The sequence below is a fragment of the Streptomyces sp. NPDC032126 genome (assembly GCF_055580085.1).
The window spans coordinates 77,296-190,995 of sequence record NZ_JBVIMA010000001.1 but is presented as its reverse complement, the minus strand read 5'-3'; the positions used below and the strand labels follow the sequence as shown (position 1 = coordinate 190,995).

Sequence of the window (113,700 nt, the reverse complement as noted above, 5' to 3'; positions counted from 1 at the left end):
ACCGGGAGTTGGCCATGACCTTCCATGCCCGTACGTCCGACTTCCAGGACGTGGCCGTGCAGGCGACGGTGACCTACCGGATCAGCGACCCGGCCCTGGCCGCCGCCCGCCTGGACTTCTCCGTCGACCCGGACACCGGCGTCTGGCGCGGCGCGCCCCTGGAGCAGCTCGGCGGTCTGCTCACCGAGACGGCCCAGCAGCACGCGCTGGCCGTCCTCGCCCGTACGCCCCTGTCGTCGGCGCTCGTCGACGGTGTGACGGCGGTGCGCGAGCGGATCGCGGCGGGCCTGGCGGCCGAACCCCGGCTGCCGGCCACCGGCATCGAGGTGGTGGCCGTCCGGGTCGTCGCCCTGCGGCCGGAGCCGGAGGTGGAGCGGGCGCTGCGCACCCCGGCCCGCGAGCAGATCCAGCAGGAGGCCGACCGGGCGACGTACGAGCGGCGGGCGGTGGCGGTCGAACGGGAGCGGACCATCGCCGAGAACGAACTGGCCAGCAAGATCGAACTGGCCCGCCGCGAGGAGCAGTTGGTCGAACAGCGCGGCACCAACGCACGCCGCGAGGCCGAGGAGAGCGCGGCGGCCGACAAGGTACGGGCCGAGGCGGAGGCCACCCGCACGGTGAAACTGGCCGAGGCCGAGGCGGCGCGCTCGGTGAGCCTCGCCGAGGCCGAGGCGACCCGGGCGGTGAAGCTGGCCGAGGCGGAGGCGGCCACGCAGGTGCGGCTGGCCGACGCCGAGGCACGGCGCACCGAGCGGCTGGCGGATGCCGAGGCGGCCCGCACGGCCAGGCTGACCGAGTCGGAGGCGGCCCGGACGGTGCGGATCGCTCGGGCGGAGGCCGAGGCGGCGCGCGAGGTGGGCGAGGCGCGGGCCCTGGCCCAGGCGGCCTGGCTGCGCGTCCACGCCGATGTCGACGTGGCCACGCTGCACGCGCTCACCGGGACGCGGCTGGCGGAGAACCTGCCGCAGATCGACAGCGTGACGATCTCGCCGGACGTGCTCACCGGGCTGCTCGCCAAGCTGGGAGGAGGGGAGTGAGCCTCGCCCCGCGGGCCGTACTGGTCCATCGGACCACGGAGTACGAGGAGTTGGTGGCCCGGCACGGCACGCACGGCCAGGCCGCCTTCTTCCTCGCCTCGCGGGGCCGGGACATCGAGGAGGTCGCCGACCGCCACCGCCGCACCCGGCGCGCGCTCGCCGAGGTGACCGCGGCGATCCCCCTGACATGGCGTCAATCACTGGTCGAGCGCGCCGACTTGGACCGCTTCCTGTTCGCACCCGAGGACGTGGTCGTCGTCGTCGGCCAGGACGGACTCGTCGCGAACGTGGCCAAGTACCTGTCCGGACAGCCCGTGGTGGGCATCGACACCGATCCCGGCCGCAACCCGGGCGTCCTCGTCCGGCACGCCCCGATCGACGCGGTCCGGCTGCTGCCGGCGGCCCTGGAGGGCGGCACGGCGACGACCGGACTGACCATGGTCGAGGCCGTCGCCGACGACACCCAGCGGCTCATCGCGCTCAACGAGATCTACGTCGGCCCCGCCGGTCATCAGACCGCCCGCTACCGCCTGGGCCTGGAGGACGACGGGGGTGTCGTCGAGGCCCAGGCATCCTCCGGGGTCCTCGTCGGCACGGGCACGGGGGCGACGGGCTGGATCCGCTCGGTGTGGCAGGAACGCCGGGCCCCGCTGCGCCTGCCCTCCCCCACGGAGAACCGTCTGCTGTGGTTCGTCCGCGAGGCCTGGCCCTCCCCGGCGACCGGCACCTCGCTGGTCGCCGGGGAACTGACCGCCGCAGCCCGCCTGCGCCTCACCGTCGAGTCCGAACGGCTGATCGTCTTCGGCGACGGCATGGAGACCGACGCGCTGACACTGACCTGGGGACAGACGGTCGAGGTCGGCGTGTGCGGGCTACGGCTGCGGCTGGTGGGGTGACCCCGGACGGGCCGGCCTCACAGCCGCGGGTCCACCGGCTCCGACTCCAGGGCCAGCACACCGAACACCGCCTCGTGGACCCGCCACAGCGGCTCGCCCTCGGCCAGCCGGTCCAGCGCCTCCAGACCGAGCGCGTACTCGCGGATCGCCAGGGACCGCTTGTGGTTGAGGAAGCGGCCGCGCAGCCGGGCCAGGTTGTCGGGACGGGTGTACTCCGGGCCGTAGATGATCCGGAGGTACTCCCGGCCCCGGCACTTGATGCCGGGCTGGACCAGGCGCCCCTCGCCGTCGCGGACCAGCGCGCCGAGCGGCTTGACGACCATGCCCTCGCCGCCCCGGCCGGTCATCTCCAGCCACCAGTCGACGCCCGCGCGGACCGACTCCGGGTCACCGGTGTCGACGTAGAGGCGGCGGGTGGTCTGCAGCAGACCGGTGGGGTCGTGCTCCACCAGGCGGTCCAGCAGGGCCAGTTGCTCGTCGTGCGGCAGCGGCGCGAGGCTGCGGCCCTGGACGGCGAGGATCTGGAAGGGGGCCAGCCGGACCCCCTCCAGTCCCTCGGTCGTCCAGCAGTAGCGGCGGTACGCCGCCGTGAACGCCGCCGCGTCCGACGCCCGTTCCCGCTGACGCTCCAGCAGCGCGGTCACGTCCACGCCCCGGGCCGCCGCACCCTCCAGCGCGCTCAGCGCGCCCGGGAACACCGCCCCGGAGGCGGCGCCGACCGCGGCGTACTGCGAGCGCAGCAGGCCGTGCGCCTTCAGCGACCAGGGCATCAGCTCGGCGTCCAGCAGCAGCCAGTCGGTGTCGAGTTCGGCCCACAGGCCCGCCTCGCCGATCGCCGCCCGCAGCCGGTCGAGGATCTCCTCGGTCACCGCCGCGTCGTCGAAGAAGGGGCGGCCGGTCCGGGTGTACAGCGAGCCCGTGGGCCCGTCGACGCCGAACCGCCCGCGCGCCGCCTCCGCGTCCCGGCACACCAGCGCCACCGCCCGCGAGCCCATGTGCTTCTCCTCGCACACGACCCGCGCGACGCCGTCCGCCGCGTACTGCGCGAACGCCTCCGCCGGATGCTCCAGATAGCCCTCGACCTGCGAGGTCGCCGTCGGCGCCATGGTCGGCGGGAGGTACGGCAGCAGGCGCGGGTCGATCGCGAAACGGCTGACGACCTCCAGGGCCGCCGCCGCGTTCTCCTCACGGATGGTGATCCGAGGCTGGTGCCGGGTCTCGACGACCCGCCGCCCGTACACGTCCGCGAGGTCCAGCGGCCGCCCCTCGTGCCCGCCCGGCGCCTCGGACGCCAGCGGCCTGGCCGGCTCGTACCACATCCGCTCCGCCGGTACGTCGACCAGTTCGCGCTCCGGCCAGCGCAGCGCGGTCAGCTTGCCGCCGAAGACGGCGCCGGTGTCCAGGCAGATGGTGTTGTTCAGCCAGGTCGCCTCGGGCACCGGGGTGTGGCCGTAGACCACGGCCGCGCGGCCCCGGTAGTCCTCCGCCCACGGGTAGCGCACCGGCAGCCCGAACTCGTCGGTCTCCCCGGTGGTCTCGCCGTACAGGGCGTGCGAGCGGACCCGGCCGGACGTGCGGCCGTGGTACTTCTCCGGCAGACCGGCGTGGCAGACCACCAGCCGGCCGCCGTCGAGGACGTAGTGACTGACCAGGCCGTCGAGGAACTGCCTGACCTCCTGCCGGAACTCCTCGCTCTCGCCGTCCATCTGCGCGATGGTCTCGGCGAGTCCGTGCGTGTGCTGGACCTTCTTGCCGCGCAGGAAACGCCCGAACTTGTTCTCGTGGTTGCCGGGCACGCACAGCGCGTCGCCCGACTTCACCATCGCCATCACGCGGCGCAGCACACCGGGGCTGTCCGGCCCTCGGTCGACGAGGTCACCGACGAAGACCGCGGTGCGGCCCTCGGGGTGCCTGCCGTCGATGTAGCCCAACTTGCCCAGCAGCGCCTCCAGTTCGCCGGAGCAGCCGTGGATGTCGCCGATGATGTCGAAGGGGCCGGTGAGGTGGGTCAGGTCGTTGAAGCGCTTCTCGGTGACGACGGTGGCGTGCTCGACCTCCTCCACGCCCCGCAGGACGTGCACCTTGCGGAAGCCCTCGCGCTCCAAGTGGCGTAGGGAGGCGCGCATGTCGCGGGTGTGGCGGTGGATGACCCGGCGGGGCATGTCGGCGCGGTCGGTGCGGGCCGCGTTGCGCTCGGCGCACACCTCCTCCGGCACGTCCAGCACGATGGCGATGGGCAGCACGTCGTACTGCCGTGCCAGGTCGAGGAGTTGACGGCGGGCCTCCTTCTGGACGCTCGTCGCGTCGACGACCGTGCGGCGGCCGGCCGCGAGCCGCTTGCCCGCGATGTAGTGCAGCACGTCGAAGGCGTCCTTCGTCGCGCTCTGGTCGTTCTCGTCGTCGGAGACCAGGCCGCGGCAGAAGTCCGAGGAGATCACCTCGGTGGGCTTGAAGTGCCGCCGGGCGAAAGTGGACTTGCCCGAGCCGGAGGCGCCGACGAGGACGACGAGGGAGAGGTCGGTGACGGGCAGCACGCGCCCCTGCTCGACTGCTTCCACTGCTGTCTCGGTCATGCCGCCTTCGCCTCCTTCTCGCTGGTCATCCGGAACACGGCCATCTGGGTGGGCGGTCCGACCTCCGGGTCGTCCGGTCCAACGGGCCTGAACTCCACGGCGTAGCCGTGCCGTTCGGCGACCGCGCCGGCCCAGGCGCGGAACTCCTCGCGGGTCCACTCGAAGCGGTGGTCGCCATGGCGGACATGCCCGGCCGGGAGGGTCTCCCAGCGGACGTTGTACTCGACGTTCGGGGTGGTCACGACGACCGTGCGGGGCCGGGCGGAGCCGAACACCGCGTACTCCAGGGCGGGCAGCCGGGGCAGGTCGAGGTGCTCGATCACCTCGCTGAGCACCGCGGCGTCGTAGCCCTTGACGCGGCGGTCGGTGTACGCGAGCGAGCCCTGGAGGAGCTTCACGCGTGACGCCTGCCGCTCGCCCATGCGGTCCAGCCTGAGCCGGCGGGAGGCGATGGTCAGCGCGCGCATCGACACGTCCATGCCGACGATCTCCGTGAACCGCGTGTCCTTCAGCAGCTCCTGCACCAACTGCCCCTGTCCGCAGCCGAGATCGAGCACCCGTGCGGCGCCCGACTCGCGCAGCGCGGCCAGGATCGCCTCCCGGCGCTGCACGGCGAGCGGGGTCGGCTTCTCCTCGGCCTCGGTCTCCTCCTCGACCGCGTTGTCGAGGTCCTCGACCTCGCTGTCGTCGCTCTCGGCGAGCCGCACCAGCTCCAGGCGCTCCATCGCCTGCCGGGTCAACGACCAGCGGCGGGACAGATAGCGGCTGGTGATCAGCTTCTGCTCGGGGTGGTCGGGCAGCCAGCCCTCGCCGACGCGCAGCAGCTTGTCGACCTCGTCGGGGGCGACCCAGTAGTGCTTGGCGTCGTCGAGGACGGGCAGCAGCACGTAGAGGTGGCGCAGCGCCTCGGCGAGCGTCAGCGTCCCGGACTCCAGCCGCAGCCGGACGTAGCGCGAGTCGCCCCACTCCGGGAACTCGCCGTCCAGGGCGACCGGGTCGGCGGTGACGGTCCAGCCGAGCGGCTCGAAGAGCCGGCGTACGAGGTCGGGGCCGCCGCGGGCGGGCAGCGCGGGCACCTCGACGACCAGCGGCAGCGGCTCGGCGGCGCGCTCGGGGCGGGCCGTGCACACCCCGCGCATCGCGCTGGAGAAGACGCTGCTGAGGGCGACCGCGAGCAGCGAGGAGGCCGCGTACGGGCGGTCGTTGACGTACTGCGCGAGCGCGGCGTCGGGGGCGCCGCCGCGGCCCTTGCCCTTGCCGCGCCTGACCAGGGCCACCGCGTCCACCTCCAGCAGCAGGGCCGCCGTGCAGCGCTGGTCGTCCGCCTCGGGGTAGAGGACGTGCGCCCTGCCGTAGGAGGTGGAGAACGACTGCGCCTTGTCGGGATGCTTGTGCAGCAGGAAGCCGAGGTCGGTCGCGGGGCGTTCCGGCGTGCCGGTGGTGGTGATGGTCAGGAACACGGTGGTTGCCTCGATATGGCGTGTGAGCTGGGAATGTCTCGTCCCGCCCAGCGTACGGAGAACGCGGGGCGGGCACGCGGGATTTTCCGCCGGGCCGCAGCGGCCCACCGCTTACCGAGGTGCGCTCGTCCAGGCGCGTACGGCGAGCTTGCCGGTGGTGCCGAGGTCCAGGTGGGGCGTCACCGTCACCGGGTCGGCGCCGGTTCTGGCCCGCACCCTCACGTAGGGGACGTTCACCGGGTCGCCGGACTCGGTGGTGTTGCGCCACATCAGGCCGGAGATCGCGCTCTGGCCGGGTTTCAGGGTGAGCGGCCGGGGTGGGTCGTCGAAGCCGGTTCCGGTGCTGATCCCGCCGCTGCCGTGCACGATCCGGACGCTGTGGACCGGCCGGCGGTCCTCGTCGAGGAGGGTCAACTCGGGGTAGCCGTCCAGGGTGTAGGCGCGGGTGCCGCAGTTGTCCAGGCGCAGGCCCACCACGCGCAGACCCATCGCCGCGTCGCCGTCGTCGGCCGTGAGCCGGACGCCGGAGGGCGGGCAGTCGCCGGGCCCGGCCGGTGCCTCGGCCGCGGGGACCTTGGTCACCTGGGCGACCTTCACCCGCTCGACGCGCTCCGCGCCCGGCGGCAGGGTCTGCATCGTGACCGTCCCGCGCACGGTGGCCCCGGCCTTCACGCCGGGCACGGTCACCTTCTGGTTCGACATGGCTCCGCCGGCGCTCGTCGTGAAGCTGAACAGCACCGTGTACGTCATCGCCTCGGCGCCGCTGTTGGTGACCTCGTACGCGGCCGAGACCCCGGAGGCGCCGGGGAGCGGGTCGGCGTGGACGGAGGTGTCCGGGGCGCTCGCGGAAGGGGTGGCCGTCGGGAGGGTCAGGGAGGTGATCCGGACGCCGTCCACGGGCGGGTCGGTGACCGGCGTACGGGACGCCGGGAGGGCCGCGCCGGGGTCGTCGGCCCGGACGTCGGCCTGCTCGGATCCGCACGCCGTGAGCAGTACGAGCGCGGCGAGGGCCGGCAGGAGGGGGGTGGCTCTGCGCATCCGCCCACCCCATCAGGGGCACGGACGCCCGACCGTGGCGGAAGCCACACTTCCGGTCACAGCCGTGTCACAGACCACGGGCCCGCGCTCCGGACCGGGACAACGATGTCCGGCCCGAAGCACGGCCGCCGCCCGCTCAAGGGGCTTTTCCTTCCGACTCTCTAGGAGAGCTGCGCCTGCACCTGGGACGCGATCAGTTCCAGGTGGTCGAGGTCGGACAGGTCCAGGAGCTGGAGGTAGATCCGGCGGGAGCCGATCTCGGCGTAGCGGCCGATCTTGTCGACGACCTCGGCGGGGGATCCCGCCAGGCCGTTGGTGCGCAGCTCGTCGACCTCGCGCCCGATGGCGGCGGCGCGGCGGGCGATCTCCTGCTCGTCCTTGCCGACGCAGACGACGAGCGCGTTGGAGAGGACGAGGTCGTCGCCCTTGCGGCCGACCTCCTCGGCGGCGGCCCGGACCCGGCCGAACTGCCGCTCGCTGTCCTCGACCGAGGCGAACGGCATGTTGAACTCGTCGGCGTAGCGGGCGGCCAGGCGCGGGGTGCGCTTCGCGCCGTGACCGCCGATCAGCACCGGCACCTTGGCCTGCGCGGGCTTGGGCAGCGCGGGCGAGTCGGTGAGGTCGTAGTACGTGCCGTGGAAGTCGTAGGTCTTGCCGGCCGGTGTGTCCCACAGGCCGGTGACGATCTCCAGCTGCTCCTCCAGGCGGCCGAACTTCTCCGCCGGGAACGGGATGCCGTACGCCGTGTGCTCCTGCTCGAACCAGCCCGCGCCCAGGCCGAGTTCGACGCGGCCGCCGGACATCTGGTCGACCTGGGCGACCTGGATGGCGAGCACGCCGGGCAGCCGGAAGGTGGCCGCCGTCATGAGCGTGCCGAGGCGGATGCGGCGGGTCTCGCGGGCGAGGCCGGCAAGGGTGATCCAGGCGTCCGTGGGTCCGGGCCGGCCGTCCACGTCGCCCATCTTGAGATAGTGGTCGGAGCGGAAGAAGGCGTCGAATCCGAGGTCCTCGGTGGCCTTCGCCACGGTGAGCAGGGTCTCGTAGCTCGCCCCCTGCTGGGGCTCGGTGAAGATGCGCAGATCCATGCCTTCCATCCTGCCTGTCGGCGCCCTCGTCAACCCCACCGGTCCCCCACGTGGCGTACGTCCCCGCCCGGGGTGAAAAAGTCCGCCGGGCACGGCGCCGGGGTGCCGGGCCAGTGACCGGGCCCGGCGGTGATCGTTGGCCCGTCGGAGCCGGACCGCCCGGCCCCGTGCCCGGCGGCCGCGCCATCGGGACGTCACCCGCGTCGGCCCTCCGTGAGAGGGGGGCCGGGGGGCCGAGGAGGCCGTCATGTCCGAGGAAACCGTGGGCCGCGCCGGTCAGCCGAAGGGGCTGCTGCAGCAGATGGAGGAGCTGATGGCGGCGCTGAACGCGGACCTGTCGGCGCTGGAGGATCTCCAGTCGGCGGGGGCCGTGCGGGCGCCGTCGGCCGAGGAGGGCGAGATCGGCTGACGCAAGACGTTCGCCTCTCACCGCTCGCGGAGCACGCCTCACCGTTCGGGTAAGGCCTCTTCCCTCGCCGCCAGCTTGCGCAGCATCTCCAGTACGCGGTCCCGTGACTCGTCCGCCGCGTCGATCGCCTCCATGCACTGCCAGTACGTGCCCTCGTCGCGGGCCGAACTGGCCAGGCCGACGAGGGCGATGCCGACCTCTCCGAGCAGGCCGCCGAGGTCGAGGAGGGTCTGGCGGGCGTCGTCCAGCGCGGTGAGCTGGGCGGCGCGCAGATCGCCCGGATCGAGGTCCGGGGCGTCCAGCACTCCGCAGCCCCGGCCGGCCAGCTCCGTCAGCCCCAGGGCCTCCCCGCGCAGTTCGGGCGGGCCGGAGACGGCCAGGCGGCTGCCGATCGCCTGGGCCAGTGCCTGGGCCTGCCACACCTCCGCCAGAGTCTCCGGTTCGCCACCGCCGACCGCCAGCGCGTGTCTGCTCGCCCTGATGAGCCGCATCGCGTCCATGCGCCGCCCCCGTCCGTCCCCGACGTGCTTCTCGCACGTGCGCCCGAACTCCCGTGTCCACTACCCAGAGTGAGGGTCTGTGGGACGAAAAGCCAGAGGAAGACGGAAATCTGTGGACAACAAATCGGTTTCGGACGGCTGAACGATTACTCAGAGCGATAGCGGAAGGTGGCGCTCCTGGGAGTTGGCCATGCCCACCGGCGGGCCACCTGTGGCCCGCCGGTCCGGGACTACTCCTCGGCGTCCTCCCCCGGCAGCGGGAACCGCCGTTCGTTCCGCTCGATCTTCGCGGCCAGCGCGGCGAGGGGGTCGACGCCCAGCACCTCGCACAGCTGGAGGAGATAGGCGAGGACGTCGGCGACCTCGTCCGTGACCCGGTGCGCGGTGTCCGGGTCGGACATGACGCGCGCGGACTCCTCCGGCGTCAACCACTGGAAGATCTCGACGAGTTCGGACGCCTCCACGCTGAGCGCGGAGGCGAGGTTCTTCGGGGTGTGGTACGGCTGCCAGGCACGGGCGGCCGCGAACTCGGCGAGGCGGCGCTGGAGTGCGGCGACGTCGAGCGGGGTCTTCTCTGCTGTCACGGCTCCAGGTGTACCACCGTCACCCCGGGCGTCCCGGCGGCCCCTTCGGCGTCGCTCAGGGCGGCGACGCAGCGGATGTGACCGCGATCGGCCATGCGGGCGGCGAGCCGGAGCAGGGCGGAGCGCTGATGGGCGTCGAGGGCGCGGCCGAAGCCGTCGGCGAGGACGGTGAGGGTGCGCATCGCGTCGGGTACCTCGCCGGGCGCGTCGAGGTCGAGCACGCCGGGGCCGGTGAACAGCACCAGGGCGAGGGCGAGATGGCGCAGTTCGCCGTCGCCGAGGCGGGCGAGGTCGGTGACGGAGCCGTCGCCGCGGTCGAGGACGCCGCGCACGGTGCCGCCGGGAAGGAGTTCGGAGCGCACGTCGACGACGGGTCCGCCGCAGCCGGCCCGGACGAACTCCACGAACCGCGCGTGGCGCCGACCGCACTCGGCGCGGGTGCGCCACAGCACGTCGGCGACGTTGTCGCACCCGGTGAGCAGCCGTCCGGAGCCGGTGGGGACGGGGGTGCGCATCAGGTCGGGGCGGGGGTCGCAGGCGTAGACCGAGCGCAGGGCGACGACCATCTGTTCGGCGGCGGCGAGGACCTGACGCTGGCCGTCGGTGCGGCCGGCCACCCGCAGCGGCAGCAGGGCGGTGCCCAGGCGGTCGTCGGGGAGGGGGGCGCGGGTGACGGGCGCGCCGCCCCCGGTGTGCCAGGCGGCCTGGACGGTGCGCCGGGCCGGGTCGCGCAGGGCGGTCTCCAGCAGGGTGACTCCCCCGGCGGTCAGACGCTCGCCGACGATCCGCAGATCGGGCTCGGCCTGCACGGCGAGATCGAGCCGGACCGGTCCCAGCGGCCCGTCCGCCGTGCAGCCGATGCGGAAACCGCGCCGCCGCTGGGCGTCGGGCCGGGCCCCTTCGGGCACGCACGCGAGGGGATCGGGGAACACCTCGCCGATCCCGGCCCCACCGCCGAGCCGGGCCAGCGCCTCGTAGGCCCGCAGGGCGCTCGTCTTGCCGCTGCCGCTGGGTCCGGCGAGGACGGTGACGGCGCCGAACGGCAGCCCGACGCCCCGGTGCCGGGCGAAGGCGGACAGCCGCAGCTCGGTGATCCGGGGCCGCACGGGATGCGCCGCCCCGTCGAGGGGATCGGCCCCCTCGACCCGCACCCGGCCCCCTTCCCGGACCGCGCCCTGAGCGGGTACGCGCGGTCCTTCGTCGCCGTCGGGGGCGGTACGGGGAATGTCACCGGGGCCGGTGAGGGGCACTCCGCCCGGGCCCCTACGGGGAACGTCACCGGAAGGCTGAGCGGATAAGGGGCCGGACGAGATACGCGGAACCGTCATAGGCGGACGCTATGGCTCCGGCGGTGAGCCGAACCGTTCCGCCCGGGGCGCCGTCCCACGAACGGGCGACCCCGGCCCGGCAGCCGGGGGGGCGGGTGTCAGGTCCCCGGGATGCCCGCGCCCTCCATGATCCCGCTCACCTCGGTGCCCGGCGGGGTCAGGAGGAACACATTGCGGTCGACGCGGTGCATGCCACTGGAGAGGCCGAAGACGACTCCGGTGGAGAAGTCGAGCACGCGCTTGGCGACCTCGGTCTCCGCGCCGGTGAGGTCCAGCAGGACCGGAATGCCCGCCATCAGGGTCTCGGCGACCTCGCGCGCGTCGGCGAAGACATTGACGCGCAGGACCACGAACCGGCGCCGGGTCTCCGTCTCCGCGTCGGGCAGCGCGCGATGGCCCACCGCCGACGGCCACGCGTCACGGCCCCGCAGCGGAACGACCTGGGCGAGCCCTTCCCACTGTTCATCGGTGACGTCGTATCGGTTCACCGGCTCCCCCCGAACTGACTCGCACTCCATGCCTGCACCAGCCAATTCTTACGCCACGTCACCCGTACGGCCCAACAGCGACACGGGCCGCGACCGGCACAGACGTCACACCGTACCCTCTCGGGCCCGCGGCCGCCGTCCGGCCCGGAGGCGAGGGCGGCGGGGACGCGGGGAGATGCGGGGGCCCGCGATGCTCGGGGGCGTGCGGCGGGCTCGCCCAGGGTGCGTCAGGCGCGGGTGAAGCGCAGGGTGCTGTTGATCGTGGTCAGGCCGCGGATCATGCCCAGCTGGTTCCAGGTGATGCCGAACTGCTCGCGGTCCACGGTGAATTCGGCGTCCAGGACGAGCGCGTCGGCGGTCGTCTCGCGCAGCCGCGCCGTCAGCTCGTACGGCCGGCTGATGCCGCGCACGGTCAGCTGTCCCAAGATCCGCACGCTGTCGCCGCCCTGGAGCTCGGCGGAGCGCACGGCGAAGGTGATCTGGGGGTGCTTGTCGGCGTCGAAGAAGTCGGCCCCGCGCAGGTGGGTGTCGCGCTTGGCGTTACCGGTGTCGAGGGAGGCGACGTCCAGGGTGAGGGTGCCGGTGGCGTTGCCACCGGCGCCGACCTCGCCCCGGCCGGCGACGGAGCCGAAGCCGCCCTTGACGGTGACCAGGCCCCAGAAGGTCTTGTGCTTCAGGGCGACGGTGGAGGCGCTCGGGTCGAGCTGCCACAGCCCGGTTTCCACGGCGGCGGTCATGGTCGTACTCCTCGGGGGTTCGCGGGGGGGGGCGGGGCCGTACGCCACGGCCCCGACAGTCCAAACCTCAAAAGTCCAAATTTGGATGAGACCTCCACGCTAGCTGACTATCCAAAACTGAACAACCCGGTAGTGCAAATTTGGACGACAGTTAGAATCGACCCATGTCAGACCCCGAGAACCGCCCCGCCGACCTGCCCGCGTGTCCGTCCGCGCAGGGAGGCGGGCTGCTCCCCGACGAGTTGCACGCCTGGATGCTGCTGCTCGCGGCGACCGGAGCGGTGGAACAGCGGCTGCGCTCGGTCGTCAAGGAGCGGCTCGGTGTCTCGCACGACGAGTTCCTGGTGCTGTGCCTGCTGGCCCTGCGGCCCGGCGAGGGGCTGCGCATGACCCGGATCGCCGAACTGCTGGGCCGCCCCAAGACCCGGCTGACGTATCAGATCGCCTGCCTCCAGCGGCTCGGGATGATCACCCGCCAGTCGGTCTGCGGCGACAAGCGCGGCGTCGAGGTCGCCCTGACCGACAAGGCCCGCCGCCTTCTGACGGAAACCTCCGCCACGCTCGCCGAGACGGTCTCCGGCGCCCTCTCCCATGTCGTCGGCCCGCACGAGCGGGCGGCGGTGCGGGGGCTGCTGCTGGATCCGCAGGACGCGGAAGGCACCGACGGGATGGCCGGAACCGAGGCGGCGGGAGCCGTCCGCGCCGACGACTGAGCGCACGCCCCCGGGGTACCCGGGCGCTGCCGCGCGGGACACGCGGTGGGGCGGCGTCGGTCGGGTCGGCGGCGGTGCGCACGGGCACGGGTCCGCGCCGCCGCGCCCATCGCCCGCCGCCGCCCCGGCGCCGTCCGTCGCCGCGAGCCTCGTCGCCCGTCCCGAAGGAGGGTTCCATGGCCGCCGCAGACCTGCCCGCTCCGGTGAACCGACGGCCACCGGCGCCGTCCGTCGACGCGGAGGCGCTGGCGGCCGCGCTGCGCGAGCGGGTGGCCGGGGAGGTGCGGTTCGACGCCGGGAGCCGGGCCGCGTACGCGACCGACGCCTCCAACTTCCGGCAGACGCCGATCGGTGTCGTCGTGCCGCGCACACCCGAGGACGCCGTGGCGGCGGTGGCGGTGGCCCGTGAGCACGGCGCGCCCGTCCTGTCCCGGGGCGGCGGGACCAGTCTGGCGGGGCAGTGCACCAACACCGCCGTCGTCCTCGACTGGTCGAAGTACTGCAACCGCCTGGAGTCCGTGGACCCCGACGCCCGCACCTGCGTCGTCCAGCCCGGCATCGTGCTCGACGAACTCAACCGGCGACTGGCGCCGACCGGGCTGCGCTTCGGCCCCGAGCCGGCCACCCACGCCAACTGCACGATCGGCGGCATGATCGGCAACAACTCCTGCGGTGCCACGGCCCAGGCGTACGGCAAGGTCGTCGACAACATCACCCGCCTGGAGGTGCTGCTGTACGACGGCACCCGCTTCTGGTGCGGCGTGACGGACGACGAGGAGTACGCGCGGATCGAGCGGCAGGGCGATCTACGGGCCGCCGTGTACCGGCAGTTGCGCGCGCTGCGCGACACCTACGCCGACGAGATCCGCCACCGCTTCCCCGACATCCCCCGCCGGGTCTCCGGCTACAACCTGGACCGGCTCCTCCCCGAGCACGGCTTCGACGTCGCCGGGCTGCTCGTCGGCAGCGAGTCGACGCTGGTGACCGTGGTGCGCGCGGAGCTGACGCTGGTGCCCGTGGTCCGCGAACGCACCCTGGTCGTCCTGGGGTTCGACGACATCACGCGCGCCGCCGACGCCGTGCCCGCGATCCTGCCGTACGAGCCGATCGCGCTGGAGGGCGTCGACCAGCGGCTGATCCGCGACGAGCGGATCAAGCGTCTCAACCCCGACGCGATCTCCCAACTTCCCGACGGGGACGCCTACTTGATGGTCCAGTTCGGCGGGGACACGGTCGCGGAGGCGGACGAGCACGCCCACCGGATGCTCGACGCGCTGGACGAGAGCGAGCACGACGCCGAGGTCGCGTTCCTCGACGAGCCGTCCCACGAGGAGGAGTTGTGGCAGGTGCGCGAGGCCGGCCTCGGGGCGACCGCGCACATCCCGGGCCGGCCCGACACCTTCGAGGGCTGGGAGGACTCGGCGGTGGCCCCCGACCGGCTCGGCGCCTATCTGCGCCGACTGCGGGCACTCTTCGAGGAGTTCGGCTTCCTCAGCGACACCGGCCCCAGTCTGTACGGGCACTTCGGGCAGGGGTGTGTGCACACCCGGATCCCCTTCGACCTGTACACCGCCGACGGGGTCGCCGCCTACCGCCGCTTCATGGAGCGGGCGGCCGATCTGGTCGTGGAGTTCGGCGGGTCCTTCTCCGGCGAGCACGGCGACGGGCAGAGCCGGGGCGAGCTGCTGCCGAGGATGTTCGGGAAGCGGATCGTGGAGGCGTTCGGCCGGCTCAAGGCCGTGTTCGACCCCGGCGACCGCATGAACCCGGGCAAGGTGGTGGCGCCGTACGGGCTGGACGAGCACCTCCGGCTCGGCAGCCACTGGGCGCCGTACGAGCCGCGGGACCTGCACTTCCGCTACCCCCAGGACGGCGGCTCCTTCGCCCAGGCGGCCAACCGGTGTGTGGGCGTGGGGAAATGCCGCCGCCTGGACACTCCGGGCGGCACGGTCATGTGCCCGTCCTACCAGGTCACCCGCGAGGAGGAGCACTCCACGCGCGGGCGGGCACGGCTGCTGTTCGAGATGCTCGACGGACACGGTGACGGGCCGGTGCGGGACGGCTGGCGCTCGACCGCCGTCCGGGACGCGCTCGATCTGTGCCTCGCCTGCAAGGGCTGCCGCAAGGACTGCCCGGCCGACGTCGACATGGCCACGTACAAGGCGGAGTTCCTCGCCCATCACTACGCCGGCCGCCCCTGGCGCCGGCCCCGCTCCGACTGGTCGATGGGCTGGCTGCCGGCCGTCGCGCAGTCGGTCGGCCGGGCCCGGCTCGGCCCGCTCGTCAACGCGCTCACGCACACCCCGCCGCTGAGCCGGGCCGCCGTGGCGCTGGCGGGTGTCGAGGACCGCGAGGTGCCGCTGTTCGCCGCCGAGACGCTCCAGCAGTGGTACGCCCGTCACGAGCCGTACGGCGACGGCGCACGCGGCACGGTCCTGCTGTGGCCGGACACCTTCACCAACCACTTCCACCCGCACGTCGGCCGGGCGGCGGTCCGGCTGCTGGAGCACGCGGGCTGGCGGGTGACCCTGCCGAGCGAACCGCTGTGCTGCGGCCTGACCTGGCTGTCCACCGGCCAGCTCGGCGTCGCCGAGCGGGTGTTGAAACGGACCGTCCGCCGGCTCGCCGGGCATGTCCGGGACGGGGGTCTCGTCGTCGGCCTGGAACCCAGCTGCACCGCCGTCTTCCGCGCCGACGCCGCCGACCTGTTCCCCACGGACCAGGACGTACGGCGGCTGGGCGACCGGACGGTCACCCTGGCCGAGCTGCTCACCGAGCACAGCCCGGGCTACGCGCCCCCACGCGTGCGTGCCACGCCGGCGCTCGCCCAGGTGCACTGTCACCAGCACGCGATCATGGGCTGGGACGCCGACCGCGACCTGCTGCGCCGCGCCGGGGTGGACGCCGAGCGGCTGGACTCCGGGTGCTGCGGGCTGGCCGGCAACTTCGGTTTCGAGCGCGGTCATCTCGACGTCAGCCGCGCCTGCGCCGAGCGGGTGCTGCTGCCCCGCCTGCGGGACGCCGACGAGGAGACGGTGGTCCTCGCGGACGGCTTCAGCTGCCGCACCCAGATCCATGAGCTGGACAGCGGCGGCCACGAGGCGGTCCACCTCGCGGAACTCCTGGCCACGGGCCTGCCCGCCGCCGAGGGCAGCGCCTACGCCACGGCCCCGGACGCCCGCCCCACCCCACCGAGCCGCACCACCCGCGCCCTGACCCTGACCGGGGTGGGACTGGCGGGGGCGGGCCTGGCGGCGGGAGCCGCGGGGGCCGTGGGACGGTGGCGCCGAGGCTGAGACGGGGGGCATCCCTGAGCGGCGCGTCTCTCACGGTATGGGACGGTCGCGCCCGGTCTGAGACGCCGGCGCAACGCTCAACAGCGGACGCACCGCTCAGCGGTTCGGGTCGGCCCTGCTGATGTCCGCCAGGGCCGGGTACGGGTGCTCGCTCTCGTCCAGGTCTCCGAGGCTGACGACGCCGACCGGGCAGCCGCCGCGCTCCACGACCGGCAGGCGGCGCACCGCATGACGCCGCATCAGCTCCACCGCCCGGTCGGTCGTGTCGTCGGGCGTCAGCGTCACCACCGGGGGCCGGCTGCACACCGAACCGACCGGGGTGCTGTGCGGGTCGAGCCCCTGGGCGAGGGCCCGGACCACGATGTCCCGGTCGGTCAGGACACCGAAGAGATCACAGTCGTAGGCGACCAGGACGTCGCCGACATTCCGCTCGCGCATCAGGCGGGCGGCCCGCTCCACCGAGGTCATCGGCTCCACGGACACCGCGTCGGGCGACATCACGTCGCGTATCCGCCGGGTCATCGCTCACCACCTCCGTCGGGGCCGCGACCCTGGCCACGGCCCGTTCCCACGGCGTGCAACGCCTCCAGTACGTCCTCGTCCGTCAGCTGCTCGAAGTCCTCGTACCACTGGCCCACCGCCATGAACGCGCGCGGCCGGTGCGGGCAGATCACGTCGTCGGCCTCGTCGGCCAGCAGCGCGGCGGAGTCCGGCGCGCACACCGGCACCGCGAGCACCAGCCGGCCGGGCGACCGGCGGCGCGCCCAGCGCAGAGCGGCGCGGGCCGTCGATCCGGTGGCCAGACCGTCGTCGACCACGATGACCGTACGGCCCCGCAGGTCGGGGGCGGGGCGGCCGGCGCGGTAGCGCTGCTCGCGCCGGCGCAGCTCGGCCCGCTCCCGTTCCACCGTCGCGGCGAGGTCGCTCTCGCTGAGGCCGAGCCGGTCCAGCGCCCGTTCGTCGAACAGCGGGGGGTCGTCGCCCACGAGCGCGCCGACACCGAACTCCTCGTGGCGGGGCGCCCCGATCTTGCGCACGACGAGCACGTCGAGCGGTGCGCCGAGGGCACGGGCGACCTCGCGGGCGACGGCGACGCCGCCGCGCGGCAGGGCCAGGACGACGGGGTCGGGCCACCGCTCCCGCTCCGCCGACTCCCGCAGGTGTGCGGCCAGTTCGCGTCCGGCCTCGGCGCGGTCATGGAACCGCATGTGCTCCTCCCGGCTGTCCGCGCCGGGCGCGGCGGGCGGCGCGCAGCCGCTCGTCGCACCACTGGCGGACCGTATCGGAGACACGGTCCAGGGCGCCGGGCTCCTCGAAGAGGTGGCTCGCGCCGGGCACCACGCGCAGAGCGTGCGGTGCGGGCATCCGTCGTACCGCCTCCTGGTTGAGCCGCAGGACGTGCACGTCCCGGCCGCCGACGAGCAGCAGTACGGGCGTGTGGACGGCGCCCAGGGCCTCTCCCGCGAGATCGGGCCGGCCGCCCCGCGAGACGACGGTCAGCACCCGGCCGGGGCGCCGGGCGGCGGCGACGAGCGCGGCGGCCGCGCCCGTGCCGGAGCCGAGCAGGACGACGGGCAGGTCGCGCAGGCCGTCCCGCTCGCCGAGCCAGTCGATCGCGGCGACGAGCCGGTCGCCCAGCAGCGAGAAGTCGAAGCGGTACTGGGCCGTGCGCAGGTCACGGCGTTCCTCGTCCTCGGTGAGGAGGTCGATCAGCAGCGTGGCGAGGCCCCCGGAGAGCAGGCCGACGGCGAGGGCGCGATGGTGGGGGCTGTAACGGGAGCCGCCGCTGTCGTGCGCGAACAGCACCACGGCCCGCGCGCCGGGGGGCACGACCAGGTCGCCCCGGACGGCGGCGGCGCCGTCGGGCACCAGGACCGTTTCGGACATCGTCGGCATGGCTCCCCCTCGCGGGTCGGCGCCGCCCGTGTACCCGGGGTCGGCACCCCCCAATCGTGGGGCGGGCGGGTCAGTCGAGGTCGAAGAGCGGGCCGGTGACGGGGAGGCCCAGGTCGGCCCAGACGCCGGGCAGGACGCGGAAGGCGAAGCGCTTCGACTCGCTCACGCCCCTTGTTTTCGCGCGAAACCTGTCACTAGCTTTCATCCAGAACTTTCTCCAAGTGAAGCGCTTCGATACTTCGGCTCGATGAGAGGACCTCTCGGGTGTCCCACCCCGTGCTCCCCGGCTTCCACCCCGACCCCAGCGTCTGCCGCGTGGGCGACGACTACTACCTCGCCTGCTCCAGCTTCGAGTACTTCCCCGGCGTCCCCCTCTTCCACAGCCGCGACCTGGCCCACTGGACCCAGATCGGCAACGCCCTCGACCGGCCGGAGCAGCTGCGCCTGCCCGCCTCCATGCCGTCGTCCGGCGGGATCTACGCCCCCACGCTGCGCCACCACGACGGCCGCTTCTGGCTGATCGTCACCAACTGCGCCGAGGGCGGCGGGAATCTGCTCGTCACCGCCACCGACCCGGCGGGCCCCTGGTCCGACCCGACCTGGCTGCCCGGCGTCCAGGGCATCGACCCCGACCTCGCCTGGGACGAGGACGGCACCTGCTGGTGCACGGTCGCCGGGGTGTCGCAGGTCCCGATCGACCCGTACACCGGCCGCACGCTCGGCGAGCCCCGCGGGCTGTGGTCCGGCGCTCCCGGCGCCAAGGCCCCGGAGGCGCCGCATCTGTATCGCATCGGCGAGTACTGGTACCTGCTCATCGCGGAGGGCGGTACCGAGCGCGGTCACGGGGTCTCCATCGCCCGCGGCCGCACCCCGAGCGGTCCCTTCGAGCCGTGCCCGGCCAACCCCGTCCTCACCCACCGCGGCACCGACCACCCCGTCCAGAACACCGGGCACGGGGACCTGGTACAGGCCCCGGACGGCACCTGGTGGCTGGTGTTCCTCGGCGTGCGGCCGCACGGGGGGACGCCCGGCTGGCACGTCCTCGGCCGCGAGACGTTCCTCGCCCCGGTCACCTGGGAGGACGGCTGGCCGGTCGTCGGCGACATCGTCACGCCGGGCGACGACGGGCCCGGCGAGCCGTACCACGACGACTTCGACCTCACCGAACTGCATCCGTCCTGGATCTCCGTGCGCGACCGGCCCGCCGAGCACTGCACGACGAAGGAACGCCCCGGCTCACTGACGCTGCGGGCCCGTGGCGCCTCGCTCGACGCGCCGGACGCCGTCTTCATCGGCCGGCGCCAGCAGCATCCCGTGTGCCGGGCGCGCGCGTCGGTCGACCCGGCGCGGGGGTGCGGCGGGCTCGCCGTCCGCCTCGACGAGCGGCACCACTACGGCGTCGAGGCGGACGGCACCGAGGTGCGGGTGATCTCACGGGTCGGCTCGGTGCGTACGGTCGTGGCCACCCGGCCGGTGCCCCCGGGCCCGGTCGTCCTCGGCGTGCGGATGACCGAGCCGCCCGCCCCGCACGGCCCGTGCACCGGTCCCGACGTCGTCTCCCTGGGCCTCGAACTGCCGGACGGCACCTTCACCTCGCTCGCGACGCTCGACGGCCGCTATCTGTCGACCGAGGTGGCCGGCGGTTTCACCGGCCGCGTCATCGGCCTGTACGCCGCCGAGGGCGTCGTCCACTTCGACTGGTTCGATTACGAGCCGCTGACCGCGTGACCCCCCGAGGATGCCGCGAGGTCCCTGACGGCGATGTTGAGTTCGAGGACGTTCACCCGGGGCTCGCCGATGAAGCCGAGGGTGCGGCCCTCGGTGTGGGCCTCGACCAGCTTCTCGACCGCGTCGACCGGCAGGTGGTTGCGTTCGGCCACGCGGTGCACCTGGAGTTCCGCGTACGCCGGGGAGATGTCCGGGTCCAGTCCGGAGCCGGAGGAGGTGACCGCGTCGGCGGGGACCTGGGACGGCAGGACCTTGTAGTCGGCCGTCGAGTTGTCCTTGACGACCTTGGCCTTGGCCTCCTCGACCGACGCGACGAGTTTCTCGTTGTCGGCGGAGAGATTGGTCGCGCCCGAAAGGATCAGCTGGTACCGGGTGTTGACCGAGTTGATGCCGAGGCCGTTCGCCGGACGGGACTGGAAGTAGTCGAGGCTGTAGCCCTGTTGGCCGATGAGCGAGGAGCCGACGACCTTGCCGCGCGACGTGATCTCGGAGCCGTTCGCCTGGTCGTGGAACAGCGCCTGGGCGATGCCGGTGACGACCAGCGGGTAGACGACGCCCGTCACCAGGGTCAGTACGAGAAGGGCACGCAGACCCGCCCCGAGCAACCGGGCCGTGTTCGTGACGGAGTTGTTCATGACTCAGCCGATTCCGGGGATGAGGGAGAGGAGCAGGTCGATGAGCTTGATGCCGAGGAAGGGCGCGATCAGGCCGCCGATGCCGTAGATCCCGAGGTTGCGCCGCAGCATCTTGTCCGCGCTCATCGGCCGGTACCGCACGCCCTTCAGGGAGAGCGGCACCAGGGCGACGATGATCAGCGCGTTGAAGACGACCGCGGACAGGATCGCGGAGTTCGGCGAGGACAGGTGCATGATGTTGAGCTTGTCCAGGCCCGGGTAGACCGCCGCGAACAGCGCCGGGATGATCGCGAAGTACTTCGCGACGTCGTTGGCGATGGAGAACGTGGTCAACGCGCCCCGGGTGATCAGCAGTTGCTTGCCGATCTCGACGATCTCGATCAGCTTGGTCGGGTTGGAGTCGAGGTCGACCATGTTGCCGGCCTCCTTGGCGGCCGACGTCCCCGTGTTCATCGCCACGCCGACGTCCGCCTGCGCGAGGGCCGGGGCGTCGTTCGTGCCGTCGCCGGTCATCGCGACCAGCTTGCCGCCCGCCTGCTCCCGCTTGATGAGGGCCATCTTGTCCTCGGGAGTCGCCTCCGCGAGGAAGTCGTCGACGCCCGCCTCCTCGGCGATCGCCCTCGCGGTCAGCGGGTTGTCACCCGTGATCATGACCGTCTTGATGCCCATGCGGCGCAGTTCCTCGAACCGCTCGCGCATGCCGTCCTTGACGACGTCCTTGAGGTGGATGACGCCCAGGACCCGGGCGCCCGCGTCGTCGTGCACGGCGACCAGCAGCGGGGTGCCGCCGCCCTCGGAGATGCGGTCGGCCGTCGCGTCCGCGTCCTCGGCGACCGTGCCGCCCTGCTCCTCGACCCAGGCGATCACCGAACCGGCCGCGCCCTTGCGGATCTTGCGCCCGTCGACGTCCACTCCCGACATACGGGTCTGGGCGGTGAACTCGATCCACTCGGCGCCGACCAGCTCGCCCTGGTGGCGTTCGCGCAGACCGTACTTCTCCTTCGCCAGGACGACGACGGAGCGGCCCTCGGGGGTCTCGTCGGCCAGCGAGGACAGCTGGGCCGCGTCGGCGACCTCGGCCTCGGTGGTGCCGTTGACCGGCAGGAACTCGGCGGCCTGGCGGTTGCCGAGGGTGATGGTGCCGGTCTTGTCCAGCAGCAGGGTGGAGACGTCACCGGCGGCCTCGACCGCGCGCCCCGACATGGCCAGCACATTGCGCTGGACCAGGCGGTCCATGCCCGCGATACCGATCGCCGACAGCAGCGCGCCGATCGTGGTCGGGATCAGGCACACCAGCAGGGCGACCAGCACCACCATCGTCAGATGCGTACCCGCGTAGTCGGCGAACGGCGGCAGGGTGGCCACCGCGAGCAGGAAGGCGATGGTCAGCGAGGCCAGCAGGATGTTCAGCGCGATCTCGTTGGGCGTCTTCTGCCGGGCCGCGCCCTCGACCAGGTTGATCATCCGGTCGATGAAGGTCTCGCCCGGCTTCGTCGTGATCTTGATGACGATCCGGTCGGACAGCACCTTCGTACCGCCCGTCACCGCGCACCGGTCACCACCGGACTCCCGGATGACCGGGGCGGATTCACCGGTGATGGCCGACTCGTCGACGGACGCGACGCCCTCGACGACGTCGCCGTCACCGGGTATGACGTCGCCGGCCTCGCAGACGACCAGGTCACCGATCCTCAACTCCGTACCGGCGACCACGCTCCCGTCGGTCTTGCGCGCCACGGTGTCGGTCTTGGCCTTGCGCAGGGTGTCCGCCTGCGCCTTGCCCCGGCCCTCCGCGACCGCCTCCGCCAGGTTGGCGAAGACCACGGTCAGCCACAGCCAGGCGCTGATCGTCCAGCCGAACCAGTCGGTCGGATCCTTGAGGGAGAACACCGTCGTCAGCACGGAGCCGATCCACACCACGAACATCACGGGCGACTTGACCATCACCCGAGGGTCGAGCTTGCGGAAGGCGTCCGGCAGCGACGTGATCAGCGCCGTGGGGTCGAACAGACCGGCGCCGACACGGCCCTCGGCCGGCTGGTGCCCGGTGGGGACGTCGCTGTGCGGCGCCCTGGTGGGGGCGGCTGTGGACATCGAGTCCTCTTGCTTCGTTACGTCGGTTGTCATGACGCCAGCCCCTCGGCCAGCGGGCCCAGCGCGAGGGCCGGGAAGTACGTGAGACCCGTGATGATCAGGATGGCGCCCACCAACAGGCCGGTGAACAGCGGCTTCTCGGTGCGCAGGGTGCCGGCGGTCACCGGCACCGGCGTCTGCTCGGCGAGCGAGCCGGCCAGGGCCAGGACGAACACCATCGGCAGGAAGCGGCCCAGCAGCATCGCGAGCCCGGTCATGGTGTTGAACCAGTCGGTGTTGGCGTTCAGACCGGCGAAGGCGGAACCGTTGTTGTTCGACGCCGACGTGAAGGCGTACAGCACCTCGGAGAAGCCGTGCGCGCCCGAGTTGAGCATCGAGTGCGGCGGGGTCGGCAGCGCCATCGAGGCCGCCGTGAACACCAGCACCAGCGCCGGAGTGATCAGGATGTAGCAGGCGGCGAGCTTCATCTCCCGGGCACCGATCTTCTTGCCCAGGTACTCGGGGGTGCGGCCGACCATCAGACCGGCGATGAACACCGCGATGACCGCCATGATCAGCATGCCGTAGAGGCCGGAGCCGGTGCCGCCGGGCGCGATCTCGCCCAGCATCATCCCGAGCAGGGTGATGCCGCCGCCGAGTCCTGTGAAGGAGGAGTGGAAGGAGTCCACCGCACCGGTCGAGGTGAGCGTGCTCGACGTGGCGAAGATCGACGAGGCACCGACGCCGAAGCGGACCTCCTTGCCCTCGTACGCCCCGCCCGCCGCCTGCAGCGCCGGGCCGTGGTGGGCGAACTCCGTCCACATCATCAGGACGGTGAAGCCCAGCCAGATGGTGGCCATCGTGGCGAGGATCGCGTAGCCCTGCTTCACGTTGCCGACCATCACGCCGAAGGTGCGGGTCAGCGAGAAGGGGATCACCAGGATCAGGAAGATCTCGAACAGGTTGGTGAACGGGGTCGGGTTCTCGAAGGGGTGGGCGGAGTTGGCGTTGAAGTAGCCGCCGCCGTTGGTGCCCAGTTCCTTGATGGCCTCCTGCGAGGCGACCGCGCCGCCGTTCCACTGCTGCGACCCGCCCATGAACTGCCCGACCGCGTGAACGCCGGAGAAGTTCTGGATCGCACCGCACGCCACCAGCACGACGGCGGCGATCGCGGCACCCGGAAGCAGGATGCGCAGCGTGCCGCGCACCAGGTCGGACCAGAAGTTGCCCAGCTCACCGGTGCGCGAGCGCGCGAACCCGCGCACCAGCGCCACCGCGACGGCGATACCGACGGCAGCCGAGACGAAGTTCTGCACGGCCAGACCGGCGGTCTGCACGACGTGACCCATGGTCTGCTCGCCGTAGTACGACTGCCAGTTGGTGTTGGTCACGAAGGAGACAGCCGTGTTGAACGACTGCGCCGGGTTCACCGAGGAGAAGCCCAGCGAACCGGGCAGCACGCCCTGGAGCCGCTGGAGCAGATAGAGGAAGAGGACACCCACGGCGGAGAAGGCCAGGACACCGCGCAGATACGCGGGCCAGGTCATCTCGGCGTCGGGGTTGGCGCCGATGGCCCGGTAGATCCACTTCTCCACCCGCAGGTGCTTGGTCGAGGAGTACACCTTGGCCATGTACGTGCCGAGGGGGACGTAGGCGAGGGCCAGCGCGCCGATGAGGGCGAGCAACTGGAGGAAGCCCGCGACTTCTGGACTCATGCCGGTGCTCAGAACCTCTCCGGGAAGATCAGGGCGAGGACGAGATAGCCCAGCAGAGCGACGGCCACGATCAGGCCGACGACGTTCTCGGCGGTCACAGCTTCGTCACCCCCCGGGCGACGAGAGCCACCAGCGCGAAGCCCGCGAGCGCGGTGACGACGAAGGCCAGATCGGCCATCGTGAACTCCTGAAGAGGTTCGGGTGCGGAACAGGTACGGTTCGAGGAAACCCCCTCTCCGGCCTGATCAGACGCCCCGTTGACGCCCCTCTTACGGCCACGCCCCCACCTTTGACGGGACCCTTACGGCCCCGGTTCATCGGCTTCCCCGGCGCTGCCTCATGGCGACAAAGGCGACGGCCGGCCCCATCTGGATGAGGCCGGCCGTCGCCGAGGTGCACGGACTGGTTCAGCGCTGCAGGGTGAGGACGCCCGGCCGCCACGGCAGTTGGTCGTAAGGACCGCTCGCGGAGGGGGACTTGCCCTGGTAGAGGAGTTGCAGGTTGCAGGGGTCGATGGTCTTGGTCTGGTCGGGGTTGGTGCGGACCAGGTCGCCGTGGCTGATGTCGTTGGTCCAGGTGGCGCCGCTGTTGGCCTTGCCGGCGAAGGGGTTGGACTCGGTGGCGGCCTGCGGGGTCCATGAACCGCTCAGGCTGGTGGCCGTGAAGGAGCGGAAGAAGCGCTGCTCGCTCGCACCGCGTGCCTCGACGATCATCAGGTACTGGTTCTGGCCCTGGACCTTGTAGACCTCGGGCGCCTCGAACAGGTTCTTGACCGTGTCGCTCATGACGGTCGTGTACGACGAGCCGAAGCTGCCCGGGAAGTTCCCGATCGGCATGCTCGCCCGGTAGATGCTGCCGTTGTCACCGGCGAAGAACAGGTACATGTTCTGGCCGTCGGCGATCAGCGTCTGGTCGATCGGGGCGGCACCGCCCGGGAGGCTGCCGGTGAACAGCGGCTGCGGCGCGGACCAGCCGTTGGGGTTGGTGGGGTCGCTGGAGGTGCGGTAGATGAAGGGCCACTGGCCCCACTGGTAGGCCAGCACCCAGATGTTCTTCGGCTGGAAGTAGAACAGCGTCGGCGCCACCGCGGCCTGGCTCATCCCGGTCTGGCGGGCCGAGGCCATGTCCGACCAGTTCGTGAAGGGCGCGAAGGCCATCGAGCCGTACGACGAGCCCGACACGTTCGAGCCGTAGACCAGGTGCTTGCCGTTGTAGACCACGGTGGTGAAGTCCTTCAGCGCCACCCACCCGTTCGCCGGCTGCGCCAGCGCACCCGTCGACGTCCACCGGTAGGTCGAGGGAAGGGAGCACGAGCCCGGCGGGGTCGTCCCGGACAGGCCGGTCCACTTCTGGTTGCCGGCGCCGGTGCAGTTCCACAGCTGCACCGCCGTGCCGTTGGCTGTACCGCCGCCCGCGACCTCCAGGCACAGCCCGGACTCCACGCCGACGACCGTGCCGTCGGAGTTCACCCGCCACTGCTGGTTCGCACCACCGGAACAGGACCAGATCTGCACCCGGGTACCGGCCGTGGTGGCATGACCAGGAACATCCAGGCACTTGTTCCCGAACACGGTCAGCTGATTGCTGTCCGTCAACGTCCACTGCTGATTGGTCCCGCCCCAGCAGTCATAGATCTGCAGAGACGTGCCATCGGTCTGGGAGGCGCCCGCCACATCCAGACAGCGGCCGGAACCAACACCGCGCAAAGCGCCGCTGGAAGCCGCCTGGGCCGGGGCGGCGACGAGCATCGCCGCCAAGGCGGCCAGGGCCGCGACCACGGCGGCGAGCACCGCTGAGGGATGCCTGCGGCTGAAACTTCCTCGATGCATGGATACTTCCTCAACCTTGGGTAGGCGGTTCCGGTTCGCCGGCTGGCGGGGCCATGACATACGCCTACGTTCGCGATATCGAACAAGGGTCGGAGCGTCGAGCAAACCTGAATGATAGGGAACCTGCGAACGGCGTCAATAGCTCTCGCATGTATCGCCATAGGCTCCGAAACATTCGTACCACCGCGCGCCGACGAGGTCACGCCACGCCCTCAAATGACTGACTCGTAAGCGTCTTGACCCGCCGAATCCACCCGCCGCGGACGGCAGCACCGGGGCTGCTGCCCCCTCACCGTGCGAGCGAAAGTTTCGAATGACAATCGGAAATTTCTTCGGCGAAGAGTATTGACCATCCACGGTCACGCCTCAATCATCTCTGTCTGAGAAACCGGCGCTGGTTCGAGGTTCCGGGCTGTATCGGCCGGGCGATCCATGGTCCCCGGCAGATCAGCGACCAGCTGCACGGCAGAACCGCGCACCACACCCGCGCCACACCGTTTCCGTTCCGGTGAGGTTCGCACCAGCGCACCCTGGCTCTTCCGGCAGTGGGAGAGAGGCATGTGACGCCGTGTGACGAGCCCCCGGTTGAGCCGCGCTGGAGTAACCCCATGCCTGTATCGAGACGTGGAACACGCCCGCCGCCCGCCGTACGTCGCCCACGGGACCGGGCGACGCAATCCCCGGAGCTTCAGTCGATCAGCGATTTCTCCCTCGGAGGCACAGCCATGGGCTCATACGCCCTTCCCAGAGCCGCTACCCGCCGGACGATCCGCGGCCTGCTGCCGGCGCTGGTCGTCGGCGTCCTCGGTGCGGCCACCGCACTGTCCGCAGCGCCGACCGCACACGCCGCCGAGAACACGCTCGGCGCCGCGGCGGCGCAGAGCGGCCGCTACTTCGGCACCGCCATCGCCTCGGGCAGGCTGGGCGACTCGGCGTACACCTCGATCGCGAGCCGTGAGTTCAACATGGTCACGCCCGAGAACGAGATGAAGATCGACGCCACCGAACCGCAGCGGGGCCAGTTCAACTTCAGCGCCGGCGACCGCGTCTACAACTGGGCCGTGCAGAACGGCAAGCGGGTGCGCGGCCACACACTGGCCTGGCACTCCCAGCAGCCCGGCTGGATGCAGAGCCTCAGCGGCAGCAGCCTGCGCCAGGCGATGATCGACCACATCAACGGCGTGATGGCCCACTACAAGGGCAAGATCGCCCAGTGGGACGTCGTGAACGAGGCCTTCGCCGACGGCAATTCGGGCGCCCGGCGCGACTCCAACCTCCAGCGCACCGGCAACGACTGGATCGAGGTCGCCTTCCGCACCGCGCGCGCCGCGGACCCGGCCGCCAAGCTCTGCTACAACGACTACAACACCGACAACTGGACCTGGGCCAAGACCCAGGCCGTGTACAACATGGTCAAGGACTTCAAGCAGCGCGGCGTACCGATCGACTGCGTCGGCTTCCAGTCGCACTTCAACAACGACAGCCCGTACAACAGCAACTACCGCACCACCTTGCAGAGTTTCGCCGCTCTCGGCGTGGACGTGGCCGTCACCGAGCTCGACATCCAGGGCGCCTCGCCCACGACGTACGCGAACGTGGTGAACGACTGCCTGGCCGTCTCGCGCTGCCTCGGCGTCACCGTCTGGGGCGTGCGCGACAGCGACTCCTGGCGATCGGAGCAGACGCCGCTGCTGTTCAACGGCGACGGCAGCAAGAAGCCGGCCTACACCTCCGTCCTCAACGCGCTCAACGGCGGCACCACCACGCCTCCCCCGTCGGGCGGCGGCGGACAGATCAAGGGCGTCGGTTCGGGCCGCTGCGTGGACGTTCCCAACTCCAGCCAGACCGACGGCACCCAGGTCCAGCTGTGGGACTGCAACACCGGCACCAACCAGCAGTGGACATCCACCAGCGCCGGTGAGCTCAGGGTCTACGGCAACAAGTGCCTGGACGCAGCCGGTACCGGCAACGGGGCCAAGGTCCAGATCTACAGCTGCTGGGGCGGCACCAACCAGCAGTGGCGCCTCAACTCCGACGGATCCATCGTCGGAGTCCAGTCCGGTCTCTGCCTCGACGCCGTCGGGAACGGTACCGCGAACGGCACCCAACTCCAGCTGTACACCTGCTCGAGCGGCAGCAACCAGCGCTGGACCCGCACCTGAGAGGCCTGCCCAGACAAAGCGGTGAAGCCGCGCCAGCCCCTTGGCGCGGCTTCACCCCTTCGTGTGCGTCGGAGGTCGACTATCCCAGGGCCCACTGCTGGTTGCTGCCGCCCGAGCATGACCAGAGTTGGACCGGAGCGCCGTTGGCGGTGGAAGCTCCGGCCACATCCAGGCACAGGCCGGACTGGGCGCTGGTGATCGTGCCGTTGGAGTTGATGTTCCACTGCTGGTTGGCCTGGCCGTTGCAGGACCAGACGATCGCCTTGGTTCCGTTGGTGGTGCCCTTGGCGTCGGCGTCCAGGCAGAGGGTGCTGCCTCCGACCGTGACCGTCAGCTCGTTCGACGAGGTGTGCGTCCAGGTCTGGTTGGCCCCGCCGCTGCAGCTGTATATCTGCTGCTGAGTGCCCAGGGTCTTGGTCGAGTTCGGGTCGTCCAGGCACTTGCCCGCACCCACCGCGTGCAGCGCACCCGTGGTGCCGGTGGTGGAGCCGCCGCCGTCCAGCCCCATGAAGTGAAGGGCGTAGGCGGCCATCTGCGTGCCCTGGATCGGCAGTTGGTGCCCGGCGCCGGCGATGCTGTACGCCTCGACCTGCGTGCTGCCGGAGCTGTTGTTGTACCGGGTCCGGTTCCAGTTGGCGACCGGGGTGTCACTCGACGACGGGGTCTGACTCACCCCGAGTACGTTCGTCCACTGTTTGATCTCTTCACCGAGATTGTTGTGGCTCAGGGTGGTGTCGGCGGTGCCGTGCCACAGTTGCACGCGGGGGCGCGGCCCGGCATAGCCGGGATCGGCATTACGCACCAGGCCGCCCCACTGCTGTGCGGTCATGGAAACCTGGCCTCCGGCGCACGGCCCGTTCCAGCCGCGCACAGTACCCGTGTAGAAGCAGTGGTACGGCACGCCCATGAACGCCGCGCCCGCTTTGAACACGTCCGGGTAGTCCGCGAGCATGACGTTGGTCATCATCCCGCCGGACGACTCGCCGGTGACGTACACGGCGTTGGGGTTCCCGCCATAGTGCTGCTCGGTGTACGTGATCATCGACATCAGCCCGACCGGGTCGCTGCCGCCGTTGCGCTTCAGCGCCTGGTCGGACGAGACGTCCCAACAACTGCCGCCGGGGTTGGTCGAGGGATAGATGACGATGAATCCGTACCGGTCGGCCAGCGATCCGAAATCGGTGCTGGAGTACAGGTACGGTCCGGAGCCCTGGCACCCGTGCAGCGCCAGGAGGATCGACGGGTTGGCCTTGACGTTGTTCGGCACGTAGACGTACATCTGCAGGCCGGTCGGGTTGGTGCCGAAGTTCGTGATCTGGGTGAGCGAGGCGGCGGCAGCCTGGGGCGCGGCGGGCAGCACAACCCCGATCGCAGCGCCGAGCGCCAAGAGCAGGCCGAGCAGGCGTAACTTCAGGTGCCGGGATCGAAGCATGGGAAGTCATCCTCCACGGGCTGTTGTTGGCCTGCCTGAGTCCAGGTATGGCGCGCTCTCGTGGGTGCGCGTCGATGCACGTGTGAAAGTCTCATAGGCTGGCGTCCCCTTGCTCGCTGTTGGCTCGCCAAAGGGATATGGGCGGCTCACTTCCTGGAAGTGACACTGCCGCGATGTCCGTGTCCTGTCAAGAAGTCATGGGATGTCTTCCTGGCGGGCGTCGTCTGGACCTGCTGTTCGTCGACGGGGCCGACGACGTCTCAACGCGCCGCGGGCTCCAGAATCGCCACGCACTCCACGTGATGCGTCATCGGGAACAGATCGAAAGCCCGCAGCGTCCGCACCCGGTACCCCCCGTCCCGGAAGTAGCCGAGGTCGCGGGCCAGGGCCGCCGGGTCGCAGGCGACGTAGGCGATGCGGCGGGCGCCCAGGGAGATGAGGTGTTCGACGGTGCTCCGGCCGGCGCCCGCGCGCGGGGGGTCCAGGACGATGAGGTCGACCTCGGTGATCCCGGTGCGCGGCAGGACCGACTCGACCTTGCCCTGTTCGATGCGCACCCTCGGGAAACCGGCGAGGTTGTGGCGCGCGTCCTCCACGGCCCGCTTGCCGGACTCGATGCCGAGGACGGCGCCCTTGTCGCCGAGCCGGTCGGCGAGGGCGCCCGCGAACAGGCCCACACCGCAGTACAGGTCCAGCGCCATCTCGCCCTTGCGTGGCAGCAGGCCCTGCATCACCGCGGTGACGAGGGTGTCGGCCGCCTTCGGGTGCACCTGCCAGAAGCCGCCGCTGCCGACCCGGTACGTACGGCCGTCCGCGCGCTCGCGCACGAAGGGGCGGCCGTGGACGCGGTGGACGCCGCCGTCCTTCTCCCCGACCCGCATGACGGAAACGGGCCGGTCCAGCTCCACGATCGGCAGCCGTGCGCCGGGCTGCGGCGTGAGGATCACCTGGCGGTCCTGCGAGCCGGTCGCCGCGATCGCCTCCACCGACGCCATGCCGGTCCAGTCGCGCTTCTCGATGCCCAGCTCGCTGACGCCCTCGGCGGCGATCATGCAGTGGTCGACCGGCTCGACCTCGTGCGAACGGTGCCGACGCAGACCGGCGTGACCGTCGGGCGTCACCGCGTACTGCACACGGGTGCGCCACTGCGGCACCTGCCCGGCGGGCAGCTTGTCGCCCTCCGCCGGCATCACCGTGCCGTCCCAGCCGGCCTCCTCGGGCGTGAGGCCGGCGAGCCGCCGCAGCTGCTCGGCGAGCACCTCGCCCTTCAGCCGGCGCTGGGCGCCGGGCTTGGCGTGCTGCCAGTCGCAGCCGCCGCAGCGCCCGGGCCCGGCGAAGGGGCAGGGCGCCTCGACGCGGTCCTTGGACGCCTCCAGCACCTGGACGGCGTCGGCGCGCAGGAACCGCGCGTCCTCCTCGCCCTCGGTCACCCGGGCCACGACCCGCTCACCGGGCAGCGCGTGCCGGACGAACAGCACCTGGCCCTCGGACGTACGGGCGATGCAGTGGCCGCCGTGGGCGACGGGGCCGACCTCGACCTCGTACTCCTGGCCCACCAGCGACTTCTTCGGTTCTGCCTGCATGGCGGGGTGACTCCAGAGACGTGAGGACGAACGGCCGGTCAACAGCCCACCAGTCTACGTCCGACTGGAGGACTCCTTCGCCCGCTCCTCGGCCGGCCCGCGCCGCACCGAGCCCGGCGCGTTCCACTCCTGCCGCTTGCGGGCCCTGACCTTCGCCGCCTCGGAGGACTGCAGCTGGTACGGCACCGACGTCACCATGACACCGGGCGTGAACAGCAGCCGCCCCTTGAGCCGGAGAGCGCTCTGGTTGTGCAGCAGATGCTCGTACCAGTGGCCGACGACGTACTCGGGGATGATCACGGAGATCGCGTCGCGCGGCGACTCCTTGCGCAGCCCCTTCACGTATTCGATGACCGGCCGGGTGATCTCGCGGTACGGCGAGTCCAGCACCTTCAGCGGTACGTCGATGCCGCGCCGTTCCCACTCCTCGCGCAGCGCCTGGGTCTCAGCCGGGTCGACGTTGACGCTGAGCGCCTCCAGGCTGTCCGAGCGCAGCAGCTTGGCGTAGGCGAGGGCGCGCAGGGCCGGCCGGTGGATCTTGGAGATCAGGACGACGGAGTGCACGCGGGAGGGCCGTACGCTGTCGTCGCTCGGGCCCTCGGGGGCGGCGAGCTCCTCGGACACATGGTCGTAGTGGCGGCGGATCGCCGTCATCGTCCCGTAGAAGATCACCATGCCGAGCAGGGCGACCCAGGCGCCGTGGGTGAACTTGGTGAGGAGGACGACGACCAGGACCAGTCCGGTGAAGAAGGCGCCGAAGGTGTTGATCGCGCGGGAGCGGATCATGTGGCGGCGCTTGGCCTGGTCCGTCTCGGTGGCCAGATGGCGGTTCCAGTGCCGGACCATGCCGGTCTGGCTGAGCGTGAAGGACACGAACACGCCGACGATGTACAGCTGGATCAGCCGCGTGGAGTCGGCGCCGTAGATCCACACCAGCAGGGTGGCCGCGCCGGCGAGCAGCACGATGCCGTTGGAGAACGCGAGGCGGTCGCCGCGGGTGTGCAGCTGGCGGGGCAGATAGCGGTCCTGCGCGAGGATCGAGCCCAGCACCGGGAAGCCGTTGTACGCGGTGTTCGCGGCCAGGAACAGCACCAGGGCGGTGGCCGCGGCGAGCACGATGAAGAAGAAGCTGCCCTTGCCGAAGACGGCCTCGGCGACCTGGGTGATCACCGGGTTCTGGACATAGCCGGTGCCGACGGCCACGCCGTTCTTCAGCAGGTCGGTGGCCGGGTTCTCTGCCATGCGCACATCGGTGGCCAGGGCGAGGCCGATGATGCCGCAGAACATCGTGACGGCGAGCAGGCCCATCAGCGCGAGCGTGGTCGCCGCGTTCTTCGACTTGGGCTTACGGAAGGCGGGCACGCCGTTGGAGATCGCCTCGACGCCGGTGAGCGCGGCACAGCCGGAGGAGAAGGCGCGCAGCAGCAGGAAGACCAGCGCGAAGCCGGCGAGCCCCTGGTGCTCGGCCTTGATGTGGTAGTCCGCCGTCGGCGCCCGCAGGGTGTCGTCCAGGACGAGCCCGCGGAAGGCACCCCACGCGATCATGATGAAGACGCCCGCGACGAAGACGTACGTCGGGATCGCGAAGAGCTTCCCCGACTCCTTCACGCCGCGCAGGTTCATCAGCGTCAGCAGCACGATCACGGCGACGGCGCAGACCGTCTTGTGCTCGACGACGAAGGGGACCGCGGAGCCGAGGTTCTCGATACCGGAGGAGATGGAGACGGCGACGGTGAGGACGTAGTCGACGAGCAGCGCGCTCGCGACCGTCAGGCCCGCCTTGCGGCCGAGGTTGGTGTTCGCCACCTCGTAGTCGCCGCCGCCGCTGGGGTAGGCGTGCACGTTCTGCCGGTAGGACGCCACCACGGTGAACATCAGGACGACGACCGCGACGGCGATCCACGGGCTGTAGTGGTAGGCCGACACACCCGCGATGGACAGGACCAGCAGCACCTCCCCGGGCGCGTAGGCCACGGAGGACAGGGGGTCGGAGGCGAAGACGGGTAGGGCGATGCGCTTCGGCAGGAGCGTTTCTCCGAGCCGATCACTGCGCAAGGCGCGCCCGATCAGAATCCGCTTGGGCACGTCGGTCAGTTTGGACACAACTGGTAATCGTAAGCCTTGGCCACCGGGGGACGTCCACCTCCCCCACCCATATGCCGAACGGGACAGGTCGGCGGGGCCGCGCAGGGGTGGTACAGGGGTGCCCACGCGGCACCGCGCATGTGTAGCTTGGTCGCCGGTCTGAGACGCTGTTAAGACCAAGTCAACGACTCTTGACACCGGAAGGACGGTCGTGCACATCGTCATCATGGGCTGCGGCAGAGTGGGCTCCGCTCTCGCCCAGACCCTGGAGCAGCAGGGGCATACGGTCGCCGTGATCGACCAGGACCCCACCGCCTTCCGCCGTCTCGGCTCCTCGTTCGGCGGCCGCCGGGTCACCGGAGTCGGCTTCGACCAGGACACCCTGCGCGAGGCGGGCATCGAGGAGGCCGGCGCCTTCGCCGCGGTCTCCAGCGGCGACAACTCCAACATCATCGCGGCCCGCGTGGCCCGCGAGATGTTCGGCATCGAGAACGTCGCCGCCCGGATCTACGACCCCCGGCGCGCCGAGGTCTACCAGCGCCTGGGCATCCCGACGGTCGCCACGGTCCGCTGGACCGCCGACCAGATGCTGCGCCGGCTGCTGCCCTCCGGCGCCGAGCCGCTGTGGACGGACCCGACCGGTGGCGTCCAGCTGGCCGAGGTGCACACCTCGAACGCGTGGGTCGGACACAAGATCAGCAAGCTGCAGGAGGAGACCGGGGTCCGTGTGGCGTTCCTGACCCGTCTCGGCGAGGCGATCCTGCCCAGCTCGCAGACGGTGCTGCAGGAGGGCGACCTGGTGCATGTGATGATGCGGACGGACGAGGTCGAGAAGGTCGAGGCGGCGTTCGCCAAGGGTCCCGAGGAAGGCGGTCACTGATGAGGGTCGCCATCGCCGGAGCCGGCGCCGTGGGCCGCTCGATCGCGGGCGAGCTGCTGGAGAACGGCCACGAGGTCCTGCTCATCGACAAGGCGCCGACCGCGATCTCGGTCGAGCGCGTGCCCCAGGCGGAGTGGCTGCTGGCCGACGCCTGCGAGATCACATCCCTGGACGAGGCGGCGCTCCAGCGCTGCAACGTGGTGATCGCCGCCACGGGCGACGACAAGGTGAACCTGGTCGTCTCCCTGCTGGCGAAGACGGAGTACGGCGTCCCGCGCGTCGTCGCCCGCGTGAACAACCCCAAGAACGAGTGGCTGTTCAACGAGTCGTGGGGCGTGGACGTGGCCGTCTCCACCCCGCGCCTGATGTCGGCGCTCGTCGAGGAGGCGGTGAGCGTCGGCGACCTGGTCCGCCTGCTGCGCTTCAGCCACGGCGACGCCAACCTCGTGGAACTGACCCTTCCGGAGGAGTCGGCGCTGGCCGGCACCCAGGTCGGCGACGTGGAGTGGCCGGAGGACACCTCCCTGGTCACCATCATCCGCGGCACCCGCGTCCTCACCCCGTCCCGCGAGGACTCCCTGGAGCCGGGCGACGAGCTCCTCTTCGTGGCCGCGCAGGCCCGGGAAGAACAGCTGGAGGACCTGCTGTCGGTGCGCCGGGAGGACACCACCGGCTGACGCGGGATCATGCGAACGCGCGGAAGGGCGCCCCTCGATCGAGGGGCGCCCTTTCTCGGATCGGGGTGACCTACTCGGCCGACGAGGCCGCCGCCTTCCGCTCCCGCTCGGCCTGCTCCTCCGCCTCCATCTCGGCGAACACGTCGATGGGCGCGGGCGCCTTCGCGAGGAACACCCACGTCAGCCATACGGCCAGCAGGAACGGCGGAATCTTCAGAGCGATGAGGACCCAGCCGAACTGGGTCGTGTCCGCCCACCAGTACAGCGGGAACAGGATCGCGCACTTGGCGAGCAGGATGAGGCCCCAGGCCCAACTGGCCTTGGCGTAAGCCGTCTTGCGCCCGGGATTGCGGGTGCGCCAGGAGAGGTTCTCCTTGAAGACCGGCCCGAGGATCAGCCCGATCAACGGCACCCCGCACAGCGTCGTCACGATGTACGCCAGCGCCAGCCCCAGGGTGTACAACATCCCCGGCAGATAGAAGTCCTTGGCGTTCCCGGTGAACATCGCGAAGACCACGCCGAAGGCCACGCCGAACACACCGCTGAAGGCGTGCTTCACGGTGTCCCTCATGGCGAGCCGGACCACGACCAGCACCAGGGACACCGCCAGCGCGGCGATGGCCGACCAGTGCAGATCCTTGTTGATCGTGAAGATCGTGACGAAGAGGAGCCCGGGCAGCACCGTCTCGACCATGCCCCGGACCCCGCCGAACGCCTCGAACAGCGCGGCCTCCGTCACCGCCCGGGCGTCGTCCTGCTGGGTGTCCTGGGTCGGCTTGTCGAGCGACGTCACCGGCTACTCCCTACCGAGGGGTCTCAGTTCGTACTTCGGGTTGAACAGCACCCGGCGGCCTCTGCTCATCGAGATCCGGCCGGACGCGATCAGCTTGCGCCCCGGCTCTATGCCCACGATGGAGCGCCTGCCGAGCCACACCACGTCCAGCGCGGCGGAACCGTCGAACAGCTCGGCCTCCAGGGCCGGGACTCCCGCGCGCGGCCGCAGGGTGACCGTGCGCAAGGTACCAGTAACCGTCACTATCTGCCGGTCCTGGCAGTCACCGATACGGGTACAACCGGCCGTCTCGGCGTCCTCCCGCAGCTCCTCGGACTCCAGGTCCTCCTGCGACGAGGAGAGCCGGTCGAGCATGCGCCGGAACCGGCTCACCGACTTTTCGGAACGAGGAACAGCACTCATATCTGAAGCGTACCGGGGTGCACCGACACAGCCGTACCCCCCGTCAGCAGGGCTCGCCTCACTTCTCGAACCGGTATCCCATCCCCGGCTCGGTGATGAAGTGCCTCGGGTGCGACGGGTCGGCCTCCAGCTTTCTGCGCAGCTGGGCCATGTAGACGCGCAGGTAGTTGCTCTCCGTCCCGTACGACGGTCCCCACACCTCCTGGAGCAGCTGCTTCTGGCTGACCAGCCGGCCGGTGTTACGCACCAGCACCTCCAGCAGATGCCACTCGGTGGGCGTGAGCCGGACGTCCTTGCCACCCCGGTTGACCTTCTTCGCGGCCAGGTCGACGGTGAACCCGTCGGTCTCCACCAGCACGTCGTCCTCGCCGCCCGCCGGCTCGGCCCGGCGCACGGCGGCCCTCAGCCTGGCCAGCAGCTCGTCCATGCCGAACGGCTTGGTGACGTAGTCGTCCGCGCCCGCGTCCAGCGCCTCGACCTTCTCGTCCGAGGAGTGCCGGGCGGACAACACCAGGATCGGCACCCGGGTCCAGCCGCGCAGCCCCTTGATCACCTCGACGCCGTCCATGTCGGGCAGCCCCAGGTCGAGGACCACCACGTCCGGGTGGCGGGCGGCCGCGAGCTCCAGCGCGCTGGCTCCGTCGTGTGCCGCGTCCACCTCGTACTTGCGTGCCTTGAGGTTGATCACGAGGGCGCGCACGATCTGCGGCTCGTCATCGATCACGAGCACCCGGGTCATGAAGCCTGCCTTTCAGGGTGTGCGGGGTGTTCGGGTGGGGCGGGGTGTTCCGGTCGTGCCGGATGGTCGGGGGGCGCGGGATGGTCGGCGTGCGGGGAGCCCGGGTCACCGGTGGCGGTGTCCTGGGGGCGCCCGGAGGGGAGCTCGCCTGCGACGGGCACGGCCTCACCCGTCCGCCCGGCGGCCTCACCCATCGGCCCGGTGTCGGCTGCGGCGGCCCCCTCCGCGCCGCTCGTCGCCGCCCGCAGGCTCAGCACCATGGTGAGTCCGCCGCCCGGCGTGTCCTCGGCGGTGAGCGTGCCGCCCATCGCCTCCACGAAGCCACGGGCGACCGCCAGCCCCAGCCCCACCCCGGCGCCGCGCGGTGCGTCGCCGTACCGCTGGAAGGGCGCGAAGATCCGCTCCTTCGCCTCGTCCGGCACCCCGGGGCCCCGGTCGACGACGCGCACCTCGACCCGGTCCGCCATGGCGCTCGCGGCCACGACGACGGCCGTGTCGGGCGGCCTGTACTTGACCGCGTTCTCCACCAGATTGGCCACCGACCGCTCCAGCAGCCCGGCGTCGACGGCGACCATCGGCAGCGTCTCCGGCACATCCAGCTCCACGCTGCCCTCCGGGACCCCGCCCAGTGCCATCGGCACCACCTCGTCGAGGTCGACCTCCCGGATGATCGCCGTCACCGTGCCGGTCTGGAGCCGTGACATGTCCAGCAGGTTGCCCACGAGGTGGTCGAGCCGGTCGGCGCCGTCCTCGATGCCCTCCAGCAGCTCCGCCTGGTCTTCCTCGGACCAGGCCACGTCGTCGGACCGCAGGCTCGACACGGCCGCCTTGATCCCCGCGAGGGGCGTGCGCAGGTCATGGCTGACGGCCGCCAGCAGCGCCGTGCGGATCCGATTGCCCTCGGCCAGCGCCCGCGCCTGGTCCGCCTCCTCCTGCAACCGCCGCCGGTCCAGCACCACCACCGCCTGCGCCGCGAACGCGGCCAGCACCCGCCGGTCCTCCGCCGGCAGCACCCGCCCCGTCAGCGCCAGCGCCATGTGGTCGCCGACCGGCATGTCGACGTCCGCGTCCTCCGGCCGCTCCACCGGCCGACCCGACCCCACCTGCCCGGCACAGGTCCACGGCGCCAGATCGCTCTCCCGTTCCAGCAGCGCCGCCGACTCCATGCCGAAGGTCTCCCGCACCCGCTCCAGCAACTCCTCCAGGCTGGTCTCACCGCGCAGCACGTTCCCGGCTAGGAAGGAGAGGATCTCCGACTCGGCCCGCAGCCGCGCCGCCTGATGCGTGCGCCGCGCGGCCAGATCGACCACGGACGCCACCGACACACCGACCCCGACGAAGATCACGATGGCCACGATGTTCTTCGGGTCGGCGATCGTCCACCGGTGCAGCGGCGGTGTGTAGAAATAGTTCAGGAGCAAGGATCCGAGCGCCGCCGAGCCCAGGGCCGGCAACAGCCCGCCGACCAGCGCCGCGGCCACGGTGACCGACAGGAACAGCAGCATGTCGTTGGCGAGGCCGAGGTCGATCCCGCTCAGGAGCACCGCCAGGATCGCCGGCCCGGCCAGCCCGACCAGCCAGCCCCACAGGATCCGGGCCCGCCCGAGCCGCGCGCCCCGGGCCACCGGCAGTCCCCGCCCCTTGGCCACCTCGTCGTGGGTGACGATGTGGACGTCCAGGTCGGGCCCCGACTCGCGGGCCACCGTGGCCCCGACGCCCGGCCCGAAGACGTACTGCCACGCCTTGCGCCGCGACGACCCGAGGACGATCTGCGTGGCATTCACCCCACGCGCGAAGTCCAGCAGCGCGGCGGGTATGTCGTCCCCGACGACATGGTGGAACGTGCCGCCGAGATCCTCGACCAGGGTGCGCTGCACCGCCAGCTCCTTCGGCGAGGCCGCGGTCAGTCCGTCGCTGCGGGCGATGTACACGGCGAGCACCTCGCCGCCCGCGCCCTTCTCCGCCAGCCGCGCCGCCCGCCGGATCAGCGTCCGCCCCTCGGGACCGCCCGTGAGCCCGACGACGATCCGCTCCCGCGAGCCCCAGATCGCCGAGACCCGGTGGTCGCGCCGATACTGCTTGAGGTACTCGTCGACCCGGTCGGCCACCCACAGCAGCGCCAGCTCCCGCAGCGCCGTCAGGTTGCCCGGCCGGAAGTAGTTCGACAGGGCCGCGTCGACCTTGTCCGGCTGGTAGATGTTCCCGTGCGCCATCCGACGGCGCAGGGCCTCCGGCGACATGTCGACCAGCTCGATCTGGTCGGCCCGCCGTACGACCTCGTCCGGCACGGTCTCCTGCTGCCGCACCCCGGTGATCGACTCCACCACGTCGCCCAGCGACTCCAGGTGCTGGATGTTGACCGTCGAGATCACATCGATCCCGGCCGCCAGCAGCTCCTCCACGTCCTGCCACCGCTTGGCGTTGCGCGAACCCGGGACGTTGGTGTGCGCCAACTCGTCCACGAGTGCCACCTGAGGGTGGCGGGCCAGCACCGCGTCCACGTCCATCTCGCTGAAGGCGGTGCCCCGGTACGGGAGCTCCTTGCGGGGGATCTGCTCCAGCCCGTGCAGCATCACCTCGGTGCGCGGGCGGGCGTGATGGGCCACGAACGCCACCACACAGTCCGTGCCCCGCTCGATCCTCCGATGGGCCTCCGACAGCATGGCGTACGTCTTGCCTACGCCCGGCGCCGCACCCAGGTAGATCCGAAGCTTGCCGCGTGCCATGGCCTCATTGTCTTCCCGTGCATCTTCCGTACGCAGCGACGACCCTACGACCACGGAACCCGACATTTGTCACGAGAGGTGGGCCAGGGGACGTCTTTGACACAACTCTGACGCGGGGGACGGGACACCGAGCGGAGGGACGTCGAACGTGGCGCGCGCCCACGGGGTAGGCCGAAGCCTCGGGGCGCCGGAGTGTCACACGAGCGGGACGCCCACAGCCAGGGCACAGCACGCCGCACACCTCCAGGACACCGGGATGCGCGGTGCCGGACCAGTAGGGGACCCACGACGCCCTGGACGCCCCCCAGACCCCCATGACGCCGAGCCGCCCCGCCCGGTACCCGTCGAGCGCAGCACCGATCGAGGGCGCGCCGCGCGGCTCCGATCAAGGCACCCCCACGCAGCCGCCCGGCTCCCTGCCAGCGCTACTCCTCGCCCTCGGCTATCTCCCCGTCCCTCAGCTCCAGCACCCGGTCGGCCAGGTCGAGCAGGGTCGTGTCGTGGGTGGCGACCAGGGCCGTGACGCCTTCGCTGCGGACGACCGCCCGGAGCAGCTCCATCACCGCGTGGCCGGTCTCCGCGTCCAGCTGGCCGGTGGGCTCGTCGGCGATGAGGAGCGAGGGGCTGTTGGCCAGGGCACGGGCGATGGCGACTCGCTGCTGCTGGCCGCCGGAGAGCTCACCGGGCCGCTGCGCGGCATGGTCGGCGAGCCCCACGAGGGAGAGCAGCAGCTGGACCCGCTCCTCCCGTTCCTTCGCGGCGGCGCGGCGCATCCGCAGCGGCACTCCCACATTCTCCGCGGCCGTGAGGATCGGGATGAGACCGAAGGACTGGAAGACGAAGCCGATCCGGTCCCGGCGCAGGGACAGCAGGCCGTCCTCGCCGAGCTGCGACAGGTCGAGGCCGTCGACCGAGACACTGCCCTGGTCCGGTGTGTCCAGCCCGCCGACGATGTTGAGCAGGGTGGTCTTCCCCGACCCCGAGCGCCCCTTGAGGGCGACGAGCTCGCCGCGCGGGATCTCGAAGGAGACCCCGCGCAGGGCATGGACCGCGGCCGCTCCCTCGCCGTACGACTTGTGGACGTTCTCCACCCGGACCATCGTCTGCGTGACGACCTGGCTCATATGTCCTCCCCGTTTCCCCCGTGGACCGGGCGTCAGTATCGCGATCTTCCGCCCGGTCCTCAATGCTTCCCGAAAGCTTCCCGGTCCCTGCTTCCACCGGATCCCTCGATCCTTCATCCCTTCATCGGACCGGACCCCCGAATCGGTTCACACGAATCCAGATCGGCTCACGCGAAGAGGTCACGCATGCGAAAGAGCCGCACCCCGAAAGATGCGGCTCTCCAATGACTCCCGAGCGGCGCTCGACCGGCTCTCCCCGCGGAGCGCCTAGCGGACCTCGGTGATCTCCGGACCGCGCTGCAGCTGGCCCATGCCTCCGGAGAAGCGGGAACCCTCCTCCTGCTGGACGCCTTCCGGCACCATCTGCGCGTCGTTCGGCAGCTTCAGGACGATCGGGTCGCGCGGGGCCATCGGACCCTCGCCGCGGACCACGACCGTGTCCCTGAAGATCTGTTCGAGCAGCCCGGCGGCCTGCGGCTGCACCGCGCCCTGACCCGAGATGACACCGCGCAGGAACCAGCGCGGACCGTCCACGCCGACGAACCGCACGACGTGGAAGCCACCCGTGCCGTCCGGCAGCTGCACCGGCACCTGGGCGCGCAGCTCCCAGCCCAGCGGACCCTCGACCTCGTCGATGATGCCGCCCTGCTGGGTGATGCCGGCGGCGATCTCCTCGCGCACCTCGCCCCAGATGCCCTCGCGCTTGGGCGCCGCGAAGGCCTGCAGCTGGATGGCGCTGTCGCGCAGCACGACGGTCGCCGCGACGATCGCGTCGCCCGCGACCTCGACCCGCAGCTCCATGCCGTCGACACCCGGCACGAACAGTCCACCCAGGTCCACGCGGCCCTCGGCGGGGTCGCGCACCTCGGTGCTGTCCCAGGGCCCGTCGGGCCGCGGCTCGGGTTCTAGCCTCACGCGCTCGCGCTCGGCCTCTTCGTCGTCCGCCTCAGTGTCGACACTGTCGACGACCTGCTCGGCCTCGCCGGCCGCGTCCTCGGCGGCACCCTTCTTCTTGCGACGTCCGAACACGTCACTGTCCTTCCCGGTCGGATACGACCGAAGCGTATCGATTCCCACCCGTTGTGCCGCCGTCGGCGGCGTCACCGCTTGTGCTGCTAGGACCGCCCACGGCGGCGTGGCCGCCGGTGGAGCCGAAGCCCCCTTCGGCGCGCGCCGAGTCGGGAAGCTCCGCCACCTCCTGGAAGCGGACCCTCTCGACCTGCTGGACGACCAGTTGGGCGATCCGGTCGAAGCGCTCGAACCGTACGGACTCGTGCGGGTCGAGATTCACCACGATCACCTTGATCTCCCCACGGTACCCGGCATCAACCGTCCCGGGGGCATTCACGAGGGCGACGCCGCACCGGGCGGCGAGCCCCGAACGAGGGTGCACGAAGGCCGCGTACCCCTCAGGGAGCGCGATGGACACCCCGGTGGGCAGAACGGCCCTCTCCCCGGGCTTCAGTTCACGGCTCTCGGTGGTGCGCAGATCGGCTCCGGCATCGCCGGGATGCTCGTACGTCGGAAGCGGTACGTCCGGGTCGACGCGCCGGACGAGGACCTGCAGGGGGGCACGGCTCACGGGTTCACCTCGAAGGCGCGGGCGCGCCGGATCCGGTCCGGGTCGCTCATGGCGGCGCGGATCTCCTCCTCGCGGCCGTGGTGGACGAAATGCTCCACGGCGACCTCGATGAAGAGCGCGTCGGCGCGGACGGCGACCGGCCCGTCGGGGCCGCCGATCCGCCCGGTGGCGGTCGAGTAGATCTTCCGCCCGGCCACGGCGGTGACCTCGGCCTCCAGGTACAGCGTCGTCCCCACGGGCACGGGCCGTACGAAGTCCGTCTCCAGCCGTCCGGTCACGGCGATGGTCCGCAGCAGCCAGTTCAGCGAGCCCAGCGTCTCGTCCAGCGCGGTGGCGAGCACCCCGCCGTGCGCGAGGCCGGGTGCCCCCTGGTGGGCGGGCTGCACGGTGAACTCGGCGGTGACGCAGACGCCCTCGCCGGCCCGTGCCTCCAGGTGCAGCCCGTGCGGCTGCGCGCCGCCGCATCCGAAACACTGTTCGTAGTGGGCACCGAGGAGCTCGCCGGGTACGGGCGCGTCGGGGTGCCGCACCGGTTTCACGGCGTCGGCCGGGGGCTGAAGAGCTGCGGAAGTACCACTCACAGCCGCAGACCTTACCCGCGAGTCGGCGACAACCGGACACCGTGCCAAGCTTGGTTTCATGCAGCTCTCCGCCACCCCGTACGAAGAACGCCTCACCGCCCCCCGCTCGTGGTGGCTGGTCTCCTTCCTCGTGGGCGTCTCGCTGGCCCTGATCCTGTTGCCCTTCGGCACGCTGCCGCTGCTCGGCGGCCTGGTCGGCGGCACCGCCGCGGCGGCCGTGGTGGCCAGCTCGTACGGCTCGGTCCGCATCCGGGTGGTGGGCGACTCCCTGATCGCGGGCGAGGCGAAGATCCCCGTCGCGGCGCTGGGTGACACGGAGATCCTTCAGGGCGAGGAGGCGCGCGCCTGGCGCACGTACAAGGCCGACACTCGCGCCTTCCTGCTGCTGCGCTCGTACATCCCCACGGCGCTGCGCGTGGAGGTCACCGACCCGGACGACCCGACGCCCTACCTCTATCTGTCGACGCGGGAGCCGGAGCGCCTGGCACAGGCCCTCGCGACGGCGCGCGGAACCACCGCCTGACCCCTACACCGCGCCAGGGGCTCGGTGCCGCGAAGCGCTGCTCTACGACGGCTGTTCGGGTCCCTCGCCGCCCAGTTCCCGGGTGATCTCCTCGAAGGTCACCGGGTGCTCCGGGGTCTCCAGCGGGGGCAGGGCGGGCAGGGCGTCCCACGGAACCTGGATTCTTCGCAGGTCCGCGCGGACCTTGGCCGCGAGCTTCTTGGTGTCCCGCCGGTTCATCAGCGCGCCGACGGCGGCGCCCACCATGAAGGGCATGAGGTTCGGCAGGTCGCGCACCACGCGTTTCATGATCTGCTGACGCAGTTCGCGCTTCATCTGGCCGCCGAGCGCGGAGTTGACCGACGACGGCTTGAGCACGTCGATGCCGCGTTCGCCCGACCACGAGCGCAGATACGCGGTGCTGCGGTCCTTGAGATTTCCCGGCGGCCGCACGCCGTACACCTCGTGGAGTTCCGCGATCAGCTTGAGCTCGATCGCCGCCACTCCGGTGATCTCCGCGGCCAGCTCGGTGGGCATGGCCGGGGGCACGGGCAGCATCGCGGCGGCGCCCACACCGGCCCCGACGGTGGAGGAGGCGGCGGCCGCTCCCGCCACGAGTTTGTCCGCGAGCTCTTCCGGGCCGAGGCCGGGGAAGTGTCTGCGCAGCGTCCGCAGGTCCCGTACGGGGATCCTGGGGGCGATGTCGATGATCCGGTCGGCGAGGTAGGACAGCCCCGCCCTGGCGCGGCTGCCGCCCCTGCGGGCGCCTTCCCGGGCCAGTTCCCGTGCCTTGCCCCGGATCACCGCGACCCGCCGCTTCGCGACGGGCACGCGGCTCGCCGTGGGCGCCGGGCGGTCACTCCGGTCGCCTGCCGCTTCGAGCGAGGCCGATCCCGCAGGGACCGCTCCCGTACCGGATGAGCCTCGCTCGTCGTCGTGCATGCCGTGGGGGCCGTGCGACGGCCCCTTGTCCGCTCCCCGCAGGGGGAAGCGGCGCTTCCGGGGAGGGGTCGAGCCAGTCACGGCCGACCCGTCCTCAGTCGCAGTCGCGGCAGATCGGCTGGCCGTTCTTCTCGCGGGCCAGCTGGCTGCGGTGATGCACCAGGAAGCAGCTCATGCAAGTGAACTCGTCCTGCTGCTTGGGCAGCACACGAACGGCCAACTCCTCGTTCGAGAGGTCGGCGCCCGGCAGTTCGAGGCCCTCTGCGGCCTCGAACTCATCGACATCGACGGCTGACGCCGACTTGTCGTTCCGTCGCGCCTTCAGCTCTTCGAGGCTGTCGGAGTCGACGTCGTCGTCGGTCTTGCGTGGAGTGTCGTAATCGGTAGCCATGTCGCTCTCCCCCTCTGGGTGTCTGCGGTGTCTCCAGCGCACGTAACGCGTGAGAGGCCGGACTTGTGCCCGACCTGAGGCGGAGATTTTGCCTCACATCAAGGTCTGTTACTCAATCGACACCCAACCGGACCCCTCAAGAGTGATCGGCTTGGATGGCGAACCGGACCGTACACGGTCCCAATGCCGCAGTTCAAAGGCGTCTCACCCTGTACTTCCCGTGATCAGGACCCCCGAAAACCCGGATTTTCCCGGCTTTCCGACAGCCCTCATGATCACGGAGAGTAGATGGCCAGAAATTCGCCCTTGTGATCGATCACACACGGGAAGGCCGGTCGGCGGACCTGAGAATTCCGCGCAAAGCGAACATCCCCGCATGCGTCGGGGGCATGATCTCAGAGAGGCAGGGTGACCCGCATGATGAGCCCTCCTCCCTCGCGCGGCTGCGCCACGATATGCCCGCCGTGGGCGCGGGCCACGGACCGGACGATGGACAGCCCCAGGCCGACGCCCTTGTCGCTCCCCGTCCGCTCGGTACGCAGCCGGCGGAAGGGCTCGAAGAGGTTGTCGATCTCGTACGCCGGGACGACCGGCCCGGTGTTCGACACGACCAGGACCGCCTGTCCGTGCTGGACCTCGGTGGTGACCTCGACCCAGCCGTCCTCGGGCACGTTGTAGCGCACGGCGTTCTGCACCAGGTTCAGCGCGATCCGCTCCAGCAGCACGCCATTGCCCTGGACGACGGCGGTGTCGCGCTTGCCGCGGATCTCCACGCCCTTGGCCGCCGCCTCGGCGTGCACCTGGTCGATGGCCTGGCCCGCCACCTCGGCGAGATCGACGGCCCGCCGCTCGACGATCTGGTTGTCGCTGCGGGCGAGCAGCAGCAGACCCTCGACGAGCTGTTCGCTGCGCTCGTTGGTGGCCAGCAGCGTCTTGCCGAGCTGCTGGAGCTCCACCGGCGCGCCGGGGTCGGAGAGGTGCACTTCCAGCAGGGTGCGGTTGATCGCCAGCGGGGTGCGCAGTTCGTGGGAGGCGTTGCCGACGAAGCGCTGCTGGGCGGTGAAGGCGCGCTCCAGCCGCTCCAGCATGTCGTCGAAGGTGTCGGCCAGCTCCTTGAGCTCGTCGTCCGGGCCGTCCAGCTCGATGCGGCGCGACAGGTCCGAGCCCGCCACCGCGCGCGCGGTCCGGGTGATCCGGCCGAGCGGGGACAGCACGCGGCCGGCCATGGCGTAGCCGAAGGCGAAGGCGATCACGGCGAGGCCGAGCAGGGCCAGGAGCGAGCGGCTGAGGAGGCTGTCCAGGGCGTGCTGGCGCTGCTCGTTGACACAGTCGTTCATGGCGCTGTTGAACGCGCTCGGCGACGCGCTCTCGGGCAGGTTGCACAGCTCGCTGGTGACCTTGCCCTCGACGATCTTGAAGGGCAGGTCGCTGCCCGCGTTGAGCGCCTGCGCGGCGAGCAGGTAGATGATCGACAGCAGCAGGATGCCGGCGATCAGGAACATGCCGCCGTACAGCAGGGTGAGCCGTATGCGGATGGTGGGGCGCAGCCAGGGGAACGGGGATTCCGCGCGGCGCGGGTCCCAGGTGGGTTTCGGGGGCGCCTGGGGAGGCACGGGGGTCGCGGCCACCGGGGATCAGATCCGGTAGCCGGAGCCGGGGACGGTGACGATCACCGGCGGCTCGCCCAGCTTGCGGCGCAGCGTCATGACGGTGACCCGCACGACGTTGGTGAACGGGTCGGTGTTCTCGTCCCAGGCCTTCTCCAGGAGCTGCTCCGCGGAGACCACGGCGCCCTCGGAGCGCATCAGCACCTCCAGGACCGCGAACTCCTTCGGCGCCAGCTGGACCTCCTTGCCGTCGCGGAAGACCTCTCGGCGGTTGGGGTCGAGCTTGATCCCGGCGCGCTCCAGGACCGGCGGCAGCGGCACGCTGGTGCGCCGGCCGAGAGCACGCACGCGTGCGATCAGCTCGCTGAAGGCGAAGGGCTTGGGGAGATAGTCGTCGGCGCCGATCTCCAGGCCCTCCACACGGTCGCTGACGTCGCCGGACGCGGTGAGCATCAGCACGCGCGTGGGCATGCCGAGCTCGACGATCTTGCGGCAGACGTCGTCGCCGTGCACGAGCGGGAGGTCGCGGTCGAGGACGACCACGTCGTAGTCGTTGACGCCGATGCGCTCCAGGGCGGCCGCACCGTCGTACACGACGTCGACGGCCATGGCCTCCCGGCGCAGTCCGGTGGCCACCGCATCGGCGAGCAGCTGCTCGTCCTCGACGACGAGTACGCGCACGTCGCTTGTCCTTCCTGTGTCCACCCGCGTAGCGCTCCGTGAGCGCGCGTGGGCAGGGGTCTGCTGGGGTTGGACCTCCATCCTGCCCTTTTCGGCCATAAGTCGGCAGTAAGGCGGGTGGGCGCGACCTGCAAGGGACCGGGGGCGCCGGGGAGAGCGGCGAGGGAAGCGGCGAGGGAAGCGGCGGAGGAATACGAGATTTTCTCGGCGGGTTGAGGTTTCCACGGAGGGGAGCGGGGGGAGGACGGTTTACACCCCGCGATCACGCTCTGCTTGTGCCGCAACACCATGCGGTACAGCGCTATCCGCTTTCCGCAGAGCGGGTGTGGGTGTCCGGCACCGTCGCCGCCCGGCAGGGCTGCGCTGGGCACCTGTTGGAGACGTGATCGCCCCTTCCGAACGGCACACCCCCGTGCCATCGACCCACGACCCAGGACGAGGGGGCGCAGCATGGACGCATTCACCGCAGGACTTCTGCAGCGCATAAGGGCGACCGAGACCGACCTGACGCGGGCCCGCGACGAGGGCGACGACTTCCTCGTCGAGGTGGAGCAGGCAGAGCTCGACGACCTGCGCCGCCTCGCCGCCGAACACGGTGTGGAGGTCGGCGCGTCGCGCGTCTGATCGATACGTAAGCACGCACGCGAGGGGACCCCGGCGAATCCAGCGCCGGGGTCCCCTCGCGTGTCCCGTCGGGGTTTGTTCAGGTGCCCGGGGGCGCCTCAGTCGTGCCAGGCGCCGAAGTCCTCCAGAAGCCGCTGGAGGGGCTCGAAGACGCCCGGGGTGGCCGCGATCGCCAGATCGCGTGCGGGGCGCTCTCCGGGGCGTCCACCGGTCAGGGCGCCCGCCTCACGGGCGATGAGATCGCCCGCCGCCAGGTCCCAGGGGTGCAGGCCCCGCTCGTAGTAGCCGTCGAGTCGGCCGGCGGCCACGTCGCACAGGTCGACCGCGGCCGAGCCGCCGCGCCGGATGTCCCGCAGGAGCGGGATCAGCTTGCCGGCGATCTCGGCCTGGTGGGCGCGGACCTCCGCGACGTAGTTGAAGCCGGTGGAGACCAGCGCCTGGTCCAGCGGCGGCGCGGGGCGGACGGTCAGCGCGCGCTCGCCGTCCCAGGGGCCGGTCGCCCGCGCCCCTCCGCCGCGGACCGCGTGGTACGTCTCGCCGCGCATCGGCATCTCGACGACCCCGACGACGGTCTCGCCGTCCTGTTCGGCCGCGATGGACACGGCCCAGGTGGGCAGGCCGTACAGGTAGTTGACCGTGCCGTCCAGGGGGTCGATCACCCAGCGCACGCCGCTGCTGCCCTCGCTGGACGCGCCCTCCTCGCCGAGGAAGCCGTCATCGGGCCGCCGGTCGGAGATGAAGGTGGTGATCAGCTTCTCGGCGGCGATGTCCATCTCGGTGACCACGTCGATGGGGCTCGACTTGGTCGCGGCGACCGCGAGGTCGGCCGGGCGTCCGTCGCGCAGCAGCGCGCCGGCGCGACGGGCCGCCTCCCGGGCGATCCCGAGCAGTTCGGTGTGCAGGGGGTCGGTCACGTCGCTCCTCACGCGTAGGGGCTGTCGGCGCCCGCGGCGGCGGGCTTCGGGGCACGGGCCGGGCAGCAGCCCACGGGGCAGAGGTCGTGGCTGGGTCCCAGCGCGCCCAGCGCGCACGGGGTGACCTGCCGGCCGCTCTCGGCCGCGGCGCGCTCCAGGACGAGGTCGCGGACGGCGGCGGCGAAGCGCGGGTCGGCCCCGACGGTCGCCGAGCGACGCACGGGCAGGCCCAGTTCCGCGGCCTTGGCCGTGGCCTCCGTGTCGAGGTCGTAGAGGACCTCCATGTGGTCGGAGACGAAGCCGATGGGGGCCATGACGACGGCGGGGACGCCGGAGGCGTGCCGCTCCTCCAGGTGGTCGCAGATGTCGGGCTCCAGCCACGGGATGTGCGGGGCGCCGGAGCGGGACTGGTAGACGAGCCGCCAGGGGTGGTCGACGCCGGTGCGCTCGCGGACGGCGTCGGCGATGAGCCGGGCCACGTCCAGGTGCTGGGCGACGTACGCCCCGCCGTCGCCGTGGTCCTCGACCGGGCCGGAGGTGTCGGCCGAGGCGTCGGGGATGGAGTGGGTGGTGAAGGCGATGTGCGCGCCGGCGCGGACGTCCTCGGGGAGGTCCGCCAGGGAGGCGATCACTCCGTCGATCATGGGCTCGACGAAGCCCGGGTGGTTGAAGTAGTGGCGCAGCTTGTCGATCTTCGGCAGCGGCAGGCCCTCGGCCTCCAGGGCGGCCAGCGCGTCGGCGAGGTTCTCGCGGTACTGCCGGCAGCCCGAGTACGAGGCGTAGGCGCTGGTGGCGAGGACGAGGACGCGACGGCGGCCGTCGGCGACCATCTCGCGCAGGGTGTCGGTCAGATACGGGGCCCAGTTGCGGTTGCCCCAGTAGATCGGCAGGTCCAGGCCGTGTTCGGCGAAGTCCTTGCGCAGGGCGTCCAGCAGGGCGCGGTTCTGGTCGTTGATCGGGCTGACCCCGCCGAACAGGAAGTAGTGCTGCCCGACTTCCTTCAGGCGTTCCTTGGGGATACCGCGCCCTCGCGTCACGTTCTCCAGGAAGGGGACCACGTCGTCCGGGCCTTCCGGGCCGCCGAAGGAGAGCAGCAGCAGGGCGTCGTAGGGGCTGGCATCGAGCGCGTCTGGCATGGGTCGATCCTGCCACCCGGCGCTGACAGCCGGGAATCGGCGGGGTGGCGGACGCCGTTCGGGCCGCCGACGCGGTGGTGCATTAGGGTGACCTAACTCGTAAGCTGTATCGGCTGCGGTCGCACCTTACGATCCGCACCTTACGAGCCGCCTTGTTCTCGCAGATGTTCCCGCCGATGTTCACGCAGATGTTCCTGCCGATGTTCACGCCGAGCCGAGCCGCCGTCGCCCGCGCGTGACCGGATCCGACCGGAGACGCCCGTGCCCAGCCCCTATCGCGCCCTGTTCGCCGCCCCCGGCTCCAAGGGTTTCTCGGCCGCCGGGTTCGTGGGCCGGATGCCGCTGTCCATGATGGGCATCGGCGTCGTCACGATGGTCTCCCAGCTCACCGGGCGCTACGGCCTCGCGGGCGCCCTGTCGGCGACCATCGCTCTGTCGGCGGCCGCGATCGGGCCGCAGATATCGCGTCTGGTGGACCTGCATGGTCAGCGCCGGGTGCTGCGCCCCGCGACGCTCGTGGCGCTGACCGCGGCGGCGGGGCTGCTGCTGGCGGCGCACTTCGAGTGGCCGGACTGGGTGCTCTTCGTGTGCGCGGCCGGCATCGGCTCGGTGCCCAGCCTGGGCGCGATGATCCGCTCGCGCTGGGCGGCCCTGTACCGGGGCACTCCGCAGCTGCACACCGCGTACTCCTTCGAGTCCGTGGTGGACGAGGTGTGCTTCATCTTCGGGCCGATCATCTCCATCGGCCTGTCCACGTCCTGGTTCCCGGAGGCCGGTCCGCTGCTGGCGGCCTGTTTCCTCGCGGTGGGCGTGTTCTGGCTGACCGCGCAGCGCGCCACCGAGCCGGAGCCGCACCCGCGCGAGCGGCACGGCGGCGGGACGGCGCTGCGCTCGCCCGGCCTCCAGGTGCTGGTGGCCACCTTCGTGGCGACCGGGGCGATCTTCGGGGCGGTCGACGTGGTCACCGTCGCGTTCGCCGACGAGCGCGGCCACAAGGCCGCCGCGAGCGTCGTGCTGGCGCTGTACGCGGCCGGATCCTGCGTGGCGGGGGTGGTCTTCGGGCTGCTGCGCTTCCGCGGAGCGCCGGAACGCCGCTGGCTGCTGGGCGTCTTCATGATGGCCGTGAGTATGATCCCCCTCCTACTGGTCGGAAACTTGCCGTTTCTGGCCGTGGCGCTGTTCGTTGCGGGCCTGTCCATCGCACCGACGATGATCACGACGATGTCCCTCATCGAAGAGCACGTACCACGTGCGCGACTGACCGAAGGCATGACCTGGGTGAGCACTGGGCTCGCGGTCGGGGTCGCCCTCGGTTCGTCGGCCGCCGGGACCGTGATCGACGCGGCCGGCGCGCGGGCCGGGTACGGGGTTCCGGCGGTGTCCGGGGCCGTCGCGGTCTCGGTCGGTTTCCTGGGGTACCGCCGGCTCAGCAAGCCGGCTCCGGGTCGGGGAGGCACCGTTGAGCAGCACAGCGAGCGGCAGGAACGGCACGTGGCGTAACTGGGGAGGGAACGTCGTCGCCCGCCCCGCGCGCGAGGTCGAGCCCGCCTCCGTCGAGGAACTGGCCGCGGCCGTACGGCAGGCCGCCGAGGACGGTCTGAAGGTGAAGGCGGTCGGCACGGGCCACTCCTTCACGTCGATCGCCGCGACCGATGGTGTCTTGATCCGCCCTCAACTGTTGACGGGAATACGCAACATTGACCGGGACGCCATGACCGTCACGGTCGAGGCCGGCACCCCGCTCAAGAGACTCAACATGGCCCTGGCGCGCGAGGGTCTGTCGCTCACCAACATGGGCGACATCATGGAGCAGACGGTCTCCGGCGCCACCAGCACCGGCACGCACGGCACGGGCCGCGAGTCCGGGTCGATCGCCGCGCAGATCAGGGGTCTGGAGCTGGTGACGGCCGACGGCACGGTCCTGACCTGCTCCGAGAAGGAGAATCCGGAGGTCTTCGCGGCCGCGCGGATCGGTCTCGGCGCCCTCGGCATCGTCACCGCGATCACGTTCGCCGTGGAGCCTGTCTTCCTGCTCACCGCGCGCGAGGAGCCGATGCAGTTCGAGAAGGTGCTCGCCGACTTCGACGAACTGTGGGCCGAGAACGAGCACTTCGAGTTCTACTGGTTCCCGCACACCGACAACACCAACACCAAGCGCAACAATCGCAGCGCGGGCCCGCGCAGGCCGGTGGGGCGGTTCGCGGCCTGGTTCGAGGACGAGTTCCTCTCCAACGGCGTCTTCCAGGCGGCCCAGTGGGTCGGACAGGCGGCGCCCGCCACCGTCCCGGCGATCGCCCGGATCTCCAGCACGGCCCTGTCCTCGCGCACGTACACGGACATCCCCTACAAGGTCTTCACGTCTCCGCGCCGGGTGCGGTTCGTGGAGATGGAGTACGCGGTGCCGCGCGAGGCGGTGACCGAGACCCTGCGTGAGCTCAAGGCGATGATCGAGCGCTCCGGGCTGCGGGTCAGCTTCCCCGTCGAGGTGCGCACGGCGCCGGCCGACGACATCGCCCTGTCCACCGCCTCCGGCCGGGACAGCGCGTACATCGCCGTCCACATGGTCAAGGGGACGCCCTACCAGGGGTACTTCACGGCCGCCGAGCGCATCTTCACCGCGCACGAGGGCCGGCCGCACTGGGGCAAGGTGCACACGCGCGAGGCGGAGTACCTCGCCTCGGTCTATCCCCGCTTCGGCGAGTTCACCGCGCTGCGGGACCGCCTTGATCCGGACCGGCTGTTCCAGAACGACTACTTGCGGAGGGTTCTGGGGCAGTAGCGGACGCGCCGGGCGTGGCGGTCGCCGACGGGTCGTCCTCCGCGCCCCGAGCGGACTCCGGGGCCGTGGGCTCCGGCGTGCCGCCGGACGACGTACCGCCGCTCGTGCCACCGTCACCGCCGCCGTCACGGCTGTCGTCCGCCGAGGCGCTGCCGGAAGGAGCCGCATCGCCGTCGGCGGACGGCGATGTCGCGGGCGGGACGGTGGAGGAGTCGCCGCGGGAGGAGCCGCCGCCGGAGGAGTCGGACCCGCCGTCGGAGGAGGTGGACGACGACGAACTCCGGCCGGTGACCGCCTCGCTGACGGTCGTCCCCCAGCCTCTGCTGAGGCTGTCACCGGAGGCCAGTTCCTAGCCCGTGACGCCGGCCATGGCGATCCCGAACACGACAGCCGCCTCCACCGCGGGCCGCCTCCAGCTCTTGATACGGGCCCGGTGGACGGTGCCTTGCGTGAACTCGCCCGGCGCCCGCGGGGTGTGCGCCCCCGGCCGGGACGGCACCGCGGCGTCACGGATCTGCTCGCCCGTGCGCTGGAAGAAGTGCTGGAAGAACGAACCGCCGCACGTGGCGACGACGCTGACGACACCGGCGCCGAGGATGGTGGCGTAGACACCGAAGCAGGAGGCCAATTCGGCGGCCACCACCGCGGCCACGGCGCTGCCCGCGACCTGAGGGACGCTCAGATCGATCCGCCCCTCCCCGACATCGGACCTTTCGCGCATCCCGGGGCCTGCCCGCCTTTCCGTACTTCATCAACCAACCGCACGAGAAAGGGACGTACGAACGAAACCATTAGTTCCGTTTCTGGTGATTGCGTGAAGTACGCCACGTCCAAGATCCCGAAATTCCCGCGAGAAGCGGCCAAGTCCCCTCTCTTGCCAGAAGTTGGGCGGCGCGCCAATCCACGCACGTGGCCCGAATGGAGTACTGTTGCGAGCCCTGGGTCCGGTCTCCCGCCAGGGCGTCCGGGGCCTTGCTGGACCGCCAGGAGGGGGCTTGTTGCACAGGGTGACGGTGTTGGTCACTTAGCGTGGCGAATAGGTAACCGTGCCATAACGGCGATCCAGGGCCCGTGCCCGACACGCCGGGCAACTCGGCAAGGTTGTGGCAGGCTGCACCCGGGCAGGCCACACTCGACTAGCGGAAGCAGCGACGCACGTGACGTCGGCAGGCACCACCCGGGAGGTCCCCATGCCCGAACTGCGTGTCGTGGCCGTCTCGAATGACGGCACACGGCTGGTGCTGAAGGCTGCGGACAGCACGGAGTACACGCTTCCGATCGACGAACGGCTCCGCGCCGCCGTGCGCGGCGACCGTCCCCGCCTCGGCCAGATCGAGATCGAGGTGGAGAGCCATCTCCGCCCCCGCGACATCCAGGCGCGGATACGCGCTGGCGCGACCGCGGAAGAAGTCGCGCAGATGGCCGGCATCCCCGTCGATCGCGTACGGCGATTCGAGGGTCCCGTGCTGGCCGAGCGCGCCTTCATGGCCGAGCGGGCCCGCAAGACGCCCGTGCGCCGGCCCGGAGAGAACGCGGGACCCCAGCTCGGCGAGGCCGTCCAGGAGCGGCTGCTGCTGCGCGGCGCCGAGAAGGACACCGTGCAGTGGGACTCCTGGCGCCGCGACGACGGCACCTGGGAGGTCCTGCTGGTCTACCGGGTCGCGGGCGAACCGCACTCCGCGAGCTGGACGTACGACCCGCCTCGGCGGCTCGTCCAGGCCGTCGACGACGAGGCGCGTTCGCTGATCGGCGAGTCCGACGACCTCGCCGCACCGGAGCCCAGCTTTCCGTTCGTCCCGCGCATCGCGCGGCTGCCGCGCGACCGGCCGCTGGACCGCGCCCTCGACCGGGAGCGGCCGAGCCTGCCCGCGCAGGCCTCCGAACCGGCCGAGGAGAGCACCGACCGCGAACGGGACTCGCTGACCAGCCTGCTGGAGGCGGTGCCGAGCTTCCGGGGCGACCTGGTCGTGCCCGAGCGCCCGGCCGAGACCCCCGAGGAACCCGCACAGGAACCCGACGCCGAGGAGCCCCCGGCGCCCGCCGCCTCCGCCGGTTCCGCCTACGCGGACGTCCTCATGCCGCGCTCCGTCGGCAGTCACCGCGACCGCCTGGTCGGCGCCACCGACCGCCAGGCCGAGGCGGATGGCGTCCGCCCGGGTCGCCGCGCGGCGGTCCCGAGCTGGGACGAGATCGTGTTCGGGACCCGGCGCAAGAAGCAGGAGTAGACAGGCGCACGAGAAGGGGCCGCACCGGATGGATCGGGTGCGGCCCCTTCTGCCATGCACGCGCGCGTGCGGAGCGGGATGCCGCCGCACAACCCGCCGCGCCGGATCGGACGTTGGCGCGCCATGGTCGGATGCGGGGCGGGGTGCTGCCGCACAACCCATCGCGCCGGCTCGGAGGTTGCCGCGCCAGGCGCGTGTGCGGGGCAGGGTGCCGCTGCGGGAGGCGGGGCGCGCGGACTCCGGCGTCGCCGCGCCCGCGTGTGCCGATTCGGCGGCTCCAACTGCCGCCCCGCGCGGGTGCGATCCCCGCCTGCCGCACGTCCTCATCCGCCACCCGGGGTCGCCCGTCACGCGCGTGCCGACTCGGCGCCTCCAACTGCCGCCCCGCGCGGGTGCGAACCCGAGTGGATCCCCGCCGTCCTCATCCGCCACCCGTGGTCCCCCGTCACGCGCGTGTGCGAATACGAGCGGCTGCTTGTGCGCCACGCGCGTGTGTCGACGGGGGCCGGCGCTTGCGCATCACGCGCGCGTGCCGACGCGGGGCGGACGCTTACGCATTACGCGCGTGTACGGCCGCAGACCGGGGCTCGTCCATCACGCGCGGGTACCCACGCGGGCGGGCGCTTGCTCGGTCACACGTGTGTGCGGACGCGGGCGGGCGCTCGTCCGGTCGTTCGGCCGCCGCCCTGCTACTGCGGGTCCGGGCCCACCGCGACCGGCCTCGACGGGTCCGAGGACCACTCCGACCAGGAGCCGACGTACAGCGCCGCCGGGATGCCCGCCACCGCCAGGGCCAGCACCTCGTGCGCCCCCGAGACGCCCGAACCGCAGTACACGCCCACCTCGGTGCCATCGACGGCCCCCAGCGCCTTGAAACGCGACCTCAGCTCCGACGCGGGCAGGAAGCGGCCGTCCGGCCCCACCGTCTCGTTCGTGGGCGCCGACACCGCGCCGGGGATGTGCCCGCCGACCCGGTCGATCGGCTCCACCTCACCCCGGTAGCGCTCCCCCGCGCGCGCGTCGAAGAGCACCCCGGAACGGGCGAGCACGGCGGCGCCGTCGGCGTCGAGCAGGCCCGCGGCCGCCGGCCGCGGCACGAAGTCGCCCTCGGCCGGCGCGGGCACGTCGGTGGAGAGTTCCCCCTCCCACGCCGGCAACCCGCCGTCGAGGACCCGCACGTCCGGGTGACCCGTCCACCGCAGCAGCCACCACGCGCGGGCCGCCGCCCAGCCGTGCCCGCCGTCGTACACGACCACCGGTCGCGCGGACGACACGCCGGCCCGGCGCATCGCCGCGCCGAACTCCGCGAGGTCCGGCAGCGGATGCCGGCCGGCCGCCCCGGGCGCGCCCGCCAACTCCCGGTCCAGGTCGACGTAGACGGCGCCCGGGAGATGCCCGGCCGCGTAGGCGGCGCGGCCGTCGAACGGCGGCTCGCCGGCAGCCTTCGCCAGACTCAGCTGCCAGCGGATGTCGAGCAGGACCGGCGGGTTCCCGCCCGTCAGGGCGGCGGCGAGGTCGGATGCGGAGATGATGGCGTTCATGGCCCCCATCCTGGCGCACGGGGTGGCCCGATCGCTCGTGTCCGGCTACTCTGCTCCGCCGGGCAGGTCCGATCACGAGGCGTAGGGGATCGGGCACATGCCGTACAGCCGATCGACATCCTTCGGCAAGCGCACGGAAACGGACGGGAAACCGCACAACGGGCATCCTCCGATCGCTGGCCACCGTGCGGCGGCGCGCCCGAGCGCGCGGAACCACCGGTGGTGCGAGCATCTGCACGGGGGCCGAGGGCGGTAGCGACACGGCCCCCACGAGGGGCCGAGGAGAGAGTGACGATGACCGAGGCACGCGGGTCGGCCGACGAAGCGCACGCCCGGTACGCGCCCGGCACACCCTGCTGGGTGAGCCTGATGGTGCACGGGCTGGCGGCCACCCAGGAGTTCTACGGCGAGCTGTTCGGTTGGGAATTCCAACCCGGTCCGCAGCAACTCGGCCCCTATGCGCGGGCCTTGCTCGACGGCCGCGAGGTGGCCGGAATCGGCCAGCTCCCGCCGGACCGGCACCTGCCCGTCGCCTGGACGCCCTATCTCGCCTCGGACGACGTGGACCAGACCGCCGAGACGGTACGGCTGTGCGGCGGCACCATCGGCGTCGGTCCCCTGGACGCCGCCGACGCCGGGCGCCTGGCGATCGGCTCCGACCCCTGCGGCGCCGTCTTCGGCATCTGGCAGGCCGCGGCCCACCACGGCACCGCCGTCACGGGTACGCCCGGCACACCCGCGTGGAACGAGCTGCTGACCTTCGAGACGGAGAACGTCGCCAAGTTCTACGAGACGCTGTTCGGTTACGAGGAGGAGGCCGAGGTCTCCGCCGACGTCGACCACGTCACCCTGTGCGTCGGCGGACGGCCGGTCGCCGGCGTCCACGGCGTGGGCACCGCACTGCCCCGGGACCGGGGACCGCACTGGATGACGTACTTCGAGGTGTCCGACGCCGACGCGTCCGTGAGCCGCCTCGTGGAGCTGGGCGGCCATGTGATCACGCCGCCCCGCGACAGCGACCACGGGCGCGTGGCCACGGTGTCCGACCCGGAGGGAGCCAGCTTCGCCCTCATCCAGGGTCCGCGCTGAGCCGACGCCGGGCCGCCGGCGGTTCAGGCCGGCTGGACCGGCAGGACGTCCGGGGAGAGTGCCGCCGCGTGCGCGGAGGCGGCGGTCATGCGGCGGCGGTGATGGCGCCGGCACAGGACCTCGTAGGCCACGGCGTCCGCCTGGTTGACGTCGCCGACGACGACCTGTGCGCCCTCGACGACCATCACGCCGCCCACGGTGCGCGCGTTGTGCGTGGCGCGGGCGCCGCACCAGCACAGGGCCTCGACCTGGAGGACCTCGACGCGGTCGGCGAGTTCCACGAGCCGCTGGGAGCCGGGGAAGAGCTTGGAGCGGAAGTCGGTCGTGATGCCGAAGGCGTAGACGTCCATGCCCAGGTCGTCGACCACGCGCGCGAGCTGGTCGATCTGCTCCTCCGCGAGGAACTGCGCCTCGTCGGCGATCACGTAGTCCGCGCGACCGCCCTGCGAGAGGTGCTCGACGATGTACGCGTACAGGTCCTGTCCGTCCTCGACCTCGACGGCGTCGGTGACGAGGCCGAGCCGGGAGGACAGCTTGCCCTCGCCCGCGCGGTCGTCGCGGCTGAAGATCATGCCCTGCAGACCGCGCGCGGAGCGGTTGTGCTCTATCTGGAGAGCCAGCGTGGACTTCCCGCAGTCCATGGTTCCGGAGAAGAACACCAGCTCGGGCATGAGGAGTCGGACACCTTTCGGCGGAGAGGAACGGGGCGTGCGGACTGCGGCGCGTAGGCCCTTCCAGCCGTGTGGGCTTCGGGCCTCGCCCCTCAGGAGCGTACTTCGAGCAGGGGGACGAACTGCTCGACAGGGGTCATGGAGCCGTGGTTGCCGACCATGGCCGACTCCTTCGGTTCCCGCTCCGAGGCGATGATCAGGACGTCGTCGCGCGCTGCGGCGACCACGTCGCCGATGCGCGCGTACACGCGCGTGTCGACGTGCGGGCCGAACCAGCCCGCCTCGATCGCCTCGTCCCGCGAGGCCACCCAGAACTGCTCACCCAGCACCTCGCGCCAGCACGTCAGGACATCGGCCTCGGCGCCCGGCAGCGCGTAGACATGGCGGGCGCGGCCCTCGCCGCCCAGCAGGGCGACCCCGGCGCGCAGCTCCCAGTCCAGGTCGAAGTCGATGCGGTGCTCCTCGTCGAACGGCACGTCGATCATGCCGTGGTCGGCGGTGACGTACAGCGCGCTGCGCGGGGGCAGTTGCTCGGCCAGGCGCTGGACGAGCCGGTCGACGTACATGAGCTGGCCGCGCCAGGTGTCGGAGGCGACGCCGTAGCGGTGGCCGGCGCCGTCGAGTTCGGCGTAGTACGTGTAGACCAAGGAGCGGTCGCCGGCGGCGAGTTGTTCGGCCGCGAGGTCCATGCGCTCCTCGCCGGTCAGCCGTCCGTGGAACGTGCCGCCGCTCAGCGCGACCTTGGTGAGCGGGGTGTTCTGGAAGGTGGGCGAGGAGACCTGGGCGGCGTGCACGCCCGCGTCGTGGGCCAGCTGGAACACCGTGGGGTACGGCTGCCAGAGCGCCGGAGAGGTCCAGGGCTGCCAGCGCAGCTGGTTCATCAGCTCGCCGGTGTCCGGGTTGCGCACGGTGTACCCGGGCAGGCCGTGGGCGCCCGGCGGCAAGCCGGTGCCGACGGAGGCGAGGGACGTCGCGGTGGTCGCCGGGTAGCCCGCGGTGAGGGGCCGGCCCGTACCGCCGCGGGAGCTCGCCAGCAGCGATGTCAGGAACGGGGCCTCGTCGGGGTGGGCCCTGAGCTGCTCCCAGCCGAGGCCGTCGATCAGGAAGACGCAGGCGCGGTCGGTCGCGGTGAGCTCGGGGAGCGCCGCGGTCACGCCGGGGACGCCCATGCCCGCCGCCAGGGTCGGCAGCAGGTCGGCGAGGGAGCCGGAACCGTACTCGGGGACGGGCGCGGAGGTCACGGCGAGCGGTTCCGGGTGGTCCCAGGGGGCGGGCTGCGCCATCAGCGCGTGAGGTCCGCGGTCGCCTCGGAGAGCGACTGCGCGAAGGCGAGGGCCTGGCGCACCGTCTCCGGGCCGTCGCCGGCCTCGCTGACGCGCAGGCTGAGGTCGTCGGCCGTCGAGTTGCCCGTGTAGCCGTGGTCCGCGTCGCAGTTGGGGTCGCCGCAGGCGGCGGGCTCCAGGTCGATGCGGGAGACGGCGCCCCAGCCGATCGTCAGAACGACCTCGCGCGGGAGGGTGCCCGGGGTGTACGACTCCGGGTTGGCGACCACGCGGCTGACGACCACGGAGGAGATCCGGCCGAGCTTCACGGACTCCGTCGAGGTGGTGGCGTAGGGCGTCGGGGAGGTCGTGTCGGCGGCCTGCTCGTCGGTGTGGCTGACGATGAAGCGGTTGGCGGTGAGGACCAGCACCGTCACGTGCCGGCGCACCTCGTTCTGGTCGAACGTGGTCTCCTGGTGGACCAGGTACGACCGGATGGGCTCGCCGCCCACGGCGGCTTCCACCGCCTCGGCCACGAGGGCCGGGTAGTAGCCGCTGCGCTCGATCGCCGCACGCAGCCCCTGGGTCGTCGTACTGGTCTTGGCCATGACGTCCATCCTACGGGGACCCGCTGACTGCGAGGGACCGCTCGTCGTCGTCTCAGTACACCGGGAGTGTCCGCGGGCCGAGGTCGTCGCGCGCGGGCGGCGGGGCCAGTCGTACGGACGCGCCGAGGACGCTCAGGCCGTGCGGGGCGACGACGACCGGCTCCAGGGTGACCGCGACGACCTCGGGGTGGTCGTCGACCAGGCGGGAGACGCGCAGCAGCAGCTCCTCCAGGGCGGGGGTGTCGACGGGTGCCGAGCCGCGCCAGCCGAACAGGAGCGGTGCCGTCCGGATGGACCGGATCAGCGAGGTCGCGTCGCGGTCGGTGACCGGGATCAGGCGGTGGGCGGTGTCGTCGAGCAGCTGGGAGGCGGCTCCGGCGAGGCCGAAGGAGAGCACCGCTCCGGCCGCCGGATCGATCACGGCCCGTACGACGGTGTCGACGCCGCGCGGGGCCATCGCCTGCACGACCGGCCGCAGCTCCTGAGGCTGCCCGAACAGGTCGGTCAATTCGCCGTAGGCCCGGCGCAGTTGCTCCTCGTCCGCGAGGTCGAGGCGTACGCCGCCCAGGTCGGCGCGGTGGCGCAGGTGCGGGGCGGAGGCCTTGAGGGCGACCGGATAGCCGATGTCGCGCGCGGCGCGTACGGCGTCGTCGGGCGTGGGTGCGGGGACGGCCCGGCGGAGCCGGATGCCGTAGCGGCCGAGCAGTTCGCACGTGTCGTCGGTGCCGAGGGTGAGTCCCTGCCCGCGCGCGAGCAGCCCGTCGATCAGCCGGGCGGCGCCCTTCTCGTCGATGTCCTCGTATTCGGGCACCTTGCCGGGCTCGGCGACGTCCCGCCGCCACTGGGCGTACTTCACGGCCTCGGACAGGGCCCGCACGGCCCGTTCGGCGGCGGGGTAGGCGGGGATGAGTCGGGTGGTGGGCGCCGCGGCGGGCCGGCTCTCCTCCGCCGGTGCCGTGCGGCCCTGGGAGCCGTCCCCGGGGCGGACGGGCTGGGTACCGCCCGCCGCGCCGAGGGGCGGTGCGGGTGTCTTCGCGGCGGTCTGCGGGGCCGTGCTCGTCGCCGCCGACAGCGCCTGCGCCAGCCCGCCGAGCTCCACGTGCACCACCAGGACCGGCTTGCCCGGCGCCTGTGCCGCCGCGGACCGCAGGGCCTCCGCCAGCTCCGCGTCGCCGGGCGACGTCTCCCCGATCGCGGGGATGGCCGTCACCACGACCGCGTCGCACGTGTCGTCGGACAGCGCGCGCGAGAGCGCGGCGTGGAAGTCGTCCGCCGACGCCTGGGTCGTCAGGTCGAGCGGCGGCTGCGGCCGCAGTCCTTCCGAGAGGCAGGCGTCGTAGGTCAGCACGCCGAGGGACTCGGAGTTGCCGAGGATCGCCACGCGCGGGCCGGCCGGGAGGGGCTGGCGGGCGAGCAGCAGGCCCGTGTCGACGAGCTCTGTGATGGTGTCGACGCGGATCACCCCGGCCTGGCGCAGCAGCGCGGAGACGGTCGCGTGGGGCAGCCGCGTGGCGCGTACGGCGTGGCCCTGGGGGGCGGCGCCCTGGACGACGACGAGGGGCTTGACCGCCGCCGTGCGCCGGGCGAGGCGGGTGAACTTGCGCGGGTTGCCGATGGACTCCAGGTACATCAGGGCGACGTCGGTGTCCGGGTCGTCGTACCAGTACTGCACGACGTCGTTGCCGGAGACGTCCGCGCGGTTGCCGGACGAGACGAAGGTCGAGACGCCGGTGACGCCGGTGACACCGCCGCCGCGCCGGTGGAGGCGGGAGAGCAGGGCGATGCCGATGGCTCCGGACTGGGCGAACAGGCCGATCCGGCCGGGGCGGGGCATCTCGGGGGCGAGCGAGGCGTTGAGGCGCACCTCGGGGGAGGTGTTGATGATGCCGAAGGCGTTCGGGCCGATGATCCGCATCCCGTACGCGCGCGCGTGGCGGACCAGGGCGCGCTGGCGCTCGCGCCCGTCGGGTCCGCTCTCCGCATAGCCGGCGGAGACCACGACGAGGCCCTGCACGCCGTGTTCGCCGCACTCGGTGACGACCTCGGGCACGCGGTCGGCCGGGACGGCGACGACCGCCACGTCGACGGGGCCGTCGATCTCGCGCACGGAGCGGTGGGCGGGCACGCCGTCGAGTTCCTTGAGGTCCTCGGGGAACGCCTTGTTCACCGCGTGCAGGCGGCCCGTGAAGCCGGCCTCCCTGAGGTTGTCCAGGATGCCGCGGCCGACGCCGCCGGGGGTGCGGCCGGTGCCGACCACGGCGACCGATCCGGGCACCAGCAGCCGTCGTACGGAACGGGCCTCGGCGCGCTGCTCCCGCGCGCGCTGCACGGCGAGGGACCGCTCGGTGGGTTCGAGGCCGAACTCCAGGCGGACCACGCCGTCCTCGAAGCTGCGCTTCTGGGTGTAGCCGGCGTCGGTGAACACCTTGATCATCTTGGTGTTGGCGGGGAGCACCTCGGCGGCGAAGCGGCGGATGCCGCGCTCGCGGGCGACCGCCGCGATGTGCTCCAGGAGGGCGGAGGCGACGCCGCGGCCCTGGTGGGCGTCCTGGACGAGGAAGGCGACCTCGGCCTCGTCGGCCGGCGCGGAGGCGGCCATACCGTCGGCACCGATGCGGTCATAGCGTACGGTGGCGATGAACTCGCCGCCGACCGTGGCCGCGAGTCCCACCCGGTCCACAAAGTCGTGGTGCGTGAAGCGGTGGACGTCCTTGGCGGACAGGCGCGGGTAGGGCGCGAAGAAGCGGTAGTACTTCGACTCGTCCGACACCTGCTCGTAGAAGCTGACCAGGCGCTCGGCGTCGTCGACGGTGATCGGGCGGATGCGCGCGGTGCCGCCGTCGCGCAGCACCACGTCGGCTTCCCAGTGGGCGGGGTACTCCTGCCGATCCGTCGCGCTCTGCATGGGGCCCAGAGTACGGCTCGCGTACGACAACGGCGCGAGGCAGTCTGTGGAGGACGAACGTCGGTCCGAGGCCGCGGCCCGACAGCCACTCCCGAAGGGGTCGAACGACCCCTTCGGGCACGCGTCACGATGTGGAACACTGGTCTAGACAACCCTGAGAACCTGAAGGGCAGCATCACATGGCTGAGCGCCGCGTCAACGTCGGCTGGGCCGAGGGCCTTCACGCCCGCCCCGCTTCCATCTTCGTCCGGGCCGCCACGGCCGCAGGGGTCCCCGTGACGATCGCCAAGGCCGACGGCAACCCCGTCAACGCGGCCTCCATGCTGGCCGTCCTGGGCCTGGGCGCCCAGGGTGGCGAGGAGATCGTCCTCGCCTCCGACGCCGAGGGCGCGGACATCGCCCTCGACCGTCTGGCGAAGCTGGTCTCCGAGGGTCTTGAGGAGCTTCCCGAGACCGTCTGAGCCCGCTCCCGGCAACGGCTGAGCCGCGTCACCCTCCCCGGGTGGCGCGGCTCGGCCGTTTCTCCGGCGCCGCGGCTCGGCCGTTCCTGCTGTCACCGGGCGGCTCGGACGGCCGTTTTCGGTCTTCGCCGCCGCCCTGCGGGGAATTACCCGGGGCATACGCGAAAATCGGCGCGCGGGCATACGGAAGGCGCGCGACCGGGAATTCACGGCGCACGCGAAAAAAGGCAGTGCGAATACACGCCCACGGAATATCTCTTCTTTGTATACGGCCCTCGTGTTAATGCCGCAGGCCCGAGATGTTTACGGGATGTTGCGAAGTCCTCACACGGTCGGCGCGGTCGCCGCCGCCGGAAAAACGCAACCGGTGGGCGAGGGTCGAACGCTCGGTGTGCAGCGCCGTGACCGCACGCGCGCGCTCGCCGTCGCCGCGCGCCACCGCGTCCACGATCGCGCCGTGCTCCGCCCAGGAGTCCACCGGGCTGGCGGGGGCCTCCACGGAGTACATCCAGGCGATCTTGTGGCGGAGCTGGGTGAGCGTCGACGCCAGGGCCTGGCTGCCGGAGGCCTGGGCGAGCGTCTCGTGGAACCAGCCGCCCAGCGAGCGCAGATCCTCGCTGTTGCCCCTCCTGGCCCGCTCCTGACCCAGCCGGACGAGGCCGCGCAGGACCTTCAGATGGGCCTCGGTGCGCCGCTGGGCGGCCCGGGAGGCACCGAGCGGCTCCAGGAGCAGCCGCATCTCCAGCAGGTCGGCGGCCTCCTGCTCGGTCGGCTCGGCCACGCACGCGCCCGCGTGCCGCCGGGTGACGACGAAGCCCTCCGCCTCCAGCGTGCGCAGCGCCTCACGGACGGGGACGCGCGAGACGCCGTAGCGGCGCGCGAGGAGTTCTTCGGTGAGCCGGCTGCCGCGCTCGTAGACACCCGCGACGATGTCGTCCCGAATGGCCGTGCACACCGAGTGCGCAGGAACGCGCATGACCGACCTCCGCATTAATCCCCGTGAAACGTCGACGATAGACGTGTTCAGCGACTCTAATGCAATGAGCCGGAATTTCCGATGGCGGGCCGGAATCCATGGATATTTTTTGGACAGCGGGGCGTCCGAAACGACGAAAGCCCCGGCTCGGAGAGCCGGGGCCGTACGATCTGTCGCCGTCCGTCGTCAGACGTTCACGCCGTGCTTGCGGAGGTAGGCGACCGGGTCGATGTCCGAGCCGTATTCCGGGGTGGTGCGGGCCTCGAAGTGCAGGTGCGGCCCGGTGGCGTTGCCGGTCGCGCCGGAGTGGCCGATGCGCTGGCCCGGGGTGACCCGCTGGCCCACGGACACGCCGATGGACGACAGATGGCCGTACTGGGTGTACGTGCCGTCATCCATGCGGATCACGACCTGGTTGCCGTAGGCACCGCCCCAGCCCGCCTCGACGACCGTGCCGGAGCCGACCGCGTGCACGGGAGTGCCGCTCGCGGCGTGGAAGTCGACGCCGGTGTGGCTGCCGGAGGACCAAAGGGAGCCGCCGGCGCTGTAGCCGGTGGAGATGTAGGAGCCGGTGATCGGCAGCACGTAGGCGTTGAGGCGCCGGCGCTCGGCCTCGCGGGCGGCGCGCTCCTTGGCCAGGCGCTCCGCCTTGGCCCTGGCGACGGCCTTCTGGCGGGCGATCTCCTGATCGGCGGCCTGCTTCTGGGCGGCGGCCTGGTCGTCGATCTGCTGGGCGGCGTCGTCGTTCACGGCGACGACGGGGATCAGCCCGGTCTGCTCGGCGGAGGTCTCGGCGGCGAGGGCCGGGGAGGCCACGGTGGCCATGACGCCGGTGGTGGTGAGCGCCGCGATGCCCGCCGCGCGGGCGGTGGTGCGCTTCATCCGGCTGGGACGACGGTGCTTACCGGTGGCGCAGCTGAACGCCATGAAGTCGAGCGGTCCTTTCCTTCCCTCTCGCCTACCGGGTTAGCTGACGGGTTCGGAGCAGGAAGGTCTCCTACGGGCCCCCTCGCCTTCACACGCGGGCGCCCGATTCACCCCAGGGACTGCACAAGTGGGTCCCCGGCTCCCCTGGCTCGCGCCGTACGGGGACTCGGCGATGACTGTCCGGTGCCGCGGGCGCGGCGCACTGCCTGACGAACAGCCCGGACGACGCTAGAGGCCGCGCCCTTCGATTCCCAAACGGAGTGGGGCTTTTGTAGCGCATGCCACAGGTCAGACAGGCAATCTCTCCCCCAATTCGGTTGTCTTCGGACATCGTTGGACATCAAGGGGCCCCGGAGGACGCGTCCGTCCGCCGGGGCCCCTTCACGGGCTACTCGGCCGCTACGACCTTCACCTCGCCGATGCCGAGGGCCGCGACGGGCTCCTTGATCTGCGCGGCGTCACCGACGAGGACCGTCACCAGCCGGTCCACCGGGAAGGCGCTCACGGCCGCCGCGGTGGCCTCGACGGTGCCGGTGGCGGCGAGCTGCTGGTAGAGCGTCGCCTGGTAGTCGTCGGGCAGGTGCTGCTCGACCTGGTCGGCCAGCGTGCCCGCGACGGCGGCGGCCGTCTCGTACTTCAGCGGCGCCACGCCGACGAGGTTCTGCACCGCGACATCGCGCTCGGCGTCGGTCAGTCCGCCCTCGGCGAGCGTGCGCAGCACCGTCCACAGGTCCGCGAGCGCGGGGCCGGTGTTGGGCGTGTCGACGGAGCCGCTGATGGCGAGCATCGCGGCGCCCGAACCGTCCGGCGCGGAGCGCAGCACCTGGCCGAACGCGCGCACGCCGTAGGTGTAGCCCTTCTCCTCGCGCAGGACGCGGTCCAGCCGGGAGGTGAGGGTGCCGCCGAGGCAGTACGTGCCGAGCACCTGCGCGGGCCACACGCGCGCGTGCCGGTCGGGACCGATCCGGCCGATCAGCAGCTGCGTCTGGACGGCGCCGGGCCGGTCCACGATGATCACGCGGCCGGTGTCGTCGGCGGTCACCGGCGGCACGGGCCGGGGGGTGCCCGCGGAGCCCCTCCAGTCGCCCAGGGTGTCGTCGAGGAGCGCGGTGAGGTCGACGTCGGTGAGGTCGCCGACGACCACGGCGGTGGCGGTGGCGGGACGGACGTGCCTCTCGTAGAAGGCGCGCACGGCGGCGGAGTCGATGGCCTCGACCGTCTCCACGGTGCCCTGGCGCGGCCGCGACATGCGCGCGGTCGCCGGGAACAGCTCCTTGGAGAGCTCCTTGGCGGCCCGCCGGGACGGGTTGGCCAGCTCGTGCGGGATCTCGTCGAGGCGGTTGCGCACCAGGCGCTCGATCTCGCTGTCGGCGAAGGCGGGCGCCCTGAGGGCGTCGGAGAGCAGCCCGAGCGCCTTGGGCAGACGGGAGACCGGCACCTCCAGGCTGAGCCGGACGCCGGGGTGATCGGCGTGGGCGTCGAGCGTGGCTCCGCAGCGCTCCAGCTCGGCGGCGAACTCCTCGGCGGAGTACTTGTCGGTGCCCTCGGAGAAGGCCCGCGCCATGATCGTGGCGACACCGTCGAGGCCGGCCGGCTCGGCGTCCAGGGGGGCGTCGAGGAGGACCTCCACGGCGACGAGCCGCTGGCCGGGGCGGTGGCAGTGCAGGACCGTCAGGCCGTTGTCGAGCGTGGCGCGCTCGGGGGCCGGGAACGCCCACGGCTTGGCCTCGCCCGCCTGCGGCCGGGGGTGGAACTCCATCGTGGCGAGCTCGGTCACTTGGCCGCCTCCTCGTTGTCGTCGGCTTCCACGGTGGCCGCGGACTCCGGGTCTTCGGTGCCTTCCACGTCCTCGACGTGCTCCGGGGCGATCGGCTCGTAGACCAGCACCGCGCGGTTGTCGGGGCGCAGGCGGGCCTGGGCGACCTCGCGCACCTCCTCGGGCGTGATGTCCAGCACGCGCTGGACGGCGGTCAGGGCGAGCTGCGGGTCGCCGAACAGCACGGCGTACCGGCACAGTTCGTCGGCGCGGCCGGCGACCGTGCCCAGGCGGTCCAGCCACTCGCGCTCCAACTGGGCCTGGGCGCGCTCCATCTCCTCGGTCGTGGGGCCCTCCGCGGCGAAGCGGGCGAGCTCCTCGTCGATGGCGGACTCGATGACCGGCACCTCGACGTCACCGGACGTCTTCACGTCCAGCCAGCCCAGGGAGGGCGCCCCGGCGAGCCGCAGCAGACCGAAGCCGGCCGCCACCGCCGTACGGTCGCGGCGCACCAGGCGGTTGTAGAGGCGGGAGGACTCGCCGCCGCCGAGGACGGTGAGGGCGAGGTCGGCGGCGTCGCACGCGCGCGTGCCGTCGGCGGGCAGGCGGTAGGCGGCCATCAGGGCGCGGGCCGGGACCTCCTCCTCGACGACCTCGCGCAGCTGCTCGCCGATGATCTCGGGCAGCGTGCCGTCGCGCGGCGCGGGCTTGCCGTCGTGCGTGGCGATGGAGCCGAAGTACTTCTCGATCCAGGCGAGCGTCTGCTCTGGATCGATGTCGCCGACGACGGACAGGACGGCGTTGTTGGGCGCGTAGTAGGTGCGGAAGAACGTGCGGGCGTCCTCCAGCGTGGCCGCGTCCAGGTCGGCCATGGAGCCGATCGGCGTGTGGTGGTAGGGGTGGCCGTCGGGGTAGACCATGGCGGTCAGCCGCTCGAACGCCGTGCCGTAGGGGACGTTGTCGTAGCGCTGGCGGCGCTCGTTCTTCACGACGTCGCGCTGGTTCTCCATCGACTCGTCGTCCAGGGCGGCCAGCAGGGAGCCCATGCGGTCGGCCTCCAGCCAGAGGGCGAGCTCCAGCTGGTGGGCGGGCATGGTCTCGAAGTAGTTGGTGCGCTCGAAGCTGGTGGTGCCGTTGAGCGAGCCGCCGGCGCCCTGCACCAGCTCGAAGTGACCGTTGCCCTTGACCTGGGCGGAGCCCTGGAACATCAAGTGCTCGAAAAGGTGAGCAAGGCCGGTACGCCCCTTGACTTCGTGGCGCGAACCGACGTCGTACCAGAGGCACACCGCCGCGACCGGGGTCAGGTGGTCCTCTGAGAGCACCACGCGCAGGCCGTTGGCCAGGCGGTGCTCGGTCGCTGTCAGGCCCCCGGAGCCTGCCTGGGCTGTGGCCGTGTGACCCATGGGCATGTACGTCCCTTCGATCGCTGACGCGGTCATCGAACCGCGGATTTCCTGCCGGTCCTGTCACTGTATGCAAGCGTGCGGACAGTCGGCGAAGTTCCCGCGGGACATACGCCGAGAGCGGATCGCGTAGCCTGCGGGCAGCCGCGGGGAGGTGATCCCGCGAGCCGGGCCGGGCGGCCGTGACCGGGTCCTGGCCCGGGTTGTCAGTGCCACGGTCCACAATGGTCCGCGTCAGATCCCGTCACACGCTTCAGCAAGGAGCCGGCAGCGATGGCCCGCCGCAGCACGAAGACCCCGCCGCCCGACGACGCCTTCGAGGAGAAGATCCTCGACATCGACGTCGTCGACGAGATGCAGGGCTCCTTCCTCGAGTACGCGTACTCGGTCATCTACTCCCGCGCGCTTCCGGACGCCCGCGACGGTCTCAAGCCGGTGCACCGCCGCATCGTGTACCAGATGAACGAGATGGGCCTGCGCCCCGACCGCGGTTACGTGAAGTGCGCGCGCGTGGTCGGCGAGGTCATGGGCAAGCTGCACCCGCACGGCGACGCGTCGATCTACGACGCGCTGGTGCGCATGGCGCAGCCCTTCTCGATGCGTGTGCCGCTCGTCGACGGCCACGGCAACTTCGGCTCGCTGGGCAACGACGACCCGCCGGCCGCCATGCGGTACACCGAGTGCCGTCAGGCGCAGGCGACGAGCCTGATGACCGAGTCGATCGACGAGGACACGGTCGACTTCACGCCGAACTACGACGGCCAGGAGCAGGAGCCGGTGGCGCTGCCCGCCGCCTTCCCGAACCTGCTGGTCAACGGCTCCTCGGGCATCGCGGTCGGCATGGCCACGAACATGCCGCCGCACAATCTGGGCGAGGTCGTCGCGGCCGCCCGCCATCTGATCCGCTACCCGAACGCGGACCTGGACGCCCTGATGAAGTTCGTCCCGGGCCCCGACCTGCCGACGGGCGGCCGCATCGTCGGCCTGGCCGGCATCCGCGACGCGTACGAGACGGGCCGTGGCACCTTCAAGATCCGCGCCACGGTGTCCGTCGAGAACGTGACGGCCCGCCGCAAGGGCCTCGTCATCACCGAGCTGCCCTTCGCGGTCGGCCCCGAGAAGGTCATCGCCAAGATCAAGGACCTGGTCGGCTCGAAGAAGATCCAGGGCATCGCGGACGTCAAGGACCTCACGGACCGCGAGCACGGCCTGCGCCTGGTCATCGAGATCAAGAACGGCTTCGTGCCGGAGGCGGTCCTGGAGCAGCTCTACAAGCTGACGCCGATGGAGGAGTCCTTCGGCATCAACAACGTGGCGCTGGTGGACGGCCAGCCGCTCACGCTGGGCCTGAAGGAGCTCCTGGAGGTCTATCTCGACCACCGCTTCGAGGTCGTGCGCCGGCGCAGCGAGTTCCGCCGCACCAAGCGCCGCGACCGGCTGCACCTGGTGGAGGGCCTGCTCACCGCCCTCGTCGACATCGACGAGGTGATCCGCCTGATCCGCTCCAGCGAGAACAGCGCGCAGGCCAAGGAGCGCCTGATGGAGCGCTTCTCGCTGTCGGAGGTCCAGACCCAGTACATCCTGGACACCCCGCTGCGCCGGCTCACCAAGTTCGACCGCATCGAGCTGGAGGCGGAGAAGGACCGGCTCATCGCGGAGATCGCCGAGCTGACCCGGATCCTGGAGTCGGACGCGGAGCTGCGCAAGCTGGTCTCGGCCGAACTGGCCTCGGTGGCCAAGAAGTTCGGCACCGAGCGGCGTACGGTCCTGCTGGAGTCCTCCGGTGCCCCGGCGGCCGCCGTGCCGCTCCAGGTCGCGGACGACCCGTGCCGGGTGCTGCTGTCTTCGACGGGTCTGCTGGCCCGTACGTCGAGCGGCGAGCCCCTGCCCGCGGACGAGGACGCCCGGCGCGTCAAGCACGACGTGATCGTCTCCGCGGTGCCGGCCACCGCGCGCGGCGAGATCGCCGCGGTCACCTCGGCGGGCCGGCTGCTGCGGATCAACGTCGTCGACCTGCCGCAGCTGCCGGAGACGGCGTCGGCGCCGAACCTCTCGGGCGGCGCGCCGCTGACGGAGTTCGTGTCCCTGGAGGGCGACGAGACGGTCATCTGCCTGACCACGCTCGACGAGTCCTCCCCAGGTCTGGCGCTCGGCACGGAACAGGGTGTCGTCAAGCGCGTGGTGCCGGACTACCCGTCCAACAAGGAGGAGCTGGAGGTCATCACCCTCAAGGAGGGCGACCGGATCGTCGGGGCGGTCGAGCTGCGCACCGGCGAGGAGGACCTGGTCTTCATCACCGACGACGCCCAGCTGCTGCGCTACCAGGCCTCGCAGGTCCGCCCGCAGGGCCGCCCGGCCGGCGGCATGGCGGGCATCAAGCTCGCCGAGGGCGCGAAGGTCATCTCGTTCACGGCCGTCGACCCTGCGGCGGACGCGGTGGTGTTCACCGTGGCCGGCTCGCGCGGGACGCTGGACGACTCGGTGCAGACGACGGCCAAGCTGACCCCGTTCGACCAGTACCCGCGCAAGGGCCGGGCGACGGGCGGTGTGCGCTGCCAGCGGTTCCTGAAGGGCGAGGACTGCCTGTCCCTGGCCTGGGCGGGTCCGCTGCCGGCGCGCGCGGCGCAGAAGAACGGCACCCCGGCCGACCTGCCGGAGATCGACCCGCGCCGCGATGGCTCGGGCGTGTCCCTGCCGAAGACGGTCGCGGTGGTGGCCGGGCCGGCGTGACCGATGCGCGGGGCGGACCGACGCGGTGGGCCCGGCCGGCATGACCGACGCGCGGGGCCCGGCCGGTGGGTCAGGGCCCCGCGCCTACGCCTCGTCGGCGGGCTCGTCCCGCGAGCCCCACGTGGACTCGTCGGCGGGCTCCTCCCCCGATCCCCGCGCGAACTGCTCGGCGGGCTCCTCCTCCGGGCCCCGCACATAGCGCAGGACGCCCCACATGCCGTGCTCGTCGGGCTGGGAGGCGTCCTGCGCGCACGCGTCGAGTTCCTTGCCGAGGGAGGCGGTCTCGATGTCCGAGCCGATCAGCACCAGCTGGGTGAGGCGTTCCTCGGCCTCCGCCCAGGGCTCGGGGTAGAAGCGCAGGAACCGTCCCACGGCGTGCACGGCGTAGCGGTTGCGGGGGTCGTACGGCCCGAAGTCGACGTACCCCTTGATCCGGTAGAGCCCGTCGGGCCGGCTGTCGAGGAACGCCATCGTCCGGCGCGGGTCGAGCGGGACGGGCGAGGAGAAGGACAGGCTGTCGTACGCGGTGTGCAGGTGTCCTTCGTGCTCCTCGCCGTGGTCGTGCAGATCGTCGAAGGAGAGCTGCCCGACGCGCTCCTCGCTCGGTCGGCAGTCGAACAGGAACTCGGGGTCGACGCGGCCGTGGGTGGCGGGCACGACGGGGGCGCCGTCGGTCAGCGAGCGGACGAGCCCGAGGACCCGTTCGCCGTCCGTCGCCCGGTCGAGCTTGTTGACCACGACGAGGTCGGCGAGGGCGAGGTGCCGGTCGATCTCGGGGTGGCGCGCGCGGGTCGCGTCGAACTCGGCGGCGTCGACGACCTCGACGAGTCCGCCGTAGACGATCCCGGGGTGTTCGCTGGCGAGCACCATGCGCACCAGTTCCTGGGGCTCGGCGAGGCCGCTGGCCTCGATCACGATGACGTCGATGCCGGCGGAGGGCCTGGCCAGCCGTTCGAGGTAGCCGTCGAGTTCGCTCGCGTCGACCGCGCAGCACAGACAGCCGTTGCCCAGGGAGACGGTGGAGTCGCCGAGGGCGCCCGCGACGGCCAGGGCGTCGATCTCGATGGCGCCGAAGTCGTTGACGATCGCGCCGATCCGGCTGCCGCCGCTGCGGTGGAGCAGATGGTTCAGCAGGGTCGTCTTGCCGGAGCCGAGGAATCCGGCGAGCACGACGACGGGGATCTGCCGCGGGCTGTGACGCTGCGCCAACGTGCGACCTCTCTCACACCTGTGCGTGCCCCGGCTCACGACCGGCGCACGGCCGAGACTTGCGTGCCGTCCCAGGATACGAGGCGGAGAAACCCGGCGAAGTGAACGATTGTTAGCAGCACTTGGGGGGCAGACGATGGGCAAGGCGCCGGGGTGTGCGACCCTCACTTCCTTCCGTGCGCCTCCTCTCCGCCTCCCCCGCCGATCAGAGCCGCTCGGCACCCTGGGAGACGGCAAGCGCCGCCCACCGCTCGCCGGTCCCCGTCAGTCCACCCGCATCCCGACGACCGGCGGACGGCCGCCTGATTCGGGGGTTGACATGGCCACACAGAGTTCTGGGTTGCGGAGGCTGAGGGCCGCCGCGGCGGCGGGGATCGGCATGGCGGCCGTCGCGGCCGTCACCCTGACCTCCCACCGCCGTGCGCTGGACGCGCTGCGCCTGCGGATCGAACAGCTGGAGCGGACCGCACAGGCGTATCAGCAGACCAACTTCGCCCATCAACAGCGCCTGCACTGGGAACTGTTGAGCAAGGCGATGGACGATCCGGAACTGGCCGAGGTGCTCGACGCCTACGACGGGACCGTCCCGCCCCGCAAACAGCGGCAGTTCCTCTTCGCCAACGCCCTCTACACCAACGCCCTCTGCTACTACCGCATGGGCAACATGACCCGCGAGGAGTTCTTCGGCTTCGCCCGAAGCATGCTTCAGAACACCATTTTCCGGGAGTACTGGTATGCGACGCGACCCCACCGCGCGACCCTCATCGGCACCTCCGAGGAGGCCCGGCTCGGACGCATGGTCGACGATCTACTGGTCCAGCTGGAGGAGGCCGACATCGACGAGTGGTGGGTGGTCGGCGACCCGCCGAGCGAGTGAGTCGGCGCATCACACGACTGGGCGATAACGAACCCATAAATCGCCGCGTTGCCCCAGGTGCCAACAAGGTTGACTACTGCGCATCCTGCGTAACGGGTCGATCCCCGCGGAACCGTCGCTCCATGCCGCCCGGTTGTCGAGGCCGCGGCCCCACAGGGCCGCATCGCACCGCGCAGCACAGTGCGCATCAAGCCTCGAGACCAAGGAAAAATCAGAACAGTGAGCCACATCGTCCGTCGGATTGGTACCCCTCCCAGCGCGCGGGGAAGTGTGACCGGTGCCAATTGTCCCGATATTTTCGAACTGTCCGACGGGCGGTTCGCTGTCATCGGCACGGATGTCACCGACCAGTTCGACGCCGAGCTGCCGGCCGACGCCTCCAGGGCCGACTACGAACGCATCATCGCGATCAGTCGCGAGACCCTCATCCACGCCAAGGCGGACATTCCCGACGCCTGAATCGGGAACGATGCGGGGCGCGCGGCCAGAGCTTCATGACCCCGAGGTCGCTGCACGAAAGGCTGAGCCATTGGTGACCATCGTCCGTCGGATCGGAGACCCCCCGCGCGCTCGCGGCAGCGTGTCGGGCCAGACCTGTCCTGACATCTTCGAACTCAGTGATGGCAGCTTCGCCTTGATCGGTAGAGACGTCACGGAGGAACTCGACGGCCTGCTTCCGGCCGACGCCTCCAGGGCCGACTACGAACGCATCGTCGTGATCACCCGCGAGACGCTGATCCGCGCCAAGAGGGACATCCCCGACGCCTAGAGCGAACCCCCGGGCCCTCCGCGACGACGGCCTGGTCGACCCCCCGGGTCCGACCAGGCCGTTTCCGCGTCCGGGCACTGCCGCGGGTGTTCGGGCCGCGTCCGGGCGCCGCCGCGGCTGTTCGGGCCGCGATCGGAGCGGCCGCTCGCAGCACCGCTCGCGGGGCCGCTCAGGCCGCCGCGGGCACCGCCGCCGGCGCCGTCGGCCCCACGTAGCGCGCCACCGGACGGATGATCTTCGGGTCCTGCGCCTGTTCCAGGAGGTTGGCGCTCCATCCCACGACCCGCGCCGCCGCGAAGGTCGGGGTGAACATCTCGCGGGGCAGCCCGCACAGCTCCATGACCACGCCCGCGTAGAACTCGACGTTGGTGTGGAGTTCGCGGCCCGGCTTCAGCTCGGCCAGGATCGCCTCGACCTGGCGTTCCACCTCGACGGCGAAGGCGACGCGCGGGCCGCCGAAACGCCGGGCGGTCTCGCGGAGCATGCGGGAGCGCGGATCCTCGGTGCGGTACACCGCGTGGCCGAAGCCCATGATGCGTTCGCCGGCGAGGACGCGGGCGCGGATCCAGGGGTCGATGCGGTCGGGGGTGCCGATCGCGTCCAGGGTGTCCAGCGCCCGGCTGGGGGCGCCGCCGTGCAGCGGTCCAGACAGGGCGCCGACCGCGCCGACGAGGCAGGCGGCCACGTCGGCACCGGTGGAGGCGATGACGCGGGCGGTGAAGGTCGATGCATTGAATCCATGATCAATGGTTGAGATCAGGTATTGCTCGACCGCACGGGCCCGATCGGCGTCCGGCTCGGCACCCGTCAGCATGTACAGGTAGTTCGCCGCGTACGACAGGTCGTCGCGCGGCTCGACGGGGTCGAGGCCGCGCCCCAGCCGGTACAGGGCCGTGAGCAGTGTGGGTACGGCGGCCGCCGCGACCAGGGTGTCCTCGCGCCGCTGGTCCGCGTCGATGTCGTAGACCGGGCGGAAGCCCTTGGCCGCACCGAGCAGCGACAGGGCGGTCCGCATGCCGGCGAGGGGGTTGCCGCCCTCGGCGGCCCGCGCGACGGCGGGCAGGACGGCCGAGACCTCCGGCGGCAGATGCCGCAGGGCCGCGGTACGGGCGGCGAAATCGGCGGCACGTGCGGCGTCCGGCAGTTCACCGTGGATCAGCAGGTGCCAGACGTCCTCGAAACTGCGCCTCTGCGCCAGGTCCACGGCGGAGTACTGGCGGTAGTGGTAGAAGCCTTCGAGCCCCCGGACGTCTCCCACCTCGGTGTCGGTGACGACGACTCCGGCGAGTCCGCGCGGTGCGTCGATGCGTGCGGTGGCGGCCCTGTTGACGGTCATGATTCCTCGCTCATATCTCCCTCGACTTGATTCGACTGTGCATACTTGACGTAAGTTCTGTCAATATTGATTGAATCAATACATGAGTCTCTGCGGATACGGTGACCCCCATGCGTGATCAGGAACCCGCCCCCGGCCACCCCGAACGACGGCTGAGCACCAAGGAGGCCGCCGAACTGCTCGGCGTGAAGCCCGAGACCGTCTACGCGTACGTCAGCCGGGGCCAGCTCAGCAGCCGCCGGGTGCCCGGCAGCCGGTCCAGCACGTTCGACGCCAAGGAGGTGGAGGCGCTCGCGCGGCGCAACCGGCGGGAGAGCGCTGCCGTTCCGGGTTCCGGCGCCGAGCTGTCCGTACGCACCCGGCTCACGTTCATCGACAAGGACCGGTACTACTTCCGGGGCGTCGACGCGACGGACCTGGCGACGCATCACTCCTACGAAGAGGTCGCGGAGTGGCTGTGGACCGGCGAGCTGCGGCCCGGCGTCACCTTCACCGCGCCCGAGTCCGCTGTGGAGGTCGCCCGCCGCGCGGTCGGCGCGCTGCCCGAACACGCCGTTCCGACCGACCGGTTGAGGGTCGCCGCCATCGCCGCCGCGGTCGCGGACCCGCTGCGCTTCGACCTGTCCGAGGAGGCCGTGCTCGCGACCGCGCGGATCCTCATCCCCACTCTGGTCGCCGCGTTGCCGCCGCGCGGGCGGGAGCGCCGGGACGAGGGCTCCCTGGCCCAGCGGCTGTGGGGACGCCTCAGCGGCAGGACCCCCGACGAGGCGTCACTGCGCCTGCTGGACACGGCCCTCGGCCTGCTCGCCGACCACGACCTCGCCGCCTCGACCCTCGCGGTCCGGGTGGCGGCATCGGCCCGCGCCCACGCGTACGCGGCCGTCTCCGCCGGTCTCGGGGTGATCGAGGGGCCCCTGCACGGCGCCGCCAGCGGGCTCGCCCACCGGCTGCTGCTGGAGACCCTCGAAGAGGGTGACGCGGGCCCCGTGATCGCCGACGAGCTGCGGGCCGGCCGGCGCATCCCCGGCCTGGGGCACCGGCTATACCCGGGCGAAGACCCGCGCGCGCGGGTGCTGTTCGGCCTTCTGGACGGCGTCCCCGAGGCCGAGCCCGCGCTCGCCGCGGCCCGCGACATCGTCGCCACCGCGGCCCGCCACACCCCGTTGCACGCCAACGTGGACCTGGCGCTCGCCGTCCTCACCGTGTCCTGCGGCATGCCGTCCACCGCGGGCGAGACGATCTTCGCCGTCGCACGGACGGCCGGATGGATCGCCCACGCCCTGGAGGAGTACGGCGAACGGCCGCTGCGGATGAGGCCCAGCGGGCACTACGTCGGACCGAGGCCGCCCCAGCCGCTGCCGTAGCCGTAGCCGTAGCCGTAGCCGTAGCCGTAGCCGCGCAACGCGGCGGCAGCCACAGCCGCAGCGACAGCCGTGGCCCGCTTCACACCACCCGGAGCAGGGCACATCCGGGACCGGAAGCCATCCGGCGTCAAGTCAGGTTAGGCTCACCTCTGTGAGTACGTGTGCGACCGTCTCGCGGGCTCTAGGCGAGCCCATTTCCGGCACCGCGGCCACGGCACGGACGTGGATCCTGCTGGAGCAGCCCGGCCCCTGGGGTGCCGAGGCGCTCACGTCGAGCCACCTGGATCCGGCGCTCGGGCGCGCCCTGAAGCGGGCCGTCAAGGGCACGGGCGTGCGCATCGCGCTCATCCGCCGCCCCGGACGTCACGCGGACCTCCACACCCCGCGCGAGCGCCGGGTGTACGCCGCGCACACCGTGCCCGGACGCGTATGGCTGCACAGCGCGACGACGAACGACCCCGGACAGCTGCTCGACCTCGACTTCCGCGCGATGGAGCGGGGCGACCACCGCACCTTCGACACCGTGCTCCGGGGCGGCCCCCACACCGGCGGCCCGCTCGCGCTCGTCTGCACCAACGGCAAGCGGGACCGCTGCTGCGCCCTGCTGGGCCGTCCGCTCGCCACCGAACTGGCCGGCTCGGGCGTGGAGGGCGTCTGGGAGGTCACCCATCTGGGTGGTCATCGCTTCTCCCCGACCGTGCTCGTCCTGCCGTACGGATACGCGTACGGCAGGGCGTCGGCCCCCTTGGTCAAGGAGGTGCTGCACGGCGCCCACGAGGGACGGATCGTCATGGAGGGGTGCCGGGGCAACTCGGCCTGGGAGCGGCCCGGCCAGGCGGCCGAGCTGGCCGTGCGCACCGCGATCGGCGAGGACGCGGCCGAGGCGCTCACCGTCGTACGGACGGTCGGGGAGGCCCCGCGCTGGGAAGTGACCGTGGGGCACGCGGACGGTCGCCGGTGGCGGGTCGTCGTGGCCCACGGAGCCTCGCTGCCGCCCCGCCCCGAGAGCTGCGGGGCGTCCCTGCTCGGATCGCCCGCGCGGATGGAAGTGGCCGAGGTACGCGAGCTGACACCCGCCGCGGCGCTGGCGAGCTGACAGCGCCAAGGTATGCGCGGATCCGTCAAGCGATCCATGGATCCGATCAAGCGATCAAGCGAGTGTCGGGGGCGGTCCAGCCTGGCCTCAAGAGATCCATGCCACACCTCTACGGCTCGCCCGGGCGGTCCACGTACCGTCGGTGCATGAGCTCCACTCCCCCCGCACGCCGACTGCGGCTCGGCCTGCCGCGACGGGTGTTCTCCCAGGTGCTGCTGATGCAGGTGACGATCGCCGCGGGAGTCGCGGTGCTCGCGACCGGGCTGTTCCTCGCCCCCCTCAGCGATCAGTTGGACGACCAGGCGATGCGCCGGGCGCTCGCGATCGCGCAGACCACCGCCGCGATGCCGCAGATCGCCGAGGACCTCCAGCACACGCCGCCGACGGCCGACGGCCCGGTGCAGCGGGAGGCGGAGCGCATCCGCAAGGCGAGCGGGGCCGAGTACGTGGTGGTCATGAACACCAGCGGGGTGCGCTGGTCGCACACCGACCCCCTGGAGATCGGCGCCCATGTCTCGACCGACCCCCGGCAGGTCCTGGCGGGCCAGGAGGTCATGCAGATCGACACCGGGACGCTGGGCCGCTCGGCGCGCGGCAAGGTGCCCCTGCGCGACCGTGACGACCGGATCGTCGGGGCGGTGTCCGTGGGCATCGAGTACGACAGCGTCCGGGACCGCCTGATCCACGCGATCCCGGGTCTGCTCGCGTACGCGGGCGGCGCGCTGGCCGTGGGAGCGCTGGCCGCCTGGCTGATCTCCCGGCGCGTCCAGCGCCAGACCCGGGACCTGGCCTTCTCGGACATCTCGGCGCTGCTGGCGGAACGCGAGGCGATGCTGCACGGCATCCGCGAAGCCGTCGTGGCCCTGGACCGCGCGGGCCGCGTCCGGCTGCTCAACGACGAGGCGCAGCGCCTACTGGGCATCGGGGCGGAGGCCGTGGGCCGCACCCCCGACGAGGCGCTCGGCGAGGGCCGTACGGCCGACGTGCTGGCCGGCCGGGTGACGGGCACGGACCTGCTGACCGTGCGCGGCCAGCGCGTCCTGGTCGCCAACCGCATGCCGACGGACGACGGTGGCGCCGTCGCCACCCTGCGCGACCGCACGGAACTGGAGCAGCTCGGCCGTGAGCTGGACTCCACGCGCGGCTTGATCGACGCCCTGCGGGCCCAGGACCACGAGCACGCCAACCGCATGCACACGCTCCTCGGGCTGCTGGAGCTGGAGATGTACGACGACGCGGTGGAGTTCGTGGGCGAGGTGGTGGGCGACCACCGGGTCACCGCCGAGCAGGTCACGGAGAAGATCCAGGATCCGCTGATCGCCGCCCTGCTGGTGGGCAAGGCGACCGTCGCGGCCGAGCGCGGGGTCGCTCTGTGGGTGTCGGACGGCACGCGGCTCCCGGACCGCCTGGTCGACCCGCGCGGGCTCGTCACGATCGTGGGCAACCTCGTCGACAACGCGCTCGACGCCGTCGCGGGCACGCGCCACGCGCGCGTGGAGGTCGAGCTGCGCGTCGAGGGACGTGCCGCCGTGCTGCGGGTGCGGGACACGGGCCCCGGAATCCCCGCCGAACAGCGTGAGTTGATCTTCACCGAGGGATGGTCGACGAAGAAGCCGCCCGCGCACGGCAAGCGCGGCATCGGGCTGTCCCTGGTGCGGCGGCTCGCCGAGCGGCAGGGCGGCAGCGCCTCGGTCGGCGAGGCGGAGGGCGGCGGCGCGGAGTTCGTCGTCGTCCTGCCGGAGGCGCTGGCCGAGCCGGCGCCGGATCCCGGACCGGATCCCGCCCTGAGCGCCCGCGTGTACAGCGCCGTCGAGGAGGAGTCGCGATGATCGAGGTGCTGGTCGTGGACGACGACGCCAGGGTCGCGCAGGTCAACGCCGCGTACGTCGAGAAGGTGCCGGGCTTCCACGTCGCCGGCGAGGCGCACAGCGCGGCCGACGCCCTGCGCCAGATGGAGCTGCTGCCCCGTCTGGATCTCATCCTGCTGGACCACTATCTGCCCGACGAGACGGGCCTGGAGGTCGTCCAGGAGATGCGCCGGCGCGGCCACCAGACCGACGTGATCATGGTGACGGCGGCACGGGACGTCTCCACGGTCCAGGCGGCGATGCGGCAGGGGGCACTGCAGTACCTGGTCAAGCCGTTCGCCTTCGCAGGCCTGCGCACGAAGCTGGAGGCTTACGCCGCGCTGCGCCGCACCCTGGACGGCGGTGGGGAGGCCGAACAGGCCGATGTGGACCGCATCTTCGGCGCGCTGTCCGCACCGTCGGAACCCGGTCTGCCCAAGGGCCACTCCCCGACCACCGCGGAGCTGGTGCGGCAGTCCCTGATGAACGCGGAGGGGCCGCTGTCGGCGCAGGAGATCGCCGAGCGGACCGGGCTCAGCCGACAGACCGCACAGCGCTACCTCAAGCTCCTGGAGCGCACCGGCCGGGCACGGCTGACCCTGAAATACGGCGACGCGGGCCGCCCGGAACACCGTTACGTGTGGGCGGCCCGCGCCTGAGGGCACGGCCGGGGCGGGGGAAGGGGCCGTACCCCCCAGGGAGTACGGATGCGGGCCCGCCGGCGTCTCGACGGTCAGCCGGCCGCCTTCTGGACGAACTCCGTCGTGTAGGTCTTGCTCAGGTCGACGTCGGCGTTCTGGATGTTGGGGTTGAACGCCTTGAGGACCTTCTCCACGGTCTCGGGACCGTCCTGGGGCATCACGCCGTCGTCGGTGAACATGGGCAGCGTGCTCTTGATCGCCGCCGCGTAGAGCACCTTGTTGCCCTTCGAGTAGTCGGCGGGCATCTTGTCGGCGATCTCGGTGGCACTGTGGGTGGACATCCACTTGAGCGTCTTGACGAATGCATTGGCCAACTTCTGGACGGTGTCCTTGTGGCTGTTCACCCATGACGTCTGCATGTACAGACTCGACGAGGGGTACGGCCCACCGAGCGCCGCCACCGAACCGGCGGGCGTCCGCATGTCGAGGAGGATCTTGCCGACGCCCTTGTCCAGGATGTTGGCGACGGTCGGGTCGGTCGTCATGCCGCCGTCGATGGCGCCCTTCTCGAGCGCCGAGATGAAGGTCGGGCCCGCGCCCACGGCGACCGGCGTGAACTCGCTGACCTTGACGCCGTTCTTGACGGCGAGGTACTTGGTGAGGAAGTCCGTCGAGGAGCCGAGGCCCGTGACGCCGAGCTTCTTGCCCTTGAAGTCCTTGGGCGAGGTGATGTCGTCCGCGGCCTTCTCGGAGACGATCTCGACCTCGCCGGGCGCGTGCGAGAGTTGCACGACGGACTCGACTTCCTTGCCCTTCACCTGAAGGTCCAGCGTGTGGTCGTAGAAGCCGACCGCGCCCTGCACCTGGCCCGAGACGAGCGCGGTCTCGGCCTGGACGCCGGCCGGTTCGCTCAGCAGTTCCACGTCGAGGCCCTCGGCGTCGAAGTAGCCCAGCCGCTGGGTGAGGATCGCGGGCAGGTAGATGACCTTGTCCAGGCCACCGACCATGATCTTGACCTTCGTGCCCTTGCCGTCGCCCTTGGCGTCGGAGCCGGTGGAGGCGGTGCTGGCGGCGTCGTTGGCACATGCGGTGAGGGAGGAGAGGGCCAGCAGGCCGGAGGCGGCCAGGGCGGCGTATCTGGCGGTGGTGCGCATGGCGGTTCACGTCCTTGTGAGAGGCGGTGCGGGAGCGGGGAAGGGGTGAGGCGGTGGTGCGGGTGCTGCCGGGGTCAGCTGTCGGAGCCCGACGGCTTCCAGCGGAAGATGCGGCGCTCGGCGAAGGTGAGCAGCCCCTCGGCCACGAGGGCGACGACCGCGAGGATGACCATCGCCGCGTACACGCCGGCGGCGTTGAAGGTGCCCTGGGACTGCGCGACGAGCAGGCCGATGCCCTTGGTGGCGCCGATGTACTCGCCGACGATGGCGCCGATCAGGGCGAAGCCGAAGCTCACATGGAGGCTGGTGAAGATCCAGGACGTGGCGGACGGGACGACCACCTGAAGGGTCACCCGGCGGTCGCTGGCGCCGAGGACGCGGGCGTTGGCCACGAGATTGCGGTCGACCTCGCGGGCGCCCTGGAAGGCGTTGAAGAACACGGGGAAGAACACCAGGACCACGGCCGAGGCGACCTTGGAGGCCGGGCCGAGCCCGAACCAGATCACAAAGATGGGTGCAAGGACAATCCTGGGAATCGAGTTGAGCACCTTGATGTATGGACCAAGGACATCGGCGAGGAAGGTGATCCGCCCCAGGGCGATACCGAACACCACACCGGCGACCACACCGAGGACCCACCCGAGCAGCGCCTCGTAGAGCGTGTACCAGATCTGCTCGCCCAAGGAGCCGAGCGCTGTGCCGTGCATGACCCAGGTGGAGATCTGGTCCCAGATCTTCGACGGCATCGAGAAGTTGAACGGATCGATGACCTCGGCCCGGGACAGCCCCTCCCACAGGCCGAGGACGGCGACCAGGAGCAGGACGCGGGACAGCCCCACGACGATCTTGCGCTTGCGGGCGGCACGCGCGCGTGAGTACGCGCGGTCGGTCTTGTTGCCGGGTTCGCCCACGGTCGGGGCGGCCTGGGTCTCGGGCAGGACGTCAGGCGACATGGGCGGCACCTCTCTCGCGGGTGATGCGGACCTCTTCGCCGAGGGACTCCCAGATCTCGCGGTAGATCTCGATGAACCGCGGCTCCAGGCGCACCGACTCGACCTTGCGCGGCCGCGGCAGGTCGATGTCAAAGACGTGCTTGACGGTGGCGGGGCCGGCGGTCATCACGACGACCTTGTCGGCCAGCGCGATGGACTCCTCCAGGTCGTGGGTGACGAAGACGACGGAGGCGCCCGTGCCCTCCCACAGCTCCAGCAGCTCGTCCGACATCAGCGCCCGGGTCTGCACGTCGAGCGCCGAGAAGGGCTCGTCCATGAGCAGGATCTCGGGATCGTTGACGAAGGTCGCGGCCAGCGCGACGCGCTTGCGCTGGCCACCGGAGAGCTGATGCGGGTAGCGGTCCTCGAAGGCGGCGAGCCCGACGCGGGCGAGCCACTCGCGCGCCTTCTGCTTGGCCTCGGCCTTGGGCACGCCCCGGAAGCGGGGGCCGGCCATCACGTTGGACAGGACGGTGCGCCACGGGAAGGTGGCGTCCTGCTGGAAGACGAAGCCGACCTTGTCGCCGACGCCGCGGACCGGCTCCCCGGCGACCAGCACCTCGCCCTCGGTCGGCTCCTCCAGGCCGCTGACCAGGGTCAAGGTGGTCGACTTGCCGCAGCCGGTGGGTCCGACGACGGCGACGAACTCACCCCGCCCGATCGTGAGGTCGAGCTCGCGGACGGCCGTGTGCAGGCCCCCGGACGGGGTCCTGAACGTTTTGCTCGCGCCCCGCAGCTCGATGGCGGGGCTGGTGTGTGCGCTCATGGCCGGGGACGGTAGATGTGACCGCCGCCACGGCATCAGCCTTGTGAGCGCATGCGCTTCTTTTGCCTACAGGAGACTTTTGTGCTCGTTTTGCTCGCGCTACAACAGCGGAGCCGAAACATGGGCTTAACACCCCCCTGGCCTTGACGGAAAGAGGCCCGATGATTGACGTCCTGGTCGTGGACGACGACTTCCGCGTCGCAGAGATCAACGCGAAGTACGTGGGCAAGGTTCCCGGATTCCGGGTGGCCGCCCGCGCCCACAGCGCTGCCCAGGCCCTCGCCTCCGTCGAGCGGGGCGGCATCGACCTGGTGCTCCTCGACCACTACCTGCCCGACCAGACCGGCCTCCAGCTCGTCCACCGCATGCGCGAGCAGGGCCATGGCACCGACGTCATCATGATCACGGCGGCCAGCGATGTGACGACCGTCCAGACCGCGATGCGCCTGGGCGCCCTGCACTACCTGGTGAAACCGTTCACCTTCGCCGCCCTGCGCACCCGTCTGGACTCCTACGCCGCCCTGCGCCGCACCGTCGACCGGGTCGGCGGCCGTGGCCTCGCCGGCCAGGAGCAGGTCGACCGGATCTTCGGGGCCCTGCGCACCGCACCGGTACCGTCCACCCCCGGCCTGCCCACCGGCCACTCCGAGCCCACCACCGACCTGATCTGCGACGTCCTGCACCGCGCCGACCACCCCCTCTCCGCCCACGAGGTCGCCGCCGAGACCGGCCTGAGCCGCTCCACCGCCCAGCGCTACCTGCGCCACCTGGAACAGGCCGGCCGCCTGCGCCTCTCCCTCAAGTACGGAGACACCGGCCGCCCCGAACACCGCTACGCCTGGGTGGCGCCCTGATCGCCATGCGCCCGCCTCCGCGCTCCTACGACGATGCCGGCGCCGCCTTCTACACGGCTCCCGCCCCCGTGAGCGACCGCACCTCGGTCTCCGCGTGCCGGGCCTCGTCCGGGACCTCCGCCGAGGTGACCGTGCCGAGCCAGCCCGCGAGGAAGCCCAGCGGGATCGACACGAGGCCGGGGTTCTGCAACGGGAACAGCTGGAAGTCCATGCCGGGGAACAACGACTCGGGGCTGCCCGATACCACCGGCGACAGCACGACGAGCACCAGCGCCGGGACCAGTCCGCCGTACACGGCCCACACCGCGCCCCGCGTGGTGAAGCCCGGCCAGAACAGCGAGTAGAGCAGGACGGGCAGATTCGCGGACGCGGCGACGGCGAAGGCGAGGCCCACCAGGAAGGCGACATTGAGGTCACGGGCCAGCAGGCCCAGGGCGATCGCGACCACGCCGACGCCCACGGCGGCGATCCGCGCCACGGCGACCTCGCTGCGGGGCTTCGTGCGGCGGCGCCGGAGCGTCGCGTACAGATCGTGGGCCACGGACGCCGACGAGGCGAGGGTGATCCCGGCGACCACCGCGAGGATCGTGGCGAAGGCGACCGCGGCCACGACCGCGAACAGAACCGTTCCGCCCGTGGAGTCGGCTCCGCCGCCCAGATCGAGTGCCAGCAGCGGCACGGCAGTGTTCCCTGCCGCGTTCGACGCGCGTACGGCTTCGGGGCCGACGATCGCGGCCGCCCCGAAGCCGAGGACGATCGTCATCAGATAGAAGCCGCCGATCAGCCCGATCGACCACACGACCGACCGCCGTGCGGCCCGCGCGGTCGGCACCGTGTAGAAGCGGGACAGGATGTGCGGCAGCCCGGCCGTGCCGAGCACGAGCGCGAGGCCCAGGCTCATGAAGTCGAACCGCGCGGTCCAGTCGACGCCGTACTTCAGCCCCGGCGCCAGGAAGGCGTCCCCGTGGCCGCTGCGCTCTGCGGCCGTCAGCAGCAGCCGGTCGAAGTCGCCGTGGAAACGCACCAGCACGAGCACGGTCAGCGCGATCGTGCCGCCCAGCAGCAGGACCGCCTTGACGATCTGGATCCAGGTGGTGGCGCGCATCCCTCCCAGCGACACATAGATCACCATGAGGGCGCCGACCCCGACGACGGTCCAGCTCTGCGCCGCCTCCCCGGTGCGGCCCAGCAGCAGCGCGACCAGGCTGCCCGCTCCCACCATTTGCGCCACCAGATAGAGAACGGACACGGTGACCGACGAAGTTCCCGCCGCGATCCGCACGGGCCGTTCACTCATCCGTGCCGCGACCACGTCGGCCAGCGTGAACCGCCCGCAGTTGCGCACCAGTTCGGCCACCAGGAACAGCACCACCAGCCAGGCCACCAGGAAGCCCACGCAGTACAGCAGCCCGTCGTAGCCGAAGAGCGCGATGAGCCCGGAGACACCGAGGAAGGACGCGGCCGACATGTAGTCACCCGCGATAGCAAAACCATTCTCCATCGGTGAGAACAGCCGCCCGCCCGCGTAGAACTCCTCCGCCGAACCCTGCCGGTTGCGACTCACCCACGTCGTGATCCCCAACGTGAGCGCGATGAAGGCACTGAACAGCAGCAGCGCCAGCGTCTGATGATTGCCGGTCACACCGCACCGCCCCTCGCACCACGCGTCAACTCCTGCGTGTCCCAACGCAGTTCCAGCGCCACCCGGTCCCGCCGCAACCGCGCGTGCCGGACATAGGCCCAGGTGAGCAGGAAGGTGCTGAGAAACTGGGCGAGCCCCGCGAGCAGACCCACGTTCACCACTCCCACGACCCGCCGCGCCATGAAGCCGGGCGCGGTCGTCGCGGTCACGACATACGCCACGTACCAGAGGAAGAATCCGATGACCGCCGGCACCACGAACCTCCGGTAACGGCTGCGCACTTCCTGAAACGCCGCGCTCCGCTGCACGTCCAGATAGACCTCGGCCGCGCTGCGACGGTCGTCCGTCTCCTCCCGGCGCGCCCCCGGAACCGCCGCGGCGGGCGCTGGGCTCACGCTGCCCGACTCGCCCCAGCCTGCGGCAAGCGCGTCGTACCAGGGGTCGTCGAACCGCACCTCCCCGGGTGCCTCCGCGGACGCCGGGCCCTGCTGCCGCCCGCCGGGTCTTTCGGAACCGTCCCCGCCACCGCGGCCACGGCCAGTGCTGAAGTGCATGCCCAAGGATGGACAGACCGGGAAGATCCCTGACTCTTCTTCCCCGCGCGCTTCACTCCATCAGGTGACCGGGCAGGGATTCACACGGTGGGCGGCCGCACCAACCCCTTCCCGTACGCGTACCGCACCGCCTGGGCACGATCCTTGATCCCGATCTTGGCGAACATGTTGTTGATGTGCGTCTTCACGGTCGCTGTGGAGACATGCAGCTCACGGGCGATCTCCTGGTTGCTGAGGCCCTCGGCGATCAGCTCCAGCACCTCGACCTCCCGCGTGGTGAGCCCGTCCGGTGCCTCGGCGGGGGCGGACGGCGGGAGCGGCTCGGGCTCGGACAGACGCTCCAGCAAGCGCCGTTGGATGCTCGGCGACAGCCCGGCGTCCCCCGCGAGCACACTCTGCACCGCCCGGACGATCTCGTCCCCGCCCGCGTCCTTGGTGAGGTAGCCGCGTGCGCCGGCGCGCAGCGCCGGGAACAGCGACTCGTCGTCCGCGAACGTCGTCAGCACCACGACCTGCGTCCCCGGATACCGCGCCCGGATGCGACGGGTCGCCTCGGCGCCGTCGCAGCGCGGCATGCGCAGGTCCATCAACACCACGTCCGGCGCCAGTTCGGCCACGAGCCGCACCGCCTCCTCGCCGTCGCCCGCGGCGCCCACGACCTCGATTCCCGGCAGCAGTCCGAGCAGCATCACGATGCCCTCCCGGACGATGGTCTGATCGTCCGCGACCACCACCCGCGCGGGCCTGCGCCCCGCCTCCTCGGTCATACCGGCACCTTCAACGTCACCACGAACCCTTCCTCCTCCGGCCCGGCCCGGAGCGAGCCGCCGAGCAGCTCGGCGCGTTCCCTCATCCCGAGTAGACCGTACCCGCCTCCCGCCACCGCCAGTTCACCCGCCGAGCCTCCCGAGTCCCGTACGTCCAGGGTCACTTCACGCGGTCCGTACTCCAGCCGCACCCGGACCTTGGCGCCCGGGGCGTGCTTGCGGACGTTGGTCAGGGCCTCCTGGGCCACGCGCCGCACGGCCTGAGACGCCTCGGCGGACAGCGGTCTGCGCTCTCCCGCGACCGTGACGTCCGCCCCGTCGGTCGTGCCGACGAGCTGAGTGAGGAAATCCTCCAGAGGTGTCAGCTCGCCGCGCAGCGCGGACAGCGCCTGGCGGGTCTCGTCGAGCCCGTCGCGGGCCATGCCCCGGGCCGCCACCACCCGTTCGAGGATCTGCTCGCGCTCCGCTCCCCGCTCGATCAGCAGCCTGGCCGCCTCCAGGTGCACCAGCTGCGCGGAGAGGCTGTGCGCCAGCACGTCGTGGATCTCCCGTGCGATGCGGGCCCGTTCCGCCAGCGCGGCCGACTCCGCCTCGGCCACCCGCGCCGCCCGCTCCTGGGCGAGCAGACGCTGGGCATTGCCCCGGGCCTCGGCGTCCAACCTCAGCGTGTACCCGGCGAGAGCCATGCCTCCGGCGGCGACGGCGGTGGTCAGCCACATGTCCTCGTTGACCGCCGCGAACGAGGACAGGGCCACGGAAGCGACCGGCAGCGCCGCGCCCAGAGGCAGCCGCTCCAGGGCGGCGATGCCGCAGCCGCACCACAGGACGATGGCCGGTGACCGGAAGCCCAACAGCTCGGCTCCGACCGCGAGTCCGAGCAGCAGAGCCATGATCGCGAGGGACGGCCACAGCCGGTGCGCGAGCGTCGTCCGGAAGAACGCCCAGGACAGAAGGCCCACGAGCAGAACTCCCCCGATGCCGGCGGCGACGGCCCAGCCGCGCACGTCATCGCCGTGGAAGGCGCCCTCGAGGAGCGCGCCCAGTACCAGCGCCCGCACGGCCCAAGCGATCACGCGCCGCGGTCGCGAGACTCCGGCTCGGCCGAGTGCCTCACGGCTGGGCCAGTGCGTCAGTGCGTTCTCGGTCACACGCGCTCCTTCAGCAGGGACCGGGGCACCTGGTCACCGTACGCCGCCCTGGGCGTGCCGCCCTGTTCCAGCGAGGACGCGCGCCAGACCAGTATCCCGGCGCGGACCAGGAGGGTGGCCGCCAGAGCCAGCATCAAGGCCGAGCTGCCCTGGTGGATGCCGAGCGCCGCGCCGAGTGCGAAGAGGCCGATGCGCATTCCGATGCCGACGATCCAGACGAGCAGGCTCGCCCGGGTGCCCTTGCACCACACGGTGCCGTCCGTCTCCACCCATATGCGGGTGGTCCAGCCCCAGCCGGCCCCGACGGCCAGACCGACCAGCAGCTCGGCGCCCACCAGCACAGCCGCGCCGGTCTGATGGTGGGGGTCGATCAGACCCGGCTCGCGCAGGGCCAGGACCGCCAGGATCCCGGGCAGGAGCCACCAGCGCCGGTCGGCCCGCACACGGCTGGTGCGTTGCTGCCGGACGACCACGAGCGCGGCCACGGCCACGATCACCAACGCGTTGACGAGCCCGGACATCAGTGCCTCCGTGAACGGAAAGGGCGAGGTCGGCAGCGGATGCCGTCGACGCCTTCGACGCTACGGAAACGCCCGGCTCGCCAGATCGGAGCCAGGATGGATCATGGGTGGATCTCCACCGACACGGCTCTCCACCCCGGGGTGGAGAGCCGCCCGGACGGCGGGGCATCGCACCAGGTCAGGCAGCCGGATACCCGGTGGCCGGCCGGCAGCGGGAGGAGGGCGCACGCCCTCCGTCACTCGCCCGCCGTCACCCACCCCTCCGGCCACGGCGCCCCGACCCAATCCCCGGTACGAATTGCCGACCTACGCGTCGATCCGCGACCGGTCGAGCGTCGCGGCGGAGCTGGAGATGAACTCCTTGCGCGGCGCCACGTCGTTGCCCATCAGAAGATCGAACACCTGCTCCGCCGCTTCCAGGTCGGCGAGGTTGATCCGGCGCAGGGTGCGGTGCCGCGGGTCCATGGTCGTCTCGGCCAGCTGGTCGGCGTCCATCTCGCCCAGACCCTTGTAGCGCTGGATGGAGTCCTTGTAGCGGATGCCCTTGCTCTGGAACTCCATCAGCTTGTCGCGCAGCTCGCGGTCCGAGTACGTGTAGACGTACTTGTCCTGGCCCTTCTTGGGCTGGACGAGCTCGACGCGGTGCAGGGGAGGCACCGCGGCGAACACCCGGCCCGCCTCGATCATCGGCCGCATGTAGCGCTGGAACAGCGTCAGCAGCAGCGTCCGGATGTGGGAGCCGTCGACATCGGCGTCGGTCATCATGATGATCTTGCCGTAGCGCGCCGCCTCGATGTCGAAGGTCCGGCCCGATCCCGCTCCTATGACCTGGATGATCGCGCCGCACTCGGCGTTCTTGAGCATGTCGGTCACGGACGACTTCTGGACGTTGAGGATCTTGCCGCGGATCGGCAGCAGCGCCTGGAACTCGGAGTTCCGGGCGAGCTTCGCCGTACCGAGCGCGGAGTCGCCCTCGACGATGAACAGCTCGCTGCGGTCCACGTCGTCGCTGCGGCAGTCGGCCAGCTTGGCGGGCAGGGACGAGGACTCCAGGGCCGTCTTGCGGCGCTGCGCGTCCTTGTGCTGGCGGGCCGCGATACGCGTGCGCGCGGCGGCGACGGCCTTCTCCAGGACGACGCGGGCCTGGGCCGCGGCGTCCCGCTTCGTGGACGTCAGGAACGCCTTGAGCTCCTTGGAGATCACGGTGTTCACGATGCGGCGGGCCGCCGACGTGCCGAGGACCTCCTTGGTCTGCCCTTCGAACTGCGGCTCGGCGAGGCGGACGGTGACGACGGCGGTGAGGCCCTCCAGGGCGTCGTCCTTGACGATGTCGTCCTCGGCGACGCGCAGCAGCTTCTTGGCGCGCAGCACCTCGTTCATCGTGCCGGCCACGGCCTGTTCGAAACCGGCCACGTGAGTGCCGCCCTTGGGGGTGGCGATGATGTTGACGAACGACTTCAGCGTCGTGTCGTAGCCGGTGCCCCAGCGCAGGGCGACGTCGACGTCGAGCTCACGGGTGACCTGGGTGGGGGTCATCTGACCGTGTTCGTCGAGGACCGGAACGGTCTCCCTGAAGGTGCCCTGGCCGGAGAAACGGAGGACATCGCACACCGGCTTGTCGGTGGCCAGGTACTCGCAGAACTCGCTGATTCCACCGTCGAAGCGGAAGGACTCCTCACCCTTGCTGCCGCCCTCGCCCAGGCCGAACTCGTCGCGGACGACGATGGTCAGGCCGGGCACCAGGAACGCGGTCTGGCGGGCACGCTGATGCAGCGTCTCCAGGGAGAGCTTGGCGTCCTTGAGGAAGATCTGGCGGTCGGCCCAGTAGCGCACGCGCGTGCCGGTGCGGGTCTTGGGGATCTTCTTGGTCTTGCGCAGGCCGCCCTTGGCCTCGAACCGCGCGTCCGCTCCGTCCGCGGCGAAGGCGCCGGGAACGCCGCGCCGGAAGCTGATCGCGTGTGTGTGCCCGCCGCGGTCGACCTCGACGTCCAGGCGGGCCGAGAGGGCGTTCACGACGGACGCGCCGACGCCGTGCAGACCGCCGGAGGCGGCGTAGGAGCCGCCGCCGAACTTGCCGCCGGCGTGCAGCTTGGTCATGACGACCTCGACGCCGGACAGGCCGGTCTTGGGTTCGACGTCGACCGGGATGCCGCGGCCGTTGTCGCGGACCTCCACCGAGGCGTCGTCGTGGAGGATCACCTCGATGTGGTCGCAGTAGCCGCCGAGGGCCTCGTCGACGGAGTTGTCGATGATCTCCCACAGGCAGTGCATCAGACCGCGGCTGTCGGTGGATCCGATGTACATACCCGGGCGCTTGCGTACGGCCTCGAGCCCTTCGAGGACGAGCAGGTGCCGCGCGGTGTAGTTGGAACCGTCCCGGTCTGCTCCTGCCAGCAGCGCTGTGGACGGCACGGACGTCTCGGCGGTCACGCGGTTCGCTCCTCGCTGAATTTCAGGTGGGGCCCTTCTGGGTAAGGGCGCGGCTTGGGTCGCCGCCAAGAGGGTACCGAGGCCTGGTAGAGCCGTTGTCACGCCACCCTCGTCTGAACTCAGACTAGTCCAGAGTCGCATGAGTGTTCGATCCCTCGATGGAGTGAAGTACATATCACGTTCCCTTCGAGGCATGAACCATTTAGGCTCCGGGCACGTCCTCATGAACAAACCGGCAACCCGGCCGGGAGGACCGAACCATGACCGACAGCGCGAAACCGTAGGCACCACCGACACGCAATACGGCACATTCGCCGCCAAACCGGCAGCAAACAGCCGCCTCGAAAGATTCTTTCGAGGAAAAGCCACGAGCGGGAACGTTTTGGGGCTGGTTGGATGTTGACCCTGGTACGACAGCTCGTCGAGCTAGAGAAGAGGCGACGTGACTACTGTTCTGACCCCCGCGAGCCCGCTGACGGCCGCTGATCGCTGCGACCGTTGCGGCGCCCAGGCATACCTGCGCGTTGTCCTGGTAAGCGGCGGAGAACTGCTCTTCTGCGCCCACCACGGTCGCAAGTTCGAGCCGGAACTCAAGAAGATCGCCGCTGAGATACAGGACGAGACGGAGCGGCTGACCACCGTTCCCAACACCGCCTCCGACGAAGAGCGCTGACCCTTCGAATCCACGACGAGCCAGAACCGGCACAGGCCGGCACGCGGGCGGCCGCCCCTGCTCCCAGGGGCGGCCGCCCGCACTCCGTCGCACGTTGGATCCGCTCGTCGGCCGTCAGACGCCGCCAGGCGCTCCTGTACGGCTTTCCGGAGGCAAGGGCCCGGGTCCGTCGGCTCCGCCCAGGGCCCGCACGACATCGGACACGCGCGTGTAGACGCCCGGGCTGCCGGCCCTCCCACAGCCACTCCCCCACGACACCAGGCCGATCAGCCGCCCCTGGGCCACCAGAGGGCCGCCGCTGTCCCCCTGGCAGGCGTCGGGGCCGCCTTGCTCCTCACCGGCGCACAGCATGGTCCGGGCGAGATAGACGCCGTCGATCGTGCCCGGGTACGCCCTGGCGCACAGTTCGTCGGGCAGCACGTGCACGCGTGCGGCCCGTAGCCCGTGCGCGTAGTCCCCGATCCCGGTGACATCGCCCCAGCCGTAGACCATGGCGGCCGTCCCGGGCGCGTATGCCGGATCACCCTGCGCGGCCATGCCGATCACCGCCGATTGCGGAACCGGCTCACCCAGGGTGAGCACAGCGAAGTCTCCGGCGTTGCTGTCACTGTCGTAGTCCGGGTTCACCCAGACGTTCCGTACGGGGATCTCCAGCCCCTCGGACGAGTACAGGTCCGTACGGCCCGCGATGACCCTCAGGTCGCGGACCCGGTTCGGAGGCGCTCCCAGGACCTCCTCCGCCATGCAGTGGGCCGCGGTGACCACCGTGGTCGGCCCGACCGCCACACCCCCGCAGAACTGACCGGACCGCATACCCCCGAACCGGTCACGGCTGGACAGCGCCACGGTCCAGGGACTGTCGGAGACATCGACCGGGAAGCCGGCCACGACCACACTGTCGGAGGCCGCGGGGACGGCGGAGGCCAGTGGTATCGCCACCATGGCGGTCACCAGGACCAACGGCCGGGCCAGGGCCCGGGCAAAGGGACGACGCATGCACGCTCCTCACTCTGGGGCGGTGATGGGACACCCAGAGTGATCCAGCCAGGGGCGAGCCGCACCCGCGCATCCAGACGGAAGGCCCGGTTCCACACAGGGAACCGGGCCTTCGGCGTCGTACGACCGCGACCTAGTCGAGGTAGTCGCGCAGCACCTGCGAACGCGACGGGTGGCGCAGCTTCGACATGGTCTTGGACTCGATCTGACGGATCCGCTCACGCGTCACGCCGTACACCTTGCCGATCTCGTCGAGGGTCTTCGGCTGACCGTCGGTGAGACCGAAGCGCATCGAGACGACGCCCGCCTCGCGCTCGGACAGGGTGTCGAGGACGGAGTGCAGCTGCTCCTGCAGAAGCGTGAAGCTGACCGCGTCGGCCGGGACGACGGCCTCGGAGTCCTCGATGAGGTCACCGAACTCGCTGTCGCCGTCCTCGCCCAGCGGGGTGTGCAGAGAGATGGGCTCGCGGCCGTACTTCTGGACCTCGATGACCTTCTCCGGGGTCATGTCGAGTTCCTTGGCCAGCTCCTCCGGGGTGGGCTCGCGGCCCAGGTCCTGGAGCATCTGGCGCTGGACGCGCGCGAGCTTGTTGATGACCTCGACCATGTGCACCGGAATACGGATGGTGCGCGCCTGGTCGGCCATGGCACGGGTGATCGCCTGACGGATCCACCAGGTGGCGTACGTGGAGAACTTGTAGCCCTTGGTGTAGTCGAACTTCTCGACCGCGCGGATCAGACCGAGGTTGCCTTCCTGGATGAGGTCCAGGAAGAGCATGCCGCGGCCGGTGTAGCGCTTGGCCAGGGAGACCACCAGACGGAGGTTGGCCTCCAGGAGGTGGTTCTTGGCGCGGCGGCCGTCCTCGGCGATGATCTCCAGCTCGCGCTTGAGCTTCGGCGCCAGCTTGTCGGCGTTGGACAGCTTGTCCTCGGCGAAGAGACCGGCCTCGATGCGCTTGGCCAGCTCGACCTCCTGCTCGGCGTTGAGCAGGGGGACCTTGCCGATCTGCTTGAGGTAGTCCTTGACCGGGTCGGCGGTGGCGCCGGCCGCGGCGACCTGCTGCGCGGGCGCGTCGTCCTCGTCCTCGTCGGAGAGCACGAAGCCGGCGCTCTCGGCACCCTCCGGCTCATCGCCGGCCTTGGTCTCCTCAAGGACCTCTTCGTCGATCAGCTCGACGTCGTCCTTCTTGGCGGTCGTCTTCTTGGCCGCCGTCTTCTTGGCGGCGACGGTCTTCTTCGCGGCCGCCTTCTTGGCGGTCGTCTTCTTGGCGGCTGCCTTCTTGGCGGGCGCGTCCTCGGTGGCGGGATCGTCCACGGCGGGTGCGGCTGCCGGGGCGGCCGTGGTGGCGGTGGCCTTCCTCGTGGTCACCGTCTTCGCCGCGACCGTCTTGGTAGCGGTGCGCTTGGCCGGACTCTTCGCTGCGACGCTCTTTCGTGTGCGCTTGGGCTCCGCGGCACTGACCATCAGCGTCACACCCTCTTCCTCGAGGATCTGGTTGAGGCTGCGCAGTACGTTCTTCCACTGAGTGGCCGGAATCTGGTCAGCTTCGAAGGCCCGACGCACATCGTCGCCGGCGATCTGCCCCTCAGCCTTTCCCCGCTCAATGAGCGCCATGACAGAGACGGACTCGGCGATCTCCGGCGGGAGCGTACGGGATGTGCTGGCCGACACGAACAACCTCTCGGAACGTTGGAAAACGGCTTCCGGCCCCGTCCACAGTGGACAGGAGCCGACCACCGGCCTGGGGATGGGCCGACGGCGCGGGCGGGGGCCGGGAAGATGCACAGCGCCATGAACGGCGTCCGTATTCCCTCCGCGGCTGTCACCTCTTAGGTCATCGCGTTGTTTCCATGAGCGTTACGCCCAATCCGCGTGGCCCGAGTCACACCCCGTAAGCGCTCAAAAACGGTCAGACATGGGCAGACGAGGTCACCCACCGTGCCCTCAGGACCACGCGCGGGATCCGCCGCCCCAGCGCACCATCGGACCCCGCAGGGCCCGGGGCGGGTCTGCGGGGTCCGACAGAGGGGCGGGGCACCGAACCAGAGATGACACGGAAGGGGGGAAGAGTTGCCCGGCGGCACCGCCCGCGGTGCGCGGTCAGTGCTCGCGCGGCGCCGGCACCACGCGCTCCACCTCGGGATGGACGGTGAGCAACTGGCGCATGGCCGCCTCGGCCGCCGAGCCGTCGCCCGCGGCGAGCGCGTCGACGATCCGGCCGTGGTGCGCCAGGGACGCCTCGTTCGGCCGGTCACAGGCCGTGACCGGGCCGCCGGACACCTGGAGGGCCGCCGAGACGATGCCGGAGAGGTGCTCCAGCATGCGGTTGCCCGCGACCTGGATGAGCAGCGTGTGGAACTCGGTGTCGGCCCGGGAGTAGGTGAGTGCGTCACCCTGCCCCATCGCGTGCCCCATGATCTCGACCATGTCGGCCAGCCGCTGCTGGACCTCCTCGCGCCCGTGCCCGGCGGCGAGGCGCGCGGCCAGCGGCTCGATCGTCCAGCGCAGCTCGCTCAGCTCGCGGCGCTGGTCGTCGCGCTGCGGTCCGAAGGCCCGCCACTCGATGATGTCGGGGTCGAGCAGATTCCAGTCGCTGACGGGACGCACGCGCGTGCCGACGTTGGGCCGGGCACTGACCAGACCCTTGGCCTCCAGGACGCGGAGGGACTCGCGGACGACGGTACGGGAGACCTCGAAGCGCTGTCCGATCTCCTCGGGAACGAGCGGACGGTCGGCACCCAGGTCGCCCGAGACGATCATCTGGCCGAGCTGCTGAACGAGTTGGCCATGCAGCCCGCGGCCGCGGCTGCCCGCGGCACGCCGGCCCACCCGGCCCAGCTCGGGGTCCGCGCCCTCCCAGGCGGGAGCCGCGACGCGCTCGACGGCGGGAGCCTCGGCGTAGGGGTAGCGGTCGAGTTCGCCCGGGCCTGCCAGATGGGAGTCGGCGGAGCGGGCGGCGGTCATCATGGTGTGCGCAAGGGTACTCACGGATCCTTTGTCGGCGCCGTCCCCAACTCCCTTGAGGTCTTTGGTGAAAAGCACACGAAAGGGTGATCGCTCACGCCGTCGCAATTGACGCCTTATCGGAAAGAAATGGCCTTTCTCCGGGGAGTTATGCGCAGGTGAGGAACGGAAGGGAACGAACAGTCGTCATCGGACCCTGCCGCGCAGGGTCGTGAGCACATATGCGCACAGCAGGACCGTCAGCGACAACGTCAGCGCCCCGCCCACAGGTTGGACGATCACCCGCGCCGCCGCTGCCACATAACGCCCTCCCCCGAAGGGCCACCGCACCAGGAACACCTCACGCAACCGGACCGGCAGCCCTGCCGCGGCCCGCCCGGACGCCCCCTCCCATACCTTGTGGACGAGGGGTACGACGACGACCGGCACGCCCACCACCGCCGCGAGCCCGGCCGTGGTGGACCGAAACACCCCCGCGGCCAGCACGCCCGCCCACGCGCAGCCGACGACGAACCCGACCCAACTCGCACCCAGCGAAAGCCAGTCCGCGGGAACTCCCGCGACCTCCCGACCGTAGACGAGATAGAGCACCTCGGCGTCACAGCCCACCGCCACGACCGCCAGCACCAGCGCAGTGGCCGCGGCGACGAGGAGCTTCGCGGTGAGCAGCCCCAGCCTCCGGGGCACGGTGCCGCGATCCGCCGCCAGCGCCGGGTGGCGGAACTCGTCCCCGAAGGCCAGCGCACCCAGCAGCCCGGCCCCCAGGGCAGCCGGCGGCAGCGGCACCTGAACCGGCCACGCCGCCAGCAGCCGCGCCTGCGGGGTGTGCCCGACGCGCGCCAGGAGTGCGGCGGTGAGGGCGGACGTGACGAGCACGGCCGCGCAGACGAGAAACGCGGTGCCGACCCCGGCGACGCGCCGGAGTTCGTAGCGCAGGGGGCGGAGGGGGCTGGGGGCGGGGCGGACGGAGATGGGGGGTGGGAGGGTGGGGTGGGAGGGGGAGGGGGAGGGAGGGGAAACATCGACATCACCCGAAGCCGCACCCTCTCCGCCCACGACTCCCCCATCACCTGCGCCCCGCGCCTCCCCCTCTCCCCGACCCCCGACCCCCGCACCCTCGACCACGCCCGAGAGCTCATCACGGCCCCCCGTCACCCCGACGGGGTCGCCCCCGTCGCCTCCTCCGGCCCCGGCCCCCATGTCCCCCACCTCATCGGCGAGTTGGTGCACGAGGACACCGTGACGGAACGCGGCCTCGCCCACTTCGGCGCACGTACTGCCGTACACGAAGAGCCGGTTGCCGCTCTCCTGCATGACCTCGACGGAGCGCTGGGTGGTGCGGGCCTCCTTGGTCAGGAGGGCGGCGAGGCGGGCGGCGTGCGGGGTGCGGACGGCGACGCGGGGGCGCAGGCGGGTGCGGGCGAAGTCGGCGGCCTCCTGGTCGGCGACGAGTCTGCCCTGGTCCAGGGTGACGACCCGGTCGGCGGTGCGCGCGGTTTCCTTGGGGTCGGCGCTGGTCAGCAGGACCGTTCCGCCCTGGGCGGCGTGGGCGCGCAGCATGTCGTGGAGCCAGCGGCTCTCGCGGGGGGTGAGTCCGTCGGCGGGTGCGTCGAGCACCAGGGTGTGCGGGTCCGCGAGCAGGGCGCAGGCAAGGCCCAGTCGGCGGTCCATGCCCCGGGAGAGGGTGCCGAGGCGTTCGTCGCGCAGACTGACCAGGCCGACCACTTCGAGGACTTCGTCGGCCCGCCGGACCGGCACGCCCGCGGCGGCGCACAGCATGCGCAGATGTCCGCGCACGGTGCGGCGGGGGTGGCCCGGGACGTCTCCCATCAGGACGCCGACCTCGCGCGAGGGGTGGGCGATGCGGTGGAGGGGGCGACCTCTGAAGTAGGTGATGCCACGGCCCTGTTGGAGTTCGAGCATGAGTCTCAGTGCCGTGGTCTTGCCCGCGCCCGGCGCTCCGAGCAGCGTGGTGACGCGGCCCGCGTGGGCCTCGAAGGTGAGGTCGTCGAGGGCGGGCGGGAGGTCCTTGCGGGGGATGCTGGTCAGTCCGAAGGCCTGGATCACCCTGAGCAAGATAGCGCTCTATGTCCGTTTTTTCGGGTATCGCGCACCCTCGCGGGAAAGCGTCCCGGCGGGTGGGACGGCTGGGCCCTCTGCCCCGCGAAACTCTCCGGACTCAGACCTCGGGCCGCAGCATGGGCGGGTTGAGCAGGGTCGCACCGCCGGCGCGGAAGAGTTGGGCGGGGCGGCCGCCCTGGCGCGTGGTGGTGCCACCGGTGGGGACCAGGAAGCCCGGGGTCCCCGTCACCTTGCGGTGGAAGTTGCGCGGGTCGAGGGCTACGCCCCATACCGCCTCGTAGACGCGGCGCAGCTCGCCGACGGTGAACTCGGTGGGGCAGAACGCCGTGGCCAGCGACGAGTACTCGATCTTGGACCGGGCCCGCTCCACTCCGTCGGAGAGGATCTGGGCGTGGTCGAAGGCGAGCGGTGCGACGGGTTCGCCGTCGCGGCCGTATCCGCCCTGCTGGAGCAGTTCGTCGACCGGTGCCCAGCGCGCGTTGCTGGCGTCGCCGCCGGCGCGGGGTGCGGGGAGGTCGGGCGCCAGCGCGAGGTGGGCGACGCTGACCACGCGCATGCGGGGGTCGCGCTTGGGGTCGCCGTACGTGGCGAGCTGTTCCAGGTGGGCGCCGTTGTCCTGGGCGGGGGCCGAGGGTTCGTGGGCGCGCAGCCCGGTCTCCTCGGCCAGCTCGCGCGCCGCCGCCTGCGCCAGGTCCTCGTCGGCCCGTACGAAGCCGCCGGGGAGTGCCCACCGCCCCTGAAAGGGCGGCTCACCCCTGCGGACCGCCAGCGCGCACAGGGCATGTCGGCGCACGGTCAGCACGACCAGGTCCACGGTGACGGCGAAGGGCGGAAAGGCTGACGGGTCGTAGGGCATGCCGCGATCATAGTCGTCTGCCTGACGATAAACACACCCTTCGTCGGCCGCATCGGTGGCTGATCCACTTCGGTTCGCCGAGGGCTGTCCGCCCTCTTCCGACGGCTGTCCGATGTCACGTCGTACGAGGTCACACTCCCAGTTGCAGTCCGTCGGCCGCCTCTTCGGCCATGGCGAGGCCCAGTCGGCTGACTCTGACGGAGAAGGGCGCGCCGGCCACCCGCAGTCCGGTCAGACCGATCTCGCCCAGGGGTGCGCTGCGGACGGGGCGCAGGGTGATCGTTCCGGCCGGGGCGTCGGGTCGGATGCCGGCGAGGGTCGTCAGCAGGAGGACCCCGGCAGCGGCCGCGGTCGCGGCGGGACGGCAGGCCGCCGGGTGCGGAAGGGGGGCGCTTCCTTCGGTGCGCTGGTCGCCCGCGTACATCTCGGGCAGGCGGTGTCCGAAGGCGTCGGCCGCCGCCAGGACGCCCTTGAGCAGCGAGCCCGCCTCTCTCTCGTACCCGGCCGCGCTCAGGCCCGCGACCGCGATCGCGGTCTCGTGGACCCGGACGGCCCCGCTGCGGTGGCCGAAGGGATTGTGCGCGGCCTCCTTGGCGCCGAGGCCGCGCAGTCCCCATCCGGAGTCCAGCGCCGGGCTGCCCAGCAGTCGGGCCAGGTGTTCGGTCTGCACCTTGTCGAGCAGACCGGGGGCCAGTTCGCCGCCGCCGAGCAGGCCGGTGTCGAGTAGGTGGGCGGCGGTCGCGCCCAGGTGTGGAACGGTCCGCCCGTCCGGGAGGAGGGCCGCGGGCGGGCGGCCGCCGGACGGGTCGTCGATCCAGAAGTCCCTGCGGAACGTGCCGCGCAGGGTCAGCGCCCAGTGCCGCAGTCCCACGCTTCCCGGTCTGTTGCAGGCGTCGAGGAGGTCGGCGCCGAGCAGGGCCGCGCGGTGGGCCTGCGCCTGGGTCTCGCAGCGGACGGGCCCGCCGGGTTGCGGGTCGCGCAGGTAGGTGCCCTCGTCGACGGCGGTCCGCAACCAGGTCAGGCACCGTTCGGCGGTCGGCAGCAGCTCCTCCGTGTCGGCTTCGGAGAGGCCCCAGCGGCGGGCCTCGGCCAGGAGAACCGGGAAGAGGAGGGTGGCCTCCGTCCCCGTGCATCCCGGGGGCAGATGGGTTCCGGCGTCCCGCCGGGGTCCCGGGATCATGCCGGACCGGGGTCCGTCTCCGGTGAGCTGGGTGCGGGCGAGGGTGCGCAGGGTGCCGGCGGCGAGGCGGGTGCCGAGGGGCAGTGTCATCCGGGCTGCCGTGAGGGCCTCGGCCGGGGCGAGGCCGCAACGCCAGGGTGCCCCGGCGGCCAGGTGCATGTCCGTCGGGTGTGCCGGGTCGCGCACCAGCAGGGCCCGGAGGTCGTCGATGCTGGTCCGCAGGAGTGCCTCGGCCCGAGGGTCGTCGCCGCTCGCCCTGGCGGATGCCAGCGGGCTGGTCGCCGTACGCCCGGCGGAGCGGACGGGCCCGCTTCCTTCCGACCGTGCCCGCAGCTCGATCGACGCGGTGCCGCCCGGCGGGATGTCCACTTCCCAGCGGAGCAGTCCCGCGGACGCGAGGGCGTCGGCGGGTGGCGGATCGGCCGTCACGGAGGAGGTGCCCGTGGGGGACGACCAGCGCAGCCCGGAGTCGTGGACGGTGGCGGGCAGTTCGGGTCCGGTCGTGCCGGCGGCGATCGACCCCAGGTCGGCGAGGTCGGTGCCGAGGGCCACTTCGACCGGCAGTCGCAAGGGGCGGAGTGCGGAGCTGCGGAGCGTGATGCGTTCCGTGCCGTCCGCCGCACGGGTCCGGTCCACGACGATGTCCGGGTCCGGGCCGCCGTGCGGGGAGGTCCGCAGGATGGCCACGAAGCGGGCCCGGTCGGTCGAGGTCATCCGGGCCTGGATCGCGAGCGGTTCGCGTCCGGCGATCCGCAGGAGGCAGCGGGACAGGATGCGCCGGCCCGCCCGGTAGAACCCTTCCAGCCCGTGCCCGGTCAGCTGGCCCTCCGGCGGGGAGATGGCCAGGGCGGGCAGGGCCACACAGATCAGCGCGGTGTGGCAGGGAGGCAGGTCCGGCGCAGGGCGAGACGACGCGGGCGCGGGTGCCGGGGGCACGCCCCGGGCCGACGGGGCCGCCGGTGTGGGTGATGCCTGGAAGGTTCCTCGAAAAGGGGTGGGCGCGCTCGGAGCTTCTCGGGGTGCCGCAGTGGTGGTGGAACGGCCTTGCCCTCCGGTGGAGGAGGGCGCCACGTCGTCAGGGGCGCTGTCGGTGACGAGCCGACCGGGCGGCGGCTGCTGTTCCGCGGGCGCCGGGATCCGGTGAACGCCATCGGCGAGGCCGGGCACGCCCTCGGAGAGCCGTCCCTTCGGCACTCCGTTCTGGCCGGGGTTCGGCACGGGCCGACCAGGGGCGAGGCAGTCGTCGGAGGAGGGCGGAGTCGGCTGGTGCATGCGGTGGCTTCTGCTGCTCTCTGTGGGCCCCGGGCGGGTGGCGCTCCGAGGGGTGGCTCCGACCGGACGGGTGCGGTGGGGCGGCGCGATCCGTGCAGGTGTTCCGCCACTCAGGTGAACGGGACGGGACTCCCCCAGGTCACGCCCGTGCCGCCACAGCCCCACCGAATGGCGGGCACCCGCACCGACGACCGCGGCAAGCCGTCGGGGAATACGGGTGCAGCCGCTCATCCCGTCCCCCTCGTGTCGTCGTCGCCGGCCGGGCGCCTCCCTTCCGCCTGGCCACCGCGTCGCCAAGTGGTTCCTTTTCCGGTGGGGTGCGGCCCGGTCGTACCGCGTCCGGGTGCTGCGGGGCGGCTTCCGCCCGTGGACGGCGTACGAGGACGCCGTCCACGCGCGCCCGTCGCGCGTGTTTCTTCGGTGGAGCGAACGGGGGCCTTGGCCAGGCGGATGCGGCGGGCCGGCGTGTGCGGTGCGTTTCGTCCCGCGCGTTCCGCGCGCAGGCAGCGGCGGACCGACTCCGGGTCCAGTCCCTCGTTGCACGCCTGGTGCAGGAGACGGGCGAAGAGATATCCGGGGTCCGCTCCCAGGGCCATGGCCAGGGCTTCCCGTGCCTCCAGTTCGTCGCCGCTCGACCAGGCGACCCAGCCGGCGAGGGTGAGGGGCGCTGCGGCGTGTTCGAGGTAGGGGCCGACGCAGCGGCGGGCGAGGGCCCGCCAGAGGCGGAGGGCGGGTGCGGCCTCCTCGCCCTCCATCCACTCGGCGGCGCGGTCGCGTGTCGTGCGGTCCTGGAGGCCGAGGATCAACGTGGCGGCCTCGTCGAGGCCGAGCAGTTCGTCATCACGGCGGTCCGCCGCCTGCGGGCCGGACGCGGCCGGTGCTTCGGCGAAGCGCCTCAAGAGCTTGCCGGCCAGGTCCATGGTCTCCTCGGCCACCTGGATGCGGCCGGCGTCGTCGAGGATCCTGGGGACAATCTTCATGCCGGCGGTGTCGAGCGCGATCTCCTGGGCCGGGGCGACGGAGGTCTCCAGGGGCAGCAGGCGCGCCCTCAGCTCGCGCAGGGTGCCCCGGACCTGGATGCCGGCGTAGGTGGCGGCCGCGGCCAGGACGGAGGTGCCGGGCAGTCCCATCGGCTGGCCGTCGTCCGGGCAGCATCCCTCGCCCGCGCAGCAGTACGACCAGAAGCGGCCGCCGGAGATGCACAGGGCCTCGATCACGGGGACGTCGAGGTGGCCGCATTCGACCCGGAGCTGCTGGGCGAGCCGCCGCAGGCGCTCCATCACGTCGCGGCCCGACTCGCCCTTCGCCGGTTCCTGGCAGAGGTAGGCGACGATCTGGTGCGGGCGTGCTCCTCTGCGCGCGCCGCCCGTCACGAGCCCGTGGGCGAGTTGCCGGGCGACCGCCTCCCAGTCGTCGGGGTTCGCGGGGATACCCAGCCGGGCTCGGCCGCCGAACCGGCCGCGTCCGCCTCGGTCGTCGTGCAGGGAGACCAGGACGATGCTGTCCTCGGGCCGGTATCCGAGCAGGTAGGGAAGTGCGTCGGCCAGTTCGGCGGGGGTGCGCAGAGTGACCTGATGGGCACCGGCGCCGGTGCCGAACGTCGCCGCGCCGTCGAACGGTCCGTGGCCCTCGTACGCGGGTTCTTGAGGGTCGGGCCGCCCTGCGTAGGGGGTGTCCGTCTCGTGCGCCGCGTCTCCGCCGCCGGGTGCGCATCCGTCACGTCCGGAGATGTCACCGTTGTCGAAGGATCCTGTGGTTTCGCCGTGATTCGTCATGCGGAGACGATCTCGCGGATCGCGAGGCTCCGCTTGAGCCTGTGGATAACTCCCGCCAGGGACACGTCATTCCCCCGCTGCGCCGACCGGTCCGCCGCGTCGGCGCCCCGTTTGTCCACAACCCTCACCGGCTCACGACCGGATTGTCGGTGCCGTCCTGTTGTATGGACGCATGGAGCACACGAGCAACGCGGATCTCCGGTCGGAGGCCGACACGGTCCTCGCCCGCCTCGTCGGGGACGCCACGGGCACCGCCCGGCTGCGCGAGGACCAGTGGCGGGCGATCGAGGCACTGGTGGCCGAGCGGCGCCGGGCCCTGGTCGTCCAGCGGACGGGATGGGGCAAGTCCGCGGTCTATTTCGTGGCGACCTCCCTGCTGCGGGCACGCGGCTCGGGCCCGACGGTGATCGTCTCTCCACTGCTGGCGCTGATGCGCAACCAGGTCGAGGCCGCGGCGCGGGCGGGCATCCACGCGCGGACCATCAACTCCTCGAACACGGAGGAGTGGGAGAACGTCCAGGACGAGATCGCCGCGGGCCGGGTCGATGTGCTGCTCGTCAGCCCGGAGCGGCTGAACAACCCCGACTTCCGTGATCAGGTGCTGCCGCGGCTGGCCGCCGCGACCGGGCTGCTCGTGGTGGACGAGGCCCACTGCATCTCCGACTGGGGCCATGATTTCCGCCCGGACTACCGGCGTCTGCGGACGATGCTCACCGATCTCCCGTCCGGTGCGCCCGTGCTCGCGACGACCGCGACCGCCAACGCGCGCGTGACGGCGGACGTCGCCGAGCAGCTCGGTACGGGTGGGGCGTCGGACGCGCTGGTGCTGCGCGGTCCGCTCGACCGGGAGAGCCTGAGTCTCGGTGTGCTGCGACTGCCGGACGCGGCGCACCGGATGGCCTGGCTCGCCGACCACTTGAACGACCTGCCGGGGTCGGGCATCGTCTACACGCTCACCGTGGCCGCCGCCGAGGAGGTCACGGCGTTCCTGCGGCAGCGCGGCCACATCGTCGCCTCGTACACGGGCCGGACGGAGAACGCCGACCGGCAGCAGGCCGAGGACGACCTGCTCACCAACAAGGTCAAGGCCCTGGTCGCGACCTCCGCGCTCGGCATGGGGTTCGACAAGCCCGACCTCGGCTTCGTCGTGCACCTCGGCTCGCCCTCCTCGCCCATCGCCTACTACCAGCAGGTGGGCCGCGCCGGACGCGGTGTGGAGCACGCGGAGGTGCTGCTCCTGCCGGGCAAGGAGGACGAGGCGATCTGGGAGTACTTCGCCTCACTGGCCTTCCCCTCCGAGGACCTCGTCCGGCGCACGCTCGACGTCCTCGCGCGCGCGGAGGGGCCGATGTCGCTGCCGGCCCTGGAGCCCCTGGTGGAGCTGCGCCGCTCACGTCTGGAGACCATGCTCAAGGTCCTCGACGTCGACGGCGCGGTCCGGCGCGTCAAGGGCGGCTGGGTCGCCACCGGGCGGCCGTGGACGTACGACACCGAGCGGTACACGTGGGTCGCCCGCCAGCGTGCGGCGGAGCAGCAGGCGATGCGCGACTACGCGACGACGAGCGGCTGCCGAATGGAGTTCCTGCAGCGCCAGTTGGACGACGAGGGCGCCAAGTCCTGCGGCCGCTGCGACAACTGCGCCGGGCCGCGCTTCACCGCCGACACGTCTGTGGCCGCCCTGGACGCCGCGCGCGTCGATCTCGGCCGGGCCGGCGTCGAGGTGGAGCCCCGCAAGATGTGGCCGACCGGGCTGTCGGCGGTCGGCATGGATCTCAAGGGGCGCATTCCGGTCGGTGAACAGGCCGGGTCGGGGCGGGCCCTGGGGCGGCTGTCGGACATCGGCTGGGGCAACCGGCTCCGTCCGATACTCGCACCTCAGACACCGGACGGGCCGGTCCCGGAGGATGTGGCGCGTGCCGTGGTGGGCGTGCTGGCCGACTGGGCGAAGGGTCCGGGCGGCTGGGTCTCGGGCGCGGCGGACGCCCCGCCGCGTCCGGTGGGTGTGGTCACGGTCGCCTCGCGGAGCAGGCCGCGGCTGATCGGCTCGCTGGGCGCGCACATCGCGAACGTGGGCCGGCTGCCGGTGCTCGGTGCGGTGGAGTACATCGGGGACGCCCCGCCTCGTTCCCGGAGCAACAGCGCCCAGCGACTCAAGGCGTTGGACGGCGCTCTGGGCGTGCCGCCCGGCCTGGCTGCCGCTCTCGCGGCGAACCCGGGTCCTGTCCTGCTCGTGGACGACTTCACGGAGACCGGGTGGACACTCGCCGTAGCGGCCCGGTTGCTGCGGCGTGCGGGGGCGGGAGGGGTGCTGCCGCTCGTGCTGGCCGTCCAGGGCTGATCGCACCGGCCACTCCCCCAGGCACCTGCGTCTCAGGGGTGTTCACCAGCCGTTGTTCCGGGCGCCTCAGGCGTGGCATCCGGCCACTCCGGGTAGTGATATTTGCCACGTACCACTGCATACCCCTCGGTGGCCCCATTTGCTCGTTGCCGCATCCAAGTTCGAAAGGAAGAATTGAGTTCCGCTCCCCGCACGGCTCGCCCCGTGGTCCGGCAGGGCTCTGCTGCGGTGTGCGGTCCCCCGAATCCGACCCGCCCGCTGTGTGGGCCGTAGCCGAAGGGAGGATCGTGACCTTCGGATTCGCTCCGTCCTCGGCGGCATCGTTGTCGACGTCCACGTCCGCCGCTTCCACCAACCGCCTGCTCGAACCCGCCGAATGGGCCGCGGCCGGCATTCCGCTGCTGCGCAACCCACGGGAAGTCGTCAGCAGTCTGCACGCCCGGCATCGTCCCCGGCCCGCCACCGCGGTCGTGGCCGTGCTCGATCCGGACGAGCGGGTGCGGGCGAGCGCGTCGTTCGCGCGGCGTTCGGGGCCGGCGGACGGGTGGGTGTTCCGCAACGCCCTGCTCGCGCAGCTGCGCCGTGTCATTCCGCACGACCTGCGGCGGCGTACGCCGGTGCGCACCGCCGTGCTGCTCTACTGCCGTGAGGGCGACGGGCGTTGGACGGAGGAGGACGGCGCTCTGATGTGGGGCCTGCGGGACGCGTGCACGTTGCACGGGCTGCGCTGCGGGGCGTACATCACGCTGACTCAGGACGGCTGGCAGGTCCTCGGCGAGGGCCGTGGCGGCCGTCGCCCGAACACGGATTCGCCCCCGGAGCCCTTCGCGCTCTCCGAGGTGCCGCCCCCCACCCGCATGGGCGGCGCGGCCTCGGACGTCCTGCGCCGCGCGGCCGCCCGCTGAGGGAAGGGCACCGGCCCGCGGCGGTCCACTCCGCACGACGGGCCGGTACGGTCCATCGCGCGGCCGTACGTCACCCGACCGCGCGGCGGTGACCGTACGACGTACGTCCCGCTCCAGGAGGTGGAGCGGCGTCAGCGCCTCGCACGGCGTCCCCCGCCCGAGCGGCATCGGGGCTCCTCATCCGGGCACGCCGAAGTGCGCGTACGCCACGATCCCGTCGCGTACGCGCCAACCCCGCGGCAGCATCCCGACGTCGGCGCCGGACCGCCCGCCGCGGTGGTGGAGGCGGCTCAGACTCCGGCGCCGAGCACCGCGTTGATCTGCTCCGGGTCACCGCAGACGATCAGCAGGGCACCGGCCCGGGTGAGGGCCAGGGGCAGCACGGTGGAAGCGGCCGCGTCGGAACCGCCGTTGACGGCGACCACGACGACGGGACGTTCGGCGGCCCGGCTCGCGGCGGCGCCGTCCATGTAGAAGACGTCGTCCCGCGCGTCGTGCTGCGCCCAGTAGGACGCGTCACCGAAGGAGAGTTCGTGGGTGGCCCACGGGTGCTGCTCGCCGGTGGTGATCACCAGCACGTCCCCGGGGGCACGGCCGGATTCCAGCAGCAGGTCCACGGTCTCCTCGGCGGCGTCCAGCGCGCCCTCGGCCGAGGCCGGGATCAGCTGGATCTGCGGAGCCGTCGAGTCGGACGCGGGAGCGGCCGGGGCCTGCGGCCCGGGCTTGGCGGGGGCGGTGTCCCGGGGGGTGCGCTGCACCGGGGGCGCGGGCCGGAGAGGACCGGGGCGACCGGGTCGCGACGGGGCCGCGGGACGCGGGCCGGGTACGGGGCGGGGGGTCGGCGCGGTGCGGCCGCTGGCCGGAGTGGCGCGGGGACCCTGGGCACTCTCGTGAATCTGAGGCTCCTCGGGAATGAGAGGCATGGGCTGATATTTATCAAACATTGGTGCGGCTCGCGCCAGTGGGTGGCACTGCAGTGCGAGCGGACGCGTCAGAAGTCGAAGCCGAGTTGGCCATCGATCTCCGGAACGCTTCCATCCGCCCAGCTGCGGGCTTTCTTGAGGTGCCGCCACTGGGGCAGCGCATCAAGATACGCCCACGACAACCGGTGGTACGGGGTGGGGCCCCGCTCCTCCAGTGCGGCCTTGTGCACGGGGGAGGGATACCCGGCATTGTCCGCGAAACCGAAGTCTGCATGGTCGATACCCAGTTCGGCCATCATTTTGTCGCGCTGGACCTTGGCGATCACCGAGGCCGCCGCGACCGCCACGCAGGACCGGTCGCCCTTGATCACCGTGCGCACCCGCCAGGGCGCGCCGAGATAGTCGTGCTTGCCGTCGAGGATGACGGCGTCGGGGCGGATCGGCAGGGCTTCCAGGGCACGGACGGCCGCGAGCCGCAGGGCGGCCGTCATGCCCAGGCCGTCGATCTCCTCCGGGGAGGAGTGCCCCAGGGCGTACGACGTCACCCACGTGCGCAGTTCCTCGGCGAGCACGGTGCGCCGCTTGACGGTGAGCAGTTTGGAGTCGGTGAGTCCCGCGGGCGGTCGGCGCAGTCCGGTGACCGCCGCGCAGACGGTGACGGGTCCGGCCCAGGCGCCGCGGCCCACTTCGTCGACACCGGCGATGATCTTCGCTCCGGTCGTGGCGCGGAGGGAACGCTCGACGGTGTGGGTGGGCGGTTCGTACGGCATGGCGCCCTTAGCCTACGCCGCCGAGATCCCCGCGCGACACCCGGCCCACCCCGTCACCCCGCGAGGCACCCGGCGCCCGCCCGGACGGGCGCCGGACCATGATCAGGAGGCTTCCGGCCGCAGCAGCGGCAGCATGAGCTGGTCGATCATCTCGTCGAGTTCCTGATCGCTCCATTCGCATCCGCGCATCTTGGATCGGTACATCATCATGGCCGGTATGGCGTCGAAGACATAGCTGTTCACGGCGTCGGCCCGCACCTCGCCTCGCTCAACTCCCCTGCCGATGACCTCATGCAGGAGTCTGACGGTCGGCTCCACGACACCTTCGACGATCAGCCCGTGGAAGCGCTCCGCCTGCATCGGGTCGCATTCGTGAATCACGGAGCGAATGGCGGAGCCGGGCCGGGAGAACATGGCGTCGCGCGCCCTGCGGCACAGCACGACCAGGTCCGCGCGCACGCTCCCCAGGTCCGGCACCTCGTCCATGCGCGGCAGCCCGGCCTGGAGGGCGTCCGCGACGAGGTCCTCCTTCGACGACCAGCGCCGGTAGACGGCCGCCTTGCCGGTCTGGGCACCGGCGGCGACACCCTCCATCGTCAGGCCGTTCCAACCGACGGTGCCGAGTTGCTCCAGCGCGGCGTCGAGGATCGCGCGTTCGAGCACTGCGCCGCGCCGGCGAGGGGAGGCCGCCTGAGCGGAAGCGGCCGTCCAGCGCGAAGTAACCATCCGAGTCTCTCCAGAGGGCGAACGAAAACGGGGATTCCGGGGAAGGGGAATCGTCGGGCGGCAGCGACGGGGACGCGCCGACACACGGCGCCTTAAGTGAACGCTTGCGTTCACTAGTGGGGACTCACTACCGTTGACGCGGCAGTGAACGCGAGCGTTCACTAACGCACTTGTGGGGGACCCATAGTGACAACCTCTCAGTTGATTAAGGACCAGAAGCCAGGTGCGGCCCGCCGGGCGGGGCATCCCGGCATCGCGCTCACCGTCATCGCGGCCTGCCAGCTCATGGTGGTACTCGACGCGACGATTGTGAACATCGCGCTCCCGCACATTCAAGACGCCCTGGAGTTCAGTACCACCGACCTCACCTGGGTGGTCAGCGCCTACACGCTCACCTTCGGCGGTCTGCTGCTGCTCGGCGCGCGGGCCGGTGACATCCTCGGTCGGCGCCGGGTGTTCGCGGCCGGCATCCTGCTGTTCACCTTCGCCTCGCTGCTGGGCGGACTGGCCCAGGAGCCTTGGCAGTTGCTGGCCGCACGCGCGCTGCAGGGCGTGGGTGGCGCGATCGCCTCGCCCACGGCGCTGGCGCTCATCACCACCACCTTCCCCGAAGGCCCGGAACGGAACCGGGCCTTCGGTGTCTTCGCCGCCGTGTCCGCGGGCGGCGGCGCCATCGGTCTGCTCGCCGGCGGCATGCTCACCGAGTGGCTCAACTGGCGCTGGGTGCTCTTCGTCAACGTGCCCATCGGTGTACTGATCGTGGCTCTCACCCCGGTGTACATCAGCGAGTCCGAACGCCATCCGGGGCGCTTCGACATAGCGGGCGCGCTCACCTCGACCGCGGGCATGGCGTCCCTGGTGTACGGCTTCCTCCGAGCCGCCGAGGAGGGCTGGAAAGACGGCCTGACGCTCGCGTCCTTCGGTGCCGCGCTGGTGCTGCTGCTGGCCTTCGTGTTCACCGAGATGCGGGCGAAGGAGCCGATCACCCCGCTGAAGATGTTCGCCGACCGCAACCGCTCCGGCACGTACGTGATCATGCTGAGCCTCGCCGCGGCCATGTTCGGCATGTTCTTCTACATCGTGCTGTTCGTGCAGAACGTGCTGGGCTACAGCCCCATCAAGGCGGGCATCGCCTTCCTGCCCGTGACGGTCGCCATCGCGGTCGGTGCGGGTCTGTCGCAGCGGTTCCTGCCCTCGCTGGGCCCCAAGCCGTTCATGGTCGTCGGCTCGGCGCTCGTGGTGGTCGGACTGACCTGGCAGAGCTTCATCAGCCCCGACAGCTCCTACGTGGGCGGGGTGCTCGGTCCGATGGTGGTGTTCGGCTTCGGCATGGGGCTGAACTTCGTGACCGTGACGGTGACGGCGGTCTCCGGCGTCGCCGCGCACGAGGCGGGGGCTGCTTCCGGGCTCCTCAACGCCACCCAGCAGGTGGGTGGTTCGCTCGGCCTGTCGATCCTCACGACGGTGTTCGGCACGGCCAGCAAGGACGAGGCGGAGAAGCAGATTCCGCAGTTCATGGCCGACGGCTCGGCGGAACAGAAGGCCGACTTCGCCCAGACCCATCAACTGCCCGCGCCGTGGGGGCACCAGGTTCTCGCGGAGGGCATCGCCACGGCCTTCCTCCCGGCCGCGGCGATGGCCGTAGTCGCCCTGGGGACGGCGTGGTTCGTCATCCGGGTGCGCAAGAGCGACCTGGAGGCCCTGGCCGGCACGGCGGGGCCGATGGCCGGCTGACGACGAGGCGGCACCGGCCGCCCGCCGGACGCGTCCGCGGAGGGACACCCTCGGGGTGCCCCCGCGGAGGCACCGCCGGCCCGAACAGGACCGCGGATGGCCAGGCCCTGTCCGCAGGACAGACGCCAAGGACAGCAGCCCGGCCATTCGCACGACGACCAACCCAGCCATCCGCACCACCGCCAGCCCGGCCATCCGCACCACGACCGGGCCGGCCGTCCGCACCACCACGAGCCCGTCTATCCGCACCACCGCCATGGCAGCAAGAATCCGCCCCGGCATCGCCCGGACCACCGCCCCGACCGCATGACCACCCCCAGCGCCCTCTCACGACCACTCCCCCGCCGGCCGCACATCGCACAGCGGATGCCCGAAGAACGACCGGCCGGTCACGCAGAGTTCCCATCGAGCACACAGAGTTTCATTGAGCGGGAAGCAGCGACACCCCGCGACTGGATCGACGAGCCGGAACCGCCGTCAGCCGTTCGTGGGCACCCAGTCGGGCAGCGCCTCGGTGCGCTCGATCCACGCGGCCGGCGGAGCCCCCGCCTTGCCGCCCGCGAGCACTCCGCCCACGATCGCGCAGGTCGTATCCACATCGCCGCCGACCTGCGCGGTCGTCCAGAAGGCCGTTTCGAAGTCGCCCAGCGCTCGCGCGGCCGACCAGAGGGCGAAGGGGACCGTGTCATGGGCGGTCGTCCGCCGTCCGCAGCCGAGGACGGCCGCGACGGTGGCCGCGTCGCCGTAGTCGAGCATGTCCCGGGCGCGTCGCAGCCCGGCGCCCACCGCGCTCTTCGGCACCAGGGCGACGACACCGTCCAGCAGCCCCTCGGCGCTGGGTGGACCGCCGGGAGCGGCGGCCAGCGCGGCGGCCGCGGCGACGGCCATGGCCCCGACCACGGCCTCCCGGTGCTGATGCGTGGGATAGGCGGAGATCTCCGCCTGGTGGGTGGCCTGCTCGGGGTCGTCGGCGTACCAGGCGCCCAGCGGGGCGATCCGCATGGCAGCGCCGCTGCCCCAGGAGCCCTGCCCCTTGAAGAGGGCGGAGGACAGCTCGCGCCAGTCGCCGCCCTCCCGGACGAGTCGCAGCAGCCGGCTGACCGCGGGGCCGTACCCCCGGTCGAAGTCGTGATGCTCGGCGAAGGAGCGGGCCAGGGCGTCCTGGTCGATGCGCCCGTGAGTGGCGAGGACGGCGGCCACGGAGCAGGCCATCTCCGTGTCGTCCGTCCACTGCCAGATCCCGGACGGCAGCTCACGGCGCTTGAGCAGCGGGTAGTTCTCCGGCACGAAGAACTGGGAACCGAGCGCGTCTCCCACGGCGAGTCCGCGCAGGCTGGCGAGGGCGCGCTCCAGGCGCCCTTCGGAAGAGGAGTGAGAGGTCATCGATCTGCCACTCTATCCGGTGATTCCGTACGGTTCCGGATCTCGCCAGCGGTCGAACGGCCGGTCCAGTGTGTACTTGCCGTCGTCGCCGAGAACGAGCATCCGCATCTCGGCGTTCCCCGGGTTCGACAGGGACTCGAACTCGGCGACCGTCCAGTGGAACCAGCGCATGCAGAACAGGCGCATGGCCAGGCCGTGGGTGACGAGCAGGACGTTGGGCGGATGGTCCGGTGCCTCGAAGCTGCGGAACAGGCTCTCCAGGAAGCCGCCGACACGGTCGTAGACGTCGGCGCCGCTCTCGCCCTGGGCGAACCGGTAGAAGAAGTGCCCGTAGGCGTCGCGGTACGCCTTCTGCAGGCGCACGTCGTCCCGGTCCTGCCAGTTCCCCCAGTCCTGCTCGCGCAGCCGGGGCTCCTCGCGCACGCGTATGAGCTCGGGGTCGAGGTGGAAGGCCCGCAGGGTCTCGTGGGTGCGCCGGTACGGGGAGACGTAGACGCTCACTCGGTCTCGGCCGAACACCTCCCGGAGCCGTTTACCGGTCTCCTCGGCCTGCTGCCAGCCTCGCTCGGTCAGCGCGAGCGCGTGGTCGGGCTCCCGCTCGTAGACGGTGTCATCAACATTGCCCGTTGACTCCCCGTGTCGGACAAGGACGATGCGCCGTGGTCGTGCCATGCCAAAACCCTAGATCGGTCGGCGGCTCTTCGAGCACCCGTACGGGTCCCATACGGCGTACGTCACACAGATCGTGCACCGGAGGTCACCCAACGGCACACAGGAACGCGCTCTTCGGCAGTCCGGAGATCACACCGTCCAGGCGGGTTCGAGCTCTACGATGTCGCCGGTGAGGGAGGAGACGTCCGCCTCGATCTGGGCGCGCAGGGCGAGCCGCTCCACGCGTTCGGTGCGGTACTTGCCGTGCTCGGCCTCCGAGCGCCACATCGACAGCACCAGGAACTCGTGCCCCGGCGCCTCGGCGAACAGGCCCCGGATCATGCCGGGCGAGCCGGCCATGGCGGGGTTCCACACCTTCTCCTGCATCAAGGTGAAGTGCTCGGCGCGCTCCTCGTGGACCCGGCACAGGGCGGCCCGCAGCAGGTCGGCGTCCGTGAAGCGCGGCTCGAAGCCGGTCTTCACGTCGAAGCGGTAGTCGAAGAGTCTGACCTGCGCGTCCTTGTACGTGCCCGCCTGGGCCGCCGCGAGGCGGTCATGGGAACGCGCCATGAAGGAGTCGTAGAAGGCGCGGCTCTCCCAGAAGGCGAAGACATGGGCGACGGACGGGTGAGCCCTGCTCCAGCCCCCGCCCTGTCCGCGAAATCCCGGCTCCCCCAGAAGCCCCGCCCACTTCCGCTGCCCCCGCTCGAAACCGCGGCGGTCCACCACGGTGCAGCGAATCCACTTGACCAGCACCGCGCCATGGTAAGGCCACGGGGCGTGGCGCCGGTCACTCTCGGTCCGAGAGCGGGCACGCGCACGCGCACGCGTGCGTGGCAGGATGGACAACCTGCCCGGATGCGTGGGCAGTTCAGGCTGAGGGGCGATGGGGAGAACGGGGAAGGGGAAGCCTGGTGAACGGCCTCAACAAGGGGATACGCAAGGTCGAGATCGCGCTGAAGTGGGATCCGAGCCCGGCGGGCCAGCCGCCCACCGATCTCGACATCGTGGCCGCCACGTTCCTGCAGAGCGATCCGCACGGCGCGCCCGCTTATGTGGTGCATTTCGGCAGCAGGTCGCCCGACGGCACGATCTATCTCAACCGGGACAGCAAGGACGGCAAGGGGTTCGGCTGGGACGAGGTGATGACGGTCGAGCTGGACCGTCTGGACGCCCGGTACGCGCGCGTGGTGGTCGGTGTGATCATCCAGCAGGGTGCCGCGCATCGCACGTTCGTCAGCGTGCTCAATCCGGCGTTCCGGATCCGTGAGGGCTACTCCGTGCTGTCCGAGGGCACGTTCGGCCATGTGCTCGGTGCCACGGCCGCCACGATCGCGGAGTTCGAGCGCGACGGATCCGACGGGTGGCTCTTCGGCGACGGCGTGTGGGGCTTCGAGGACGATCCGGCGACCTTCACCCGGGTCATGGGACAGCCCCACGACTCCTGACACGCGTACGCGTGCAGCACGGGGCTGTTTGGACACCCGACGCGCCGGGGGGGGGGGGGGGGGGGGGGGGGGGGGGGGGGGGGGGGGGGGGGGGGTTGGGGGGGGGGGGGGGGGGGGGGGGGGGGGGGGGGGTTTTGGTC

General features: G+C 71.5%; 99 protein-coding genes and 1 riboswitch (1 of these 100 only partly in view). Of the genes, 31 read left to right on the top strand and 68 right to left on the bottom strand.

Annotated elements, in window-relative coordinates; translation table 11 throughout:
• Both ACZ5NW_RS00795 and ACZ5NW_RS00790 read left to right on the top strand, forming a co-directional pair.
• Nucleotides 1–1,037 carry the 3' portion of an SPFH domain-containing protein gene (locus ACZ5NW_RS00795; protein ID WP_468741521.1) on the top strand. 160 nt of this gene lie to the left of the window's left edge, so 1,037 of the gene's 1,197 nt are visible here — the last part of the coding sequence; its start codon lies off the left edge, out of view; the stop codon is at nt 1,035–1,037.
• Nucleotides 1,034–1,933: a hypothetical protein gene (locus tag ACZ5NW_RS00790; RefSeq protein ID WP_468741520.1), complete on the top strand. Its 900-nt coding sequence runs from the start codon at nt 1,034–1,036 to the stop codon at nt 1,931–1,933. Before ACZ5NW_RS00795 ends, ACZ5NW_RS00790 begins: the two co-directional genes overlap by 4 nt.
• A gap of 17 nt (nt 1,934–1,950) precedes the next feature.
• Here ACZ5NW_RS00790 and ACZ5NW_RS00785 read toward each other — a convergent pair whose 3' ends face one another.
• From ACZ5NW_RS00785 to ACZ5NW_RS00770, 4 genes are all read right to left on the bottom strand, one after another.
• The gene (locus tag ACZ5NW_RS00785) at nt 1,951–4,506 is read right to left on the bottom strand and encodes a polynucleotide kinase-phosphatase (protein WP_468741519.1); all 2,556 of its coding nucleotides are present in this window, start codon (nt 4,504–4,506) and stop codon (nt 1,951–1,953) included.
• A complete protein-coding gene (locus ACZ5NW_RS00780) occupies nt 4,503–5,966 on the bottom strand; it encodes a 3' terminal RNA ribose 2'-O-methyltransferase Hen1 (RefSeq protein WP_468741518.1) in 1,464 nt (487 codons plus the stop codon). The genes ACZ5NW_RS00785 and ACZ5NW_RS00780 overlap by 4 nt, the downstream gene beginning before the upstream one ends.
• A gap of 111 nt (nt 5,967–6,077) precedes the next feature.
• The gene (locus ACZ5NW_RS00775; protein WP_468741517.1) at nt 6,078–7,004 is read right to left on the bottom strand and encodes a DUF4232 domain-containing protein; all 927 of its coding nucleotides are present in this window, start codon (nt 7,002–7,004) and stop codon (nt 6,078–6,080) included.
• A 161-nt stretch (nt 7,005–7,165) separates the two neighbouring features.
• On the bottom strand, nt 7,166–8,089 hold the full coding sequence (locus ACZ5NW_RS00770) for an LLM class F420-dependent oxidoreductase (RefSeq protein WP_468741516.1): 924 nt from the start codon (nt 8,087–8,089) through the stop codon (nt 7,166–7,168).
• Nucleotides 8,090–8,336: 247 nt separating this feature from the next.
• Here ACZ5NW_RS00770 and ACZ5NW_RS00765 point away from each other — a divergent pair, with 247 nt between their 5' ends.
• Entirely contained in the window at nt 8,337–8,498 is a 162-nt protein-coding gene (locus tag ACZ5NW_RS00765) for a hypothetical protein (protein ID WP_468741515.1), read from the top strand.
• A gap of 38 nt (nt 8,499–8,536) precedes the next feature.
• Here ACZ5NW_RS00765 and ACZ5NW_RS00760 read toward each other — a convergent pair whose 3' ends face one another.
• From ACZ5NW_RS00760 to ACZ5NW_RS00740, 5 genes are all read right to left on the bottom strand, one after another.
• Nucleotides 8,537–8,998, bottom strand: a complete 462-nt coding sequence (locus tag ACZ5NW_RS00760; RefSeq protein ID WP_468741514.1) for a DUF6099 family protein — start codon at nt 8,996–8,998, stop codon at nt 8,537–8,539.
• A gap of 230 nt (nt 8,999–9,228) precedes the next feature.
• On the bottom strand, nt 9,229–9,582 hold the full coding sequence (locus tag ACZ5NW_RS00755; RefSeq protein WP_468741513.1) for a nucleotide pyrophosphohydrolase: 354 nt from the start codon (nt 9,580–9,582) through the stop codon (nt 9,229–9,231).
• Nucleotides 9,579–10,910, bottom strand: coding sequence for an AAA family ATPase (locus tag ACZ5NW_RS00750; protein ID WP_468741512.1), 1,332 nt, complete (start codon nt 10,908–10,910; stop codon nt 9,579–9,581). Before ACZ5NW_RS00750 ends, ACZ5NW_RS00755 begins: the two co-directional genes overlap by 4 nt.
• Nucleotides 10,911–11,008: 98 nt before the next feature.
• Entirely contained in the window at nt 11,009–11,428 is a 420-nt protein-coding gene (locus tag ACZ5NW_RS00745; RefSeq protein ID WP_468741511.1) for a cell division protein SepF, read from the bottom strand.
• A 197-nt stretch (nt 11,429–11,625) separates the two neighbouring features.
• The gene (locus ACZ5NW_RS00740; protein ID WP_468741510.1) at nt 11,626–12,135 is read right to left on the bottom strand and encodes a YceI family protein; all 510 of its coding nucleotides are present in this window, start codon (nt 12,133–12,135) and stop codon (nt 11,626–11,628) included.
• 164 nt (nt 12,136–12,299) lie between these two features.
• Here ACZ5NW_RS00740 and ACZ5NW_RS00735 point away from each other — a divergent pair, with 164 nt between their 5' ends.
• Nucleotides 12,300–12,848: a MarR family winged helix-turn-helix transcriptional regulator gene (locus ACZ5NW_RS00735; protein WP_468741509.1), complete on the top strand. Its 549-nt coding sequence runs from the start codon at nt 12,300–12,302 to the stop codon at nt 12,846–12,848.
• Nucleotides 12,849–13,024: 176 nt separating this feature from the next.
• Nucleotides 13,025–16,144, top strand: coding sequence for an FAD-binding and (Fe-S)-binding domain-containing protein (locus ACZ5NW_RS00730; RefSeq protein ID WP_468741508.1), 3,120 nt, complete (start codon nt 13,025–13,027; stop codon nt 16,142–16,144).
• 96 nt (nt 16,145–16,240) lie between these two features.
• Here ACZ5NW_RS00730 and ACZ5NW_RS00725 read toward each other — a convergent pair whose 3' ends face one another.
• Genes ACZ5NW_RS00725 through ACZ5NW_RS00715 form a run of 3 tightly spaced genes read right to left on the bottom strand, consistent with a single transcriptional unit; the run spans nt 16,241 to nt 18,031 of the window.
• On the bottom strand, nt 16,241–16,666 hold the full coding sequence (locus ACZ5NW_RS00725; protein WP_468741507.1) for a CBS domain-containing protein: 426 nt from the start codon (nt 16,664–16,666) through the stop codon (nt 16,241–16,243).
• The gene (locus tag ACZ5NW_RS00720) at nt 16,663–17,352 is read right to left on the bottom strand and encodes a phosphoribosyltransferase (RefSeq protein WP_468741506.1); all 690 of its coding nucleotides are present in this window, start codon (nt 17,350–17,352) and stop codon (nt 16,663–16,665) included. Before ACZ5NW_RS00720 ends, ACZ5NW_RS00725 begins: the two co-directional genes overlap by 4 nt.
• A complete protein-coding gene (locus ACZ5NW_RS00715; RefSeq protein ID WP_468741505.1) occupies nt 17,339–18,031 on the bottom strand; it encodes a dienelactone hydrolase family protein in 693 nt (230 codons plus the stop codon). The genes ACZ5NW_RS00720 and ACZ5NW_RS00715 overlap by 14 nt, the downstream gene beginning before the upstream one ends.
• Before the next feature lie 273 nt (nt 18,032–18,304).
• Between ACZ5NW_RS00715 and ACZ5NW_RS00710 the strand changes: the two genes are divergently transcribed.
• Nucleotides 18,305–19,768, top strand: a complete 1,464-nt coding sequence (locus ACZ5NW_RS00710) for a glycoside hydrolase family 43 protein (protein ID WP_468741504.1) — start codon at nt 18,305–18,307, stop codon at nt 19,766–19,768.
• Here the strand turns inward: ACZ5NW_RS00710 and ACZ5NW_RS00705 are convergent.
• The 5 genes from ACZ5NW_RS00705 to ACZ5NW_RS00685 all read right to left on the bottom strand — a co-directional run bounded on the left by ACZ5NW_RS00705 (nt 19,747) and on the right by ACZ5NW_RS00685 (nt 26,020).
• Entirely contained in the window at nt 19,747–20,403 is a 657-nt protein-coding gene (locus tag ACZ5NW_RS00705; RefSeq protein ID WP_468741503.1) for a potassium-transporting ATPase subunit C, read from the bottom strand. The genes ACZ5NW_RS00710 and ACZ5NW_RS00705 overlap by 22 nt on opposite strands.
• A 3-nt stretch (nt 20,404–20,406) precedes the next feature.
• On the bottom strand, nt 20,407–22,530 hold the full coding sequence (gene kdpB / locus ACZ5NW_RS00700; protein ID WP_468741502.1) for a potassium-transporting ATPase subunit KdpB: 2,124 nt from the start codon (nt 22,528–22,530) through the stop codon (nt 20,407–20,409).
• Nucleotides 22,527–24,191: a potassium-transporting ATPase subunit KdpA gene (gene kdpA / locus ACZ5NW_RS00695; RefSeq protein WP_468741501.1), complete on the bottom strand. Its 1,665-nt coding sequence runs from the start codon at nt 24,189–24,191 to the stop codon at nt 22,527–22,529. Before kdpA ends, kdpB begins: the two co-directional genes overlap by 4 nt.
• An 8-nt stretch (nt 24,192–24,199) precedes the next feature.
• Nucleotides 24,200–24,289, bottom strand: a complete 90-nt coding sequence (gene kdpF, locus ACZ5NW_RS00690; RefSeq protein ID WP_018566520.1) for a K(+)-transporting ATPase subunit F — start codon at nt 24,287–24,289, stop codon at nt 24,200–24,202.
• A gap of 309 nt (nt 24,290–24,598) precedes the next feature.
• Nucleotides 24,599–26,020, bottom strand: a complete 1,422-nt coding sequence (locus ACZ5NW_RS00685; protein ID WP_468741500.1) for a non-reducing end alpha-L-arabinofuranosidase family hydrolase — start codon at nt 26,018–26,020, stop codon at nt 24,599–24,601.
• A 725-nt stretch (nt 26,021–26,745) separates the two neighbouring features.
• Between ACZ5NW_RS00685 and ACZ5NW_RS00680 the strand changes: the two genes are divergently transcribed.
• Nucleotides 26,746–28,182, top strand: a complete 1,437-nt coding sequence (locus ACZ5NW_RS00680; protein WP_468741499.1) for an endo-1,4-beta-xylanase — start codon at nt 26,746–26,748, stop codon at nt 28,180–28,182.
• A gap of 79 nt (nt 28,183–28,261) precedes the next feature.
• On the opposite strand, the gene ACZ5NW_RS00675 is transcribed toward ACZ5NW_RS00680, so the two are convergent.
• From ACZ5NW_RS00675 to ACZ5NW_RS00665, 3 genes are all read right to left on the bottom strand, one after another.
• Complete coding sequence (locus ACZ5NW_RS00675) at nt 28,262–29,614, bottom strand: extracellular catalytic domain type 1 short-chain-length polyhydroxyalkanoate depolymerase (RefSeq protein ID WP_468741498.1); 1,353 nt, start codon at nt 29,612–29,614, stop codon at nt 28,262–28,264.
• A 260-nt stretch (nt 29,615–29,874) separates the two neighbouring features.
• On the bottom strand, nt 29,875–31,197 hold the full coding sequence (locus tag ACZ5NW_RS00670) for a class I SAM-dependent RNA methyltransferase (RefSeq protein ID WP_468741497.1): 1,323 nt from the start codon (nt 31,195–31,197) through the stop codon (nt 29,875–29,877).
• Between the two features lie 54 nt (nt 31,198–31,251).
• On the bottom strand, nt 31,252–33,300 hold the full coding sequence (locus ACZ5NW_RS00665; RefSeq protein WP_468741496.1) for an APC family permease: 2,049 nt from the start codon (nt 33,298–33,300) through the stop codon (nt 31,252–31,254).
• Between the two features lie 193 nt (nt 33,301–33,493).
• Between ACZ5NW_RS00665 and ACZ5NW_RS00660 the strand changes: the two genes are divergently transcribed.
• Nucleotides 33,494–34,162 (top strand): potassium channel family protein, encoded by a 669-nt coding sequence (locus ACZ5NW_RS00660; protein ID WP_468741495.1) that lies wholly within the window; start codon nt 33,494–33,496, stop codon nt 34,160–34,162.
• Complete coding sequence (locus tag ACZ5NW_RS00655; RefSeq protein ID WP_468741494.1) at nt 34,162–34,839, top strand: potassium channel family protein; 678 nt, start codon at nt 34,162–34,164, stop codon at nt 34,837–34,839. The genes ACZ5NW_RS00660 and ACZ5NW_RS00655 overlap by 1 nt, the downstream gene beginning before the upstream one ends.
• Nucleotides 34,840–34,909: 70 nt before the next feature.
• Here the strand turns inward: ACZ5NW_RS00655 and ACZ5NW_RS00650 are convergent, their stop codons facing one another.
• From ACZ5NW_RS00650 to ACZ5NW_RS00615, 8 genes are all read right to left on the bottom strand, one after another.
• Nucleotides 34,910–35,632, bottom strand: a complete 723-nt coding sequence (locus tag ACZ5NW_RS00650; RefSeq protein ID WP_468741493.1) for a DUF3159 domain-containing protein — start codon at nt 35,630–35,632, stop codon at nt 34,910–34,912.
• A gap of 3 nt (nt 35,633–35,635) precedes the next feature.
• The gene (locus tag ACZ5NW_RS00645; protein WP_468741492.1) at nt 35,636–36,034 is read right to left on the bottom strand and encodes an OB-fold nucleic acid binding domain-containing protein; all 399 of its coding nucleotides are present in this window, start codon (nt 36,032–36,034) and stop codon (nt 35,636–35,638) included.
• A gap of 58 nt (nt 36,035–36,092) precedes the next feature.
• Complete coding sequence (locus ACZ5NW_RS00640; RefSeq protein WP_468741491.1) at nt 36,093–36,773, bottom strand: response regulator; 681 nt, start codon at nt 36,771–36,773, stop codon at nt 36,093–36,095.
• Nucleotides 36,770–39,499: an ATP-binding protein gene (locus ACZ5NW_RS00635; RefSeq protein ID WP_468741490.1), complete on the bottom strand. Its 2,730-nt coding sequence runs from the start codon at nt 39,497–39,499 to the stop codon at nt 36,770–36,772. The genes ACZ5NW_RS00640 and ACZ5NW_RS00635 overlap by 4 nt, the downstream gene beginning before the upstream one ends.
• Nucleotides 39,500–39,924: 425 nt before the next feature.
• A complete protein-coding gene (locus tag ACZ5NW_RS00630; protein ID WP_468741489.1) occupies nt 39,925–40,623 on the bottom strand; it encodes an ABC transporter ATP-binding protein in 699 nt (232 codons plus the stop codon).
• 267 nt (nt 40,624–40,890) lie between these two features.
• A complete protein-coding gene (locus ACZ5NW_RS00625) occupies nt 40,891–41,652 on the bottom strand; it encodes a DUF3710 domain-containing protein (RefSeq protein WP_468741488.1) in 762 nt (253 codons plus the stop codon).
• Between the two features lies 1 nt (nt 41,653).
• On the bottom strand, nt 41,654–42,205 hold the full coding sequence (gene dut / locus ACZ5NW_RS00620; RefSeq protein ID WP_468741487.1) for a dUTP diphosphatase: 552 nt from the start codon (nt 42,203–42,205) through the stop codon (nt 41,654–41,656).
• Nucleotides 42,202–42,786 carry a PaaI family thioesterase gene (locus tag ACZ5NW_RS00615; RefSeq protein ID WP_468741486.1) on the bottom strand — a complete coding sequence of 195 codons (585 nt, stop codon included), beginning with the start codon at nt 42,784–42,786 and terminating at the stop codon, nt 42,202–42,204. Before ACZ5NW_RS00615 ends, dut begins: the two co-directional genes overlap by 4 nt.
• Before the next feature lie 58 nt (nt 42,787–42,844).
• Between ACZ5NW_RS00615 and ACZ5NW_RS00610 the strand changes: the two genes are divergently transcribed.
• Nucleotides 42,845–43,309 carry a DUF3093 domain-containing protein gene (locus tag ACZ5NW_RS00610; protein WP_468741485.1) on the top strand — a complete coding sequence of 155 codons (465 nt, stop codon included), beginning with the start codon at nt 42,845–42,847 and terminating at the stop codon, nt 43,307–43,309.
• A gap of 42 nt (nt 43,310–43,351) precedes the next feature.
• On the opposite strand, the gene ACZ5NW_RS00605 is transcribed toward ACZ5NW_RS00610, so the two are convergent.
• From ACZ5NW_RS00605 to ACZ5NW_RS00590, 4 genes are all read right to left on the bottom strand, one after another.
• Nucleotides 43,352–44,311 carry a hypothetical protein gene (locus tag ACZ5NW_RS00605; protein ID WP_468741484.1) on the bottom strand — a complete coding sequence of 320 codons (960 nt, stop codon included), beginning with the start codon at nt 44,309–44,311 and terminating at the stop codon, nt 43,352–43,354.
• A gap of 13 nt (nt 44,312–44,324) precedes the next feature.
• The gene (locus ACZ5NW_RS00600; protein WP_003993510.1) at nt 44,325–44,621 is read right to left on the bottom strand and encodes a DUF4193 domain-containing protein; all 297 of its coding nucleotides are present in this window, start codon (nt 44,619–44,621) and stop codon (nt 44,325–44,327) included.
• A 395-nt stretch (nt 44,622–45,016) separates the two neighbouring features.
• Nucleotides 45,017–46,249: a sensor histidine kinase gene (locus ACZ5NW_RS00595; RefSeq protein WP_468741483.1), complete on the bottom strand. Its 1,233-nt coding sequence runs from the start codon at nt 46,247–46,249 to the stop codon at nt 45,017–45,019.
• Between the two features lie 6 nt (nt 46,250–46,255).
• Nucleotides 46,256–46,909 (bottom strand): response regulator transcription factor, encoded by a 654-nt coding sequence (locus tag ACZ5NW_RS00590; protein WP_003993508.1) that lies wholly within the window; start codon nt 46,907–46,909, stop codon nt 46,256–46,258.
• A 450-nt stretch (nt 46,910–47,359) separates the two neighbouring features.
• Here ACZ5NW_RS00590 and ACZ5NW_RS00585 point away from each other — a divergent pair, with 450 nt between their 5' ends.
• Nucleotides 47,360–47,533: a hypothetical protein gene (locus ACZ5NW_RS00585; protein ID WP_468741482.1), complete on the top strand. Its 174-nt coding sequence runs from the start codon at nt 47,360–47,362 to the stop codon at nt 47,531–47,533.
• Between the two features lie 98 nt (nt 47,534–47,631).
• Here the strand turns inward: ACZ5NW_RS00585 and ACZ5NW_RS00580 are convergent, their stop codons facing one another.
• On the bottom strand, nt 47,632–48,447 hold the full coding sequence (locus tag ACZ5NW_RS00580) for an inositol monophosphatase family protein (RefSeq protein ID WP_468741481.1): 816 nt from the start codon (nt 48,445–48,447) through the stop codon (nt 47,632–47,634).
• Between the two features lie 8 nt (nt 48,448–48,455).
• The gene (locus ACZ5NW_RS00575) at nt 48,456–49,583 is read right to left on the bottom strand and encodes a ferrochelatase (protein WP_468741480.1); all 1,128 of its coding nucleotides are present in this window, start codon (nt 49,581–49,583) and stop codon (nt 48,456–48,458) included.
• 261 nt (nt 49,584–49,844) lie between these two features.
• On the opposite strand from ACZ5NW_RS00575, the gene ACZ5NW_RS00570 reads away from it, so the two are divergent.
• The 3 genes from ACZ5NW_RS00570 to ACZ5NW_RS00560 are packed head-to-tail and all read left to right on the top strand — an operon-like array spanning nt 49,845 to nt 52,715.
• On the top strand, nt 49,845–51,083 hold the full coding sequence (locus ACZ5NW_RS00570; RefSeq protein WP_468741479.1) for an MFS transporter: 1,239 nt from the start codon (nt 49,845–49,847) through the stop codon (nt 51,081–51,083).
• Entirely contained in the window at nt 51,043–52,362 is a 1,320-nt protein-coding gene (locus ACZ5NW_RS00565; protein ID WP_468741478.1) for a D-arabinono-1,4-lactone oxidase, read from the top strand. The genes ACZ5NW_RS00570 and ACZ5NW_RS00565 overlap by 41 nt, the downstream gene beginning before the upstream one ends.
• Before the next feature lie 14 nt (nt 52,363–52,376).
• The gene (locus tag ACZ5NW_RS00560; protein WP_468741477.1) at nt 52,377–52,715 is read left to right on the top strand and encodes a hypothetical protein; all 339 of its coding nucleotides are present in this window, start codon (nt 52,377–52,379) and stop codon (nt 52,713–52,715) included.
• On the opposite strand, the gene ACZ5NW_RS00555 is transcribed toward ACZ5NW_RS00560, so the two are convergent.
• Nucleotides 52,712–53,083, bottom strand: a complete 372-nt coding sequence (locus ACZ5NW_RS00555; protein ID WP_468741476.1) for a hypothetical protein — start codon at nt 53,081–53,083, stop codon at nt 52,712–52,714. The two genes, ACZ5NW_RS00560 and ACZ5NW_RS00555, sit on opposite strands and share 4 nt — an antisense overlap.
• 469 nt (nt 53,084–53,552) lie before the next feature.
• Here ACZ5NW_RS00555 and sepH point away from each other — a divergent pair, with 469 nt between their 5' ends.
• Nucleotides 53,553–54,587: a septation protein SepH gene (gene sepH / locus ACZ5NW_RS00550; RefSeq protein WP_468741475.1), complete on the top strand. Its 1,035-nt coding sequence runs from the start codon at nt 53,553–53,555 to the stop codon at nt 54,585–54,587.
• Nucleotides 54,588–55,276: 689 nt separating this feature from the next.
• Here the strand turns inward: sepH and ACZ5NW_RS00545 are convergent.
• The gene (locus ACZ5NW_RS00545) at nt 55,277–56,128 is read right to left on the bottom strand and encodes a sulfurtransferase (RefSeq protein WP_468741474.1); all 852 of its coding nucleotides are present in this window, start codon (nt 56,126–56,128) and stop codon (nt 55,277–55,279) included.
• A 294-nt stretch (nt 56,129–56,422) separates the two neighbouring features.
• Between ACZ5NW_RS00545 and ACZ5NW_RS00540 the strand changes: the two genes are divergently transcribed.
• Nucleotides 56,423–57,217: a VOC family protein gene (locus ACZ5NW_RS00540; RefSeq protein WP_468741473.1), complete on the top strand. Its 795-nt coding sequence runs from the start codon at nt 56,423–56,425 to the stop codon at nt 57,215–57,217.
• Nucleotides 57,218–57,240: 23 nt separating this feature from the next.
• On the opposite strand, the gene ACZ5NW_RS00535 is transcribed toward ACZ5NW_RS00540, so the two are convergent.
• The 4 genes from ACZ5NW_RS00535 to ACZ5NW_RS00520 all read right to left on the bottom strand — a co-directional run bounded on the left by ACZ5NW_RS00535 (nt 57,241) and on the right by ACZ5NW_RS00520 (nt 62,663).
• The gene (locus ACZ5NW_RS00535; protein WP_468741472.1) at nt 57,241–57,888 is read right to left on the bottom strand and encodes a thymidine kinase; all 648 of its coding nucleotides are present in this window, start codon (nt 57,886–57,888) and stop codon (nt 57,241–57,243) included.
• 92 nt (nt 57,889–57,980) lie between these two features.
• Nucleotides 57,981–59,171, bottom strand: coding sequence for an alkaline phosphatase family protein (locus ACZ5NW_RS00530; RefSeq protein WP_468741471.1), 1,191 nt, complete (start codon nt 59,169–59,171; stop codon nt 57,981–57,983).
• Complete coding sequence (locus ACZ5NW_RS00525) at nt 59,171–59,767, bottom strand: DUF5998 family protein (RefSeq protein ID WP_468741470.1); 597 nt, start codon at nt 59,765–59,767, stop codon at nt 59,171–59,173. Before ACZ5NW_RS00525 ends, ACZ5NW_RS00530 begins: the two co-directional genes overlap by 1 nt.
• A gap of 43 nt (nt 59,768–59,810) precedes the next feature.
• Nucleotides 59,811–62,663 (bottom strand): bifunctional acetate--CoA ligase family protein/GNAT family N-acetyltransferase, encoded by a 2,853-nt coding sequence (locus ACZ5NW_RS00520; protein WP_468741469.1) that lies wholly within the window; start codon nt 62,661–62,663, stop codon nt 59,811–59,813.
• Nucleotides 62,664–62,842: 179 nt separating this feature from the next.
• Between ACZ5NW_RS00520 and ACZ5NW_RS00515 the strand changes: the two genes are divergently transcribed.
• Nucleotides 62,843–63,124, top strand: a complete 282-nt coding sequence (locus tag ACZ5NW_RS00515; RefSeq protein ID WP_071381868.1) for an HPr family phosphocarrier protein — start codon at nt 62,843–62,845, stop codon at nt 63,122–63,124.
• A 280-nt stretch (nt 63,125–63,404) separates the two neighbouring features.
• On the opposite strand, the gene ACZ5NW_RS00510 is transcribed toward ACZ5NW_RS00515, so the two are convergent.
• The 4 genes from ACZ5NW_RS00510 to ACZ5NW_RS00495 form a co-directional block, all read right to left on the bottom strand.
• Nucleotides 63,405–64,100, bottom strand: a complete 696-nt coding sequence (locus ACZ5NW_RS00510) for a GntR family transcriptional regulator (RefSeq protein ID WP_468741468.1) — start codon at nt 64,098–64,100, stop codon at nt 63,405–63,407.
• A gap of 186 nt (nt 64,101–64,286) precedes the next feature.
• The gene (locus ACZ5NW_RS00505) at nt 64,287–65,027 is read right to left on the bottom strand and encodes a M23 family metallopeptidase (protein WP_468741467.1); all 741 of its coding nucleotides are present in this window, start codon (nt 65,025–65,027) and stop codon (nt 64,287–64,289) included.
• Between the two features lie 13 nt (nt 65,028–65,040).
• A riboswitch (cyclic di-AMP (ydaO/yuaA leader) is annotated at nt 65,041–65,209 on the bottom strand.
• A 206-nt stretch (nt 65,210–65,415) separates the two neighbouring features.
• Entirely contained in the window at nt 65,416–66,804 is a 1,389-nt protein-coding gene (locus tag ACZ5NW_RS00500; RefSeq protein WP_468741466.1) for a M16 family metallopeptidase, read from the bottom strand.
• Nucleotides 66,801–68,192, bottom strand: a complete 1,392-nt coding sequence (locus tag ACZ5NW_RS00495) for a M16 family metallopeptidase (RefSeq protein WP_468742948.1) — start codon at nt 68,190–68,192, stop codon at nt 66,801–66,803. The genes ACZ5NW_RS00500 and ACZ5NW_RS00495 overlap by 4 nt, the downstream gene beginning before the upstream one ends.
• A gap of 267 nt (nt 68,193–68,459) precedes the next feature.
• Here ACZ5NW_RS00495 and ACZ5NW_RS00490 point away from each other — a divergent pair, with 267 nt between their 5' ends.
• The gene (locus tag ACZ5NW_RS00490) at nt 68,460–70,916 is read left to right on the top strand and encodes a DNA gyrase/topoisomerase IV subunit A (protein ID WP_468741465.1); all 2,457 of its coding nucleotides are present in this window, start codon (nt 68,460–68,462) and stop codon (nt 70,914–70,916) included.
• Nucleotides 70,917–71,000: 84 nt separating this feature from the next.
• Here the strand turns inward: ACZ5NW_RS00490 and ACZ5NW_RS00485 are convergent, their stop codons facing one another.
• Nucleotides 71,001–72,125, bottom strand: a complete 1,125-nt coding sequence (locus ACZ5NW_RS00485; protein ID WP_468741464.1) for a CobW family GTP-binding protein — start codon at nt 72,123–72,125, stop codon at nt 71,001–71,003.
• 340 nt (nt 72,126–72,465) lie between these two features.
• Between ACZ5NW_RS00485 and ACZ5NW_RS00480 the strand changes: the two genes are divergently transcribed.
• The 3 genes from ACZ5NW_RS00480 (at nt 72,466) to ACZ5NW_RS00470 (ending at nt 73,771) form a co-directional block, all read left to right on the top strand.
• Nucleotides 72,466–73,002, top strand: a complete 537-nt coding sequence (locus ACZ5NW_RS00480; RefSeq protein WP_468741463.1) for a DUF6082 family protein — start codon at nt 72,466–72,468, stop codon at nt 73,000–73,002.
• Nucleotides 73,003–73,221: 219 nt separating this feature from the next.
• Nucleotides 73,222–73,461, top strand: coding sequence for a hypothetical protein (locus ACZ5NW_RS00475; protein WP_468741462.1), 240 nt, complete (start codon nt 73,222–73,224; stop codon nt 73,459–73,461).
• 73 nt (nt 73,462–73,534) lie between these two features.
• Nucleotides 73,535–73,771 (top strand): hypothetical protein, encoded by a 237-nt coding sequence (locus ACZ5NW_RS00470; protein WP_468742947.1) that lies wholly within the window; start codon nt 73,535–73,537, stop codon nt 73,769–73,771.
• Between the two features lie 169 nt (nt 73,772–73,940).
• On the opposite strand, the gene ACZ5NW_RS00465 is transcribed toward ACZ5NW_RS00470, so the two are convergent.
• Nucleotides 73,941–75,107: a citrate synthase/methylcitrate synthase gene (locus ACZ5NW_RS00465; protein ID WP_468741461.1), complete on the bottom strand. Its 1,167-nt coding sequence runs from the start codon at nt 75,105–75,107 to the stop codon at nt 73,941–73,943.
• A 110-nt stretch (nt 75,108–75,217) separates the two neighbouring features.
• On the opposite strand from ACZ5NW_RS00465, the gene ACZ5NW_RS00460 reads away from it, so the two are divergent.
• The 4 genes from ACZ5NW_RS00460 to ACZ5NW_RS00445 all read left to right on the top strand — a co-directional run bounded on the left by ACZ5NW_RS00460 (nt 75,218) and on the right by ACZ5NW_RS00445 (nt 80,073).
• A complete protein-coding gene (locus tag ACZ5NW_RS00460; RefSeq protein ID WP_468741460.1) occupies nt 75,218–76,471 on the top strand; it encodes a citrate/2-methylcitrate synthase in 1,254 nt (417 codons plus the stop codon).
• 151 nt (nt 76,472–76,622) lie between these two features.
• Nucleotides 76,623–77,567, top strand: a complete 945-nt coding sequence (locus ACZ5NW_RS00455) for a sucrase ferredoxin (RefSeq protein ID WP_468741459.1) — start codon at nt 76,623–76,625, stop codon at nt 77,565–77,567.
• A 146-nt stretch (nt 77,568–77,713) separates the two neighbouring features.
• A complete protein-coding gene (locus tag ACZ5NW_RS00450) occupies nt 77,714–79,396 on the top strand; it encodes an ATP-binding protein (protein ID WP_468741458.1) in 1,683 nt (560 codons plus the stop codon).
• Nucleotides 79,393–80,073: a response regulator gene (locus ACZ5NW_RS00445; RefSeq protein WP_468741457.1), complete on the top strand. Its 681-nt coding sequence runs from the start codon at nt 79,393–79,395 to the stop codon at nt 80,071–80,073. The genes ACZ5NW_RS00450 and ACZ5NW_RS00445 overlap by 4 nt, the downstream gene beginning before the upstream one ends.
• A 74-nt stretch (nt 80,074–80,147) precedes the next feature.
• On the opposite strand, the gene ACZ5NW_RS00440 is transcribed toward ACZ5NW_RS00445, so the two are convergent.
• The 3 genes from ACZ5NW_RS00440 to ACZ5NW_RS00430 form a co-directional block, all read right to left on the bottom strand.
• Nucleotides 80,148–81,209, bottom strand: coding sequence for an ABC transporter substrate-binding protein (locus ACZ5NW_RS00440; RefSeq protein ID WP_468741456.1), 1,062 nt, complete (start codon nt 81,207–81,209; stop codon nt 80,148–80,150).
• Nucleotides 81,210–81,283: 74 nt separating this feature from the next.
• Nucleotides 81,284–82,162 carry an ABC transporter permease gene (locus ACZ5NW_RS00435; protein ID WP_468741455.1) on the bottom strand — a complete coding sequence of 293 codons (879 nt, stop codon included), beginning with the start codon at nt 82,160–82,162 and terminating at the stop codon, nt 81,284–81,286.
• Nucleotides 82,152–82,967: an ABC transporter ATP-binding protein gene (locus ACZ5NW_RS00430; RefSeq protein WP_468741454.1), complete on the bottom strand. Its 816-nt coding sequence runs from the start codon at nt 82,965–82,967 to the stop codon at nt 82,152–82,154. The genes ACZ5NW_RS00435 and ACZ5NW_RS00430 overlap by 11 nt, the downstream gene beginning before the upstream one ends.
• Before the next feature lie 161 nt (nt 82,968–83,128).
• On the opposite strand from ACZ5NW_RS00430, the gene ACZ5NW_RS00425 reads away from it, so the two are divergent.
• On the top strand, nt 83,129–83,821 hold the full coding sequence (locus ACZ5NW_RS00425; RefSeq protein ID WP_468741453.1) for a response regulator: 693 nt from the start codon (nt 83,129–83,131) through the stop codon (nt 83,819–83,821).
• 49 nt (nt 83,822–83,870) lie between these two features.
• Here the strand turns inward: ACZ5NW_RS00425 and ACZ5NW_RS00420 are convergent, their stop codons facing one another.
• The 6 genes from ACZ5NW_RS00420 to ACZ5NW_RS00395 form a co-directional block, all read right to left on the bottom strand.
• Nucleotides 83,871–85,463 (bottom strand): solute symporter family protein, encoded by a 1,593-nt coding sequence (locus ACZ5NW_RS00420; protein WP_468741452.1) that lies wholly within the window; start codon nt 85,461–85,463, stop codon nt 83,871–83,873.
• Nucleotides 85,460–86,017, bottom strand: a complete 558-nt coding sequence (locus tag ACZ5NW_RS00415; RefSeq protein ID WP_468741451.1) for a DUF485 domain-containing protein — start codon at nt 86,015–86,017, stop codon at nt 85,460–85,462. The genes ACZ5NW_RS00420 and ACZ5NW_RS00415 overlap by 4 nt, the downstream gene beginning before the upstream one ends.
• An 80-nt stretch (nt 86,018–86,097) precedes the next feature.
• On the bottom strand, nt 86,098–86,784 hold the full coding sequence (locus ACZ5NW_RS00410; protein ID WP_468741450.1) for a response regulator transcription factor: 687 nt from the start codon (nt 86,782–86,784) through the stop codon (nt 86,098–86,100).
• Nucleotides 86,781–87,932, bottom strand: coding sequence for a sensor histidine kinase (locus ACZ5NW_RS00405; RefSeq protein WP_468741449.1), 1,152 nt, complete (start codon nt 87,930–87,932; stop codon nt 86,781–86,783). Before ACZ5NW_RS00405 ends, ACZ5NW_RS00410 begins: the two co-directional genes overlap by 4 nt.
• Nucleotides 87,929–88,453, bottom strand: a complete 525-nt coding sequence (locus ACZ5NW_RS00400) for a DUF1453 domain-containing protein (protein WP_468741448.1) — start codon at nt 88,451–88,453, stop codon at nt 87,929–87,931. The genes ACZ5NW_RS00405 and ACZ5NW_RS00400 overlap by 4 nt, the downstream gene beginning before the upstream one ends.
• 306 nt (nt 88,454–88,759) lie before the next feature.
• Nucleotides 88,760–90,883 carry a DNA gyrase/topoisomerase IV subunit B gene (locus tag ACZ5NW_RS00395; protein ID WP_468741447.1) on the bottom strand — a complete coding sequence of 708 codons (2,124 nt, stop codon included), beginning with the start codon at nt 90,881–90,883 and terminating at the stop codon, nt 88,760–88,762.
• A 442-nt stretch (nt 90,884–91,325) separates the two neighbouring features.
• Here ACZ5NW_RS00395 and ACZ5NW_RS00390 point away from each other — a divergent pair, with 442 nt between their 5' ends.
• On the top strand, nt 91,326–91,556 hold the full coding sequence (locus tag ACZ5NW_RS00390; RefSeq protein ID WP_468741446.1) for a DUF7455 domain-containing protein: 231 nt from the start codon (nt 91,326–91,328) through the stop codon (nt 91,554–91,556).
• Nucleotides 91,557–91,670: 114 nt separating this feature from the next.
• On the opposite strand, the gene ACZ5NW_RS00385 is transcribed toward ACZ5NW_RS00390, so the two are convergent.
• The 7 genes from ACZ5NW_RS00385 to ACZ5NW_RS00355 form a co-directional block, all read right to left on the bottom strand.
• The gene (locus ACZ5NW_RS00385) at nt 91,671–92,552 is read right to left on the bottom strand and encodes a S1 family peptidase (RefSeq protein WP_468741445.1); all 882 of its coding nucleotides are present in this window, start codon (nt 92,550–92,552) and stop codon (nt 91,671–91,673) included.
• A 133-nt stretch (nt 92,553–92,685) separates the two neighbouring features.
• The gene (locus tag ACZ5NW_RS00380) at nt 92,686–94,224 is read right to left on the bottom strand and encodes an RNA polymerase sigma factor (protein WP_468741444.1); all 1,539 of its coding nucleotides are present in this window, start codon (nt 94,222–94,224) and stop codon (nt 92,686–92,688) included.
• 429 nt (nt 94,225–94,653) lie between these two features.
• Nucleotides 94,654–95,541, bottom strand: a complete 888-nt coding sequence (locus tag ACZ5NW_RS00375; protein ID WP_468741443.1) for a FadR/GntR family transcriptional regulator — start codon at nt 95,539–95,541, stop codon at nt 94,654–94,656.
• Between the two features lie 162 nt (nt 95,542–95,703).
• Complete coding sequence (locus ACZ5NW_RS00370; protein WP_468741442.1) at nt 95,704–97,584, bottom strand: ABC transporter ATP-binding protein; 1,881 nt, start codon at nt 97,582–97,584, stop codon at nt 95,704–95,706.
• A gap of 112 nt (nt 97,585–97,696) precedes the next feature.
• Complete coding sequence (locus tag ACZ5NW_RS00365) at nt 97,697–98,455, bottom strand: NUDIX hydrolase (RefSeq protein ID WP_468741441.1); 759 nt, start codon at nt 98,453–98,455, stop codon at nt 97,697–97,699.
• Nucleotides 98,456–98,585: 130 nt separating this feature from the next.
• Nucleotides 98,586–100,496 (bottom strand): glycogen debranching N-terminal domain-containing protein, encoded by a 1,911-nt coding sequence (locus ACZ5NW_RS00360; RefSeq protein ID WP_468741440.1) that lies wholly within the window; start codon nt 100,494–100,496, stop codon nt 98,586–98,588.
• A 638-nt stretch (nt 100,497–101,134) separates the two neighbouring features.
• Entirely contained in the window at nt 101,135–102,682 is a 1,548-nt protein-coding gene (locus ACZ5NW_RS00355; RefSeq protein ID WP_468741439.1) for a DUF4192 domain-containing protein, read from the bottom strand.
• 172 nt (nt 102,683–102,854) lie between these two features.
• Between ACZ5NW_RS00355 and ACZ5NW_RS00350 the strand changes: the two genes are divergently transcribed.
• Nucleotides 102,855–105,020 (top strand): RecQ family ATP-dependent DNA helicase, encoded by a 2,166-nt coding sequence (locus ACZ5NW_RS00350; RefSeq protein WP_468741438.1) that lies wholly within the window; start codon nt 102,855–102,857, stop codon nt 105,018–105,020.
• A gap of 287 nt (nt 105,021–105,307) precedes the next feature.
• Nucleotides 105,308–105,925, top strand: a complete 618-nt coding sequence (locus ACZ5NW_RS00345) for a hypothetical protein (RefSeq protein WP_468741437.1) — start codon at nt 105,308–105,310, stop codon at nt 105,923–105,925.
• Nucleotides 105,926–106,215: 290 nt separating this feature from the next.
• On the opposite strand, the gene ACZ5NW_RS00340 is transcribed toward ACZ5NW_RS00345, so the two are convergent.
• The 3 genes from ACZ5NW_RS00340 to ACZ5NW_RS00330 form a co-directional block, all read right to left on the bottom strand.
• Nucleotides 106,216–106,848, bottom strand: a complete 633-nt coding sequence (locus tag ACZ5NW_RS00340; protein WP_468741436.1) for a hypothetical protein — start codon at nt 106,846–106,848, stop codon at nt 106,216–106,218.
• 68 nt (nt 106,849–106,916) lie between these two features.
• Nucleotides 106,917–107,618 (bottom strand): ribonuclease HII, encoded by a 702-nt coding sequence (locus tag ACZ5NW_RS00335; RefSeq protein WP_468741435.1) that lies wholly within the window; start codon nt 107,616–107,618, stop codon nt 106,917–106,919.
• 102 nt (nt 107,619–107,720) lie between these two features.
• Entirely contained in the window at nt 107,721–108,344 is a 624-nt protein-coding gene (locus ACZ5NW_RS00330) for a TetR/AcrR family transcriptional regulator (protein ID WP_468741434.1), read from the bottom strand.
• A 186-nt stretch (nt 108,345–108,530) separates the two neighbouring features.
• On the opposite strand from ACZ5NW_RS00330, the gene ACZ5NW_RS00325 reads away from it, so the two are divergent.
• A complete protein-coding gene (locus tag ACZ5NW_RS00325; protein ID WP_468741433.1) occupies nt 108,531–110,078 on the top strand; it encodes an MFS transporter in 1,548 nt (515 codons plus the stop codon).
• 477 nt (nt 110,079–110,555) lie between these two features.
• On the opposite strand, the gene ACZ5NW_RS00320 is transcribed toward ACZ5NW_RS00325, so the two are convergent.
• The 3 genes from ACZ5NW_RS00320 to ACZ5NW_RS00310 form a co-directional block, all read right to left on the bottom strand.
• Nucleotides 110,556–111,461, bottom strand: coding sequence for an ADP-ribosylglycohydrolase family protein (locus tag ACZ5NW_RS00320; RefSeq protein WP_468741432.1), 906 nt, complete (start codon nt 111,459–111,461; stop codon nt 110,556–110,558).
• A gap of 12 nt (nt 111,462–111,473) precedes the next feature.
• The gene (locus ACZ5NW_RS00315; RefSeq protein WP_468741431.1) at nt 111,474–112,133 is read right to left on the bottom strand and encodes a histidine phosphatase family protein; all 660 of its coding nucleotides are present in this window, start codon (nt 112,131–112,133) and stop codon (nt 111,474–111,476) included.
• A 129-nt stretch (nt 112,134–112,262) separates the two neighbouring features.
• Nucleotides 112,263–112,868, bottom strand: coding sequence for a YdbC family protein (locus ACZ5NW_RS00310; protein WP_468741430.1), 606 nt, complete (start codon nt 112,866–112,868; stop codon nt 112,263–112,265).
• A 158-nt stretch (nt 112,869–113,026) separates the two neighbouring features.
• Between ACZ5NW_RS00310 and ACZ5NW_RS00305 the strand changes: the two genes are divergently transcribed.
• Nucleotides 113,027–113,560: a TerD family protein gene (locus ACZ5NW_RS00305; protein ID WP_468741429.1), complete on the top strand. Its 534-nt coding sequence runs from the start codon at nt 113,027–113,029 to the stop codon at nt 113,558–113,560.
• The last annotated feature ends 140 nt before the right edge of the window (nt 113,561–113,700 follow it).

What these genes read in the sequence shown, in the direction of transcription:
- kdpB (WP_468741502.1), bottom strand. Translation starts at nt 22,530, where the DNA reads ATGACAACCGACGTAACGAAGCAAGAGGACTCGATGTCCACAGCCGCC.
- ACZ5NW_RS00445 (WP_468741457.1), top strand. Translation starts at nt 79,393, where the DNA reads ATGATCGAGGTGCTGGTCGTGGACGACGACGCCAGGGTCGCGCAGGTC.
- ACZ5NW_RS00355 (WP_468741439.1), bottom strand. Translation starts at nt 102,682, where the DNA reads ATGACGAATCACGGCGAAACCACAGGATCCTTCGACAACGGTGACATC.
- ACZ5NW_RS00315 (WP_468741431.1), bottom strand. Translation starts at nt 112,133, where the DNA reads ATGGCACGACCACGGCGCATCGTCCTTGTCCGACACGGGGAGTCAACG.
- ACZ5NW_RS00385 (WP_468741445.1), bottom strand. Translation starts at nt 92,552, where the DNA reads ATGCGTCGTCCCTTTGCCCGGGCCCTGGCCCGGCCGTTGGTCCTGGTG.
- ACZ5NW_RS00655 (WP_468741494.1), top strand. Translation starts at nt 34,162, where the DNA reads ATGAGGGTCGCCATCGCCGGAGCCGGCGCCGTGGGCCGCTCGATCGCG.
- ACZ5NW_RS00675 (WP_468741498.1), bottom strand. Translation starts at nt 29,614, where the DNA reads ATGCTTCGATCCCGGCACCTGAAGTTACGCCTGCTCGGCCTGCTCTTG.
- ACZ5NW_RS00680 (WP_468741499.1), top strand. Translation starts at nt 26,746, where the DNA reads ATGGGCTCATACGCCCTTCCCAGAGCCGCTACCCGCCGGACGATCCGC.
- ACZ5NW_RS00555 (WP_468741476.1), bottom strand. Translation starts at nt 53,083, where the DNA reads ATGCGCGAAAGGTCCGATGTCGGGGAGGGGCGGATCGATCTGAGCGTC.
- ACZ5NW_RS00510 (WP_468741468.1), bottom strand. Translation starts at nt 64,100, where the DNA reads ATGCGCGTTCCTGCGCACTCGGTGTGCACGGCCATTCGGGACGACATC.
- ACZ5NW_RS00545 (WP_468741474.1), bottom strand. Translation starts at nt 56,128, where the DNA reads ATGAACGCCATCATCTCCGCATCCGACCTCGCCGCCGCCCTGACGGGC.
- ACZ5NW_RS00530 (WP_468741471.1), bottom strand. Translation starts at nt 59,171, where the DNA reads ATGGCGCAGCCCGCCCCCTGGGACCACCCGGAACCGCTCGCCGTGACC.
- ACZ5NW_RS00760 (WP_468741514.1), bottom strand. Translation starts at nt 8,998, where the DNA reads ATGGACGCGATGCGGCTCATCAGGGCGAGCAGACACGCGCTGGCGGTC.
- ACZ5NW_RS00640 (WP_468741491.1), bottom strand. Translation starts at nt 36,773, where the DNA reads ATGACCCGGGTGCTCGTGATCGATGACGAGCCGCAGATCGTGCGCGCC.
- ACZ5NW_RS00785 (WP_468741519.1), bottom strand. Translation starts at nt 4,506, where the DNA reads ATGACCGAGACAGCAGTGGAAGCAGTCGAGCAGGGGCGCGTGCTGCCC.
- ACZ5NW_RS00715 (WP_468741505.1), bottom strand. Translation starts at nt 18,031, where the DNA reads ATGTCCGAAACGGTCCTGGTGCCCGACGGCGCCGCCGCCGTCCGGGGC.
- ACZ5NW_RS00400 (WP_468741448.1), bottom strand. Translation starts at nt 88,453, where the DNA reads ATGTCCGGGCTCGTCAACGCGTTGGTGATCGTGGCCGTGGCCGCGCTC.
- ACZ5NW_RS00745 (WP_468741511.1), bottom strand. Translation starts at nt 11,428, where the DNA reads ATGGAGTGCGAGTCAGTTCGGGGGGAGCCGGTGAACCGATACGACGTC.
- ACZ5NW_RS00460 (WP_468741460.1), top strand. Translation starts at nt 75,218, where the DNA reads ATGCGTGATCAGGAACCCGCCCCCGGCCACCCCGAACGACGGCTGAGC.
- ACZ5NW_RS00515 (WP_071381868.1), top strand. Translation starts at nt 62,843, where the DNA reads ATGGCTGAGCGCCGCGTCAACGTCGGCTGGGCCGAGGGCCTTCACGCC.
- ACZ5NW_RS00335 (WP_468741435.1), bottom strand. Translation starts at nt 107,618, where the DNA reads ATGCCGTACGAACCGCCCACCCACACCGTCGAGCGTTCCCTCCGCGCC.
- ACZ5NW_RS00645 (WP_468741492.1), bottom strand. Translation starts at nt 36,034, where the DNA reads ATGAGTGCTGTTCCTCGTTCCGAAAAGTCGGTGAGCCGGTTCCGGCGC.
- ACZ5NW_RS00540 (WP_468741473.1), top strand. Translation starts at nt 56,423, where the DNA reads ATGACCGAGGCACGCGGGTCGGCCGACGAAGCGCACGCCCGGTACGCG.
- ACZ5NW_RS00735 (WP_468741509.1), top strand. Translation starts at nt 12,300, where the DNA reads ATGTCAGACCCCGAGAACCGCCCCGCCGACCTGCCCGCGTGTCCGTCC.
- ACZ5NW_RS00770 (WP_468741516.1), bottom strand. Translation starts at nt 8,089, where the DNA reads ATGGATCTGCGCATCTTCACCGAGCCCCAGCAGGGGGCGAGCTACGAG.
- ACZ5NW_RS00505 (WP_468741467.1), bottom strand. Translation starts at nt 65,027, where the DNA reads ATGGCGTTCAGCTGCGCCACCGGTAAGCACCGTCGTCCCAGCCGGATG.
- ACZ5NW_RS00535 (WP_468741472.1), bottom strand. Translation starts at nt 57,888, where the DNA reads ATGCCCGAGCTGGTGTTCTTCTCCGGAACCATGGACTGCGGGAAGTCC.
- ACZ5NW_RS00725 (WP_468741507.1), bottom strand. Translation starts at nt 16,666, where the DNA reads ATGACCCGGCGGATACGCGACGTGATGTCGCCCGACGCGGTGTCCGTG.
- ACZ5NW_RS00320 (WP_468741432.1), bottom strand. Translation starts at nt 111,461, where the DNA reads ATGACCTCTCACTCCTCTTCCGAAGGGCGCCTGGAGCGCGCCCTCGCC.
- ACZ5NW_RS00350 (WP_468741438.1), top strand. Translation starts at nt 102,855, where the DNA reads ATGGAGCACACGAGCAACGCGGATCTCCGGTCGGAGGCCGACACGGTC.
- ACZ5NW_RS00330 (WP_468741434.1), bottom strand. Translation starts at nt 108,344, where the DNA reads ATGGTTACTTCGCGCTGGACGGCCGCTTCCGCTCAGGCGGCCTCCCCT.
- ACZ5NW_RS00730 (WP_468741508.1), top strand. Translation starts at nt 13,025, where the DNA reads ATGGCCGCCGCAGACCTGCCCGCTCCGGTGAACCGACGGCCACCGGCG.
- ACZ5NW_RS00435 (WP_468741455.1), bottom strand. Translation starts at nt 82,162, where the DNA reads ATGTCGCCTGACGTCCTGCCCGAGACCCAGGCCGCCCCGACCGTGGGC.
- ACZ5NW_RS00775 (WP_468741517.1), bottom strand. Translation starts at nt 7,004, where the DNA reads ATGCGCAGAGCCACCCCCCTCCTGCCGGCCCTCGCCGCGCTCGTACTG.
- ACZ5NW_RS00720 (WP_468741506.1), bottom strand. Translation starts at nt 17,352, where the DNA reads ATGCGGTTCCATGACCGCGCCGAGGCCGGACGCGAACTGGCCGCACAC.
- ACZ5NW_RS00635 (WP_468741490.1), bottom strand. Translation starts at nt 39,499, where the DNA reads ATGGCACGCGGCAAGCTTCGGATCTACCTGGGTGCGGCGCCGGGCGTA.
- ACZ5NW_RS00465 (WP_468741461.1), bottom strand. Translation starts at nt 75,107, where the DNA reads ATGACCGTCAACAGGGCCGCCACCGCACGCATCGACGCACCGCGCGGA.
- ACZ5NW_RS00740 (WP_468741510.1), bottom strand. Translation starts at nt 12,135, where the DNA reads ATGACCGCCGCCGTGGAAACCGGGCTGTGGCAGCTCGACCCGAGCGCC.
- ACZ5NW_RS00685 (WP_468741500.1), bottom strand. Translation starts at nt 26,020, where the DNA reads ATGCATCGAGGAAGTTTCAGCCGCAGGCATCCCTCAGCGGTGCTCGCC.
- ACZ5NW_RS00415 (WP_468741451.1), bottom strand. Translation starts at nt 86,017, where the DNA reads ATGCACTTCAGCACTGGCCGTGGCCGCGGTGGCGGGGACGGTTCCGAA.
- ACZ5NW_RS00340 (WP_468741436.1), bottom strand. Translation starts at nt 106,848, where the DNA reads ATGCCTCTCATTCCCGAGGAGCCTCAGATTCACGAGAGTGCCCAGGGT.
- ACZ5NW_RS00490 (WP_468741465.1), top strand. Translation starts at nt 68,460, where the DNA reads ATGGCCCGCCGCAGCACGAAGACCCCGCCGCCCGACGACGCCTTCGAG.
- sepH (WP_468741475.1), top strand. Translation starts at nt 53,553, where the DNA reads ATGCCCGAACTGCGTGTCGTGGCCGTCTCGAATGACGGCACACGGCTG.
- ACZ5NW_RS00670 (WP_468741497.1), bottom strand. Translation starts at nt 31,197, where the DNA reads ATGCAGGCAGAACCGAAGAAGTCGCTGGTGGGCCAGGAGTACGAGGTC.
- ACZ5NW_RS00450 (WP_468741458.1), top strand. Translation starts at nt 77,714, where the DNA reads ATGAGCTCCACTCCCCCCGCACGCCGACTGCGGCTCGGCCTGCCGCGA.
- ACZ5NW_RS00440 (WP_468741456.1), bottom strand. Translation starts at nt 81,209, where the DNA reads ATGCGCACCACCGCCAGATACGCCGCCCTGGCCGCCTCCGGCCTGCTG.
- ACZ5NW_RS00495 (WP_468742948.1), bottom strand. Translation starts at nt 68,192, where the DNA reads ATGCCCATGGGTCACACGGCCACAGCCCAGGCAGGCTCCGGGGGCCTG.
- ACZ5NW_RS00365 (WP_468741441.1), bottom strand. Translation starts at nt 98,455, where the DNA reads ATGCCCTACGACCCGTCAGCCTTTCCGCCCTTCGCCGTCACCGTGGAC.
- ACZ5NW_RS00585 (WP_468741482.1), top strand. Translation starts at nt 47,360, where the DNA reads ATGGACGCATTCACCGCAGGACTTCTGCAGCGCATAAGGGCGACCGAG.
- ACZ5NW_RS00600 (WP_003993510.1), bottom strand. Translation starts at nt 44,621, where the DNA reads ATGGCTACCGATTACGACACTCCACGCAAGACCGACGACGACGTCGAC.
- ACZ5NW_RS00410 (WP_468741450.1), bottom strand. Translation starts at nt 86,784, where the DNA reads ATGACCGAGGAGGCGGGGCGCAGGCCCGCGCGGGTGGTGGTCGCGGAC.
- ACZ5NW_RS00610 (WP_468741485.1), top strand. Translation starts at nt 42,845, where the DNA reads ATGCAGCTCTCCGCCACCCCGTACGAAGAACGCCTCACCGCCCCCCGC.
- kdpA (WP_468741501.1), bottom strand. Translation starts at nt 24,191, where the DNA reads ATGAGTCCAGAAGTCGCGGGCTTCCTCCAGTTGCTCGCCCTCATCGGC.
- ACZ5NW_RS00425 (WP_468741453.1), top strand. Translation starts at nt 83,129, where the DNA reads ATGATTGACGTCCTGGTCGTGGACGACGACTTCCGCGTCGCAGAGATC.
- ACZ5NW_RS00765 (WP_468741515.1), top strand. Translation starts at nt 8,337, where the DNA reads ATGTCCGAGGAAACCGTGGGCCGCGCCGGTCAGCCGAAGGGGCTGCTG.
- ACZ5NW_RS00630 (WP_468741489.1), bottom strand. Translation starts at nt 40,623, where the DNA reads ATGAGCCAGGTCGTCACGCAGACGATGGTCCGGGTGGAGAACGTCCAC.
- ACZ5NW_RS00520 (WP_468741469.1), bottom strand. Translation starts at nt 62,663, where the DNA reads ATGCAGAGCGCGACGGATCGGCAGGAGTACCCCGCCCACTGGGAAGCC.
- ACZ5NW_RS00430 (WP_468741454.1), bottom strand. Translation starts at nt 82,967, where the DNA reads ATGAGCGCACACACCAGCCCCGCCATCGAGCTGCGGGGCGCGAGCAAA.
- ACZ5NW_RS00575 (WP_468741480.1), bottom strand. Translation starts at nt 49,583, where the DNA reads ATGCCAGACGCGCTCGATGCCAGCCCCTACGACGCCCTGCTGCTGCTC.
- ACZ5NW_RS00525 (WP_468741470.1), bottom strand. Translation starts at nt 59,767, where the DNA reads ATGGACGTCATGGCCAAGACCAGTACGACGACCCAGGGGCTGCGTGCG.
- ACZ5NW_RS00750 (WP_468741512.1), bottom strand. Translation starts at nt 10,910, where the DNA reads ATGACGGTTCCGCGTATCTCGTCCGGCCCCTTATCCGCTCAGCCTTCC.
- ACZ5NW_RS00705 (WP_468741503.1), bottom strand. Translation starts at nt 20,403, where the DNA reads ATGAACAACTCCGTCACGAACACGGCCCGGTTGCTCGGGGCGGGTCTG.